Source organism: Tunturibacter gelidoferens (assembly GCF_040358255.1).
Classification (GTDB): Bacteria; Acidobacteriota; Terriglobia; order Terriglobales; family Acidobacteriaceae; genus Edaphobacter; species Edaphobacter gelidiferens.
Genome location: NZ_CP132938.1, coordinates 4496722 through 4612064, shown reverse-complemented (window position 1 = coordinate 4612064; position 115343 = coordinate 4496722). Strand labels below are relative to the sequence as shown.

At 58.3% G+C, this 115343-nt stretch carries 92 protein-coding genes and 1 tRNA gene (2 of these 93 only partly in view); 41 read left to right on the top strand and 52 right to left on the bottom strand.

The genetic code is table 11. The features are described from left to right. A protein-coding gene (locus RBB81_RS19880) for a HoxN/HupN/NixA family nickel/cobalt transporter (RefSeq protein ID WP_353071836.1) crosses the window boundary here: on the top strand, positions 1-259 show its end. 797 nt of this gene lie to the left of the window's left edge; only the last 259 of its 1056 coding nucleotides appear in the window; its start codon lies beyond the left edge, outside the window; it ends in the stop codon at positions 257-259. A gap of 137 nt (positions 260-396) precedes the next feature. Here the strand turns inward: RBB81_RS19880 and RBB81_RS19875 are convergent, their stop codons facing one another. From RBB81_RS19875 to RBB81_RS19865, 3 genes are all read right to left on the bottom strand, one after another. Then, the gene (locus RBB81_RS19875; protein ID WP_353071835.1) at positions 397-2250 is read right to left on the bottom strand and encodes a hypothetical protein; all 1854 of its coding nucleotides are present in this window, start codon (positions 2248-2250) and stop codon (positions 397-399) included. 259 nt (positions 2251-2509) lie between these two features. Then, positions 2510-3787 carry a Gfo/Idh/MocA family protein gene (locus tag RBB81_RS19870; RefSeq protein WP_183791931.1) on the bottom strand — a complete coding sequence of 426 codons (1278 nt, stop codon included), beginning with the start codon at positions 3785-3787 and terminating at the stop codon, positions 2510-2512. Positions 3788-3962: 175 nt separating this feature from the next. Further along, a complete protein-coding gene (locus RBB81_RS19865) occupies positions 3963-4871 on the bottom strand; it encodes an NAD(P)-dependent oxidoreductase (RefSeq protein WP_423248032.1) in 909 nt (302 codons plus the stop codon). 312 nt (positions 4872-5183) lie between these two features. On the opposite strand from RBB81_RS19865, the gene RBB81_RS19860 reads away from it, so the two are divergent. The 3 genes from RBB81_RS19860 (at position 5184) to RBB81_RS19850 (ending at position 9771) form a co-directional block, all read left to right on the top strand. Continuing rightward, positions 5184-6566: a glycerate kinase type-2 family protein gene (locus RBB81_RS19860; protein WP_353071833.1), complete on the top strand. Its 1383-nt coding sequence runs from the start codon at positions 5184-5186 to the stop codon at positions 6564-6566. Positions 6567-6739: 173 nt separating this feature from the next. Next, a complete protein-coding gene (locus tag RBB81_RS19855; protein WP_353071832.1) occupies positions 6740-8362 on the top strand; it encodes a phytoene desaturase family protein in 1623 nt (540 codons plus the stop codon). After that, the gene (locus tag RBB81_RS19850; protein WP_353071831.1) at positions 8359-9771 is read left to right on the top strand and encodes an APC family permease; all 1413 of its coding nucleotides are present in this window, start codon (positions 8359-8361) and stop codon (positions 9769-9771) included. The genes RBB81_RS19855 and RBB81_RS19850 overlap by 4 nt, the downstream gene beginning before the upstream one ends. A 33-nt stretch (positions 9772-9804) precedes the next feature. Here the strand turns inward: RBB81_RS19850 and RBB81_RS19845 are convergent. After that, positions 9805-9896, bottom strand: a tRNA-Ser gene (locus tag RBB81_RS19845). Between the two features lie 357 nt (positions 9897-10253). On the opposite strand from RBB81_RS19845, the gene queG reads away from it, so the two are divergent. The 3 genes from queG to RBB81_RS19830 all read left to right on the top strand — a co-directional run bounded on the left by queG (position 10254) and on the right by RBB81_RS19830 (position 14698). Next, positions 10254-11420, top strand: coding sequence for a tRNA epoxyqueuosine(34) reductase QueG (queG, locus tag RBB81_RS19840; RefSeq protein ID WP_183787714.1), 1167 nt, complete (start codon positions 10254-10256; stop codon positions 11418-11420). Between the two features lie 103 nt (positions 11421-11523). Continuing rightward, entirely contained in the window at positions 11524-12474 is a 951-nt protein-coding gene (locus tag RBB81_RS19835; protein WP_183787715.1) for a YihY/virulence factor BrkB family protein, read from the top strand. After that, positions 12458-14698 carry a PP2C family protein-serine/threonine phosphatase gene (locus tag RBB81_RS19830; protein ID WP_179584901.1) on the top strand — a complete coding sequence of 747 codons (2241 nt, stop codon included), beginning with the start codon at positions 12458-12460 and terminating at the stop codon, positions 14696-14698. Before RBB81_RS19835 ends, RBB81_RS19830 begins: the two co-directional genes overlap by 17 nt. A gap of 469 nt (positions 14699-15167) precedes the next feature. On the opposite strand, the gene RBB81_RS19825 is transcribed toward RBB81_RS19830, so the two are convergent. From RBB81_RS19825 to RBB81_RS19800, 6 genes are all read right to left on the bottom strand, one after another. After that, on the bottom strand, positions 15168-16388 hold the full coding sequence (locus tag RBB81_RS19825; RefSeq protein WP_353071830.1) for a beta-propeller fold lactonase family protein: 1221 nt from the start codon (positions 16386-16388) through the stop codon (positions 15168-15170). Positions 16389-16725: 337 nt separating this feature from the next. Further along, positions 16726-17463, bottom strand: coding sequence for a cytochrome c biogenesis protein CcsA (ccsA, locus tag RBB81_RS19820; RefSeq protein ID WP_179584899.1), 738 nt, complete (start codon positions 17461-17463; stop codon positions 16726-16728). Between the two features lie 24 nt (positions 17464-17487). Then, positions 17488-18177: a heme exporter protein CcmB gene (locus RBB81_RS19815; protein WP_179584897.1), complete on the bottom strand. Its 690-nt coding sequence runs from the start codon at positions 18175-18177 to the stop codon at positions 17488-17490. Beyond that, positions 18174-18695 carry a Cys-tRNA(Pro) deacylase gene (gene ybaK / locus RBB81_RS19810; protein WP_353071829.1) on the bottom strand — a complete coding sequence of 174 codons (522 nt, stop codon included), beginning with the start codon at positions 18693-18695 and terminating at the stop codon, positions 18174-18176. Before ybaK ends, RBB81_RS19815 begins: the two co-directional genes overlap by 4 nt. Further along, positions 18692-19459 carry an ABC transporter ATP-binding protein gene (locus tag RBB81_RS19805; protein ID WP_179584893.1) on the bottom strand — a complete coding sequence of 256 codons (768 nt, stop codon included), beginning with the start codon at positions 19457-19459 and terminating at the stop codon, positions 18692-18694. The genes ybaK and RBB81_RS19805 overlap by 4 nt, the downstream gene beginning before the upstream one ends. A 19-nt stretch (positions 19460-19478) precedes the next feature. Beyond that, a complete protein-coding gene (locus tag RBB81_RS19800; protein ID WP_183787718.1) occupies positions 19479-19934 on the bottom strand; it encodes a cytochrome c maturation protein CcmE in 456 nt (151 codons plus the stop codon). Positions 19935-21003: 1069 nt separating this feature from the next. Here RBB81_RS19800 and RBB81_RS19795 point away from each other — a divergent pair. After that, a complete protein-coding gene (locus RBB81_RS19795; RefSeq protein WP_353071828.1) occupies positions 21004-21615 on the top strand; it encodes a hypothetical protein in 612 nt (203 codons plus the stop codon). A 313-nt stretch (positions 21616-21928) separates the two neighbouring features. After that, on the top strand, positions 21929-22417 hold the full coding sequence (locus tag RBB81_RS19790; protein ID WP_257025698.1) for a GNAT family N-acetyltransferase: 489 nt from the start codon (positions 21929-21931) through the stop codon (positions 22415-22417). Between the two features lie 55 nt (positions 22418-22472). Here RBB81_RS19790 and RBB81_RS19785 read toward each other — a convergent pair whose 3' ends face one another. Both RBB81_RS19785 and RBB81_RS19780 read right to left on the bottom strand, forming a co-directional pair. Further along, positions 22473-23006, bottom strand: a complete 534-nt coding sequence (locus RBB81_RS19785; RefSeq protein ID WP_183787720.1) for a ferritin-like domain-containing protein — start codon at positions 23004-23006, stop codon at positions 22473-22475. Between the two features lie 338 nt (positions 23007-23344). Continuing rightward, positions 23345-24304 (bottom strand): MBL fold metallo-hydrolase, encoded by a 960-nt coding sequence (locus RBB81_RS19780; RefSeq protein WP_353071827.1) that lies wholly within the window; start codon positions 24302-24304, stop codon positions 23345-23347. A 393-nt stretch (positions 24305-24697) separates the two neighbouring features. Between RBB81_RS19780 and thiC the strand changes: the two genes are divergently transcribed. Next, positions 24698-26050, top strand: coding sequence for a phosphomethylpyrimidine synthase ThiC (gene thiC, locus RBB81_RS19775; RefSeq protein WP_423248092.1), 1353 nt, complete (start codon positions 24698-24700; stop codon positions 26048-26050). Between the two features lie 855 nt (positions 26051-26905). On the opposite strand, the gene RBB81_RS19770 is transcribed toward thiC, so the two are convergent. Continuing rightward, positions 26906-29074, bottom strand: coding sequence for a M28 family metallopeptidase (locus RBB81_RS19770; protein WP_353071825.1), 2169 nt, complete (start codon positions 29072-29074; stop codon positions 26906-26908). A gap of 305 nt (positions 29075-29379) precedes the next feature. Between RBB81_RS19770 and RBB81_RS19765 the strand changes: the two genes are divergently transcribed. Then, positions 29380-30120 carry a methyltransferase domain-containing protein gene (locus tag RBB81_RS19765; RefSeq protein ID WP_179584879.1) on the top strand — a complete coding sequence of 247 codons (741 nt, stop codon included), beginning with the start codon at positions 29380-29382 and terminating at the stop codon, positions 30118-30120. 215 nt (positions 30121-30335) lie between these two features. On the opposite strand, the gene mscL is transcribed toward RBB81_RS19765, so the two are convergent. From mscL to mtnA, 4 genes are all read right to left on the bottom strand, one after another. Next, the gene (gene mscL, locus RBB81_RS19760; RefSeq protein ID WP_179584877.1) at positions 30336-30734 is read right to left on the bottom strand and encodes a large conductance mechanosensitive channel protein MscL; all 399 of its coding nucleotides are present in this window, start codon (positions 30732-30734) and stop codon (positions 30336-30338) included. 143 nt (positions 30735-30877) lie between these two features. After that, complete coding sequence (locus RBB81_RS19755; RefSeq protein ID WP_179584875.1) at positions 30878-31183, bottom strand: permease; 306 nt, start codon at positions 31181-31183, stop codon at positions 30878-30880. Between the two features lie 132 nt (positions 31184-31315). Next, entirely contained in the window at positions 31316-33190 is a 1875-nt protein-coding gene (locus RBB81_RS19750; protein ID WP_353071824.1) for a VWA domain-containing protein, read from the bottom strand. An 89-nt stretch (positions 33191-33279) separates the two neighbouring features. Continuing rightward, positions 33280-34347, bottom strand: coding sequence for an S-methyl-5-thioribose-1-phosphate isomerase (gene mtnA, locus RBB81_RS19745; RefSeq protein ID WP_353071823.1), 1068 nt, complete (start codon positions 34345-34347; stop codon positions 33280-33282). A gap of 359 nt (positions 34348-34706) precedes the next feature. Here mtnA and RBB81_RS19740 point away from each other — a divergent pair, with 359 nt between their 5' ends. The 4 genes from RBB81_RS19740 to RBB81_RS19725 all read left to right on the top strand — a co-directional run bounded on the left by RBB81_RS19740 (position 34707) and on the right by RBB81_RS19725 (position 38699). Then, positions 34707-35042 (top strand): hypothetical protein, encoded by a 336-nt coding sequence (locus RBB81_RS19740; protein ID WP_179584869.1) that lies wholly within the window; start codon positions 34707-34709, stop codon positions 35040-35042. A 237-nt stretch (positions 35043-35279) separates the two neighbouring features. Next, positions 35280-35555, top strand: coding sequence for a hypothetical protein (locus RBB81_RS19735; RefSeq protein ID WP_218892481.1), 276 nt, complete (start codon positions 35280-35282; stop codon positions 35553-35555). A 173-nt stretch (positions 35556-35728) separates the two neighbouring features. Then, positions 35729-36037 (top strand): PadR family transcriptional regulator, encoded by a 309-nt coding sequence (locus RBB81_RS19730; RefSeq protein WP_353073955.1) that lies wholly within the window; start codon positions 35729-35731, stop codon positions 36035-36037. 22 nt (positions 36038-36059) lie between these two features. Further along, the gene (locus RBB81_RS19725; RefSeq protein ID WP_353071822.1) at positions 36060-38699 is read left to right on the top strand and encodes an ABC transporter permease; all 2640 of its coding nucleotides are present in this window, start codon (positions 36060-36062) and stop codon (positions 38697-38699) included. Positions 38700-38796: 97 nt separating this feature from the next. Here the strand turns inward: RBB81_RS19725 and pulA are convergent, their stop codons facing one another. Then, complete coding sequence (gene pulA, locus RBB81_RS19720; RefSeq protein WP_353071821.1) at positions 38797-42594, bottom strand: pullulanase-type alpha-1,6-glucosidase; 3798 nt, start codon at positions 42592-42594, stop codon at positions 38797-38799. Positions 42595-42804: 210 nt separating this feature from the next. Between pulA and RBB81_RS19715 the strand changes: the two genes are divergently transcribed. Beyond that, positions 42805-43905 carry a radical SAM protein gene (locus tag RBB81_RS19715; protein ID WP_353071820.1) on the top strand — a complete coding sequence of 367 codons (1101 nt, stop codon included), beginning with the start codon at positions 42805-42807 and terminating at the stop codon, positions 43903-43905. Between the two features lie 60 nt (positions 43906-43965). Here the strand turns inward: RBB81_RS19715 and RBB81_RS19710 are convergent, their stop codons facing one another. From RBB81_RS19710 to RBB81_RS19700, 3 genes are all read right to left on the bottom strand, one after another. Beyond that, positions 43966-45045: a YncE family protein gene (locus RBB81_RS19710; RefSeq protein ID WP_353071819.1), complete on the bottom strand. Its 1080-nt coding sequence runs from the start codon at positions 45043-45045 to the stop codon at positions 43966-43968. Between the two features lie 90 nt (positions 45046-45135). Continuing rightward, positions 45136-47079 (bottom strand): alkaline phosphatase family protein, encoded by a 1944-nt coding sequence (locus tag RBB81_RS19705; protein ID WP_353071818.1) that lies wholly within the window; start codon positions 47077-47079, stop codon positions 45136-45138. A 231-nt stretch (positions 47080-47310) separates the two neighbouring features. Beyond that, positions 47311-49026, bottom strand: coding sequence for a multicopper oxidase family protein (locus RBB81_RS19700; protein WP_353071817.1), 1716 nt, complete (start codon positions 49024-49026; stop codon positions 47311-47313). 167 nt (positions 49027-49193) lie between these two features. Between RBB81_RS19700 and RBB81_RS19695 the strand changes: the two genes are divergently transcribed. Next, positions 49194-49997, top strand: a complete 804-nt coding sequence (locus RBB81_RS19695; protein WP_183787731.1) for a glycosyltransferase family 2 protein — start codon at positions 49194-49196, stop codon at positions 49995-49997. A 41-nt stretch (positions 49998-50038) separates the two neighbouring features. Here the strand turns inward: RBB81_RS19695 and RBB81_RS19690 are convergent, their stop codons facing one another. Both RBB81_RS19690 and RBB81_RS19685 read right to left on the bottom strand, forming a co-directional pair. Beyond that, positions 50039-51361 carry an ArnT family glycosyltransferase gene (locus tag RBB81_RS19690; RefSeq protein WP_353071816.1) on the bottom strand — a complete coding sequence of 441 codons (1323 nt, stop codon included), beginning with the start codon at positions 51359-51361 and terminating at the stop codon, positions 50039-50041. A 17-nt stretch (positions 51362-51378) separates the two neighbouring features. Then, on the bottom strand, positions 51379-52020 hold the full coding sequence (locus tag RBB81_RS19685) for an O-methyltransferase (RefSeq protein WP_353071815.1): 642 nt from the start codon (positions 52018-52020) through the stop codon (positions 51379-51381). 221 nt (positions 52021-52241) lie between these two features. Between RBB81_RS19685 and RBB81_RS19680 the strand changes: the two genes are divergently transcribed. Genes RBB81_RS19680 through RBB81_RS19670 form a run of 3 tightly spaced genes read left to right on the top strand, consistent with a single transcriptional unit; the run spans position 52242 to position 56201 of the window. Next, positions 52242-53051 carry an MIP/aquaporin family protein gene (locus tag RBB81_RS19680; protein WP_179584855.1) on the top strand — a complete coding sequence of 270 codons (810 nt, stop codon included), beginning with the start codon at positions 52242-52244 and terminating at the stop codon, positions 53049-53051. A 52-nt stretch (positions 53052-53103) separates the two neighbouring features. Next, the gene (gene glpK / locus RBB81_RS19675) at positions 53104-54600 is read left to right on the top strand and encodes a glycerol kinase GlpK (protein ID WP_353071814.1); all 1497 of its coding nucleotides are present in this window, start codon (positions 53104-53106) and stop codon (positions 54598-54600) included. Next, on the top strand, positions 54597-56201 hold the full coding sequence (locus RBB81_RS19670) for a glycerol-3-phosphate dehydrogenase/oxidase (protein ID WP_179584853.1): 1605 nt from the start codon (positions 54597-54599) through the stop codon (positions 56199-56201). The genes glpK and RBB81_RS19670 overlap by 4 nt, the downstream gene beginning before the upstream one ends. A 66-nt stretch (positions 56202-56267) precedes the next feature. Here RBB81_RS19670 and RBB81_RS19665 read toward each other — a convergent pair whose 3' ends face one another. Continuing rightward, positions 56268-57074: an anti-sigma factor family protein gene (locus RBB81_RS19665; protein ID WP_353071813.1), complete on the bottom strand. Its 807-nt coding sequence runs from the start codon at positions 57072-57074 to the stop codon at positions 56268-56270. Further along, the gene (locus RBB81_RS19660) at positions 57071-57784 is read right to left on the bottom strand and encodes an RNA polymerase sigma factor (RefSeq protein ID WP_353071812.1); all 714 of its coding nucleotides are present in this window, start codon (positions 57782-57784) and stop codon (positions 57071-57073) included. Before RBB81_RS19660 ends, RBB81_RS19665 begins: the two co-directional genes overlap by 4 nt. Before the next feature lie 311 nt (positions 57785-58095). On the opposite strand from RBB81_RS19660, the gene RBB81_RS19655 reads away from it, so the two are divergent. The 6 genes from RBB81_RS19655 (at position 58096) to RBB81_RS19630 (ending at position 64221) form a co-directional block, all read left to right on the top strand. Continuing rightward, the gene (locus RBB81_RS19655) at positions 58096-59097 is read left to right on the top strand and encodes a metallophosphoesterase family protein (RefSeq protein WP_179584851.1); all 1002 of its coding nucleotides are present in this window, start codon (positions 58096-58098) and stop codon (positions 59095-59097) included. Further along, positions 59097-59858, top strand: a complete 762-nt coding sequence (locus tag RBB81_RS19650; RefSeq protein WP_353071811.1) for a heme-binding domain-containing protein — start codon at positions 59097-59099, stop codon at positions 59856-59858. The genes RBB81_RS19655 and RBB81_RS19650 overlap by 1 nt, the downstream gene beginning before the upstream one ends. A 257-nt stretch (positions 59859-60115) precedes the next feature. Further along, positions 60116-61687 carry a hypothetical protein gene (locus tag RBB81_RS19645; RefSeq protein ID WP_353071810.1) on the top strand — a complete coding sequence of 524 codons (1572 nt, stop codon included), beginning with the start codon at positions 60116-60118 and terminating at the stop codon, positions 61685-61687. A gap of 335 nt (positions 61688-62022) precedes the next feature. Continuing rightward, on the top strand, positions 62023-62415 hold the full coding sequence (tsaE, locus tag RBB81_RS19640) for a tRNA (adenosine(37)-N6)-threonylcarbamoyltransferase complex ATPase subunit type 1 TsaE (RefSeq protein ID WP_423248091.1): 393 nt from the start codon (positions 62023-62025) through the stop codon (positions 62413-62415). Between the two features lie 100 nt (positions 62416-62515). Beyond that, positions 62516-62968, top strand: coding sequence for a DUF4019 domain-containing protein (locus tag RBB81_RS19635; protein WP_353071808.1), 453 nt, complete (start codon positions 62516-62518; stop codon positions 62966-62968). A 347-nt stretch (positions 62969-63315) separates the two neighbouring features. Then, positions 63316-64221: a ferritin-like domain-containing protein gene (locus tag RBB81_RS19630; protein WP_353071807.1), complete on the top strand. Its 906-nt coding sequence runs from the start codon at positions 63316-63318 to the stop codon at positions 64219-64221. A gap of 76 nt (positions 64222-64297) precedes the next feature. On the opposite strand, the gene RBB81_RS19625 is transcribed toward RBB81_RS19630, so the two are convergent. Both RBB81_RS19625 and RBB81_RS19620 read right to left on the bottom strand, forming a co-directional pair. Then, entirely contained in the window at positions 64298-65044 is a 747-nt protein-coding gene (locus RBB81_RS19625; protein ID WP_246373371.1) for a class I SAM-dependent methyltransferase, read from the bottom strand. A 34-nt stretch (positions 65045-65078) separates the two neighbouring features. Further along, complete coding sequence (locus RBB81_RS19620) at positions 65079-65453, bottom strand: metal-sulfur cluster assembly factor (protein WP_246373372.1); 375 nt, start codon at positions 65451-65453, stop codon at positions 65079-65081. Between the two features lie 55 nt (positions 65454-65508). Here RBB81_RS19620 and RBB81_RS19615 point away from each other — a divergent pair, with 55 nt between their 5' ends. Next, positions 65509-65913, top strand: coding sequence for a (R)-mandelonitrile lyase (locus tag RBB81_RS19615; RefSeq protein ID WP_179584844.1), 405 nt, complete (start codon positions 65509-65511; stop codon positions 65911-65913). 89 nt (positions 65914-66002) lie between these two features. On the opposite strand, the gene RBB81_RS19610 is transcribed toward RBB81_RS19615, so the two are convergent. From RBB81_RS19610 to RBB81_RS19590, 5 genes are all read right to left on the bottom strand, one after another. Continuing rightward, positions 66003-67037 (bottom strand): polyprenyl synthetase family protein, encoded by a 1035-nt coding sequence (locus RBB81_RS19610; RefSeq protein WP_353071806.1) that lies wholly within the window; start codon positions 67035-67037, stop codon positions 66003-66005. 73 nt (positions 67038-67110) lie between these two features. Then, the gene (locus RBB81_RS19605) at positions 67111-68898 is read right to left on the bottom strand and encodes a hypothetical protein (protein WP_353071805.1); all 1788 of its coding nucleotides are present in this window, start codon (positions 68896-68898) and stop codon (positions 67111-67113) included. Between the two features lie 90 nt (positions 68899-68988). Continuing rightward, positions 68989-69222 carry a GNAT family N-acetyltransferase gene (locus tag RBB81_RS19600; RefSeq protein WP_353071804.1) on the bottom strand — a complete coding sequence of 78 codons (234 nt, stop codon included), beginning with the start codon at positions 69220-69222 and terminating at the stop codon, positions 68989-68991. 266 nt (positions 69223-69488) lie between these two features. Next, a complete protein-coding gene (locus RBB81_RS19595) occupies positions 69489-71075 on the bottom strand; it encodes a DHA2 family efflux MFS transporter permease subunit (RefSeq protein ID WP_353071803.1) in 1587 nt (528 codons plus the stop codon). 196 nt (positions 71076-71271) lie between these two features. Then, positions 71272-71553 (bottom strand): hypothetical protein, encoded by a 282-nt coding sequence (locus RBB81_RS19590; RefSeq protein ID WP_353071802.1) that lies wholly within the window; start codon positions 71551-71553, stop codon positions 71272-71274. 360 nt (positions 71554-71913) lie between these two features. On the opposite strand from RBB81_RS19590, the gene dnaK reads away from it, so the two are divergent. The 5 genes from dnaK to RBB81_RS19565 all read left to right on the top strand — a co-directional run bounded on the left by dnaK (position 71914) and on the right by RBB81_RS19565 (position 77224). After that, on the top strand, positions 71914-73830 hold the full coding sequence (gene dnaK / locus RBB81_RS19585) for a molecular chaperone DnaK (RefSeq protein WP_183787742.1): 1917 nt from the start codon (positions 71914-71916) through the stop codon (positions 73828-73830). Positions 73831-74051: 221 nt separating this feature from the next. Further along, positions 74052-74222: a hypothetical protein gene (locus tag RBB81_RS19580; RefSeq protein ID WP_353071801.1), complete on the top strand. Its 171-nt coding sequence runs from the start codon at positions 74052-74054 to the stop codon at positions 74220-74222. A gap of 156 nt (positions 74223-74378) precedes the next feature. Beyond that, a complete protein-coding gene (locus tag RBB81_RS19575) occupies positions 74379-75029 on the top strand; it encodes a hypothetical protein (RefSeq protein WP_348641513.1) in 651 nt (216 codons plus the stop codon). Next, entirely contained in the window at positions 75022-75924 is a 903-nt protein-coding gene (locus RBB81_RS19570; RefSeq protein ID WP_353071800.1) for an Fpg/Nei family DNA glycosylase, read from the top strand. Before RBB81_RS19575 ends, RBB81_RS19570 begins: the two co-directional genes overlap by 8 nt. A gap of 49 nt (positions 75925-75973) precedes the next feature. Further along, entirely contained in the window at positions 75974-77224 is a 1251-nt protein-coding gene (locus RBB81_RS19565) for a J domain-containing protein (protein ID WP_353071799.1), read from the top strand. A 115-nt stretch (positions 77225-77339) separates the two neighbouring features. On the opposite strand, the gene RBB81_RS19560 is transcribed toward RBB81_RS19565, so the two are convergent. After that, positions 77340-78359, bottom strand: coding sequence for an SDR family NAD(P)-dependent oxidoreductase (locus RBB81_RS19560; RefSeq protein WP_353071798.1), 1020 nt, complete (start codon positions 78357-78359; stop codon positions 77340-77342). A 118-nt stretch (positions 78360-78477) separates the two neighbouring features. Between RBB81_RS19560 and RBB81_RS19555 the strand changes: the two genes are divergently transcribed. Further along, on the top strand, positions 78478-78879 hold the full coding sequence (locus RBB81_RS19555; RefSeq protein WP_353071797.1) for a MerR family transcriptional regulator: 402 nt from the start codon (positions 78478-78480) through the stop codon (positions 78877-78879). 55 nt (positions 78880-78934) lie between these two features. On the opposite strand, the gene RBB81_RS19550 is transcribed toward RBB81_RS19555, so the two are convergent. The 3 genes from RBB81_RS19550 to RBB81_RS19540 all read right to left on the bottom strand — a co-directional run bounded on the left by RBB81_RS19550 (position 78935) and on the right by RBB81_RS19540 (position 84503). Then, a complete protein-coding gene (locus RBB81_RS19550; protein ID WP_353071796.1) occupies positions 78935-80110 on the bottom strand; it encodes a glycosyltransferase in 1176 nt (391 codons plus the stop codon). Between the two features lie 104 nt (positions 80111-80214). After that, positions 80215-82170 carry an ArnT family glycosyltransferase gene (locus RBB81_RS19545; RefSeq protein WP_353071795.1) on the bottom strand — a complete coding sequence of 652 codons (1956 nt, stop codon included), beginning with the start codon at positions 82168-82170 and terminating at the stop codon, positions 80215-80217. Between the two features lie 125 nt (positions 82171-82295). Next, positions 82296-84503, bottom strand: a complete 2208-nt coding sequence (locus RBB81_RS19540) for an ArnT family glycosyltransferase (RefSeq protein ID WP_353071794.1) — start codon at positions 84501-84503, stop codon at positions 82296-82298. Between the two features lie 135 nt (positions 84504-84638). On the opposite strand from RBB81_RS19540, the gene RBB81_RS19535 reads away from it, so the two are divergent. Next, on the top strand, positions 84639-86201 hold the full coding sequence (locus RBB81_RS19535; RefSeq protein ID WP_353071793.1) for a Ppx/GppA phosphatase family protein: 1563 nt from the start codon (positions 84639-84641) through the stop codon (positions 86199-86201). Here the strand turns inward: RBB81_RS19535 and sixA are convergent. From sixA to RBB81_RS19510, 5 genes are all read right to left on the bottom strand, one after another. Then, positions 86153-86686, bottom strand: coding sequence for a phosphohistidine phosphatase SixA (gene sixA, locus RBB81_RS19530; RefSeq protein ID WP_179584820.1), 534 nt, complete (start codon positions 86684-86686; stop codon positions 86153-86155). The two genes, RBB81_RS19535 and sixA, sit on opposite strands and share 49 nt — an antisense overlap. A gap of 73 nt (positions 86687-86759) precedes the next feature. Then, entirely contained in the window at positions 86760-87902 is a 1143-nt protein-coding gene (locus tag RBB81_RS19525; protein WP_353071792.1) for a hypothetical protein, read from the bottom strand. A 13-nt stretch (positions 87903-87915) separates the two neighbouring features. Next, positions 87916-90087, bottom strand: a complete 2172-nt coding sequence (locus RBB81_RS19520) for a M1 family metallopeptidase (RefSeq protein WP_353071791.1) — start codon at positions 90085-90087, stop codon at positions 87916-87918. Beyond that, positions 90084-90746, bottom strand: a complete 663-nt coding sequence (locus tag RBB81_RS19515) for a class I SAM-dependent methyltransferase (RefSeq protein ID WP_179584813.1) — start codon at positions 90744-90746, stop codon at positions 90084-90086. Before RBB81_RS19515 ends, RBB81_RS19520 begins: the two co-directional genes overlap by 4 nt. Further along, the gene (locus RBB81_RS19510; RefSeq protein ID WP_353071790.1) at positions 90743-91654 is read right to left on the bottom strand and encodes a hypothetical protein; all 912 of its coding nucleotides are present in this window, start codon (positions 91652-91654) and stop codon (positions 90743-90745) included. The genes RBB81_RS19515 and RBB81_RS19510 overlap by 4 nt, the downstream gene beginning before the upstream one ends. 174 nt (positions 91655-91828) lie before the next feature. Here RBB81_RS19510 and RBB81_RS19505 point away from each other — a divergent pair, with 174 nt between their 5' ends. After that, positions 91829-92140 carry a hypothetical protein gene (locus RBB81_RS19505; RefSeq protein ID WP_183787751.1) on the top strand — a complete coding sequence of 104 codons (312 nt, stop codon included), beginning with the start codon at positions 91829-91831 and terminating at the stop codon, positions 92138-92140. A gap of 9 nt (positions 92141-92149) precedes the next feature. Here the strand turns inward: RBB81_RS19505 and RBB81_RS19500 are convergent, their stop codons facing one another. Continuing rightward, positions 92150-93946, bottom strand: coding sequence for a glycoside hydrolase family 57 protein (locus RBB81_RS19500; protein ID WP_353071789.1), 1797 nt, complete (start codon positions 93944-93946; stop codon positions 92150-92152). 165 nt (positions 93947-94111) lie between these two features. After that, positions 94112-95248 carry a BON domain-containing protein gene (locus RBB81_RS19495; RefSeq protein WP_353071788.1) on the bottom strand — a complete coding sequence of 379 codons (1137 nt, stop codon included), beginning with the start codon at positions 95246-95248 and terminating at the stop codon, positions 94112-94114. Positions 95249-95712: 464 nt separating this feature from the next. Here RBB81_RS19495 and RBB81_RS19490 point away from each other — a divergent pair, with 464 nt between their 5' ends. Then, positions 95713-96108: a YtxH domain-containing protein gene (locus tag RBB81_RS19490; protein WP_179584803.1), complete on the top strand. Its 396-nt coding sequence runs from the start codon at positions 95713-95715 to the stop codon at positions 96106-96108. Between the two features lie 104 nt (positions 96109-96212). Next, positions 96213-96794: a hypothetical protein gene (locus RBB81_RS19485; protein ID WP_353071787.1), complete on the top strand. Its 582-nt coding sequence runs from the start codon at positions 96213-96215 to the stop codon at positions 96792-96794. 13 nt (positions 96795-96807) lie between these two features. Here RBB81_RS19485 and mnmA read toward each other — a convergent pair whose 3' ends face one another. The 5 genes from mnmA to RBB81_RS19460 form a co-directional block, all read right to left on the bottom strand. Then, the gene (mnmA, locus tag RBB81_RS19480; RefSeq protein ID WP_179584799.1) at positions 96808-97932 is read right to left on the bottom strand and encodes a tRNA 2-thiouridine(34) synthase MnmA; all 1125 of its coding nucleotides are present in this window, start codon (positions 97930-97932) and stop codon (positions 96808-96810) included. 295 nt (positions 97933-98227) lie between these two features. Further along, on the bottom strand, positions 98228-98680 hold the full coding sequence (locus RBB81_RS19475; RefSeq protein WP_183787754.1) for a VOC family protein: 453 nt from the start codon (positions 98678-98680) through the stop codon (positions 98228-98230). A gap of 100 nt (positions 98681-98780) precedes the next feature. Beyond that, entirely contained in the window at positions 98781-100766 is a 1986-nt protein-coding gene (locus tag RBB81_RS19470) for a hypothetical protein (protein ID WP_353071786.1), read from the bottom strand. Positions 100767-100918: 152 nt separating this feature from the next. After that, positions 100919-104377, bottom strand: coding sequence for an alpha-mannosidase (locus RBB81_RS19465; RefSeq protein ID WP_353071785.1), 3459 nt, complete (start codon positions 104375-104377; stop codon positions 100919-100921). 227 nt (positions 104378-104604) lie between these two features. Then, positions 104605-105345, bottom strand: a complete 741-nt coding sequence (locus tag RBB81_RS19460; protein WP_353071784.1) for a sulfite exporter TauE/SafE family protein — start codon at positions 105343-105345, stop codon at positions 104605-104607. A gap of 17 nt (positions 105346-105362) precedes the next feature. Here RBB81_RS19460 and RBB81_RS19455 point away from each other — a divergent pair, with 17 nt between their 5' ends. Together RBB81_RS19455 and RBB81_RS19450 are read left to right on the top strand one after the other, a co-directional pair. Continuing rightward, the gene (locus RBB81_RS19455; protein ID WP_353071783.1) at positions 105363-106856 is read left to right on the top strand and encodes a serine hydrolase domain-containing protein; all 1494 of its coding nucleotides are present in this window, start codon (positions 105363-105365) and stop codon (positions 106854-106856) included. A gap of 151 nt (positions 106857-107007) precedes the next feature. Continuing rightward, positions 107008-108336, top strand: a complete 1329-nt coding sequence (locus tag RBB81_RS19450) for a protein kinase domain-containing protein (RefSeq protein ID WP_353071782.1) — start codon at positions 107008-107010, stop codon at positions 108334-108336. Between the two features lie 188 nt (positions 108337-108524). Here RBB81_RS19450 and RBB81_RS19445 read toward each other — a convergent pair whose 3' ends face one another. Both RBB81_RS19445 and RBB81_RS19440 read right to left on the bottom strand, forming a co-directional pair. Next, on the bottom strand, positions 108525-109622 hold the full coding sequence (locus RBB81_RS19445) for an alpha/beta fold hydrolase (protein ID WP_353071781.1): 1098 nt from the start codon (positions 109620-109622) through the stop codon (positions 108525-108527). Between the two features lie 69 nt (positions 109623-109691). Continuing rightward, a complete protein-coding gene (locus tag RBB81_RS19440) occupies positions 109692-110450 on the bottom strand; it encodes a DUF4239 domain-containing protein (RefSeq protein ID WP_353071780.1) in 759 nt (252 codons plus the stop codon). Between the two features lie 158 nt (positions 110451-110608). Here RBB81_RS19440 and RBB81_RS19435 point away from each other — a divergent pair, with 158 nt between their 5' ends. After that, positions 110609-111502 carry an SDR family oxidoreductase gene (locus tag RBB81_RS19435; protein ID WP_353071779.1) on the top strand — a complete coding sequence of 298 codons (894 nt, stop codon included), beginning with the start codon at positions 110609-110611 and terminating at the stop codon, positions 111500-111502. A 182-nt stretch (positions 111503-111684) separates the two neighbouring features. Here RBB81_RS19435 and RBB81_RS19430 read toward each other — a convergent pair whose 3' ends face one another. Next, positions 111685-113613 (bottom strand): M61 family peptidase, encoded by a 1929-nt coding sequence (locus RBB81_RS19430; RefSeq protein ID WP_353071778.1) that lies wholly within the window; start codon positions 113611-113613, stop codon positions 111685-111687. A 116-nt stretch (positions 113614-113729) separates the two neighbouring features. After that, positions 113730-114296, bottom strand: a complete 567-nt coding sequence (locus RBB81_RS19425; RefSeq protein WP_353071777.1) for a glutathione peroxidase — start codon at positions 114294-114296, stop codon at positions 113730-113732. 179 nt (positions 114297-114475) lie between these two features. On the opposite strand from RBB81_RS19425, the gene RBB81_RS19420 reads away from it, so the two are divergent. Next, a protein-coding gene (locus RBB81_RS19420; protein WP_183787762.1) for an APC family permease crosses the window boundary here: on the top strand, positions 114476-115343 show its 5' end (the start). 1016 nt of this gene lie beyond the right edge of the window; the window shows 868 of its 1884 coding nt (coding positions 1-868); it begins with the start codon at positions 114476-114478; the stop codon falls past the right edge of the window.

The following is a 115343-nucleotide window of genomic DNA, read 5'->3' as shown; positions in this document are numbered from 1 at the left end:
GATTCGCAAAATCTACTACAACATGACAATCACCCTGATCTCGGTGGTCGTTGCGGTGTTGGTCGGGGGAATTGAAGCCCTCGGCCTGATGGCAGATCAGTTCCATTTTCATGGGACTTTTTGGGCTTTGGTTGGAACTCTCAATGAGAACTTCGGCACACTGGGGTACGTCATCATTGGGCTTTTCGCTTTGAGCTGGATCGTCTCGATCTGGTTTTACAAGTGGCGCAGGTTCGACGAGTTGGAAGTGAGTACTTGAGTGCGCTTTGTGGTTGCTTGCGTTCGAGAGCACGGTGTCTTGATTCATCGACAGAAACAAAATAATTGAGGGACAGCATAACGTCTGCTGCCCCTCCAGGAATGATTGGACAAGTCTGTTCTTGAAGTGCCTTGTATTTAGGGGTAGAGCACGACAGGATTCAGACTGCCTCCATTGCTGCTGTTGGCAGTTGTGCCTTGTCCGTTGATGACGTGGGTGATCTGACCGCTGCCATTCAGAAAGACGGTGCCGACGTCGTGAATCGCTATCCCGCTTGTATCGGGGACAGTCATCGCGTTGTCTTCGATGATGTTGATTCCCTGATTGAAGAAGGAGTAAATGCCCAGACCGTAGGCCTGATGCGTGTTCGCTGAGTTGGAGACTACGTACGACGGGTAGCCATTGGCCGATCCGTCGGTCCATGCGCTCTGGCTCGGTGGATCATATGGCAACTCGCTTTGATAGAAGATAGTTTCGCCGCCATTGCCGTTCCACAGCACCTGCTCCTTCTGGTAGTGTTCTACGGCGAGGCCGAGCGCTGTGACGTTGTCACCATTGACAACGAGGCCATGGTCCGCGGTATTCACTATCCAGCCGACGCCGGTGCCGTGGTCCGCGCGCCATGCCCAGATGTCGTCGAGCAGGACGTCGTTGCTGTTGATTTCGAGACTGGTGGTGGCGCTTCCAGCGGTGGCTCCGCCGATGCGGAAGAAGACATCGCTCAAGGAGGATGGATTCGAGGAGTGATCCCGGAAGCGGTTAAATCCGAACCAGTTGTCCAGGCCTCTCAGCCTCGAGCTCCCGAGTTGGACGAGCGCGTCGGAGTTGATCGGGCCGGCATCGACGATTAGGCCGGCGATCCTCACTCCATCTACATCCGTAACCGTGATGGCAGGTCGGCCTGTCTGCGGGACAAGCGTAGCGAAGCCGAGGCCGAGCACAATGGTGTTGGGATAGAGGACGCGGATGGAGTCTTTGAGCTGATAGACCCCCGGCGTGAGGATGAGGCTCTTGCCCAGGAGTAGCGCGAGATTAATCACCTCCACGTTGGTTGAAGGGGTCGCGACAAAGAAGTTGTTGATCGACCTTGATTGACCTGGTGTGTTTGCGCCTGACCAGCTGACGCCAGACGAGTTTTTCTGCAGCGCAGGAACAAAGACCTTATAGTTGCCATTGCTGTCGGTATAGAGGAAGGGTTTTTCGCGACTGATCGGGGTGCTCGGCAGGGTTGTGTAGGCTGGATTGGGATAGCTTTGCGCGGGCGCTCCGACGACGCCGGTGAAGACCTGGTCCCAGACCGCGTTGGACCATCCACCGATGCTGCTGTTCCGCACATAAAACTGCTGCTGCGATCCGTTGATGACAAAGCCAGTCTGAGAGTCGGCGATGAAGCCTCCGCTCGCATACTGGGGGCCTGCGGTGCAGTAGTCCTGCAGGGTGACGTTCGCGCCGGTGATGTTTACCCGCCGCATTGGCGCTGCCTGCGAGACCGCCCAGAAGTCGGCCGAAGACCGACAGCCGGATAGACCCATGACGTTGATGGTCAGGTTCGAGAGGGAGCGCCAGAAGTTGTCGAGCGCGATGCAGTTGTTGGCGGCGAAGCACTGGTTGTACACATCGACGTGGCCGTTGATGGTGACGTCGGCCGGCGACGCGCCCAGGCCGGCGACCTCCGTGTAATAGCCCACCTGGAAGTCGAGCGGAGTGGCGGCGCTGCCGTAGACTCCTGGCTTGAATAAGAGTGCGTAGCGCTGCGTGCCAAACTGATTGCTAACCTGCTGGTTGGCTATGGAGTCGACCGTTGCCTGAATCTGACTTGTCGACATGCTGGGATCGAAGATGTAAACATTGGGGCCAAAGTCTGAGGCGACTTCGGTTGCGTTCTGAGCAACGGCTGAGCCGCTTAGAGCACCTACCGTTAAGAGAAGTGTTCCGACGAGGCGCGCGAAGGCTAGCTTCGCAGTGGAAGATTCGCTTGTAGTATTTTTCACGTTTGCAACTCCGGTACGCGTGGGGTGGATTGCGCCGGCAACGATAAGCTGCGTTTCACTCGCTTGTCAAACCAGGAGTGCTGGTAGTTTGTGCTCCACAAAAACGTTTCAAGTATTCATTTTTTAACGAAGGATTCGTGAGATTGAGATTGACTTTCCGCTGAGTGGCTTCGAGATCAATTGTTGCGCACCAACCGCTTCAAATGGCGGTCGATTAAACAAACAAGGCTTTGAGTGCTGCGTGCAGAAATCTCTCTCTCTATAGAAGCTTCATCGAGTCGGGATCCCACTTCACTACTTCACCACGCTCCATGCTCAGATTGCTCAGTAGGGCAGCACCGGCGGCGCGGAAACCAAACACCGCATCTTCCACAACGGGCTTCCGTGTGCGGACCGCCGAGAAGAAATTACTGAAGTGGTCGTAGCTGTCGCTGTATCCGGCGGGGGCAACATATTTTTCATATCCGGCCGACGGACTTCCCGTTGGATGTGAGACCGGATACTTCTGGCGGTAGCTTTCCAGGAAGCGTTTTTGCATTGCATCCGTAAAGGTTCCGATTGTGTAGCCTGGTTCTTTCTGGAGCGGCACTCGGCTAATGCTGACTGTGTTGCCGGCAATCTCCATGGTGCCTTCCGACCCGGTGAAGATCAGCCCTTCACTCTCCTCGCCACCGTCGACGAAGTTCACGCGAAGACTGAGGTTGAATCCTTCACGGTAGTCAAAGAGGCCCAGCATCACGTCGGGGACGTCGCGCCCGTCCTTCCAGAAGCGCAGCCCGCCTGTTGCCATCGCTCGCGTGGGGCCATTTGATCCGGTGATGAAGTGGGTGCCGCTAAAGAGGTGAACGAAGAGATCTCCCGCTACGCCGCTGCTGTAGGCCTTCCATTTGCGCCACTGAAAGAAGTGCTCTGCATTGAATGGAATTTTGGGAGCGGTCCCCTGAAAGCGAGGCCAGTCGCAGGTTTCCGTTGAGGCGTCGAGTGGCACGGTATAGTTCCATGCGCCCATGGACGAGTTACGGTCCCAGCGCGCGGTCACCATATTGAGTTGGCCAATGGCTCCCGAAGCCAGCAGCTCCTTGGCCTTCGAGTAGATGATCGAACTCACGCGTTGGCTTCCGACCTGGACGATGCGGTTTGTCGTGCGGGCGGTTTCAATGATCTCAGGTCCATCGGAATAGAGATGGATCATCGGTTTTTCGCAATAGACATCCTTGCCCGCGTTCATGGCGTCGATGGCAGCCTGCTTGTGCCAATGGTCTGGCGTGGCGATGATGACGGCGTCGATATCCTTGCGGGCCAGGATCTCTTTGTAGTCGCGCGTCGTAAAAATGTCTGTGCCCCAGAGTTCCTTGCTGCGCTCGAGCCTGCCGTCGTAGCAGTCTGCTACGGCCACCAACTTCGCGCCCGGAACCTGCACTGCAAACTTCGTATCGGACTGGCCCTGAATGCCGGCTCCAATCAGTGCGAACTGTACGTGATCGTTGGCTGTAACCGGCGCGGCAGGGCCAGTCTGAGCTGCTGTCAGCGCATACATCTTTGACCCCAGTAACGTCTCCGCGGTTGCTGTTCCCGCGGCTTTCAGGAAATTTCTACGGTTCAGCACGTGCCCCTATCCTCGCAACATGAAGTTGACCACTCTCTGCAACGATATTCTCTGTCAAAGACTTTGTCTTGTTTCCAGAGCGGCGAAGGTTTGAATCGTCGACCAATCAGGTTTGCTGCGTCTTTGGGTTGCTGGCGACCGTGCATCCAGCGATATCTTCCATCACACGAATGGAGCCGCAAATATCTTCTTCGCCGTAGCCTTTTGCGATGGCCGCGCGAAAGAGTTGTCGCGAGAGTGCCGTTAGCGGTGCTGGCACGTTCAGTTCGGCAGCGGACTCCAGCATCAACTCCATATCTTTCTCCAGCCACTTGACGGAGAAGTTCGTGGTGAAGTTTCGGGCAAAGACCAAGGGTGCCTTGATTGAGATCAGGCCTGATTTGGCGGCGCTATTGTTGAGGATGTCTAGCATCATCTCAGGATCGACTCCGGCTTTAGTGCTGAGAATGAGACTCTCGTTGAAGGCCTGAAGGAGATTGCCGAGGATCATGTTCTGCGAGAGTTTGGCGTGGAGCCCCATGCCGGCCCCCCCGCAGTAGTACAACTGCTTGCCCATAGCCTCGAAGTACGGACGCACCTTTTCGAAGACGTCTTTCGGCCCTCCGACCATGAAGGTGAGGGTGCCTGCTTCTGCCCCGCCTTTTGATCCGGTACAGGGAGCGTCCAGGAATGCGATGCCTTTCTCGGCGAGTTCGGCGGCGATGGCGCGGCTTGCAGAGGGAGAGACAGTACTACAGTCCACAATGATGGATCCTTTGGCAGCGGTCTCCGCGAGTCCATCTTTGCCGAGGATCGTCTTTCGCGACATCTCCGTGTTGCCGACGCAGAGGAAGATGCAGTCGCTTTGCCGCGCTACCTCGGCAGGTGTATCGCACGAAATCCCACCTTTAGCCGCGAGTGCCTCAACTTTTCCTCTGCTAAACGACCATAGTGCGACTTGATGGCCTGCTCCAATAAGATGAAGGGCCATTGGGCCACCCATAATGCCTAAGCCAAGAAATCCAAGCTTTGCCATGCGATTTTGATCTCCTCGTGAACTTGAGCTAATGATGAAAGACGGCGGGGTGAAAGAGAAATTTTGACGATGGTGCGACCTATTAACTAGTATCTCCTTCGTTGCCATCCTTGCGCCACTGTGCGGGGAGGGGTTGGTATTTCGGCAGGCGGAGCTGCATTTTCCTTTTAGTCTGAGAGTTAACTTAGGAAGCTGTATTTTTAATCGAGGCGCGCGTGGCGATCGATAGCGAGAGTAATTTGCCTGGCCGGAAGTCGCGCTCGGTGGCTGTGCTTCCAAGTCTAAGAGCGGGTATTGCTGGGGTGTCACTGCATGATAACGACTGCGTCGGGCTTACGAGAGGTTGCCTGTAATCTCTTTTTGCAGTCACTTGCGGATTGCAGCATCGAGCAAGCTGTTAACCGTAAGGTGAAGCGCATAGCCGGGGCAGGCGATACTACGTTCTTAACTATTGGCGACGACGTAGTCGACCTTAGCCGTATACGCCGTATCGGCGTGGTGGCTGCGGGTAAAGCTGCCTCTCCAATGCTCAAAGCACTGCTGCCCTCTTTACGAGGGCTGAGCCAATGCGATTTGTCTGGTGTGGTGATTGCCAGCGACCGACCAACAGATCTTCTTCCAGGCTTTCAGTTTTTTGCCGGAGGACATCCAACACCCAATCAAGCCTCGATCGATGGAGCGGAAGCGGCCGTGGCGCTTGTGCGTTCGCTACGGAAGGAAGCTATCGCGACGGGAGATTCGCTCTGTCTGTTTCTTATCAGCGGAGGCGCCTCCGCGATGATGGAATTGCCACTTGACTCCAGGATCACGCTTGAAGATATGGTGAAGTTTCACCGAGAACTGGTGCATAGCGGCGGTTCTATTGCTGAGATAAATTGTGTTCGCAAGCACTTCTCGGCGGTGAAGGGAGGACGGCTGGTCCTCGAGGCCGAGGGTGTCCTGAGCTACTCACTGCTCGTCTCGGATGTGCCGTTGAGGCATCTGGACGCCTTGGGATCCGGCCCCACACTGCCCGATAGCTCAACCGTTGATCAGTGCAAAGAGATTCTCGAACGGTATGGTTTGATGGGCAGATTTCCGGCCTCGGTGCGGCAGTTTTTTTCATCAACCCAACTTCACGAAACACCCAAATCGGCTCAACTCCGTTCAAAAGCCGTGACTCTGCTATCGTCCGAGGATCTGGTAGAGATCGTCGAACAACGCGCCAGAGATCTTGGATTTTACGTGGTCGTCGACAATACCTGCGACGACTGGAGCTACAGTGTCGCCGCCGAATATCTGCTGGAACGTCTTCGGGGCCTGAGGCGAGATCATGGACGCGTCTGCGTGATCTCTTCTGGTGAAGTGACGGTTGAGTTGTCCGCCCGAATATCGCTGGACGGGAACGATAAATTGGGGGTTGGTGGACGCAATCAGCACTTTGCGCTCTATGCCGCGACCTTGTTGAGGTCGTTGGACGCGCGCACGGTCGTCCTCTCTGCGGGCACGGATGGCATCGATGGGAATAGTTCGGCCGCAGGCGCAGTTGTGGATGAGACTCTTTTGGATGACGAAAAACTGCTGCCTCAGGCTCAGGGGTCTTTGCAACGCTTCGACTCCGGCACTTTTTTGCAGGAAGCTGGCTTGAGCATCGTAACCGGTGCTACTGGAAACAACTTGCGCGATCTGCGCATTTTGTTGGCGGCCAAGTTCTGAAATAACAAGGATGCAGTCCATTTGCTCGAGCTGAGCAAACCTAAAGAGCGTCATCTTCGCGACAAGTAGTTTTGCATCGACGGATCCCCCAGTCAACGGCAATTGGCGAAACAAGGTCAACGTATCGGTTGTTTTCCCTTTGTTATTAGAACTCTGACGTAGATACTGCCAGTATGTCTGCAACGGCAGCAGTGTCGGGAAAAGTCGGGCTTCCAGCGCCAATCAAAGAGATCGCGGCACGCCACTGGGATGCGATCGTTGTAGGCGCAGGCCACAACGGGTTGGCGTGCGCGACTTACCTGGCGCGGGCAGGTCAACGCGTCCTCGTGCTCGAAAGCCGGGAGCGAGTTGGGGGTGCCTGTACTGTCGAGGAGCCGTTTCCCGGCGTTCGAATGTCGCCCTGCGCCTATCTTGCCGGACTGCTGCATCCGCTCGTGATCAAGGAACTCGGCTTGCCAGGCCGCGGCTTCGATTGGACGCCCGCTGTCAACGGACTTTTTGTGCCCTTTCTGGACGGCAGCAGCATTCAGCTTTGGGACGATGACGCTCGATGCGAAGAAGAGGTTCGCCGCTTCTCGCCAAGGGACGTCGAAGGCTGGCGTGCGATGAATGACGTAGTTCGCAGATTGCGAGATGCGCTTCGGCCAGCAAGCGGAATTCTTAGCGATGATCCACACGAGAGCCGTCGCGATCTATGGGTCGGCGATGCACCCACGCAAGAGCGACTCGAAGAGCTTCTAAAGGATGACGCCGAAGCGCGCGGTCTTCTTTTTGATTGGTCCATGGCGGAATTCGTCGAGCGCTATCTTATCGATGAGCGAATGCAGTCTGCCTATCTTGGGCAGGGCGTGATCGGCACCAACGCGAGCCCTTTCGACGCCGGTACGGCCTCCATTCGCTTCCATCACTCTTCAGGGCGGCTTGGGGACATGCCAGGCATGTGGGGTTATGTGAAGGGCGGCATGGGGATGGTGTCCTTCTACTTCTGTGATGCCGCCCGCGAAGCCGGAGCGATCGTGGCCGCGGGCGTCAACGTGGCACGAATTCTCCCCGGTGAAGGCGTGCTGCTCGAAGGGGGAGAGCGAATCACTGCACCGGTTGTCGTCTCTAATGCAGACCCGATCCGCACACTGCGCATGCTTGACGCCGATGCGGACCCGGTCTGGGCGGCGAAGGTGCACTCGGTGCCGATCGAAGGATGCACGGTCAAGCTAAACGTATTACTTCGCGAACTGCCGAACTTCACGGCTCGACCGGGCACTCAACAGCCACACCACTACGGCCAGATCAATGCTCCTTTAACGAAAGAGGAGTGGAAGGCCAGTTATGCCGCAGCCCGTTCGGGATCCCTTCCGGAACAACTCTGGTGCGAGCTTTACTTTCAGAGCGTGCACGATGCAACCGTAGCTCCAGCGGGTCTCCACACCATGAGCGTCTTCGCGCAATACGTTCCGTACAAGTTCGCATCTGGAAGTTGGGAGGAACACCGCAGCGACGCGAAGACCCTTGCACTGCGGTCGATCGGCCGCTTTTGCAGCAATCTGAAGGACGCTGTCGTCGACGCGCAGGTACTGGGGCCGCCGGACATCGAGCAGAAGGTCGGCCTCACCGGCGGACATATATTTCAGGGCGAGTGTCTTCCTGCTTACATGTGGAGCAAGCGCCTTACGGCGAGAACTCCGATGAAGGGCGTCTACCTCTGCGGCGCGTGCACACACCCTGGCGGTAGCGTCATCGGGATCAACGGGCGGAATGCTGCGATGGCGGTGCTTCGCGATCTGGATGAAGCCCGATGACTGAACCCGGCCATCTGGGAGAGAAACAACTACTGAAGCGCGAGTTGGGTCTCTTCGATCTGACTCTCTTCTACATCGCGGGCGGACTGAGTCTGCGCTGGATAGCAACAGCCGCTGCCGCCGGGCCAAGCACAATCCTTGTCTGGATCTTCGCGTGTCTGTTCTTCTTCGTGCCTCTCGCTGCGAGCGTGCTCGAACTTTCGGCGCGCTATCTGGAGGAAGGTGGACTTTACGTCTGGACGCAACGCGCGTTCGGCGACTTCTCGGGCTTTCTCGCAGCGTGGACGTACTGGATGAGTAATCTTCCATACTTCCCCGCGGTGCTCTACTTCGGAGCGGGTAGCTTGCTCTTCGCCTTTCCCCACGGACAGAAGCTTGCCGCCACCGGCAGCTATTACCTTTTGTTTGCTCTGGGCTGTCTCGCTGTGATTACGGTACTCAACGTTCGTGGGTTGAAATTCGGAAAATGGCTGAACAGCGTCGGCGCATTCGGCAGTTGGATTCCGATCATCATCCTGCTAGTGCTAGCCGGTGTCAGCGTCTTCCGCTTTGGGTCCGCCACGAAGTTCACGGCTGTGAGTATGACTCCTCACGCCGATCTCAAAAACGCCATCTTCTGGTCGACGATCTTCTTCGCTTTCGGTGGTTGCGAGACTGGCTCCTTCATGAGCGAGGAGATCAAGAACGCTCGGCGCACGATTCCCCGCGCACTCATCGTTTCAGGAGTAATTCTCGCCGGCAGTTATATCGCAGGAACAATCGCAATGCTCGTCGCTCTGCCGAGCGCTGAAATTAGTGGTGTCGGCGGTTTCGCAAGTGCCATCCAGGTGATGTGTAGCCGCCTTGGTCTTTCGTGGATCGTTGTAGTGATCGTGCTCCTCGTTGCACTCAACAGCATCGGAGGAGCTGCGTCCTTCCTTTCATCGACCTCCCGGTTACCCTTTGTGGCCGGCATCGATCGATACCTGCCGAAGGCCTTCGGACGCGTCCATAGAAGGTGGGGCACGCCATGGATTGCGATCATCTTTTATGGTTTTGCGGGAATGCTCTGTGCGCTGCTAAGCCAGGCCGGCAGCACGGTGCAAGGCGCTTATGACCTGCTCGTCAGCATGTCGATCGTCACCTACTTCATCCCGTTTGTCTTTCTATTCCTGGCGATGATCCGACTACAGCGCGAACCTTTTCCGCAGGGAGGAATTCGGTTTCCGGGAGGACGGTCCGTCGCTGTTCTACTCGCTTCCGTCGGCCTGATCACTACTGTGCTGACGATTGTTCTCGCGCTCGTTCCGCCCGACGACGAGCCGCATAAGGGGTTAGCGATAGCCAAGATACTTGGCTCAACGTTCCTTCTTGTCGGTGCCGGAGCAGCCGTCTTTCTAACTGCGAAATGGCGACGGGAAACCGAATAAACAGCGACCGAGCCGTGGTTTTGACCAGGTTGATGGCGGAGAGGGAGGGATTCGAACCCCCGATAGACTTACGCCTATGTCTGATTTCGAGTCAGGTGCATTCAACCGGGCTCTGCCACCTCTCCGCATTTTTATCAATCACCTGAATACCGTCTTTAGCTTGGCCAAAGTGCCGGTGTCAGCGTGGCGTTAATTGCAGTCTGAGGAACTGTAACTAACCTATCGATGGCAGCCGAATACCAGCAGGCGCGAAAGCCGAAGAGCGCACGTCCATCGATAGTGATTGTGACCTGGCATCTCCCCGAAGATTTCGGACGTCGTGCCCAGCTAAGACAAGTCTACCGGCAAAGGCGTGTCTGGTGCAATGCCATCTGTATTCCTCGACGTGCCATCTTATGCGAGCACGGAAAGAGTTGTTCCCTTCGCCATTTATCCTGAACGTGGATTAATAAGATGGTTCTTTGCGGGATGACAAGCTTTTGATGACCCAGACAGCACAACCCGCCGCGGCCTGGACATCCGATCTCAAGCAATGGCTGCGTGAGTTAGCCGCGCGCTCCGGCTTCGATACCGCGGGAGTAGCGCCAGTCGTCTCCGCAACCTCCGAAGCAGACGCAAAGCCTCTGGACGCGCAGCGATTTGCAGCCTGGGTCGACGCCGGCAGAGCAGGCGAGATGGAGTATCTCAAGCGCCGCGACGACCACGGAGTTCTGCTGCGAAGCGACGTGCAAATCGCGATGCCCTGGGCGCAATCGGTCATCGTCTGCGCGCTGAACTATAACACCAACGCCCCACTCTCCATCGACGAGGCCTCACCCGGCGCCGGATGGATCGCCCGCTATGCCTGGAGTGGCCGCACCGACCCCACAAGTCCTGACGAACTCGCCCCCACCGACTATCACGACGAGCTGCTAGGCCGCCTGCAGAAGATCGAATCACAACTTCACGAGCGGTTTGCCTGCCAGACTCGCTGCTACGTCGACACCGGCCCTCTGGTGGAGCGAGCCGCGGCCGCAAAGGCCGGCATCGGCTGGGTCGGCAAGAACACCTGCATCCTCGATCAAAAGCTCGGCTCCTGGCTTCTGCTCGGCGTCATCGTCACCTCAATCCCCGTGTCGTCCGAGTTCGAACCAGATATCGCTGCCGACCGCTGCGGAAGCTGCACCCGTTGCATCGACGCCTGCCCCACCGGCGCGCTGGTTGCGCCGCATCAGATGGACGCCTCGCTCTGCATCGCCTACCTCACGATCGAGAAAAAGGGAGTCATCGCCGAAGAGCTGCGCGAGCCAATGGGCCGCCAGGTCTTCGGCTGCGATATCTGCCAGGATGTCTGCCCGTGGAACCGCCGCTCTCCAGTCTCCCAGAACGAGGGCATGCTCACACGAAAGCAGCTGATCAACCCGTCGTTGTCCTGGCTCGCGGCAATGGACCCCGCAACGTTCAAGCGTTGGTTCAAGGGCTCTCCCCTGGAGCGAACCCGGCTCAAACGACTGCAGCGAAACGTCGCCATCGCCATGGGAAACAGTGGCGACCCACAGTTCATTCCACAGCTCGAGCAATGGAGCGCGGTCGAAGATTCCGTACTCGCGGAGTCGTCTCAATGGGCTTTGGCACGCATCTACAGCCTCTCGGCCGCTCCAAACGGCTAGCCATCCCAAGCCAACACCAGCGACCACCACAAACGGACACCCTCTGCTAGCATCGGAGTGAGTCGCGCGGCCCAGTTCGCCTGACTCTGCATCGAACTCTCCTATGCCGTCAATTTCTCCTAACGAACCCCAATCGAAGACCGACCAGGATCTGCCACCCAAACCGATCGAAGACGTTCCGCCCGTCGTTTGCGACGACAGCTTATCTGGGCAGATCGTCGCGCTGGTTCGCTATATGACGCGCACCGAGGTCCACACCTACGCCTTCAGCGTCGCCGCCAACGTGATCCTTTCGCTCTTTCCCTTCATCGTGCTGCTGTTGACCATCTCCCGCAGCGTCTTCCACTCGCGCTCGATGGAAGCTATCGTCGGCGACATGATGAAGAATCTGCTTCCTGTCGGCCAGGACTTCGTCATGCGGAACATGCAGCTTCTGGCCCACCCCCACAAACAAACGCAGCTCTTCTCGCTGGTCATGCTGCTCATCACCTCGACCGGTGTCTTTCTCCCCTTGGAGGTTGCGCTTAACAGGGTTTGGGGAGTGCGTCAGAATCGAAACTATCTTCACAATCAGGCCATATCACTTGGACTCGCCTTTGCCGTCGGCGTGCTGGCGATGGCCTCAGTCGCGTCCACGGCGAGCCAGCAGACCATCCTGGCCTGGGTCTTCTTCGGTCATACAGAAAACGTTGTCTTCCACTTCGTCTCTTACGGCTTCCTCAAGCTCTGCGCCGGGCTTGCGAGCATCCTGCTCTTCTTTCTAATCTATTGGGTGCTGCCCTACAGAAAAATTCCGGCTCTAGCGGTGCTGCCAACAGCCATCGTCATCGGCCTGCTGTGGCAGATGGCGAAGTACCTCTATATCAGGGCTCTTCCCTGGCTGGACTTCCAGTCCGTCTACGGACCGTTCTATATTTCGGTAGGGTTGATGATGTGGGCGTTTCTCTCCGGCTTGCTCTTGCTGGCAGGAGCACACTTTTCGGCAACACGGCACAGCCTGAAGCTGGCACGGCGAGCGGAACTGGAGGCGGCAAACGATGCAAGATCCGAATAGCCCTACCGGGCCGCGCTTCCTCACGCTGCTGAGGGAACGGCTACCGACAGGACTTGCCGGAGCCGCGGCGTGGCTTGGGTTATGGTTCTGTGTGTTGTTCGTTCGTCGTTGGATCTCAGGCGGATTCGGGACCTTTTTAGGAGTCCTGCAGTTTTTTGTTGGAATTGCTCTCGTCTGTGTCGCGATCCCACTCACCTGGCAGATGGTGCGAAAGCATCTGCTCTGGAGCCTCCGCAACAAGCTCGTGCTTACCTATCTTCTCATCGGTCTTGCACCGGTGGTCCTGTTCCTCACCCTGGTTGCCGTTCTGGCCTACGTCGCCGCAGGGCAGTTCGCCATTCACCTCACCGACTCCCGGCTGCAGGCTGAGCTGGTTCAGATGAGAAACGAGAGCGGCCACCGCGCCGACCTCACCACAGCGCTCGTCGCCGGACGCCCGAAGGATTCGGCGCAGCAAATTGGCAGTGAGATCCAGGACATCGAACAGGCCGGGGAAGTAGCTCGCCTCGAAATACCCCGCATCAGGGCCCATCGGGAGCTACGCGTCTTTATGAACGGCGCTCAGCTCGACCTCGGCCCAAAATATCGCGGGAAAGCCCCGTTCGGTCTTCCTCCCTGGGCGACGGAACTGCCGGGTGGTGAATTCTCAGGATTGGTTCTCGACGGACATGACCTTTACCTTGTCGCCGTTCATCAGAAAAAGTGGAACGACGGACGTATCTTCACTCTGATGTCGAGCTTGCCGGTTGACAGCGCCTTCCTGAAGTTGGCCTCAGAGGGCCTGGGACAGGCCAGCCTGCTCCCCCAGCGCGCTGGAAGAGCAACCAACGAGATCAGTCAGGAGAACAACGGCGCCACTCCTGCAACCACTAAAAAATCGAATCAAAAGGTTAGATTCGCAGTCGGAGCAGATGGTATCAACGGTGGATCGACCTGGGTCGTCGGGGGAGCCGAGCCGCCTGCCGTCAACTTCGCTGACGCCCGCGTAAGCTTCACCTCGACCGAGCCCATCATCGAGTGGGATTCCGGAGAGCGAGACAACATTCTCATCGCCGTCTCCTCGCGGCCCTCTCTGCTCTACAACCAGTTGTTCGGCTCCTCGCTCGGTGGTATTGTCACCAGCGTTCTGCGCATCGCCATCATCCTGCTCTGCGTGGTCTTCGCGCTCATTGAACTCCTGGCGCTGTGGATGGCCATTGGACTCAGTCGCTCCATCACATCTTCCGTAGCCGATCTCTACAGCGCAACGGAGCATATCGAGGACGGGGATCTCGACTACCGTATCGGCGTCAAGAGCGACGACCAGCTAGCCGAATTGAGTCGATCCTTCAACACCATGTCAGGGTCTTTGAAGCGCCTCCTTGAAGAACAGAAGGAGAAGGAGCGTCTGCAGAACGAGATCTCCATCGCCCAGGAGGTTCAGGCCAACCTCTTTCCGCTGCACTCCCAGGGACTTGAAACCCTCGATCTGCACGGAGTCTGTCGGCCTGCACGCTCAGTCAGCGGTGACTACTACGACTTTCTCGTCTTCCACGAAGAAGCACATTCGGGCATGATGAGCCGCCGCGAGACCGGCGTAGGCATCGCGATCGGCGACATCAGCGGGAAGGGAATCTCGGCGGCGCTGCTCATGGCAACCCTCCACTCCGCAGTGCGGGCCTACCGCTTCGCCAGCGAAGAGCTCGTCTACAGCGAATCCAGCGTGGCCGGTCTGATGGCCAGCAGGGAAGGCCGCGGGGGAGACTGCGATGAGCTATTCCAATCGCCGGGACGCATCCTCTCCCTCCTCAATCGACACCTCTACCGCAGCACGCAGCCGGAAAAGTACGCGACCCTGTTTCTCGCCCACTACGACGTAGCCACAGCCATGATGACCTACTCCAACGCAGGACAACTTCCGCCTCTCGTCCTCGGGCGTGACGGCCACATCCGAAGACTCGACAAAGGCGGCACCGTAGTTGGCCTCATGGACGGCATGCACTACGAAGAAGACCGTTTCCGCATGCAGCCGGGAGACATCATGGTCGCGTACTCCGACGGTGTCACCGAACCCGAGAACGACTTCGGCGAGTTTGGCGAAGAGCGGATGATGGAGGTCGTTGCACGCTACCGGGATCAGCCCCTGCACGTCATCTCGGGCCAGGTCATGCTGGCGCTCGACGCCTGGATCGGCGCTGAAGAGCAACCCGACGACATCACCCTCGTACTGGCCCGCAAGACCTAAAAAATCGGGCCAAATCGCCAGCCCACTTAGTGAAACTCTTAGAACCTGTCCTGCCGGACGGGCCCACTACGCGTGGGGCGGTCACTTCGTGACGGGTTACCGGTCTTGGCAAAGCGATCTGCAACGGCCCTCCCGTTGGTCGGCATGAGCATAAGCCCGACCAACGGGAGGACCGGGCGAAGCTTTAAAAAGGCGTGCGAACGCCCGCCCTCCGCGCAGGAGGCCCGTCTGGCAGGACAGCGTCTTCTGGAATCTTTTAGAAGCACCTCAAAAAAATAGTTGGAAAACATGGCGTATTTTTCGGCGGCGAAAAGTACGCTGTCAGCACACCATCTTTACCACGCATTTCACCACGATCGCACCATCAAAAAACCACGATCAAACATGCGCTTTTTCCAAAACACCACTCAAAAACCCAGCAAAAGAACAGATCTAGTCGCCCACCACGCCAAACTTTTTTCTTGAAAAACTATTTCTCTCGAATCGCTTTAATCGCAATCGAGTTGGGAGAGATTCCAGCCGGAAGAATGGTAAAAAGTGCGGGTCCTTGTTTCCCAGCGGTCCGAATCAGCGCAACGTCGCCAGAATGGGTATCTGCAGCCAGCAAAAGATGCTCATCCTCCGAAAATGCAAGCGCATCTGGCCCGGAACCCGTACGGACACTGCCAGCCAGCTTCCCATCATCGATACTGTAAAGCCCAATGGAATCTGCACCTGTATTCGCGACCCAAAGCATACTGTTGTCGCGGCTCACGATCCCACGAACTGGCCTGTTTCCAATGGCGTAAGTTCCTCCAACCTCATTGGTCCATGTAGCGATCTCCGAGAAGCTGTCGGAATCAAAGTTTGAAACAAAGATCTCGCCGCCATCCGGTTTCATCGCAAGATGAACCGGCGTCTTCCCAACATCAAGCAAGGCCAGCATATGGTCGGATGTAAGCGAAGGATTTTGTTTAGCTGCCCACGATCCAGCCGCCGCCGTAAGACTCACTGCCATCACCTGATGGCCCGCGGAACAGGCCACGAACGCCTTCGAGGAGTCGGGCAGAATCACAGTGTCTGCGGCTCCTGGACAGCCGGAAAATGTCGAACGGAGGTGTATGGCCGTTCCAGACGACGGCTTAGCGGAGTCGTAGGGAGTTACATCGAAGAGAGACACGCTGCCGCTGCCATGGTTTGTGATCACCAGTGTGCGGCCATCGGACGATATGTGCGTCTGGATGGGTTGCTCGCCGGCACCTGCGACGGACACTTCGCGGCGACGATCGAGGTCAAGGATACTCACGCTGTTCGAGCCGTAGTTGGCGACATAGGCCCGGTGTCCGGTAGGGTCGACCGTGATGAAGTACGGTTGGCGGTGGACTGAAATCGTCGCAACCACACGATTCGCCTCGGCGTCGATCACGGAGATAGTGCCAGATTGAGCGTTGGCGACGTAGATCTCATTTCGAGCCGGGTTGACAGCCAGGTTGGTTGGATTGGCGCCTACCTGTAGCGTGCGATCCTGACGAAGGTAGACGAGATCAAGCACGGTGACTGTATTCGATCCACCGTTGCTGATGTAAGCATACTCTCGATAGCCAGCTGGAACGTCGGGGAAGCTGCTCCTGCGGCAGCCAGAGAGGCTGAGGAGGAATGCAAGTGCTGCGACGATATTGAAACGAAAGGCAGACAGGTGGGGCGTGGGCACTGTTCGGAGTCTATCGAGGTGTTCCAAGGGCTGCAAGAGGAAGTGCGATAGCGAAGTTTTAGCTGTTTCCGAGAAACTTCTCGATGCCACATGGTGTTTATATTGTCGATGCTGATCATCGAAGGTCGATTTACAGCATCACATGCAATTCCTACTCGGACAACGAAGCTGCGGTCCCCCTGCGGCTTCGTTGATTTTTAGCGGCGTGCACCCCGCACATGGGCCCAGTTCCAGGCAGTCCATGCGAAATATCCTCCCTGAATAACCCATACAGTCACATAAGCGAAGAGTAGGTGCCGGTGAGGCATGCTGCTGATATCGAAGAAAGAACGCCAAGTCATTGCGGGATCTCCAAAGAAGCTTCGATGGCCTGCAGGGCGGCTTCCTGCTCGGCAAACTGACGGCGTCGCTCGAGGGCGAAACGGAAGAGAACGATACAGACGCCCCAAACGGTCCAGCCAGCGAGGTTCCAATAAAAAGCAGGGAGCATGGAAGGATCGACGCCCGAGTCAGGTCCACCGCCGAAGACCGGCGCAGGATGCTGGGTGCGCCACCATCGAATGGACATGTAGACGATGGGAACATCGACTGCGGCAAACACCGAGAGGACCGCGGCCAGTGTATGGGTCTGGCCGGTGGAGGAGAAGCGGCGCAGCATGAGGTAGCTGACATAGAGCAACCATAGGAGCAGCATGCTGGTAAGGCGTGGATCCCAGGTCCACCAGATGCCCCACGTGGCGCGGCCCCAGAGCATGCCCGTGAGCAGGCAGATGCTCGAGTAGACGACAGTTACTTCCGCGGTGCTAAGCGCGAGGGCATCTGCGGTGAGGGCTTTGAGTGGCTCTCGACGTCGCCAATAGAGGTAGAAGAGCGAGGCTACGAAGTTGATGTACGGGAAGATCAGGCTCAACATCGCAATGGGAACGTGATAGTAGAAGATGCGACCGACGTTGCCCTGTGCCGCATCCGTGGGGACGAGGAAGATGGCCTGTCGGAAGCCGACGGCGAGCACAGCGACGCTGATTCCAAACCAGAGCCAGGCGACGCCGCGGAGAGTGGGGGTACGCTGCTCCATAGACCTAGTTTATCCCGAATGCCGTCATTCGGCGTTGAGTACGGTCTCAAAGAGCAAAATGCAGACCGTGGTAAAGATGATGTCGTAGCCGAGGAGTTGCTTGATCCAGGTGTTGATCTGGATTGGGTCCAGGTCTGCGGTTAGGACGCCAGTGGTGGCCTCGACCATTGCCAGGAGGGCGGGGAGAGAGATTGGCAGGAGGAGGAGCGGGAGGAGTAGTTCACGGTTGCGGGCGCGAAGTCCAAGGGCAGCGAAGAAGGTGCCGTTGACTACAAGCGCCCAGGTTCCCAGCGGCAGGATGAGAGCGAGGAGCCAGACGTTGCCGAGGGCGTGAAGGTTGAAAAATACGATGAAGATAGGGGCTAGGACCGCCTCAACCAGGAGAACGAAGAGCATGTTGGCGAGCGCTTTGCCTAGGAAGAGGGCGGAGGCTGGGGAGGGGGCCATGCGCTGGGCTTCGAGGACGTTGTTGCGCTGCTCCCGGGTCCAGGACTGGTTGAGGGCAGTGATGGAGGCGAAGAGGAGGGCTACCCAGAGGATGCCGCCGGAGATCTGGCGGGCCATGGTGGGGTAGCTGGTGGGGTCGAAGGCCAGGCCGAAGACTACGACCACCAGGAGGGAGAAGAAGAGCATCCCGTTGATGGAGTCGCGGGAGCGCCACTCAAGGCGTAGGTCTTTGCGGAGGTGGTCGAGGACGTGCTGGAGATACTTCATGCCGGCGCGTGGCCTTTGGTGAGGTCGGCGAGGGTTGCGTTGGCGGCGCGGAGGTAGTCGGCGGGAGCGAGGAGGAGCTGGAGGCCTCGCTGGCCGGCGGAGACGGAGATCTGGTCGAAGAGTTCGATGGTCTCTTCGGCGAAGGCAGGGAAGGGCTTTTTGGCTCCCATGACCGTGACTCCGCCACGGATGTAGCCGGTGAGCGGCTCGACCTCCTTGAGGGAGGCCAGTTCGGCTTTTTTTGCTCCGGCGGCGTGGGCTAGTTTTTTGAGGTCGAGTTCGGCGTCGCCTGGGATGACCGCGAAGACGTGGTCCATCCCTGCTGGGCCGCCGGCGCTTGTGTTGGTGTGGACGAGGAGGGTTTTGAAGACCTGCTCGGGGGGGAGGCCTATCTTGCGGGCCACGGAGATGGCGGTGAGGTCGTCGGGATCGACCTCGTAGGGGCGGAGTTCGTAGGGGATGCCGAGGGTGTCGAGGAGGCGGGCGGCGTTGGTCTTGGCTGGGGCGGGCGTCTTCACCCAGCGGCCTCGGCTGGGGAGTCCATGATGTGGTGGTTCGTCTGCTGCGAGCTTACGATCTGGCCGTTGCGCATGGTGAGGATGCGGTCGGCGATGGGTTCGGCCAGGGCGGACTGGTGCGTGGTGAGGAGGATGGTGCGGGCACCGGCTACGCCGTTGACTGGTGCTACGGGCCAGGTTCGGAAGTCGGCAAGGAGTTCGACCATGTGGCGGGCGGAGGCGGCATCGAGGTTGGAGAAGGGCTCGTCGAGGAGGAGTATCTCGGGGTCGGTCTGGAGGACGCGGGCGAGCGAGGTGCGCTGGCGCATGCCCTGGGAGTATTGGCCTACGGGGCGGTTGAGCTTGGGGTCGAGGCCTACGGCGCGGAGGGCCATCTCTGGGTTGCCGACGCAGGCGCAGCCTCCGTCGCGATGAAGAGACGAGAAGTAGTTCAGGTTCTCGATGGCGGTGAGCTCGTCGTAGAGCATGGGTGAGTGGCTCATGTAGGCGATGCGGCGGCGTTGCTGGTGGGGATGGTCGGAGAAGACGGTGACGCGCCCGCGCGTGGGTGTGATGAGGCCGGCGATGATGCGGAGGAGGGTGGATTTTCCGGCTCCGTTTTCGCCGAGGATGACGGTGCAGGAGCCGGTGCAGAAGCTGGTGGTTACGTTGCGGAGTGCGGCGAAGGTGCCGTAGATCTTCGAGACGGAGTCGAGCGAGATGCAGTTGCTGGCGGCTGCGGATGGAGTCGGACTGCTGCGGGTTGTCTCGGCCGTCTGCGTCATATTTTTTGTGCGCGGCGGGTTAGCGAGTTGCAGGAAGCGTTGCGGCGGCGGTTGTGGCCGGGGTTGCAGAGGCTGGCGCCGGGGCGTACTTGGAGGCGCATTTGGCCTGGAGCTGGGTGGCGTGGAAGACGCCGTCGTGGCCGTAGGTGCCGACGGCGAGCGCCTGCGCGTCGTCCTTGAAGGTGTCGGGCGGCGGCTCGGAGCCCTGATAGACGACCGAGAGTTTGCGGCCCTGTTCGAGGAGGTCGAAGGTGGCGCTGGTGCCTACGCGGTGGATGCTTCCGGGGGCGACGTTGCCGGCTACGCGGAGGTGGCGGACGTAGGCTTTGTTCCCCATGCCCTGGAGCTCGCCGATGGTGACGTAGTAGCTCTTATTGTCGCGGCCGCCGGTGAACGAGAGATAGGCTATGGTGGCCACGATGATCAGTGTGGCGACGATGAATTTGATCGGACTCTTCCGGGGTGCATTTGCCATGTTCTTCGCCTTTCAGTCTACGTTCACGGGTTCGATTTGGGTAGTCAGCTGATAGGGGGTAGCCCCCCTCCCCCCCTGGGGGTATCTTGGGCGTAAGTTTATTGGAATGAATAAGTTACAGGGGGTTTGTGTCTGTAAAATATTCCATTCAAAGGGCTTGCGTGCAAAATACTTGTTTTGTTGCAGTTGCGCTCCTTATTGAATAAATGGTGCGGGAGTCTATTCGATTCCTGCTCGCTACTTCTATTTTAGACGATTGGCGGGGGGTAATACGCCACGACAAAAGCCGCTCTGGACACGGGTTTTAGCGACTTTGGGGGTTGACAAGAATTTTGATGTGGCATGCTTCGTTGGACTTTGCGAGATTTTGACGGATGTGCCGGTTTGAGTCAACCAACGCTGAGGCATTTTCACTTTTCCCGGTGTCTAACCTCGTATGGCTTTTAGAATGTGGGCTGTGCGCTTGGTCCGCTTTGCAGGTTGGGTGGTTGTGTCTCTGGTGCTGCTCGCTTTTCTGGCAGTGCAGATTCAGCTGATAATATCGCGCTGGCGAGCCGAGCGGCTGTCCGCAGATATGCACCAGATTCGCCTCTATCAGAGCACGTGGGCCGATGCCCAACGCCTTATGAATCGCTGGGGAGCGTGGGGCCACTACGACGGCAGTTGCACGGCTGCAAGTTGCCAATACGCAATCGGCATGGGCACCATCAGATATCAAAACCCCCATGCCCCCCGTCGCGCTTGGGTAGAATGGTTTTCCGCGCACGATCGACTCAATCTCTACCAATGGCTCGGCGGGCGCGACGCGGCATTCTATGCTTCCTTCACAGTCCATGACGGGACCATCTGGAGAACGGGCAGCGGGATCTCCGTTGACGTCCCCACCAGGAGGATCCGAAGGGATAACGATTGGCCCTGGAGTCTCTCTATCAGTGCTGCGAGTCGCCAGCGACTTCATCGGACAATAGAAGACCCGTTCAGTTCCAGTTATCTGGGCTCTGAGGATGAACTCGCCATACACCCGTACTACAAAGTGTGGAGGCCGAGTGGTTGCGAGATTCTCTGCCAAATGGTGGTTGCCTACTATTCCACCCATACGCCACCGGCCGAGATCGAGCGTCTGACGTCATACAACTTCTCCTGCTTTACTCAGTTGATCGCGTGTGCACACATTGAAGATCTATTGCCTGCATCCAAAGAGTGGCACCTCTACGACGAATACCAATCCAGCCCCACTGTGCCGATACCACCTCCAAGACCCGAATCCAGCTATGCAAAGATGCCAATCCCTCCCCCTTGCAGCAACATTCCCGTATGGGCGCATGCGCGGGACGTCCGCTATACTTTAGCCGTCGAAGTCCTCCCGACGACTGCAGATGATCAGAAGTACGATCCCGGAATGGCAAAAGTGCGAGTCGTCACCTCTCTCAAAGAGCCTGCTCCCTGGCTGCCCGGCGCTATCGTAAGGACGTACCACTACGGCAACGGATCCATCCCGCCTGAGAAAGACGGAGAACTGGTTTCTGGAAAACGGTTCATCGTGTTTCCCGTTGGGAATGACGAAAGGCACGATATCGTAACAAAAGACTCACCAATCAAACTCGAACGATGCGGTGTGCTCGAAGACACTCCCGAAATACGGCGCGAGCTTGAGAAGGGTTTGCGCAGAACGACACGCTGAAGCCTTAGTCCCAAGTGAAAACAAGCAACTGCAAAGACGAAATGCGGGGTCTTGACGGATACCGCAGCATGCATCGGTTCGCTGCAACTGAGAGATGTGGCCGCAATCCACTGCGCCGTGCGATAAGACTGCACGGCTCCGGTCGAGATGACGATCAGTAAAGTTTCTGGACAGGTTGAAGCGCGATCTGGGCAGGCGGCTGGCCTCTTTGCCGGAGGTGGATGAGGCGGCCCTTTCGCATGTTGGGAGTGAAAAGTAGAGTTAATGTATGGAAATCGCTGGAGGAGTTACAGGGAAGAGTGATCGAGGTCGGATGGCATACAGCCTGCGTCCGCATCGAGTGGGAGACATGGGGTGGATTGTCTATCGAGAAGGTCTCGGATATGCGGAGCAGTACGGATGGGATGAGACGTTTGAGGCGTTGGTGGCGCGGATCGTGAGTGAGTTCCTCATGAACTTCGACGCTGAGCGAGAGCGCTGCTGGATTGCTGAGGTGGATGGCAAGAGTGTGGGACATGTGTTTCTGGTGAAGCATCCGACGGAAGCCGAGACGGCGAAGCTGCGATTGCTGTTTGTTGAGCCAAGTGCGCGAGGCATGGGGTTGGGAGATGCACTGGTGAGTGAGTGCGTTCGTTTTGCGCGGGGTGCGGGATATAAGAGAGTGGTTTTGTGGACGCAGAGCATACTTACCGGCGCGCATCGAATCTATGAGAGAGCTGGGTTCAGACTGGTGAAAGAGGAGCCGCACCACAGCTTTGGGAAAGATCTCGTAGGACAGACCTGGGAGCTCGATTTGATTTGAGGGGGATTGAGACGAACGAAGCGGAGATCTTTTGGGATCTCCGCTTCGCTTGGGTTTAGAGGCTGGTGGTGGCTGCGGTTTTGGTTTCGGCGGCGGTGGTGTTGACGCTGTCGGAGATGGTGGAGAGGAGCTCGTCGGCGTTCTTCTCTTCGTCGAGGATGCTGTCGAGGAGGTCGGCTGCGTCGTCGTCGCCGAGAAGTTCGGCCCAGGTGCGGAGGGTGCCGTAGACGGCGATCTCGTGATGTTCGACCTGCTGGGCGGAGGCGATGAGGGTGATGTCGCGAATGCTGGGGTCGGCTGCGTCCTTGATGTTGTCTTCGGCTTCGGTGACGAGGGCAGAGATGGCTTTGCATGTGGAGGTGTCGGCGTTGCCGTTGGTGGCGTCGCGAAGGATACTTTCCACTTTGGCTACATGGCCCTGGGTTTCGGTGAGGTGGTTGCGGAAGGCGCTGGCCAGCTGCGGATCGGTGGACTTCTCGATCATGGTGGGTAGGGCTTTGGTGATCTTCTGCTCCATGTCGAGGGCCTTTTTGAGGTTTGCAATGTAAAGGGTGCGGAGGTCTTCGATGTTTTCTGAGAATAGTTTCATGGGTGATGCTCCTTTTTTGGAAAGATCGCGAGATGTCTCGCTGGCGCGCGAAGGCGTCTTGTGGTGTTGCGTGATAATGTGTGGGTGAGAGCGGCGAACGTTCATGCCGGGGTGCTCACGGTCGTTCTGCGTTCTGCTGGGTAGGATGCGAGGTTTTGGAGAGGGTTGGCTGTGGAATTCGGCTTATTCCTGCTGGGCGGGGAGGTGATGGAGGCGGAGCGCGGCGCAAATTATGGAGTGGTCAGTTTCTATTAGACCGTGATTGGGGCAGAGTCGATCGGCCACATGTTGGGTGTCCCGACCATTCGTACATTTGCAACAACGAGCCCATCAGAGATTCACTTTGCAACAGTTTCGAGAGGAATCGCTTCGAAATACTTTGGCACAATCACCTTTGTTTTCGGAGAAGCAGCCACAATCTCCTGTACGAAGGATTGTAGGGCCTCTAGAGCAGGCTGCTGCGAGGCGCTATACGGCGCCAAAAAGTTGTCCCAATGAGTCGGGAGAACTATGGCTGGATAATGGAGGTCGCGCATAAGGCGGCCGCTATAGTCGTAGATCTCCTTTCGAGAAACACCGGCTCCAATCAACGCGACGTCCGGCTCCAGTTCGGCTATTTCGCGTTCGATGTAGTTCATCCCGCCAAACGCGAGAATCTGATGACCGTGGAAACGGATCAGGTAGGCGAGAGTGCCTCCCTCTGGGTGAATCTGTTCCAAGGTCAACGGTGCTTTCATTCCAGCCGGGGCAGTCGCGGAACTAAAGTAGCGCTTGTGGTCCAGAGGGCTATGAATACTGGGAATGACTTTGAGGGAAAAAGAGCCGAATTGGTAGTCTTCTCCGCCACGTACAGTGATCAGCTTTTCTTCAGGCACGCCGTAGGCCCGCATGACATTTTCGGTGCTCTCGGTGCCGATTACTGCGGCGCCAGTTTTGAGGGCGATGTGGGGAACATCCAGAACGTGGTCGTAATGAGTGTGAGTGACGAGGACGAAGTCTGCTCGTTGAATGTGCGAATCGATGGTTGCTATGTCCGGCGTTGCGACGTCGTCCCACCGAAACGCCCGGCGGACATCTCCTGGCATGGGGTGACCTCCGGGTGGTGGAGGTCCGTTGATTCTCGACAGATATGGATCGATCAGAATCGTTATGGTTCCGTCGCTGATCTCCCATCCTGCCGTTCCCAGATATTTCAGGACGACTTGGTTGTTCTTTTCCGCGGTCGGTTGATTCTGAGTCGCCAGAGTTGTGAGCACAGTTACCGTGAATACAAAGCAAACGAGCCAGGATTTCATCATGGAAATACACCTCCCAGCCGAACTTGCTGCGCAGTCTACTTGAGCAGAGCAACGAGGTGCAAAAAAGGCACTATCGTTACGGGTCCCTAAACTAATTGCGGCGGCAACGGCCTGAAAACGGTTCCACAGAGTTGAAGATGGATCGTGGCTAGTCGGAAGCGGAAGCGCTGCAAACTTTGCGGGAAGCGTCAGCGGAGATGCGTGCATCGTATACTTACTCGATAACACGGCAAGACGGGCAGGGGAGACATGAGCGAAAACGGGAACAGCGCAGCGGCAAACGGCAATGGCAGTGGGGCGCACTCGCACGGCAACGACTACAAGGTGCCGACTGGGCGGGCGGAGTGGATTGTGAAGCGCAAGGCCGAGGCTGCGCGGACTGGCGATACCAATATGAGCCAGATGCACTTTGCGCGAAAGGGCTTGATTACCGAAGAGATGGCTTATGTCGCGCAGCGGGAGAAGATTGCGGCGGAGCTGGTGCGGAGCGAGGTGGCAAAGGGAACGATGATCATCCCGGCGAATATCAACCACGTGGAGCTGGAGCCGATGGCGATTGGAGTGGAATCGCTGTGCAAGATCAATGCGAATATCGGGAACTCGGCGCTGGTGTCGAATGTGGATGAGGAGCTGCGGAAGCTGCATACGGCGGTGCACTTTGGCGCAGATACGGTGATGGATCTGTCGACGGGTGGGGATATACCGATGATTCGGGAGCAGATTCTGCGGCACTCGCCGGTGCCGATTGGGACGGTGCCTTTGTATGAGGCGTTGTCGCGGGTAAAGCGGGTGGAGGATCTGAACATCGATCTTTACCTTGAGGTGATTGAGGAGCAGGCGCAGCAGGGAGTCGACTACTTTACGATTCACGCTGGGGTGCTGATTGAGTATGTGCCGCTGGTGGCGAAGCGGATTACGGGGATTGTGAGTCGCGGGGGCGCGATTCTGGCGCAATGGATGACTTCGAAGCATAAGCAGAACTTTTTGTATGAGAATTTTGACCGGATCACGAAGGTGATGGCGAAGTATGACGTGAGCTACTCGCTGGGGGATGGGCTGCGGCCTGGATGTCTGGCGGATGCGAGCGATGAGGCTCAGTTTGCGGAGTTGAAGACGCTGGGCGAGTTGACTCGGCAGGCGTGGAAGAGCGATGTGCAGGTGATGATCGAGGGGCCGGGACATATTCCGATGGACCAGATCAAGCTGCAGGTGGATAAAGAGGTCGAGCTTTGCGATGGGGCTCCGTTCTATGTGCTGGGGCCGCTGGTGACCGATATCGCGCCGGGGTATGACCACATTACGTCTGCGATTGGCGCGGCGATGATTGGGTGGCATGGTGCGGCGATGCTCTGCTATGTGACTCCGAAGGAGCACCTGGGGCTGCCGAATGAGAAGGATGTGAAGGACGGGATTATCGCTTACAAGATTGCTGCGCATGCGGCGGATGTGGCAAGACATCGGCCGGGGGCGAGGGATAGGGATGATGCGATCTCGCATGCGCGGTATACGTTCGATTGGGATAAGCAGTTTGCGCTGTCGCTTGATCCGGAGACGGCGCGGGGGATGCACGATGAGACGCTGCCGGATGACTACTACAAGGAAGCGGCGTTCTGCAGCATGTGCGGGCCGAAGTTCTGCAGCATGAACTGGTCGAGCAAGGTGGATGAGTTCAATGCGAAGGAGCATGGGCTGCACAAGCAGGACCTGACGCAGATTGTGACTGAGCAGATGGCTTTGCGGGGGTAGTCTTTCGGGTTGCCGGGAGGGTTCGAACGGTATGGGTAGGTGGAAGGTGTCGGGATCCTTCACTCCGTTCAGGATGACTGCAAAGGCAACTGCGAAAGACAAAAGCTAAATACGGGGATCCTTCGCTTCGCTCAGGATGACGGCTTAGGTGGGAAAAGCTGCTTCGTCGGGATGGCAGTGGGCCTATAAAGAAAGGCCGCGGCCCTGGTTTGGGAGGCGGCCTTTATCTTTTTGGGGAGGAGTTTGGTTTAGGTTGGCTCGTAGCGGTGGCTGCGAGTTTGTTGCGTCGGGGGCGAATCGGACTGGGCTGCGGGGCGGCACGGGGTAGCTCAGAGCTGGGTTCGAAGGACGGCTCGAATTGGTCAGCGCTGAAGTTGAAGGCCATGCCCGCGATGCGGTGAAGGATGCGGGTTGGTGTGGGCTGGCAACAACTTACTCCGTGGGGCGGCAGCACAGGGGTGAATCTAGAGAATATCTTTCTCCTGTTTGTCAGATCGCATGGCAAGAAGTGCAGGAGCAATAATCATTGCGAGAAATACCAAAGCTAAAACGAGATCATGGACCATTGGGGAGTCTCCTTTGGGCGGCTTTGACCGTCTTGAGAGTAATCATGCTGCAGGTGACTAAGTGGGGATATCCCACTTCGGCAATGAAAGATACATCTTTTGGGGGATGGTCTTCTTTTTCTTTGGCGCTGCTGTCCTGCCGGACGGGCCTCCTGCGCGGAGGGCGGTCACTTCGTGACGCGTGTACTCCTTCGGGTGGTCCTCCCGTTGGTCGGAATCTAAAGTCAGCCAGCTTTCTGGTGGTGGCTGACTGTGGTGTTGAGGATGGTGGTTTGTGGTGGGTTGATGGTTATTTGGCGGCCTCCTTGTTTGCGTTTTCCAAGATGGTGGCGGAGCGGTTGAGGGCTGCGGTCAGGGCGGCTAACTGGGATTGTGCTCGGGGGGCGTCGGGGGCGTCGATGCCCTCGTTCACTCCGGGGATTACGACGGCGGCGTAGCCGGTGAATTCGCCTGGGGCGTAGATGGTGTGTTTGTACCAGGAGCGCTTGGGCAGGCCCTCCGGGTTGAGGAGAGCGCCTTCGGCGTTGCGCAGGGACTGGTTGAGGGTGGTGGGGTTCGCCGGTGGTGTGGACTGGGTGGCGCGGATGGCGGTGCCGGCGGCGGCGAAGCGATTGGCTGCGGCGAGGGCGGGGGCAAAGTCGAGGGTGAAGTTTTTGGTGGTGGCTTGTTTTTGCGCGGCTTCGAGGTAACCGACGATCTCTTTGCCATAGAGCTGATAGTCGTAGGGTAGGACGTCGGCGTCGGCCATGTGGAGGATTTCGAGGCCGAAGACGCGGGCCTGCTGCTGCTCGTAGACGAAGGTGGGGTCGGCGAATTTGGTGAACCAGTTGTAGTTGTCGAAGACGGAGTGGTAGACGCCGTAGGGACCTTCGGAGCCGATGTCGGTGGAGGGAACGCCGAGGTGCTGGATGAAGGGGGTGTAGTCGGAGCCGGAGCCGAGGGTGCCGATGTGGACGTCGGAGTCGGTCGCTTCGGTGGGGCGGCGGGTGCGACGGGTAGGAGGGGGTGCGGCCTGGTCGGCCTTCCACTGGTCGTAGACTGTGCCGCCTTTGGGGCTGGCGACCTCTTTCGTGACTTCGCGGACGAACTGCTTGAGGGAGGGTACGGCGGCGGCATCGAAGTTGGGGCCGGCGACGCCTACGTCGGTGTTGAAGTAGGCGACGGCGTGGGCGAGGACTTTTTCGTGCTGTTCTGCCCACTCGGTGGAGCCGATGAGACCCTCTTCTTCTGCGTCCCAGCTGCAGATGACGATGGTGCGCTGGGGCTTCCAGCCTTGTTTGAGGAGGTCGCCGAGGCCGTGGACGGTTTCGAGCATGGCGGCGGTGCCGGAGTTGGGGTCGACCGCGCCGTAGACCCAGGCGTCACGGTGGTTGCCGGCTACGACCCAGTCGTCGGAGTTATCGGTGCCGGGGATCCTGCCTTCTACGTCCCAGATGGTGCGGAGGGCGATGTCCTGCTCGAGGTGCATGTGGACGGTGATTTTTGGAGAGGTGCCGTGGGTTCCGCCTGCTCCGAGGTGGTAGGTGAAGGGGAGTGCGCCTTGCCAGTCGCGGGGGGATTCGGCTCCGCCGAGGGCTTTGAGGATGGGGCCGGCGTCGTGGTAGGAGAGGGGATTGGTGGGGATGCTGGGTTGATTGTTTTCGAGCTTGTCGACGGGGATGCGCTTGGAGTCGGGGAGATCGAGCGTGGAGGCAACGCCTGGCGTTGTGGGATCGCCGGGGTAGATGGGGAGGAACTGGATGGAGCCGCGTTGGACGCCGGTTTCGGGGCGGTAGGGTCCGCGGGGGTACATGTCGCCGCGGAAGAAGCCGTCGTCGGCGGGGTCGGAGTAGATGAGGACACCGACGGCTCCGTACTGCTGGGCGATGTAGGTCTTGATGCCGCGGAAGTTTTCGCCGTAGCGGACGAGGACGATCTTGCCTTTGACGCTGACGCCTAGTTTGGTGAGCTGCTGGAAGTCGGCGAGGGTGCCGTAGTTGGCGTAGATGACCTCGGCGGTGACGTCGCCGGAGGGAGAGGAGCCGTTGAAGGCGGGGAGGATGCGAGGGTCGTCCTGAAAGGGGTCGCCACCGAATTTGTTGGGATCTACATGTTCGGGGGTGGGGCCGGACATTATTTTTTTGCCGTCGGCATCGAAGGCTTCTATGGCGATTTTGACGGGCTTGTTGAGGAGGACTTTGTAGGGGACGATCTGGGTTTCGAGGCCGGCGGCTTTGAACTTGTCGGCGACGTAGACGGCAGTGGCGTAGTCCTCTGGCGAACTGGCCCAGTGGGGAGCGGAGGTGAGGGTTTTGAGGTGCTGGCCGGCGAGTGCAGCGTCGGGAACTGCCATGAAGGATTTGTCCCACTTTGCCTGTTGCGAGAAGTCGCGATAACCGAAGACCTGGGGGGTAGGGGACTGGGCGAGCGTGAGGGCAGCGAGAGGAAGCAGGCAGGCTACGGTGCGGAGACGGGTCAAGTCGTGGGCCTCGGTGTGGTTTGTGGACTATGAGGTAGGGTATCGCAAAAGAGTTGCGGGCTGGGGTGGCATCTGTCTGGGTTTGAGATGCTTAACGAAGTTTAAAATTAACGCGAGGAGTGCGACGACACTTGCACTGCTTTTCGCATCAGAGCGGAGATGTGGTCCTGCGGTTGGGACTGACGAACAAGAGCTGAAGAATGACATTCAAGGGAACACTTGGCAGAGGGTCTTTGCGGCCGATACGACTAAGCTAACTCTCTGACCATGGTAAACTTGCGGAAAGTCTAGACTCCGAGGTGTTCGTGGTTAACCAGGATTCGTGGCGAAGCCGTCTGTACTCCTCGTATGTAACGAGCGGGCAGGCAAAAGCTGATCCTTCACAAAACCAGTCGATGTTTGCGGATCGAAGGCGATATATCGAGCCGGTCATTCGTCGCCACTTTGCGGTTGATAAAGACACGCCGATACTTGACCTGGGGTGCGGGCACGGGGCGTTTGTTCACGTTCTGCGACTGAACGGGTTTACTTCGGTCACGGGGGTCGATGTTTCGGGAGAGCAGGTGGCTCTTGCCCACAAGCTTGGAATCGACGGCATATCCCAGGGCGAGCTTCTGGACTCTCTGCAAGGCACGGAGAGCGGGTCGGTGGGAGTCGTTCTGCTTTGGGATATTGTGGAGCACCTAACGCGAGACGAAGCGTTCGTGGTTCTCGACGAGGTCTTTCGGGTGCTTCGTCCGGGGGGCAAATGTCTTATCCATGTTCCGAATGCGGAGGGCATCTTCGGAATGCGGGTTCGTTACGGCGACCTTACCCATGAGCAGAGCTTCACTCCTACCTCTGCGAACCAACTATTGACGACGATCGGATTCTGGAAGGTTGCGGCTTATGAGGATAAGCCGGTTCCGCATGGATTCATGAGTCTGGGGCGACGTGTGGTGTGGGAGGCTGGAACTTTTCCGTATCGGTTGTTGCTTGCCGCTGAGACGAGCGACACGCGGTTTGTTCTCTCTCAGAACATGCTTGTAGTGGCGCATAAACGCTAGTTTGTTTGGCTAATCGTTCCTTCGCCACCCGCGGTTGGGCGGGCTGATCTTTAGGATGATCTTTTCTTAGGGGGTTCTCTTCAGTTGAAGGAGGACCCCTTTTTTGTTGCGGTTATTGGGCTTGATTTTGGAGTTACAGCAATGAGTTGTTGACGACGCGGAAGGGCCCACGACGGATTGTGGGCCGCTCTCGCGATGTCGTTTGTCGAGGAGAGTTATACGGGCTGGGTGCAGAACTTGCAGCGAGTGGCGGCAATGGGAATGTCGCCAAGGCACTGCGGGCAGGCTTTGGTGGCTGGCGGTTCAACTACTGCGGGGTGAAATTTCTTGAGGAGATATTGGGTGGGAATGACGAGGAAGAAGTAGACGACGGCGGCGAGGATCAGGAAGTTAATGACGGCAGTGAGGAAGTCGCCGTAACGGACTTCGCCGCCGTTGACGTGTCCGACCAGATATCCGAAGTTGGGCTTCCCTACGATGGCTCCGATAAGCGGACCAATCACTTTTTCAGTGAGGGAGGTAACGATGGCCGTGAATGCTGCTCCGATGATGACGGCGACAGCAAGATCAATGACATTGCCACGCAGGACGAAATCGCGGAATCCTTTGAACATGAGGTCAGTCTCCTAAAAGTTGATCGTGCCTGGAACCGTTTGATCGCTGCTCGTTCCGGTGCGGCGAGTATAACCTAGTGGGTTTTTAGAGGATGGAGTGGGTGTTGATCGGTGAACAGGGCGGGAATTCGCTACGCGGTTCGTTATTGCGAAGAGGCGATCCAGCGCGCGTAGGGGTAGAGGAGAAAGAAGAGGATCATGCAGAGGGCCATGAGGTCCATGTAGATGCAGAGGATGACGCCGGCGTGGTAGAAGCTCCAGCGGCGTTGTATGCAGCGGACGGTGTCGGCGGTGCCGGCGATGGCAAAAAGGACGGGAAGGATGAGGAATGGGGTGGCGCGGTTGTGGGGGAAGTCGGAGAGGAGTAGAGCGGCTGCGAGACTGAAGAGAACGAGGAGACTGCCGCGTAGAAGAGAGTGGGCACGCGGATTGAAGATGGGATGTCTCACGCCAATGTGTCTACAGATAAGGATACGGGTGTAGACGGTTTGGCGCCATTTTGTGGGAGCGAGTCTTGTGGAGGCACAGAGAGTTACGGGGGCGGCATTTTTGACCGCGGCAAATCGATTGTGGGGCTACTTCTATGGTGAGGGTGCCGCGGGCGTTTCCGTGGCAGCGGAGGCGGGGAGTGGGGGCAGGTCTTTGACGGCACCTATGGGGACTTCGAGAGACCCGATGCGGTTGGTGACGAGATCGTGAATGCCGATGCGGAGGTAGAAGTCGCCTTTGAGCGGGACGCTGATCTCCTGGCGGTACGGAAGACCTGAGTGCAGGATTTGTTTATAGAGATCGGGTGAGAAGTTCGCTCGGACGGGGTCGCTTTCCATGTTGAGGAGGCTGCCGTTTCGATCGTAGACATAGGTGAGGAATTGAAGCTCGGCGTGGTAGTTGCCGTCGGAGGCTTGCTCGGTGTGGATGGAGTAGGGGTCGGCTGCGATGTCGATGGCGTAGCGGCGGTAGGGACCTTTCATGTCCGAGGATGGATTGAGGGTGTTGCCTTTGGCTACGTCTGTTTCTCGAGCTTTGCTGGTGGGGAGAACGCGAACCTTGAGGGTGATCTGGGTGGAGTCGGGGGCGCCGTGCATCATGGCGACGTGCATGGGATCCACTGGTGGGGCTGCGGTGGCTGAGGCTTTGCCAGATCTGTGATGGGGTTGTAGTGAGATGTCGGGGTCATCGGCGAAGTAGCCGCGACGGTAGGCGAGGTTTAGACCGGATTGCTGAAGTTTGACCTGGATTTTTCGGAAGTTTCCATTCCATTTGGAGTCGGTAGGGGAGTAGGTGAGCGTGTAGTAGTGGGAGCCGGCGGCTGTGGCTTTGTTTATCGCGTCAACGAGGTCGTTGGTGTTGATGAAGGCGTGGCCTCCACTGTCGTCGGCCATTCTGAGCATCGTCAGGTTTTCGGCGCCGGCTGTCAGGTGATACTTAACCTCGTCGGCGTTGAAGCGTTTGGCGTCGTCGAGGTAGATGGAGGTGGACTGAGAGATGTCCATGTTGGGGGATGTCATGGCTCCGCGGGCGTCGATGGGATAGACGGCGACCTGTGCGCGGGTGAGGAGGTTTGTCGTCTCGCGATACTCCGCCTCGGAGCTGGCGACTACCGTGAATGGATCGTTGATGGAGCCATCGGGGAGGACGTCGAGTGGAAAAGAGCCCGAGAACCAGATCAGATTTTTTCGGCCCGGGATGCCGGAGAGGAAACGAGCGAGCTGATTGATGGCATCGAGGGTGTATTTGGCTCGGAGTTGGGACTGGAAGGAGTTTTGTTGCGCGTCGAACTGTTTGAGGTCTGCTATGACTTGTTGCATGAAAGCCGTCGACCCGGGTTGTGCAGTAACTCCACTTGTGGCGACTGTCTCGCTCATCTGATCGGCGGATTGGGTGGTGTTGCCTCCGGTGACGCGCTCAATAAGAGGGGAGTGGGCTAAGTTCTTGTTGTCGATGGCGGCTTTGAGAAGTTCCGGATCTGAAGTGAAACTCTGCAGAAAGAGGAGCTTGGTGGTGAGGCCAAAGATTGCTGTGGGGACGCCAGGTTTGGCAGTTTTTATGTATTTGCGAAATTGATCGTGGAGGTAGATCTGGTCGGTGACGGGCGTGTTGAGAGTGTCGACGAGAAGCACGTTGACCGCGTCGCTGGGAGCGGGAGAGTAGTTGGAGAAGATGCCGGGGGAGTTCACTGGCATGGGTTTCGTTGCGGCGGTGCCGGATGGGTCGCCATGTTCTTCGAAGGACTTTATCTGCTGAGGCTGGCCGCTCTCCAGCAGGGTGAAGTCGCTGGCTTTGAGATTGCGGACCGGGTTCTGGCTCTTGTCTGTGACGACTACGTCTACGACGACCAGCTGCGTGTGGGCGCGGAGCGTGGCGACGGACTGCGTGGGCTGCGGCGCTTGTGAAGTAGTTTGTGCGAGGCTGGCAGTGAGGGGAAGGAGAAACAGGAGGGGAAGCTTGCTCAGCATGGGGTCTCCGGTTGGGTCCAACCTAGTTGACCACAAACCGGAGTGAATACGGGTAGGAGGAGCGTGATTCAGGTGCGCGAGGAAGCTGCCTAGACGGCTGTGAGCTCGGGTTCTGTCTGCTTTGCCATGATGCGGATCGATTGGTTGTAGGGGGCTGTGAGGACGCCGCGCTCGGTGATGATGGCGGTGACGTACTTTGCGGGGGTGACGTCGAAGGCTGGGTTCTCGATGGCTACGCCGTGGGGCGTCATCTGCTTGCCGTTGGAGTGAGTGACCTCGCGAGCGTCGCGCTGTTCTATGGGGATGCTGTCGCCCGTGGCAGTTTGAAGGTCGAGGGTGGACCAGGGGGCGGCGACGTAGAAGGGGATGTTGTGTTCTTTCGCGAGGATGGCTACGCCGTAGGTGCCGATCTTGTTGGCGACGTCGCCGTTGGCGGCGATTCGGTCGGCTCCGACGATGACGGCCTGGATACGGCCCTGGCGCATGAGAGAGGCGGCCATGTTGTCGCAGAGGACGGTGGTGGGGATGTTGTCCTTCATGAGCTCCCATGCGGTGAGGCGGGCGCCTTGCAGGAAGGGACGGGTCTCGTCGGCGAAGACGTCGATTTTGTGACCGCGGGCTATTGCGGACCTGATCACTCCCAGCGCCGATCCATAGCCGCAGGTGGCGAGGGCGCCGGCGTTGCAGTGGGTGAGGACGGTGCCCTCTTTGGGGAGGAGCGGTGCGCCGTGTGCGCCCATCTGCTTGCAGGCGGCGATGTCTTCGTCGTACATGCGGCGGGCTTTGGCGACGACGGAGGATTTGATCTCGGCGATGGGGGTGTTTTTGGCGGCGAGTTCGATGTAGAGATTGCGGATCTCGTCGATGCCCCAGAAGAGGTTGACGGCGGTGGGGCGGGTTTCGGCGAGGGTCTTGGCGATGAGGGCGACTTCTTCGGTGAGGGCGGGAAGGGTGGTCGCGGAGCTGCGATCGATGCCGATGGCCATGCCCATGGCGGCAGAGACGCCGATCGCGGGTGCTCCGCGGACGATCATGTCGCGGATGACCGTGGCGACCTGTTTGTAGTCGGTGGCGAGGACGTAGGTCTCCTCGAGGGGGAGTTTGGTCTGGTCGAGGAAGTTAACGCCGGTAGGGAGCCATTCGAGGGTAGGGATCATGTCCCTTCTAGTTTATCGCGAATGGCCTGTATGGGGGCGGATATGGGGACCGTAGGCGGTTCTGGGGGCGTAGAAGCGCTGGCAGCAGCAGGTGCAGCGAACCGGGCGCAGAGCCAGGTAATGGAAGAACCAGTCCCAGCCGCGGCGATGAGAGCGGTGCAGGGATTCGGTGTTGCAGTGGGGACAGAATCTTCCGTCGGAGAACTTCGGCTTTGAGAACATGGGGGCTATATCGGCGGGGATGTTGCGAGTGTTAGGTTCGTGAGAATTATTTCTCTCTGGTGAGGCTTTACGTGCGGGTTCTCGTCCAAAACGGGAATAAAGCTGCGGCTGAGTTTTGGTTGGTGAGGGAGGTTCTCGTGAGAAAAGATGTGCTGACAAATATTCTTCTGGCCGTGATTGCGATAGCGTTGGTTGCGATCGCTGCGAGGCCGTATGTGTCTCCTCCAACGGTTGCGGCTGACTCGGCGGCGGCTCATGCGCTCTACATCGAGCCGGGAGTGCAGAATCTGCGGTATCCGGATGGGACGGGGCAGGTGTACGGGAAGGTGGTCGTGGATCTGCGGACCGGGAAGATCTGGGGTTTCCCTACAGGGACCGTCGATCCTTATCCTTCTTATCCGCTGGACAGCAAGCCGGCGGTTTCGCGTCCGTTTGCGCTGGGACGGTATGCGTTTGAGGATACGGATAAGTGATGGAGGAATGATTACGTTTGTTGCCACTTGAATTGAGGAGGAGGATCGCTATGCCGGTTCAGTTTGTTCATTCGACCACCGATGAACTTTCGATGGTGAAGATTCCTGCGATGGGCTCGAGCTCGCGGTGCGGCTGCAGCATGATGCAACCGGGGAGGCGCTTACTTTGATGGAGACGGTGAATGCGCCGGGGTTTGGGCCGCCGCTGCATCGTCACTCTGAGACTGAGGTGTTTGGGTGCTTGAAGGAGAGTATCTGTATGAAGTGGAGGGAAAGATTTCGGGCTACGACGGGAGATGTTGTCAGGGAGGCGTGGCGCATACCTTCGTGAATGTGAGCGACCGCCCGTCGCGGCAATTGGTGTTGCTGCTGCCGGCGATGGATGCGATGAAGTTTTTCGCTGGGTTGGGAGAGATTAGGAAGGCAGGGCGTCCGGAGCAGTCGATGTTGAACGCCTATGGCGCGGAATGGGGTGTGGAGTTTCTTGGGCCGCCGATCAAGGCTACTGCCTGATCGACAGCTTGCTATGGCTAACGGGTGGTGATTGTAGTGGGGGGCTTCGTAGGCTTTGCGATAGTTTGCGGTAGCCTTCGCTTCCCATAGACGGTCGAGTGGTGTTATCTTTCTCCCCATAGACGTTCGAGTGGAGAGTGGCTTTGGACCGAAGCAAAAAACAAGACAGCGAGATGGTCCAGGGAACATTGGACATGCTGGTCCTCAAGGCGCTCGTGATGGGGCCGGCGCATGGCCACACCATCGCGCGTGTGATCGAACAGACGTCAGAGGACGTACTGCAGGTTGAACAGGGATCACTGTATCCTGCGCTTCACCGGCTTGAAGATCGCGGATGGCTTCAGGCGTATTGGGGCACAAGCGAAAACAATCGCAAAGCGAAGTTTTATCGGCTTACTGCGGCAGGGAAGAAACATCTGACGCTGGAGACGAATCGCTGGCGACAGATGGTGCGTGCAATCGGCCTCGTCATGGGGGAGTAAGTGTAACGCGAAAGGAAGTCAGATGAGCTTACGCAGATTTTTCAAAAGACGGCTAAGCGATGCAGAGGTGGGTCTCGAGATGGAGAATCATCTTACTCTGGAGTGCGATGAGAACCTTGCTCGCGGAATGAGCGAAGAAGAAGCGCGACGGCAGGCTTATCTGAAGTTCGGTTCTCCGCAACGTGTTCGCGAGGATCTTTGGCGGAGGAATAGCATTGCGCCGCTTGAGAATATCCTGCGCGACGTGCGCTATGCATGTCGAACGTTACGTCGCAGTCCAGGATATGCGTTTATGGCGATTCTGACGCTTGGGCTGGGAATTGGTGCGAACGCGGCGATCTTTGTTGTCATCAACGGAGTGCTGCTGCGCCCGCTGCCTTATGCGGAGCCAGGTCAGATCGTGCATGTTGAACAGACGGCAGCGCGCGTCGGAACGGATCCGATTGGATTCTCCGTGCCGGAGGTGGAGGAGTATCGCCAACTGAATCACGTGTTCTCCGATCTGGCCGAATATCATTCGATGACCTTTACCCTGCTTGGAGCAAAGGTACCGGAGCGTGTGAGTACAGGGGTGGTCTCTGCGAACTTCTTCGACGTGCTGGGAGTGAAGCCTGTCCTGGGGCGGCTGATCACACCGGCAGATGAAAGTCCGAAAGCGGAGCCTGTGCTGGTACTTAGCTATGCGTACTGGGTTAAGAATTTTGGCCGGGATCCGAAGATACTGGGCCGCATGTTCGAGATGAATGATCGCGTTCATACAGTGGTTGGTGTACTTCCGCCACTTCCGGAGTATCCGGACGCAAACGATGTTTACATGCCGACGACGTCCTGCCCCTTCCGGTCCAATCCGAAGATGATCGCCGACCGGGATATGCGGATGGTGACGGTCTTCGCGCGGATGAAACCGGGGGTGACGGCAACACAGGCGCAGAGTGATCTGGCTACGATTACAAATCGGCTGGCTCTCAGTTATCCGAAATCTTACCCGGCGGGCGCAGGAGTCATGGCACAAATGACCGGCCTGGAGCAGGAGCTGACTCATGCGGCGCGGCCTACTTTTCTGACGCTTCTGGGAGCGGCGGTACTGGTCCTGCTGCTGGCGTGCGCGAACCTGGCGAATCTGGCCATCTCGCGACAACTTCGCCGATCTCAGGAGACGGCTATTCGCATGGCCACGGGTGCGAGCTCCTGGGATATCTTTCGACAACTTCTTACCGAGAGCATGGTGGTGGCCCTTGCAGGAGGGGTGTTGGGACTTGGAATTGCGGCGGTTGGATCGAAGCTGTTGATCGCTTATGCAGCACGAATGACACCGCTGTCGGGAGAGATTCACCTTGATGGTCGGGTGTTCCTGTTTGTAGCTGCCCTCTCGGTTATTGCGGGTGTGATGTTTGGAGCACTCCCTGGATTTGTAGCCAGCCGCGACCGTCTGAGTGTCCTGACTGGCTCTGGCGAAAGATCAGTCGGGAGCGGAGGAGTGACGCGGGCTCGCCAGGCACTGGTTGCGGTGCAGGTAACTCTCTCCTTCGTGCTGCTGATGTGTGCGGGATTGATGCTCCAGAGTTTGCACAAGCTGCTGTCAGTTGACCCGGGATTCAAGACCGCGAATGTGCTCTCGATGCGTATCAGTTTAGATTGGACCAAATATGCGAAACGCACAGAGCTGAATCAGTTCTTCCACCAGGTGCTGAGCCGTGTAACGGGACTGCCCGGAGTCGAGAGCGCTGCAGTGAGCGTGATGGTCCCGCTCAACAGCAACATGGGCACAATGACTGGAGGTGTGCAGCTGGAGGGACGGGCTTTGAACCCGGGCGAGTTGATGCCGCAGGTGGACTTTGAACTCGCAAGTCCCGACTATTTTCGTGTGCTCGGTGTGCCGATTCTTGCGGGGCGGGCATTTACGGATGGGGATACGGAACACTCTCCGGCAGTAGCTATCGTTAACGCGCGCATGGCAAAACATTACTGGCCTACGGAAGATCCAATCGGCCGTCACGTGTCGACAGACAATGGTAAGACATGGATCACTGTGGTTGGAGTGGCAAGCAGTGTTCATCAATATGGACTTGATAAGGATTTGAAAGAAGGAATCTATCTGCCGCAGGATCAGTCTCCTTCTCTCACCGACGCTCACTTGCTGGTACGAACGCGTGTCGATCCGATGCACACCGCCAACCAGATCGCCGATGTCATTCACCAGATCGATCCGCACCAGCCGGTGACCGAGATCCGGACGTTGGATCAGCTGCGAAGCGCGCAGTTGGGAACTCCCAGGGTGACGGCTACGCTGTTGGGTCTGTTCGCAGCGCTGGCGTTGTTCATCACCGTGGTGGGGGTAAGCGGAACACTTGCGTTAGCGGTGGCCCATCGGACTAAGGAGATCGGGATACGAATCGCACTTGGCGCTCCGAAAGGGGAGATTCTGCACAATGTGCTGGTGCGTGGCATGATTCCGGTGATCGCCGGAATAGCAGCGGGGGCTATCGTGGCGATGTTCTCAACGAGACTCTTGGCTAGCATGCTGTTCGCGATCAGACCTGATGATCCACTGACCTTCGGGTCTATCGCGATTCTTCTTGCCATGGTGGCGCTGATCGGATGCGCGATTCCGGCACGGAGCGCAATTCGAGTCGATCCGATAAAAGCGCTGCGCACGGAGTAGTGCTCGCCGAGAACGCGAATGCGTGCGCAGCGCGGTTATCTCTTTGATTCGCGTGCTCTCACGCGCTTGAACGGACACCGTTGTAGGCGATGGGTGCCTACTCGCTTTCGGCGACAAAGACAGCGGTTGTGAGCGCCGGGACTATAACGGTTCCTTCTTTCGAGTTGAACGTGGACTGCCTAGTTGCGGGATCGCTGGAGTTTCGCTGCACCGGGTGCAGATGCAGGCCCAAGCCCTGGAGATGAGTGTTGGTGAACGTCACGGATGCATTGGTTGCATTGAAGACGACCAGGATGTGTTTGTAGATTCCGTAGCTTCCACCATTCGCATCGAGATTCATTACGATCAGCCCCGGCGTCTGGTTTGAACCTGTATTCAGAAACGTCAGGTTCCGCTGCACTTCCTCAAATGTGGGCATGCGGAACAACTCCGAACTGTAGCGGATCTGCAGCAATTCACTGAATGCTGCTTTACTGTATGCGATATTTGCCGGAAGCGGGGTGTAGGAGGGGTTACTGAGCAGCGGCATCATGATCGGCCATTGGGCCTGGTTCTGGCTTGCAATGGGCAGACCGATGCCCCAGTTTGCGGTCTTACCGCTCCAGTCGATCTTATTGAACCAGTCTCCGGAGTTGTAGCTGTTCTGGTCCATGTCTTTGGAGCGCAGCAGGTCGTCGCCTGCCTGGAAGAACGGAATTCCTTCCCCGAGGGTTACGAGGCTCATGCCCATCAACTGCCTGCGGGCACGAGTGGCAATGTTGTCGTTGTAGCTCGACTTCAGCTGCACCTTGTCGAAGAGGTCCTGGTTGTCGTGGACTGAGGCATAGTTCACCGCTTCGATTGGGCTCTTGGTGTATCCGGTTGGTTGTCCGTTATAGAGCACCTGGGCTCCGGTTACTGTTGCCCCGGCGCTGTCGGTAAAGCTGTAGTCGCGCAGATTTCCCGTGAGTCCTACATCGATCCAGTCAGAGTACTGCAACAACTGATTTTGCTGACCGTTTAGCGGCGGATTTGAGTTGGTGTAGTCGCTTGGGTCGGTGAAGAGCCCGGTGGCAAAGCCCTGCACGCGCTCATCAGTAAACGGGCTGCCGCCGTGGATGCCGTCGCGGATGCGGTCGTTGAAGGTTCCAACGCCAAAACCATACAGATTGATCTGCGAGGCATTGGGGCCTATCTGATTGTTCGCGGTGTCTCCGAAGTTGAAGCCTTCTCCATACAAATAAATCTTCGATCCGTCGACACCATCTTTCTCGGGAGTGAGTGCCTGAAGGGCCTGCTGGATGGCCTGCACGTTGTAAGTGAACATGAAGCTAAGGATGTCGAAGCGGAAGCCATCGATCTTGTAGTCCTTCGCGTTGAGTACGAGGGTGTCGATGATCAGCTTTTCCATCATGCGATGTTCGCTTGCGGTATCCGGGCAGCACGAACCTGTTTCGAGGTTTCCATTCGCATCGAGGCGGTGATAGTAGTTTGGTACCACCTCGTCGAGATTGGAGTTAGGTCCCTCGCCGCTGGCATTGGTGTGATTGAAGACGACATCCTGGACGACGCGCAGACCGGCTTTGTGCAGGCCGTCAACCATGACCCGATATTCGCGCACGCGGTTATCGGGATTGATCGCGTAACTACCCTCGGGCGTCAAGTAGTGCACAGGATCATAGCCCCAGTTATATGCGGGGCTGGTCTGGCTGGCGGTTACTGCTGCCTGCTGCTGCTGGCCATCGGGTGGATATACCCCCAGACCGGTGGGAATGATCCATTTGGATTTGTCTTCATTCACGCTGGCGAAGTGGAACGAAGGCAAGATGTGGACTGCCTTGAGCCCGCTTTCGGCCAGCGAGCGAAGATGCTTCATGCCGTCCGAGCCCTGGTCCTCAAAGGCCTCGTACATGCCGCGGTGAGCCAAGGGAACTGTGAGATCGTTCACGCTGAAGTCGCGAATATGCAGTTCATAGATGCTCATATCGCTGACGCTTCTTAGCGGAGGTGACGTCTCCTCGTCCCAGCCTGCGGGCTTCGTCCTGTCGGAGTCGAGATCTGTGATTCTGCTCTTGGTGCCATTCAATGCGATATCGATCGAATAGGGATCGCTGGTGACATTCGTGTCCACCGCGCCGTCGGCTGACACCCACACCTTCACGCTGTAGAGATAGTATTTATCTTTCCAGCTGGGGTCGCCTTTCGCTACCCATACTCCATCGTGCTCATGCATCGTGACGACGGCGGAAGGCGCGGTGTCGGATTCGTGATCGAAGAGCTGGAGGGAGACGTTCTGCGCGGTGGGGGCCCAGAGCTTCAGCTTGACGGCGCAGTCCTCGTCGTCGGGCCAATCGCGCCAGTTTTTGTCGTCCCAATGGTGAAAGACGACGCCTAGCTTGCCGGGGTAGTAGTAGAGATCGTCCAAAACACCTGCGAATTGAATGCCAGTGGCATACTGCAGCATTCCATTGGAACCGACCGCGGAAAACGCGAGTTGTCCTTCGAGCGCGGTTTGCAAGGTCGAGAGCTGCGTATTCTCCGGTAGCTGGAGGACGGTGTATCCACTCAGTTGCGGGTAGCGTAGCAACTCGTCTGCAGTCAGGGCTCCGCCAACGGTGAGCGGAATATTGGTGCCTCCAGTGACGCCGGTGGGAGTTACAGACAGGCCGCCGGTGAGGCTGGAGCTGATCGCGAAGGTGTCACCACTTTGAGCAAACTGCGGCTGGATGGCCACTCGCTGGCGATCAAGCCAGTATGCCTGCTCTACGTTCAGAAGACTATCCAGTATCTGGGTAGGAGTCGGAGTTGTGAGGAAGACAGTCGCGTTGCCTGAGATCACCCAAGCCTGGGTATTGGTGGCGACATCCAGATGCATATCAGGTCCGGGATCTTTAACCCCGGTAGAGATGTTGTGGATGATGAATCCGAGGTCCTTCGGGTTGGGAATCAGACTTATGTCGAAGTACGCGCCGTAGGAGTCATGGCTGGTCACTCCAGTCAGTCCATCGTTGTAGTCGCCGGTGTACTCCGCTGTGTCGTTGAAGGCATAGACGGTCCAGTTCGCATAGTTCCCGTCGGGCCGGAAGTAGTGAATGCGGGCGTACCCGGGCAGGAGCGCGGTGGGATTGGTGAGACTGGGTGGGCTCTTGTAGAGCTTGCCGATCCCGGTGTAGCCCCAGTACTCGAAGCCTTCCGTGGAAGGATCGACAAATTCGTTCGGCCCTGGGTCTTTCTGATCGCCGCCAGGCGCGGAGGGATTGTGAATGATGAGCCCAAGGTTCTGCGCGTTCGGGACAACCGCTACGTCAAAATACGCTCCGTATGCGTCAGTATTCGTCACGGGGACGAGTCCGCTGTTGTAGTCGCCGGTGAACTCCGTGGTGTCATAGAAGGCATAGATCGTCCAGCCTCCGTAGTTGCCGTCCGTCCGGTGGTAGTGAACTCGGACATATCCGGGCAGCAGCGCGGTGGGATTCGTGAGGCTCGGCGCAGTGGTATACAGCTTGGCTATCCCGGAGTATGCCCAGTACTCGATGCCCTGGGTCGCGGGATCGACAAAGAGATTGTTGGGAGTGTCCTTCTGGTCTCCGCCCGATGCCGTCGGGTTGTGAATGATGATGCCAACTTCTTGCGCGCCGGAGGTCACTCCAACGTCGAAGTACGCGCCGAAGGTGTCGGTGCCAGTGACCTGTACTGGGCCGCCGCCATAGTTGCCAGTGTTTTCTGTTGTGTTATCAAAGGCATAGATCGTCCAACCGGCATAGTTGCCATCCGGCCGGTGGTAGTGAATACGTATATCGCCGGTTGGAATGGCTGGATCCGCAAAGGCCTGGGCTGCTGCAAAGACGCACAGTAGAAGCATGAAGAAGTGGGATCCTGCCTTGCGCAGAAAACGCCGTGATGTAACGAATTTCATGAGTGGCTCCCCGGAGAAACTGGCTGGTTTCGTTTGGAGTCAACGGCGCGGACGGTCAGCGTTCGTCTAAGACTCCCAATAGCAGCGCCGCGACACTAGTTGAATTGAACTTCCAGTGTCAAGAGAATTGCGGGCCCTTTTCTTTGTCCCCTCGGTTTGCTTTTGGGATTGCGAGTGGTCTGGCTGGCGCTGGCGAACTAGACTAGAAGGATGAGCCAGATTGCCGCTTCGGTCGCGAGTACGTTTTCCGAGATTGCCGCTAGGGTCGCACAGGGTTCCCGGATTGGACGGGATGATGCGCGATGGCTCTGGACGAACGCGTCCGATGCCGAGTTGTGCTCGCTTGCCGCCGGGGTGCGCGGGCGATTTCATGCGCCGGGTTCCTGTACGTATATGGTGATGCGGATCATTAACTATACGAACGTATGTGTAGCGCAATGCGACTACTGTGCTTTTTACAAACTACCTAGCCAGGACGGCGGGTACGTGTTGAGCCACGAGGAAGTATTTGCGAAGCTGGATGAGCTGCTTGCGCTGGGCGGGGATCTGGCGGCCTTCAACGGAGGGTTCAATCCACATTTGCCGTTGAGTTACTACTGCGAGTTATTTGCTGCGATTCGAGCACGATATGGGGATGCGCTGGAGTTCTACGCACTGACGATTGCGGAGTTCATGTATCTGGCCGACCACGCAAAGCTGAGCTATTCGGAGGCGGCGACGCGGCTGAAGGATGCAGGCGTCCGTTGGATCACTGGCGGTGGATCGGAGATTTTGACCGAGGATTTTCGTGCGCGGCACTCTAAGTTTAAGTACACGGTGGCGCAGTACATTGAAGCGCAGCGGGCGATTGTGGAAGCTGGGCTGAAGACGACGGCGACGATGGTGATCGGATTTGATGAGGGCCTCGAGGAGAGGCTTGAGCATCTCGAGCGAACGCGGCAGTTTCAGGATGAGACTGGAGGACTGGGAAGTTTTCTCTGCTGGACGTATAAACCTTACTTCACGCAGATTGGTGGTATCGAGATTACGACTGCGGAGTATCTGCGCCATCTTGCTCTCTGTCGGATCTACCTGGACAATATTCCGAGAATACGTACTTCGGTGCTTACTCAGAATGAGCATGCGCTAGTCGGGTTGAACTATGGCGCGGATGACTTCGATCTTCCGATCGAAGATGAAGTAACTCAGAAGGCAGGCGCGACGATCAGCTTAGACTTCGAGAGGATATTGAACTACGCGCGTGGGCTTGGATACTCGCCGGAGTATCGACACGTTTCGTTGGGGCAGCCACCGTGGTTGGCTGCGGTTTAGTTTGAGGATGATTGCGAACTGTGAGCCGCATCTCTGATCTTCCGGGGTGCGGCTTTTTTGTTAGCGTCCGACAACGATGACAGAGAAGCTGCCGGGGATTGGAGTTGGCCGAAACTGTAGTTCTTCGGATGCAGCGCCCGTGTTCTGGCCGAACTTGGAAGTCACCAGATAGGCTTTGGCGTCATTATGACTGACGATCATGGTTCTGGCACCGGGTTGGGTTTTGACCTGCTGAATTCGAGAGTATTTGAGAAGTGATTCGCGGCGAAAGATAGAAAGTGTGCCGGTTGTGTCCGCGACGAAGAGCAGATTGTGGCGCGAATCGAAGTCCAGGTCTCCCGCGTTTGCGGGACCATCTGCGATAGCGGCTACTTGACCCGTTTTCGAAATGAGGGTGATCAGCTTGTGGTCTTCGCAGGTGGTGAATAGTTGATGGCGTACGCTGTCGATTGCGAGTCCGCTGGGTCCGGTGCAGGGCGTTAGTTGCCACGAAGCCGAGACATTCTTCGAGGCAGCGTCGATGCGGATAATCTCACCGAGGGCTGGAAGGGTCACGAAGACAGTTCCGTTTCCATCGGTGATTGCTGAGCCTGGCCGTCCGGCAAGCGGGATGGTGGCGGTGACCTGGTTGGTCGTAGCATCGATGACGGTTGCGCTGTGACTGTGCGAGTTGAAGGCGAAGATCGACTTTGAAGAGGGGTCGAAGACGATGGCAGCGGGAACGGCTCCGGTGGGCACCGATGCGACCAGCTTGAGGCTGGAACGATCAAAGACGCGGACAAAGCCGGCTGATCCGTCGGTCGGGTCGGTGACGTAGCCGTATTTTCCGGAGTCATCGAGGGCGATGTCGCGAATGTTCTTCATGCCTTCGACTTCGCCGAGCAGTTTGCCGGTGTCGGTATCGACCACCATCACGCGATTGGTGCGGGGAATGTAGAGACGATGGGCAGGCGCGTCGAGAACGATATAACCCCAGCCCCCTGTGCCGCCGAGGTTCCATTGGTCTCGTACATGAAACTGTGACAGAGGTGTAGGACTGGCTGAGTAGAGCAGGGAAGAGGAGAGGGTTACCAGGAAGAAGATCGCTGAGGGAATCGTCTTCGACGTTAGTTTTTGTAGATGTTGGATCGTGTTATTCATTGGATTTATCGGTGAAGTACCTATTTAGAAAGTTATCTTCGACGGCCAGTTTGGCTGGCCGTCGAAGAGTTGATCGAATGAGACTAGCTATTATTTAGAGGAGAATTGGAAGTCATCCGTTAGATCGCCGATTGCTGGGCTGTTCGTCGGGACGTAGGGGCTGCTGGCTTTCTGGATCGGGTTCGGCAGGTTGTCGCGGCTGCGGTCGGAGATGGTTGGAAGTCCCCAGTTCTTCTCGATGTACTTCATGAGTGAGACGTGATCGCCGTACTCGTGCGAGACGTGGCCGCCCACAGAGTACTTCGACACAACGATGAGAGGGATGCGGGTACCGTCGCCGAAGAAGTCGACGGGCTGGATGTAGCCGGAGTCATAGTATCCGCCGCCCTCGTCGAAGGTGACGAAGATAGCAGTGTCGGCCCAGAGGGTCGGGTTGGCTTTGACGCCGTCGATGATCTTCTTGGTGAAGCCTTCGAAGAGGTCGAGTTTGGAAGATGCCGGGTGACCATCGTTGAAGCCGCTGGGCTTGACGATGGAGACTGGCGGCAGGTTGCCGGTGTCGATGTCCTCATAGAGCTCAGTCGTGTCCGCGATGTAGGTCTGGCGGGCGGCCTGGGTCCCCATGAACTGGGTCTGGTACTGGAAGGGGTTGCAGATGTTGCAATACGCATCGAAGGAGTTCGACTCGGTGGGATCGGTTACGTAGAGATCCCAGTTCTCGCCGAAGTATTTGAAGGGAACATTGTGAGCGACGAGGTCGTCGCCGATGCTCTTCTGGCTGGTTGGTGGAATGGTGAAGGGCGAGTACTGCGAGGTGAGGGTACCGTCGCCGTTGTAGCCGGGGTTGTAGTTATTGACGAGGTAGTAGTCACCCTTGACGCAGTTGGACTTCACTGGCCGCTTGAGGGACTGGAGGTAGTTGGTCACTGCAGGGACACCTGGCTGGCTGATGTCTCCGCAGTTGACGTAGCTGCCGCCGCCGTAGCCATCCTGATCATAGAAGTCATTGGTGGCGGGCTGGGGGTTGGGGTTCTCCACCTGGTTGGTTGGGGGCTTCGCGGCAACGCCCTTGCTGTTGGTGTAGAAGATGGCGTCGCCGAAGCCGAACATGATGTGGTTGGCGCCGGTGCCGCCCATGACGGACTGGTGGAAGTTATCGCTGATGGTGTACTCGTCAGCGAGCTTCTTGAAGTACGGAGCGTCGCCCTGGGCCATGTTGTAGAAGCCCATGGAGGTGGCGCCTTCGCCGGTGGTCGTTTCGTTGAAGTTGGCTGGCTGCTTGGCTCCATTGCCGCCGGTGCCAACCGAGACTTCAACCCAGGGGAAGAGGTCGTTCAAGCAACCGCTGGCGTTGTCTTCGGTGGCGTAGTCGGCGTTGCAGTCCGTCTGCTGCCACATCTGAAAGAAGCGGTGCACAGGGCTGTTGGTGTAGGCGTCGTACGGCATTTTGGGTCCGCTGAGCTGGAAGACACCTTCGCGCAGGTTCGTGTCGTTCGTAATGCGAGTGTCGGGCTTGCCGCCGGCGATACCGGTTGCGCCAGTCAACAGAAACTTGTCATAACCAGCAGCGAGACCGGTATCTGCAAGTTCGGCGACCTTGAGCGTAGTGAAAGGAGCGCTGGTTTCGCTGGCTTTTTCAGGACCTCCAGCGAGAGCCGCCGGGAGCGTGCTGTAGATGCTCTTGGACTGAGGGCTGTTGGAATACTTTCCATTGTCGGCGGTGGTGGTGTCGAGGGCCGAGAACTGGGCGGAGAAGGAGTAGTTTGGGCCGGGCTTGCCGTTGGCATTAACGATGCCTTTGGAGAGGAGGTTCGAGACGGTCTCGCCTTCTTTCGGCTTGTAGGTCGCGTAGACGTGATCGAAGGTACGGTTTTCGCCGATGATGATGATGACGTGCTTGATGGGGGTCTTTGTTTCGGGGACAGCAGTTTGGGCGTAGGCGGATTGTGGCAGTCCCGCAAACACTTGCAGCGCAATCAACATCATCGCGCCGCACTTCAAGGTCCCGTTAGGGGCGTTGACAGTACGTTTCAAAGTGATACCTCCGGAAAACTGAGGGAACGGATTGAGCCGTTGGGGAATACAACCTCAGTGGGATAACCGTAGAGGTATCAGCATGCTTGATGTGTCACGCCAAAATGAAATGATCAATAATTACGATTACATTGTTCGTCGCATTTCGTCGCGCCAAATATCATTTTGAAAAGTAACATTCCGTTCATTCGGTATTCACTGTTCAAGCGATGCAAGATTGAATCTTGCGATCTAGACGACGACTTTGTAGGGTCTCATCATCTCGTTGTCTTCGTGCTCCAGGATGTGACAGTGCCAGACGTAGAGGAGTTCGTCGCCGGGAGAGACCGGTGCTCCGTGGGGGAGATCGAAGCGCATGATGACGCGGGTGACATAGCCTGGGTAGGACTTGATCGTATCTTTGTAAGCGGGGCGCTCATTGCTTTCTGGCGCCATTGGCTTTCCGGTGAAGACGAGCTTACCGGTCTGCTGGTAGGTTGGCACGTCGAAGGCCTGGCGATTCAAGACCTGGAAGCGCACGAGGTGGACGTGCAGGGGATGAACGTCGCCAGTAGTGTTGACGAAGGACCAGATCTCGGTCGAACCGGCCTTCGGATCTTCGGTGATGGGCTCATGCCAGCGCGCATTTCCCAGAAGGCCGATGATAACGTAGCCGTCGGAGGGGCGCTCTTTTTCTGAGACGAGGAGGAGACGCTCCCGGGTTTCGTAGTTGGGGGAGAGCGGCTCGAAGGGTACGAGCGTTTCAGGGACTACGCTGGTGTCTCTGCCCGAGAGAGGTTTGGTCACCTTGAAGAGCATGACGTCCTCGGTGAGGTACTGGCCGCCCATCGTATAGGGGGCAGGGGCGTCGTTGACGAGCGAGAAAGATTTGCCTTCACAGCTGGAAAAGTCGACGACAATATCGAAGCGCTCGGCTGGTCCGATGAGGAGGTAGTGGAGTTCGAGAGGGGCAGGGAGCAGACCGCCGTCGGTGCCGACCTGCTGGAAGGACGGCACGTCCAAGGAGTCATTCTGAACCTTGCCGGCAGCGTTGGAGTTGAAGAGTCGCAGGTGGTAAAAGCGTGCATTAGCGGCGTTGACGATGCGGAAGCGGTACTTGCGTGGCTCGACCTCGAGGAACGGTGCGACTTTCCCGTTGACACAGTTGTAGTCGCCGTAGAACTCCTGAATCCAGACCGGGTGTTCCTTCGGACCGTTGACAACTTTCGGGTAGAAGAGGGAGCCGTCATGGTGGAAGAGGCGGTCTTGCAGCATGAGGGGAATCTCGAAGTCGCCCTGCGGCAGATTGAGTGCTCTCTCCGCGTCGTCGCGAATGAGATAGGTGCCTGCCAGACCAGCGTAGACGTTCAGCCGAGTGATCCCAAGGCAGTGATCGTGATACCAGAGGGCAGTAGAAGGTTGGCAGTTGGGATAGGCAGAGGGGCGCGGGTTGAACTTTGACCCATGCGGCCCATGTTCGCCTTGCGCGGTGAACCATGCTTCGGGGTAGCCGTCGTCGTCCGGCATTGTGCAGGCGCCGTGGAGGTGCGCCACATTGCGGACAGCAGGCAGGGACGATTCGGCTCCGTGGATGGAGTGATCGATGGGAAGCAGATGCGTAGAGGGGAGCTTGCTGATCCAGTTGACGCTGAGAGGTTTGCCGCCTTCGGCCTCTATGGTTGGACCGGGCCAGCATCCGTTATATCCCCAGAGGGTTGTGGGCGGGAGATCCCGATGCACCTTCTGTTGAAACTGGCGCATTTCGATGTCGATGACTTCGGCTAGTTTGCCGGTTGCGCGGATAGTTGGCGGAATGGGAAGGGCATCGACGTAGGGCGTAAGCTTGACTCCGCTGCGTACCTGCGCGGGTGAAGCCATCGCCTGTTGCATCGCCGGCACGGTCTTGCTGAGGGTGAACCCAGCAGCGGTGGTGAGGCCCCTTTGGAGAAGGCGACGTCTGCTTAGCATCGTATGCGGCCGGGACCGGATGGGATTATTGCGAGGGGACAGTCCATTAATCGCGGTTCAATCTGCTTGTTTTCAATCTTCCTGCACCAAGAAAACAGTAGTCTGACTTTGTTACGACACGATGAAGGTATCCGAATTCGGCGTGAAGGCAAATAGAATGAAGAGACATGCCGAGGTCGACACTATCCGTTGCCATCATTACGCTGAATGAAGAAGCCAACCTCGCGCGGACGCTCGCTAGCGTGCATTTTGCGGATGAAGTGGTGGTGGTGGATTCGGGATCGACTGATCGTACGTCGGAGATTGCGAAGTCGTTCGGAGCGAAGGTCTTTACGGAGCCGTGGAAGGGTTTTGCGAAACAGAAGAACTCTGCTATTGAAAAATGTGTGGGTACGTGGGTTCTTTCGCTTGACGCGGACGAAGAGCTAACGGTTGAGCTTCAGAGAGAGATCGGTCAGATGCTTGAGGTAGATCCTCAGGCCCTGCCGCAGATAGATGGCTACCGGCTTCGGCTGCGACATGTCTTTCTCGGGCGCTGGATGCGTCACGGGGGCTACTATCCGGATTTTAAGTTGCGCTTGTTTCGTCGTATGACCAGCTCTGGTGCGGTCTGCTTCACCGATCGCCCGGTGCATGAGTCTGTGCAGATTGCGGGTGGGGTTGAGACGATGAAGAATGACTTTCTCCACCATGGCTATCCCGATTTAAATATCTATCTTGAACACATGAACCGGTATAGCAGTCTTGGCGGCCAGATCGTTGCTGCGAAGGGGAAGGTCAGCCGTTCGTGGGTAGCTTTCTGCTGGAATGTTGCTTTGGTCCCGATCCTGACGTTTGTCTGGAACTTTGGGTTTCGCCTGGGTTTTCTGGACGGTCGCGAGGGGCTACTACTTCATCTTTACCATTCGGCCTATATCAGTTGGAAGTATGCGAAGGCGTGGCAGATCGGGAGTCATGCAGGTGACACCTAGAGCATTCACACTCATGAGGGCGATGTTATGTCGGCCTCATATCAAAGTCGCGGCTCGATGACCTGAGTGGCGGATTGGAAGAGATAGACAGCAAGAATGGTCATGAGTGGTTCGAGCGGGTGGCGAAAGCGTGCCTGGACGGTGACGAAGTAGTAGGTAAGCGGTAGAAGTGCAAAAGCCCACGCGAAGAGGATGGCTCCCGGGATGCGTTGCTTCAGCGCCAAGAAAAGACCTAGAAGCGCGGCGAGGCTGACAAAACTGTAGTTCAGAACGCGGAAAGCTTCGTTGAGAACTCCTTTTTCGGGTGGTTTGGGAACGCTGATCCAGTAAAAATAAAACCGCTTGAGGGCGAGTTCGAAGAAGCGCAGTTTGTGGGTGCGGATATGTTCGCGCGCGAGCTTTCCTTCACGCTGGACGTAGGCGTATTCGCCCATATTTTTGTATTCAAGATACTCCGGGCAGACGTCGCAGACGGGCACTCTAGTGCCGACGGTGAATCCGTTATAGGAGTCGAGAACGGAGTCGTGCAGTTCTGCGCCGAGGTTGCCGCGAATCGGGATGAAGGCGCGAAATACTTTTTGGTTGCGGATCATCCACGGGGCGAGACAGGCGACGAAGATAAGTGCTGCGATGATGGCTTTTCCAATTGCGGGGCTGAGCGTCGCCTTCTGCTTCGCTGCACCAAGGAGCATCCATACACCACAGACTGGAAGGAAGAGGAGAATGGTCGAGTTCAGGAGCGCGATCATTCCCCAGAAAAGTCCGAAGAGGCACCATCGAACGTTGGTTTGAGGGTTCGGCTCTGGAGGATCTTCGCCTATGTTGCGAACACGAAGGGCAATAGTGATTACAGCGGAGAACAGCAGAGCTGTAAGGGCCATGTCCCAGACCCAGTGAACGGCATATTGCAGAGCGGCAGGATAGAGCGCCCAAAGCCATGCTGACCACAGGGCGATGTTACGAGCTCGTCCGGTGGGTCGAAAGCATCTTGCGGCAATCTCAAATATAAGTGGAGCCGTTGCTGCGGAGAAGATGCTATTGATGGTCAGGATTACCCAGGCGGACTTTGCGGCGTAGACGCCGAAGATCTTGAAGACGCCGGCAAGCAGCAGAGGATACAGAGGCGGTACCCATGCGGTGGGCCCGGAATGACCAGTGAAGGGGTCAGCGTAACCGAAGCCGGTGACTAGTGCGCGGGCGATGCGGCCCATCTCCCAGCCGAACTGAAGGTGATCCTCCGACGGGCGGATGCGATAGGTGTGGGCGAGAGTGATGTAGAGGACGCGGAGGAGCAGTCCGATCCAGAAGATGTGCCAAGGCGCTCGAAAAGAAAGGGACTGTCGTTGTGTCTGTGGGCTTGGCATTCGCTGATTCCCCGCGTTTAGCTGCGGCCGACGCGAGGCTGCGCGATGACAAGACCGCGAGGGGTAGGTAAGAAGATGACGGAGAGAAGACCTTCCGATTCCATCGACTTCGCCGCGTCACGGACGACTTTGTGGTGCGAACTGGCGTCGTGCATGAGGATGAGGCCATTGGGATTGATCTGGGGGAGAAAGCGCTTGACCTCCTGCTCGCGGATAGGCATGTCGGAGTCCGAGAAGAAGAGATCGATCGTGCCGTCGATCTTCATCTCAAGGCTGGACTGGTTGCGAAGTTCGATCCAGGGCTTGAGCGGGGACGCTTCAAGTCGTTCCTTCGCGCGAGCGTAAACGACCGGGTCAAACTCGCAGCTGATGACCTTGCCGAAGCCGTTGCGTTCGAGGCCCTTCGCAATCCATTCTGTGGAAACGCCGAGGAAAGATCCTGTTTCAACGACCAGCATGGGCTTTATGGTTGTGACCAGAGTAGCAAGGAACTCCAGGACCTCGAGCTCGGCGGTCATGGAGTCGATCATGCTCCAACGCTCGGGCTGGGGGCACTCGGGGGTGGCGCGGTGTGACTCGGGTTGGAGCGTCCCGGCGGCGCGATCATGCTGGAGCATGATCTTGTGTTCCTGCTTTATCTTTTTGCTGAATAAACCCATGCGAAGACTCCCTAATCTTCCATTATGCGGGATTAGAAGGAGCAACGAGGAGTGGACGAAGAACTTCGTCGATATCCGGATTTTGACCAGCATTATGCGGCAACCCTCCGCGCAATGAAAAAAATGTAGATAATGGCGAACGAGCGGGCAGCCGCAATTCCGACTTTTGTGGCTCTTCCCGAGTGAGATAAATCGAACAGCAAGCCAGGAGAAAACGCTGCATGAGTAAGACGTTCGCGGGGCAACTGATATCGGAAGCAATGGCTATGTTTATCATTATTGCCTTCGGCGACTCGGTCGCGGCAATGTACACGCTCTATAGTCCAAGCCCCTACCAGCAGGCATATTGGGGAGTGTGCATTGCGTGGGGGCTGGCCGTAACGATCGCTATCTATACGACGACTTCGGTGAGTGGTTGCCACGGTAATCCGGCTGTTACGCTGGCACTCGCGGTATACCGGCGGTTTTCCTGGAGTAAAGTGATCCCGTATTGCCTTGCGCAAGTGACCGGAGCCTTTCTGGGCGCGGGGATCGTATACACACTGTTCTCCCCAGTGATCGACAACTTCAATCTGACGAATCACCTTACGAGAGCGGCCGGCGGGGCTGCGGGGGTCTTCTTCACTCACCCCGGCCTGGCGATTACGCCCATGCACGCCTTTAGCGACGAGATCATCCTGACTGCATTTTTGATCTTTGGCATTTTCGCGATTACTGAGCAGTACAACGAAATGGCGCCCGGTGCGAATGCGGGAGCGTTGATGATTGGTTTTCTGGTGGCGTTGATTGGCGCTTCGATGGGTTACCTGGAGGCCTGGGCGATCAATCCTGCTCGCGATTTTGGACCGCGACTGTTCTGTTTTCTCATGGGCTGGGGCGCTTCTGCGTTGCCGTCGCCACAGAGTTATTGGTGGATTCCAATCGTCGCGCCGCTGCTCGGAGGACTTGTGGGCGGCGGAACCTACCAACTTCTGATCCGGCCCTTTCTGCCAGCGAGAAAGAAAGCATTGCTCGACGCCATGAAGGCATAACGTTCGATGCAGGTAAGTCGTCCTTCAAGCCACGAGCATCAAAGGAGACAAGATGAAGTATGTACTTTCGCTCGATCAAGGAACGACGAGCTCCCGCGCCATCCTCTTCGACCACGACGGACAGATCGCGGGGACTGCATCGCACGAGTTTCCGCAGATCTATCCGAACAGTGGCTGGGTAGAGCATGATCCTTTTGACATTCTCACCTCGCAGCTCGGCACTGCGGTTGAGGTGATGGGCAAAGCGCGAGTACGCCCAAGAGATGTCATCGCACTTGGGATTACCAATCAGCGGGAGACTACCGTCGTCTGGGATCGCGAGACGGGGAAGCCGGTTTATAACGCGATCGTCTGGCAGGATAGCCGTACCGCTGCTCTGACCAAGAAGCTTTCCGACGATGGGGTGGAGGAGACGGTGCGTCAGAAGACAGGACTCTTGTTGAGCCCTTACTTCTCCGCGAGCAAAGTCGCCTGGATACTGGAGAATGTTGGTGGAGCGCGTGCTCGTGCCGAGGCAGGAAAACTCGCCTTTGGGACAGTCGATAGCTGGCTGGTGTGGAATTTGACTAGTGGGAAACGTCACATCACAGACCGCACTAATGCGTCGCGGACGCTTCTCTACAACATCGTTGAGGACCGGTGGGACGACGATCTGCTGAAGCTCTTCAATATTCCAAAGAGTCTTTTGCCTGAAGTTGTCTGGTCGAACGAGAACGTAGGGCAGGTGACGACCTCGCTTGGTCTAGGCGAGGTAGAGATCGCAGGAATCGCTGGCGACCAGCAGTCGGCCTTGTTTGGGCAGCTTTGTGTCTCTCCTGGCGACGCCAAAAATACCTATGGTACGGGTTGCTTCCTGCTGCAGCATATTGGCGGTAAGTTCGCGCTTTCGGGCCACCGGCTGATTACAACGCTTGCGTGTAGCACCGATCGGAAGCTGGCCTATGCGCTTGAGGGCAGCATCTTCATCGGCGGAGCGGTGGTGCAGTGGCTTCGAGACAATATGAAGTTTTTCCGGAAGTCATCGGAGGTGGAGGCAATTGCGGCCTCTGTGCCTGACTCGGATGGTGTGGTTTTTGTTCCGGCCTTTACCGGTCTTGGAGCGCCGTACTGGGATGCGCAGGCACGAGGCCTGATCATTGGCCTGCAGCGCGGTACACAAATCGCCCACATAGCGAGAGCCGCCATCGAGAGCATCGCATTTCAGGTTGCGGACGTTCTTCGAGTGATGGACTCCGATACAAAAAATCCCTTCACGGAGCTTCGCGTAGATGGGGGAGCCGCAGCCAACGACGACCTCATGCAGTTTCAGGCCGACCTGTTGGGTGTCCCGGTTCACCGCCCAGCTGTGCTTGAGACGACTGCGCTGGGTGCTGCCTATCTGGCCGGTCTCTCCAGCGGATTCTGGAATAGCATCGATGAGTTGGAACAACATCGCAAGGCTGATACGCTCTTCGAGCCGAAGACCGATAAGAAGCATATGCAAAAGCTGCAGGAAAATTGGAGAGAAGCCGTCGAGCGTTCTCGCCACTGGAACAAGGAGAGCAGATGAATCGCGATGAGATGGTAGCCCGTGTACGGAACAGGAAAGAACCCTGGGACATTGTGGTGATCGGCGGAGGAGCTACAGGGGCCGGAGTTGCCGTCGACGCAGCATCGCGAGGTTATGACGTGCTGCTTCTGGAGCGGGAAGACTTTGGCAAAGGAACCTCGAGTCGCGCAACCAAGCTCGTTCATGGTGGCGTCCGCTATCTTGAGCAAGGGAACGTCTCGCTTGTGATGGAAGCGTTGAAGGAGCGGGGAATCCTCCTGCGGAACGCTCCACACATCGTGAAAGACCTGAAATTTATCGTTCCAAACTACTCCTGGTGGGAGGCGCCGTTCTACGGAATTGGGATGAAGGTCTACGACTTTCTTGCAGGCAAATACAGCTTCGGCGCATCCAAGGTACTTTCACTCGAAGAGACGATGCAGCTTTTGCCCACGATTCGCAAGGACGGCTTGCGCGGCGGGGTGATGTACCACGACGGGCAGTTTGATGACACGCGTCTCCTGATCAATCTGATGACAACTGCCGCAGAGCATGGAGCGGCCCTGTTGAACTACGCAGGCGTTATCGAGCTGAAGAAAGATGAGTCGGGGTTCGTGCAAGGGGTGGTGGCGGTAGATGGTGAAAGCGGAGAAAAGTATGAAATTACGGCTCGTTGCGTGGTGAATGCCACAGGCATCTTCACTGATGAAATTCGCCGGTTCGCCGAACCCGGGGCCGAGCAAATGATGGCACCCAGCCAGGGGATTCATCTTATGTTCGACCGGTCCTTCCTGATCGGGGACACGGCTCTGCTGGTACCCCATACCGACGATGGACGCGTACTGTTTGCTGTCCCTTGGCACAACCGCACTCTGGTCGGTACCACGGATACGCCCATCGAGACGGTATCGTACGAGCCGCTACCCTTTGAGGAAGAGATCGAGTTCGTCCTTGAGACTGCGGGCCGCTACCTGAGCCACAAGCCGACTCGAGAGGATATTCTCAGCGTTTATGTCGGCATACGGCCGTTAGTAAAGGCTGCTGGAGCCAGCGATGGAAAAACTTCCTCGCTCTCTCGCGACTACACGATTCACATTGACCACTCCGGTCTGCTCACAATCGTCGGTGGGAAGTGGACGACCTATCGACATATGGCCGAAGATTGTGTCGACCACGCCACTACGCTCGGGCGACTTGACGAAAGGCCTTGTGTTACGGCTACTATGCATCTTCACGGCTACCATCAGCACCCTGAGGAATTTGGCAGTTTGTCAGTATATGGAGCAGACGCTCCAGCAATTCTTGAACTTGCAAAAGAAAACCCGGAGCTCGCCAAACCGCTGCATCCTGATCTTCCTTACATTGCCGCAGAGGTCGTTTGGGCCGCACGAAACGAGATGTCTCGCACGTTGGACGATGCACTAGCGCGGCGCACTCGTGCGCTCCTATTGAACGCGCGTGCCGCAATAGCGATAGCGCCTGAGGTCGCATCTTTACTCGCTAGAGAACTCGGCAAGGATGCAGCGTGGGTCGAGGAGCAGGTGAGAATCTTTGGCGCGCTTGCAGCCCAGTACATTCCTCAGGGTACTAAATATCCGACCGCGCCCCCTCCTATTGTGTGAGATTTTGCAAACGATGAGGCTTAGATACGGAGGATTTCGTTTGTGCCCAAGAGGGACTTCGTTCGATCACGCGGATTTTTGTATATGAACCAAGGCGGCCACCAGGAGATCGAGGTCGGCGGGATTGACGTCGCTGACGGCAACAATACGCAGGTCTGATGTGGTGGCGGTTTGGAGATTGAAACCTGCACGTGTATTGGGCAGTGTTGTGAGGGTTGGGCTGGTGGATCGTTGCGTTAGGAAGATGGAGACTTCATGTCTGTGAATGGTGAAGAGGAGCAGTGCGGCCGGTTGTCCGTTGAGGTAGGTGAGGTCGGCTCCTTTTAGGATGGTATCGGGCGGCAGGGAGTCGGGAAGGTTGAAGCTAAAGGGAAGACGACCTTGAAACCACGGTTTAACGGTGTGCCGATCGGTCGAGATGACTTGTGGGGCCGCTCCGTTGGAGAGAGTTGCGAGGTGCTGGTCGAGGAGTTCTGCGGCGAGGTTGTTGATTGGATGCAGCTGACGCCAACCGAGGAGTGAGAGGGTAAGAAGGATACCCGCAGCGAGGGCTGTCCAGACTGCGGGACGGAAGTGAGAGATGGTTGCAAACGTTTTCGGTTGCGTTTGCGCGGTCTGCGTTTGGTGCGAATGGAGCCGGGTGGTAAGGCGGGCGAGGGCTTCGGGCGGCGGGGCGAATCGTTGCCCGGCGCGGGCGGTGGCGGCCTTGAGTCGTGTCGCGGAGAGGACGCGGAGCGTGCAGGCATGGCAGGTGGAGAGATGAAGCTGAATTCCGTCCTGCTCGCTCGATGAGAGTTCGCCGTCGATAAAGGCGTTGAGCTCGTCTGGATTGAGATGTTCCATTGACCGATTGTTTTGCGACATCTGATTCATAGGGATTCCCCAAATTGCGGTTGCAAGAGTTGACGGAGGGTGCTGCGGGCGCGTGAAACGCGCGACATAACCGTGCCGATGGGGACGTCGAGGATGAGGGCGATGTCTTTGTATTTGATCTCTTCAACGTCGCAGAGGAGCAAAACTTCGCGAAGTTGTGACGGAAGCTGATCGAGTGCGATGTTGAGAGCGGCCTGGTTGTCGAGACGAATGAGAGTGTCTTCCGGGGTGGGGCCAGCGTTGGTGGTGTCGAGTGTTTCGGGATTGTCTTCGAGGTAGACGGTGCGGGAGGCGGCGATGCCAGTGCGCGAGGTGAGAAAGGTGTTTCGAAGAATGCGGAAGACCCAGGCCTTGAAGTTGGTGCCGGACTGGAAGGAGTCGAAGGCACGGAGAGCCTTGGAGAAGGTCTCCTGCACGAGATCTTCGGCCTCGGCATGATCATGAGTGAGCCAGAAGGCGTGGTTGTAGAGCGATGCGAAGAGAGGAAGCGCGAGTCGCTCGAAGTCTGCGCTGCGGGTGTTTTCAGAGAGCATGGTGCGGTTTGCCTCGAGCTGGCTGGGGTTATGGACTGCGGTCCAGGGGGCGGACCCAGACCAGGATTGATCCCAACGACTACCAGGCTCAGCAGCTTTGAGGATCATAGCAAAGTCAGGCGAGCAGGATGCCCGGGGGATGGAGGAACGGGCGTTGTGTACGGTTTCAGGGGTCATGGTGTGAGGATCAGCATGAGACGAATATCAAGGATTGGTAGCGAAAACGCATGTCGGAACCTTGGCTGAAGAGAAGTCTTGTATCACTCCTCAAACTAAAGATGAGAGGCGGATTTATTCCATGGGATTTACAGCGTTCTAGAAATGAGCGCGAGACTTGCCGTCCCTCGGCTACAGCAGACAAACAGACATCTTTGCTAACCATAATGATGACGGATTATTCCTCGCGCTTTTTTTTGGACGGACGGGAATAAACGCGCGTCTCGCCAGTTTAGGAGGGTGTTGGCGATCAAAAACAAACGGAGCTTGATATGAGTCGGTTCAAAGAAGACGAAGTAATGCGAGCAGACCAGGGTGCTGCGCGATCCGCGGGAGATGGCATCGATCGGCGCAATTTTTTAGGGTGTATGGCATGGGCCGGCACAGGGCTCCTGTGGTCGATGGCTGGCGGCGTGCCAACTTCGACGTTGTTAGCGCAGACGATGAAGGGTGGTGCTGCTGCTGGGGTTGGTAAGGTGGAAGACTTCTCCTTTGTGCAGATTAGCGACAGCCACATTGGTTTCAATAAAGGTGCCAACCCGGATGTAACAGGAACGCTGAAGAAGGCGATTGACAGGGCCAATATTGTGCCTGCCGGCATGAAGGCCCCCGATTTCATGCTTCACACCGGCGACATCACGCAGAATTCGAAAGCAGCGGAGTTCGATACCGCGTCGCAGGTCATTAAAGGGTTCAAGAACGAAGTGTTCTATGTGCCGGGAGAGCACGACTATATCGACGATGGTGCGCAGTACAAACAACGTTTTGGCAAGGGCACTGTGGGCAATGGTTGGTACAGCTACAACCACAAAGGGGTTCACTTTGTAGGCTTGAACAACTGCGTGCAAGTAGATGCGATGGGGAATATGGGCGATGACCAATTGAAGTGGCTGAAGTCTGACCTGGCCGGGTTGAGCCACTCGACCCCTATCGTGGTCTTCGCGCATATTCCTTTGTGGATGGTCTATGAGAAGTGGGGATGGGGCACGAAGGATGGAGAGCAGGCGCTGGCCATGCTGAAGCCCTTTGGTTCGGTGACGGTTCTGAACGGTCACATCCACCAGGTGGTGCAAAAGGTTGAAGGCAATGTGGCCTTCCACACGGCAATGGCGACGGCGTTTCCGCAGCCTGCACCGGGAGCAGCGCCGAACCCAGGGCCGATGATGGTTCCAGCGGGCAAGCTGGAGAGTGTGCTTGGAGTGACCAAAGTCAAGGTCGTTCGAGGACATACTCATCTGGCTATTGTCGACACGAACCTGGCGGGGACTGTCTAGTGCGCCCGTGGACTGCTGCGGCATTGACCGTAGCCGTAGTAGTTGCTTTGGGGTATGTTCATCCGTTTGGGAATCCGCGTGTCGAGCCGGCGAAGGGGCTCGGCACGCTGCTGGAGGGTGCGACTATGCCGGCAGACGCAAAGGCGGTGCTGGTGAACAAGTGTGCGGACTGCCACTCGAGCGAGACTCGCTGGCCAGTATATGCGCGGATCGCTCCAGGATCGTGGCTGATCGAGCGCGACATCATCGAGGCACGCAAGAAGATGGACCTCTCATACTGGGAGCAGATGCCGGCGGATAAGCAGGAGGTTTTGACTGCGAAGATCTTCGAAGAGGCAAAGAGCGGGGAAATGCCTCCGCTGCAGTATCGGTTGCTGCACTGGAATGCAAAGCTTTCCAAGGCCGATGTGCAAACGCTGTCTATGCTCGGCAAGAGTTCGGGTGGGAGCGAGGCGACATTGGCTGGGGATGGCGATGCGGTGCGGGGTAAAGCAGTGTTTGAGAAGCGGTGCACAGGCTGCCATGCGATGGCTGTCGACCGGGAGGGACCGAGGTTGGCCGGAGTGTATGGCAGAAGGGCCGGGATCATTGCGGGATTTACTTATTCCATGGGCTTGAAAAATTCTGCCGTGACTTGGAACGATGCGACCCTGGAGAAGTGGTTGAGCGATCCCGATTTGATGGTTCCGGACAACAATATGAGCTTTAGCGTTCCCAAGGCAGAAGAGCGGCGGGACTTGATCGCTTACCTCAAACAGTAGTGAGAGGTTGGCTGAGGGTGCAGGGAGAACACATTTTGATGGCTGAGCGAGGTCATTGGCAGGATTGTGGATGTTCGCGTCGCATTGCTATTTCTGTGCGGGAGTAAAAGCCGATCATTTGTAACGGAGCACGAACGATCAGCTTGACTATTGGCTGGGGAGCGAGGCGACTAGTTCCTGTGCGCCCCAGAATCCCACGAGCAAACAGTAGCCGTGCAAACTCGTGCTTGTTCTTTCGCGAATCTCGGAGGATCGACATGATTCGTTTCAATCTCGTAGGCGTCGCATCGTTTCGCTCTAGGTTGAGGCTAGGTCAGGTGCTCGCGCTTCTATTTGTGGGATTAGGTGCGAGTATCGCTCTGAGAGCTCAAAGCGTTAATCTCGTGTCTTTTTCTCCGTCGTTCGGTAATGGCTCAGAGCAGGTATTTGTGGCGACCTACTTCGTTCCCAGAGGTGTAACGGATGGGCAGTCGTTTTCTCTCTTTATTATGAACGGTGTTGCTCCGGGGAGTAAGAGAGGGTGGTCGTCAGATCAATGCATTTTGACCTACAACGTTAGTTCAGGTGTCATCCAGCTCGCCGAAGACTCGGGAGGTAAATTCCTCTCGACCACCGCCACCGCTGAAACTGCGCAAAGTGTTAGCAACTCTCAGTGCTCGGTGCTGGCCAGTCTATCTTCCGCAACCATCTCCGGCGACAGTGTGACGGTTAGATTTTTTGTAGCGTTTTCCGCTGCATTCAGGGGGGCTAAGCAACTATACCTGTCTGCTGATAGTAAAGGATGGATGGGAGATACAAATCCACCGATACAAGTCGGAACTTATAACGTCACCGCCAGTGTGTCCTCGGTATTTATTTCGCCTTCTTCCGGTAGTGGTTCAGAGGAGACATTTATGGCGATATATTCAGACGTAACCTCTCAAATTCAATCCGTTTTCTTGAATCTGAAGAGTTCAGGCAATAACACCCTCGCCGCCAACGCATGTAAGTTGCGTTATGACCCTGGCTCGACTGACATTTTTCTTGTAAACGACGCTGGCACCAACTATGGCTCGCCACTAACATCCGGATCAACTGCCGTCCTTAGTAATAGTCAATGCACGTTGTTTGGTACAGGGACTTATGCGACCACCTTCGGTAACTACGTTATTGCTTATTTCAGAGTTTCTTTCGCCCCCGTATTTGTTGGCAAGAAGGAGATTACGTTGGGAGGCGTGGACCAGACTGGCGTCTCCACCTTTAGCAATCTGTCGCGCGGGACCTACACAGTCACCGCATCGCCCCTCGGCGCTCCACCAACTTTCACGCTAACCAGCACGCCAGTCAGCGTCGCTGCTGGAGCATCTGCAAATTCGACCATCACCGTGCTTTCAAACGAAGGATTTAGTGGGAGTGTGGCATTGACATGTGCTGTCATCAGTGCCGAAGCATCAGCTTACCAACCTAGCTGCAAGATTGCGGCACCTAATACTGTGTGGTTGGAGACAGCGGCGAGAGCAACACTCGTTATCAGCACCACTGCATCCGCTTCCACGTTGCTGAGCACCCTGAAGCAACTCTCAGTCTTCTACAACAGCATCGCCGTAGCTGTTCTAGTTTTTTTTCGGCGGCGTATCCGATGGAGATGGCAAACACTACTTCCGATGATGGTAGTCGCTATCGTTTCCGGAACTGCCACCGGGTGCGGCGGGATCAATAATCCAGTCATGGAACCCACCGGCTCCGGCACAACAAATTCAGGTACGACCGTCGGGGACTATATTATTGCGGTAACGGGTACAAGCGGTTCAGTCACGGCAACGACAGAGGTGAGTGTCTGTGTGAAATGATCGCTCGGGAACGCCGGTAAACGAATATCGTCGATAAACTCCGACTGCCTCATCGATCAAAATTCGACTTGGATCGAGTGTTGACAGAAGATTTTATAGTCCACCTAGAAGAGCCAAATATGAATTTTCGCTTGGCTTCCACCCCGAAAATATCTGGCGAAATTTTGAACGCAATGTAGTGATCTTGTATCGAGGGAAATGCGGCAGGATGGAGGAGAATGGTCCATTCAAAATGAGAAGATGAAGAACGATACGGGGCGGAGGCAAGAAGGGTGAGCTTGGAATTGCGGGAGAAGAAACGGTTCAAGACGCGGAGTGCTGCGGGGACGCTGGCGATGGGGGAGAGGGTAGTAGAGATGTTGCTGCCTGTGCCGAAGATGTTTGTGCTGCGAGGGGATTTGGGCGCGGGCAAGACGACGCTGGTGAAGGGGATTGCTGCGGCCCTTGGAGCGGCGTCAGAAGAGGATGTGACCAGTCCTACTTTTACGCTGGTGCACGAGTACACAGGAAAGAAGGTCCGGCTGTTTCATCTGGATCTTTACCGGTTGGAGACGGAACGGGAGTTGTTGACGCTGGGACTGGAAGAGATGAGCGAGGAGCCGGATGCGCTGGTGTTGGTGGAGTGGGGCGAGAAGTTTCCGAGTGTCGTGGAGCGGGCCGATGGGGAGATCGTGATTGAACATGCGGGTGGGGATGAGCGGATGTTTTATGTGCGGGTGAAGGCGTAGAGCAGTTGTCTGTGACGCTTCAGTTGGAAACGGTGGCAAGGCGTAATACGATTGGTTTGTTTGAAGTCAATCTAGGATTTCGATCAGCGGGAGGCCTTGCATGCGTAGAGTTTCGAGGATCGTCTTGGCAGTATGTGTCGTGGTGGGAGCGACGCGAGGACAGTTGAGTTTTGCGATGCAGGAACACGCTCCGCAGGCGCAACTGGATGCGGTTCAACTTGCGGCGCGTGATGCGGAAGAGTGGATGACAAAGCTGGATGCCGGCAAGTATGCAGAGTGCTGGACTGAGGCGTCGCAGATGGTAAAGAACGCTGTCACGATGGAGAAGTTTGAGTCCTCGATGAAGGCTGTGCATGATCCGATGGGGAAGCTAGAGAGCAGGAAGCTGCAAAGCGCTTCGTATACGACGTTGCTACCGGGAGTTCCTTCTGGCGAGTACGTCGTGATTCTCTATGAGACTAGCTTTGACCACAAACCTACAGCGCAGGAGACTGTGATTATGAGCCGGGAGAAGGATAAGGTTTGGCGGGTGGCGGGGTATTACATTAAGTAAGGATTGTGGGGATCGCAGGCGCGGCTTGCGGTGTGCGGTGGGAAGCGTTGGAGGCGGAAGCTCAGATCTAACCATTGGATCGATCCGATGAGCCCGTGTTCAAGACGGCTTGAATTGTGTGTGCAAGATGTTGCAACTTCACTTACTTAGCAGACAAAAATTAATGATTGAAGGCCATCCAAGTTGCTTCCGGTCACGTTTTGAAAGTACCGAGTAGCACGATTCAGGATCGTCTCCACCGTTTCTCTCCGAGCAACCTTCCTCCTTCCGCATCTCGATCGCAGTACAGGCCAGCTTTCAAGTCGACAAAGTGTGTAGGGTTTTGTGGCCTCAGGAGGGCCAAAGTCATGAATGGAAAAAGTCTTGTCGAGCCTGTAAGGGGCTCGTTGCCGCGTCGTTCGTTCGTTACCCGTGCTGGGTTGTTCGGCTTGTCTGCAACAGCAGCGGCGTTTCTTCCGGGCACGCCTCTTCGTGCGCAGACTCCAGGTGTTGATAACCAGAGTGGCGATACGGCGCAGGAGATCTTTACTGCAGCTCTGATTGCCGAGGACTTGGCGAGTACGTTCTATTACAACGGTCTGGTGGGTCCTGTGGTTATGGATCCGAACCTTGCCGGACCTGGCGGGACGGCGACGCATGTGGAGCCGACCGGTAACCTGGGCAACGTTGAATACTTTCGCGCTGCGTTGAGCGAAGAGATTCAGCATGCCGATCTGCTTCGTTCTCTGATTGGGAAGACGTCTTCGACGACCGATCCGATCCAGACGTTTTATCTGCCGACGGGAACGTTCGATACACTTTCTGCCTTCATCAGTGTTCTGAATACTCTGGAGAATACTTTTATTGCGGCTTACCTTATGGCTACGATCGAGTTTGCGCAGATGGCGTCGGATACGAGAGGTGGTCTGGTTATTGAGCGCGATGCTAGCGGGGCTGCTTATACGGCGCGGGACCTGGAGTACTTTGCGCAGGTGGCTGCCTCGATCATGGGCGTGGAGGCGGAGCATCGTGTGCTGGGCAGAGTGGTGATGAATCAGAATCCGGCTAACAACACGAACTACGAACGTACGGATTTACTGACAACGGTCTACAACGGCAAGAGGTCTGCTGTAGCTGCGCTGACGCCGTTCTTGTCGCCTGGAGCTGGGTTGACGGCGTATTCGCTGCAGACTGCGCTTACCAATGCACCAAGCGTTTACTTGAATGTACCTGGTGGACCGCCGAAGCCACCTTCTTACCCGGCGGGACACTGATGGCGGCAGGTTGATCAGCAGCAAACTACGATTCCCGGGGCGCGGCTTAGGGTCGCGCTCCGGGAGTCGTTCTGACTCAGGCGGGTTGTTTCTCGCGGCCGGTGAGGCGGTAGATGGCGCACTCCTCGTCGCCGGTGGAGCCGTACTCTTTTTGCTGGGCGATGGCGGCTAGGTCGGCAGCGTGGTCCTCGGGGGACATGGCTACAGGGCCGAGAAAGAGTCTGGTGAAGGCTGGATGGTGGTCGAGGATGGCTCGGCACTCGGAGTTGACGTAGAGGAGGTCGAAGGCAGGGGTGGGTGCTCCTCGGCGTGGGGCGAATTGAGTTTCGATGCGGCGGAGGAGGAGCTTGAGGACGGGAGCTTCGAAGGGGTGGAAGAGGAAGGCGAGAGTGGGGGCGCGGGGAAAGTCGAAGGTGAGGGCATCTTGTTCGAGGAGGCGGATGGGGGCGAGGGGCTGCGCGGTGGAGTCGACGGTGTGGGAGGCGCGCCAGTGCTCGAGGTTGAGTTGGGCGGTGTCGGCGAGGCTGGGGTTGAGTTCGATGCCGATCACCTGATGGAAGGGCAGCTCGCTGGCGACGAGCATGGCGCGGCCTTTGCCGGCTCCGATGTCGACGAATGTGTAGTGGTGGATGGGGTGCGGTGGATTAGTGTCGCGCCAGAGGCCGATGAGGGTGCGGAGGATGCTGGGGGCGACGCCGTAGTAGGCGGTGACGTGGGCATCGTTTGGGTGGCCGGTGGTGAGGTTGCCTGCGGCGATGAGGCCGCTGGTCTCTACGCCGTGGATTTGATCGAAGGGATGCTGGGGTGGAGAAGATGCAGGCATGACCAAGGCAGACTTTGATTTGCGCATGGGCATGTTAGCGGATTTGGATCAGGTTCGGATTGCCGTTAAGGCCTAAAGTTTTGCGGCCTGCGGGAGTGATGTTAAGGGGTGTCCAGATGGGCGTGTTGAGGAGAGTGACGGTGGTGCGGCTGACTGTTTCAAGGCCGGCGAGGCGGTTTAAGATTTGTGCGCTGAGTTGGGCGTTGGCGGCTTCGTCGGTTTGGCTCGGGATTAGCGAGACTTCTACGATGTGTTTTTGTGGGATGCCTGGTATTCCTGCGCCGGGAGCTTCGGCGTCGGGGGTGATGGTGATGGAGCGGATGAGACCGAGGTCGACGACGTTGCAGGGCAGGACGGGGTCGTAACAGTCGCGGAGGGCCTGAAGGATGTCGGGTTCGGTGAGCATCATCTTCGATGATAGCGTCCCCGCTGAGTGTCGAGTCGAGAAGTGCTAGAGTGGCGAGATGAAGATTGTGACGGGCAGTGAGAGAGGAAGCAAGAGGGGTCCGGAGGCTTGGTTCACTGGAGATGTATGGGTGGACGGAATTGCGGAGCCGGCTGCGCCTTCGCGGTTGCAGGCAGCTCGCGTGACGTTTTCCCCTGGGGCGAGGACGGCGTGGCATACGCATCCGGTGGTGCAGGTGTTGGAGGTGATCTCTGGCCTGGGGTGGGTGCAGCTTGAGGGGGAGGCGGCGCGGGCGATTCATCCTGGAGACGTGGTTGTGATTGGGGCAGGAGAGAATCATTGGCATGGCGCGCAGGCCGGACGCACGCTGGTGCACCTGGCGATGCAGCAGGCGGATGACTCAGGAAAGACGGTTGCGTGGGGCGTGAAGGTTACGGACGAGGAGTATGGTGCGGCGGGGTGATGGTGGCTTTCCTGGGCAGGGGAAGGAAGGCCGCAGATCGCGGATAACAACCAGAATGCGACGGCGCTAATCAGTTTTGCGGTCGACCTCTAGTTTTTTCGTTCGACCAGATATTGGGCGAGGGATTTGAGAGGGTCGGCGGCGGGGCCGAAGGGGGCGAGGGCGGCGAAGGCGTCGGCGATGAGCTCCTGTGCGTCGTGGAGGGACCGGTCGATGCCGAAGACGGCGGGCCAGGTAGCTTTGATGCTGGCGGTGTCCTTACCTGCGGTCTTGCCCAATTCTTCGGAGCTTTGCGTCATGTCGAGGACATCGTCAACGATTTGGAAGGCGAGGCCGGCCTTCTCGCCGAAGGTGCGGAGGCGGGCGATGGTGTCGGCGTAGGGGGCGTAGGCGGTGCGGCCTGTGTCAGAGCGAGACTTTGAGTCGGTGGCGGGTTCGTCGTTGCCGTTTCCGTAGCCGCTGCTCGCTGAGCGATGCCGCAGACTGAGACCGTAGAGGCCACCGGAGACAATGCTGGTGGTGATGAGAGCGCCGGTCTTGGAACGGTGGATGGCTTCGACGAGGGCGGCGGTTGGAGGCGTGCCTTCGGCTTCGATGTCCATAACCTGACCACCGATCATGCCGGGAGGGAGTTTTGTGTCGAGGTCACCGACACGACCTACACCGGTGCCTACGGCGAGGGAGATTTCGCGGAGGATTGCAACGGTGGTGGGGGATGGGATGGGAAGGCTGGCGATGGTCTGGAAGGCGAGGGTTTGGAGGGCGTCGCCAGCGAGGATGGCGGTGGCTTCGCCGAAGACAACGTGGCAGGTGGGCTGGCCGCGGCGCAGGTCGTCGTTGTCCAGGGCTGGGAGGTCGTCGTGAATGAGGGAGTACGTGTGGATCATCTCCAACGCTGCGCCTAGATCGGCGATGCCTTCGGGGTAGCTTTCCGTCGCTGTGACCATTCTTGCGGCTTCCATACAGAGGATGGGACGGAGACGCTTGCCGCCGGCGAAGGTGCTGTGACGCATGGCGCGATGGATGGAGTGAGGGAGGGTGTCGGTTGCGGGCAGGAGGCGTTCGAGGGCAGCATCGGTGAGCTGAGCGCCGGAGAGAAGCAGATCTTTTACTGTGGGTTGCATCGGCTTCGATGATAAATCAGCTGAATGATGTGAGGGTGGCCATGTGGTCAGTATATGCGGATGGTGCGGATTTTTACGGAAGCGCAGGTTGAGGTTTCGGTTTGCGGAAGAGGAGCAGGAGCAGAGTGGCGATGGCGATGAGTGAGATCGCGTCGCCGAGGGTTTGGTCGGGAGTTTGGACGTGGGTGATCGTGACGGTGGAGGAGCCGGCGGGGATGGGGAGAGCTATGAGGCCGTCGTCGCGTTGGTCTCGGGTTGAGTCAGACGCGCCGTTGAGGGTGATGTGCCAGCTTGGGTAGTCGCGGAGATTTAGGATCAGGTCTTCGGCGATGGGGGCGTCGATGGTGAGGTGTGTGGGAGTGGGGCTGGGTTGGGTGTCGGTTGGGGCTTTGCTGTTTGGATTCGGGGAGAGCCAGAAGGCGGGGTCGTTGTGGGCGAGGGAGTCGTTGTCGGCGGTGGTGGGGGTGTATTCGTCGGTTGGGTCGGTGCCTTGGTTGGAGTGGAAGAGAGCTTCGCGGGCTGCGGGTGTGTCTTCTTCGTCGCAGGATTGACGGAAGAGGGTGTAGGCGGGGTAGGTGAGGGCTGCGGCGAGCGTGATCGCTATGAGTGTGCAGGTGAGGGGTTTGAGATGCACGCGGGTTAGCGCAAGTGCGGCAGATAGGCCGAAGACGGCGGCTAGGATTGCGAGGAAGCGCCAGGGGAATTGCAGGAAGGCGAGCTCGGGGGCGTGGTTCCAGATGAAAGCGGTGAGAGGGGTGAGGAGAAGAGTAATGGCTATGGTGAGGGTGGCGAGGGACGCCAGGGGAGAGCTGTTGTGCGAATGGTCGGGGGCGACGGCGGGTTTGGCAAAATGCGGGGGTCTCTCCACTTCGCTGCGCTTCGGTCGAGATGACGCTTCTTTGACTAGTTCGTGTTGGTTCTTTGTTGGTTGCTCTCGCGTGTTCGACAACTTTGTTCGCGCCTTCGCGATCGCAGGGCAGTGGAGGCGGCTGATGGCGATAGCGAGGACGGTTAGCGCGAGGATGATTACGGCGAGGAGGGATGCGGTGTGGAGAACCTGATCGTGAGGGAGGTCGCCGGTGTGATGGAAGAGGAAGTTGTCCTGGATGCGCATGTTGGGGATGATGGCCATGGCGATCTGGACGTAATGGCGTTCATAGGCGGCGGGAACGATGTAGAAGGCGGCTAGTCCGAGGCCGAGGATAGTGCCGGAGATTGTGTTGACTGCAATATCTTTGCGAGGCGTGTCGGAGGGCCTGGCAAGGCGGAGGAGGGTGAGGAGAGCTAGAGCGTAGCAGCTCATGACGGCGGCGGGAGCATTGGTGAGCCAGAGGAGGGCGATGGGGATCGCGATGCCGGGGATGGTGACTCGCTCCCGGAGTATGGCGTGGAGGAGAAGCGGGATGAAGGCGGCGGCGAGGAGTTCGGCGTACGCGGTGCGCTCGTAGGCTGTGAAGAGCATGTAGGGATTCACCGTGTAGAGGATCGCGGCCAGGAGAGAAGCGGTGGGGGGAGCGAAGGCGCGGGCGAGACGGTGGAAGGCAAGGCCGCTGGCTGTTAGGGCTAGCCATGTGTAGAGGATGGGGGTTGCGGTGATTGGGAAGATGACGGTGAGGATGGCGCCGAGGGTCCAGGAGAGTGGAGGGTAGAAGACGAAGCGTGGTTCGCCGGCGTTATAGGCAGCGGTGTAGGCCCAGTGGGGATGGAGGTTGCCGTGAGAGAACTGATGAGCGGCCTCCATCCAGTTGAGAAGGTGGAAATCGAAGTCGTGGCCGCAGGAGCAGCCGTGGAGGATGAGAGGGAGGATGGCGATGCAGGCGGCTAGTGGGATCAGGAGATAGGGGAGCCGGTCGCGCTGCATGTCTTTGAGGGTATCGCAGAGTCAGACGTGGGCATTACGTGATGTTGACTGCTGTCGATCGGTCTGTCGATCGGTCTGAGGGCGGGAAGATCAAAGAAGCAATTTGGACATTTCGTATTCGATCAGATTGGGATCGTTGGGATACGGCTCTGTTCGGTCGTTTTTGGTGAATCCAAGGCGCTCGTAGAAAGATATGGCAGCAAGATTGTTGTTGGTGACCATGAGACGAAGGGTGTGCGCTGCACAGAGGCGAGCCCAGGATTCGATCGCCTTGACAAGGAGCCTGCCGGTTCCAGCGCGACGGTGGTTGGGCGCAACCCACATGGATACGAGTTCGGCGCTGTGCGGACTTGTTGATCGAGGAAGCCACAGGCGATGCCGCAATACTCGTCCTGATGATATGCGAGGTATCCGATCGATTGTGGGGTGCAGAGATTGGCGGCGCGGCTATGCCAGTCGGTTTCAGAGAATTGAGATTCGCGGGCGGAGGTGCTTCCGAAGGCGGATGGTGTGTCCTGGAGAGCGCAAAGGCGAACTGTTTTGTGGCTGGCGGATAGGGTTGGAGTGACCCGGTGAAGAGTGACCATGAGCTAATGAGCGCCGGCGGGGGGCTTGCCTGGTTTTACTTTTTTGAAGAGCCAGACGATGCCGACGCAGAAGAAGCAGAGGAGAGAGAGCCAGCGAAAGACGTCGACGAAGGACCAGAGGGAGGCCTGGCGGCCGAGCTGCTGATAGAGGGAGGCCTGGGCGGGATCGGCAGCGTTCGACTGTCCGTAGGGGTTGGTCAGGAACTGGGTCATGCTGCCGAGGGAGTTTTGAAACTGCTGGCCGGTGCGGGGGACCGAGTTGAGGATCTCGTTCTGGTGGACGTCGGAGCGTCGGGTTAGCAGGGTGGAGGCGATGGAGATCCCGATGGAGCCGCCGACGTTGCGCATGAGGTTGAAGAGGCCGCTGGCGTTGCCGATCTGTTTTGCATCAAGGGTGCCGTAAGCGGCGGTGCTGATGGGGACGAAGATGAAGCTGAGACCGAAGCCGGTAATGAGGATGGGGAGGAGCAGGGTGGTGGGGGAGATGTCGAGGGTGACGTTGCCGAAGTAGAGGGTGGTGAGACCAAAGGTGAAGAAGCCGAAGGTGAGCAGATAGCGCGGGTCTACTTTGTTGGAGAGGTAACCGATGATGGGCATGCCGCAGACGGCGCCGATGCCGCGCGGCGCGACGACGAGGCCAGCGGTGAAGGCGGTGTAGCCGAGGAGCTCCTGATAGAAGAGTGGCAGGACGGTGACGGTGGAGTAGATGCCAACGCCGAACATGAAGATGAGGATCGAGCCGAGGAGGAAGTTTCGGTCTTTGAGGACTTTTAGGTCGACGATGGTGTCTTTGTCGCGCCAGCAGTGCCAGCAGAAGTAAATAAAAGATGTGACGAGGAAGAAGACGGCCCAGCGGATCCAGGTGGCTCCGAACCAGTCGTCTTCCTGACCTTTGTCGAGGACGACCTGGAGACAGCCGGTCCAGACGACGAGGGCGGCGAAGCCGTAGCGGTCGAAGGCGGGGACTCGCGCTTTGCTGATGTACGGCGGGTCGTGGACGAAGCGGCTGATCATGAGAATGGCCATGATGCCGATGGGGATGTTGATGTAGAAGGCGTAGCGCCAGGAGTAGGTGTCGGTGAGCCAGCCGCCGAGGGTGGGTCCGAGGACGGGGGCTACGACGACTCCGAAGGCGAAGACGGCCATGGCAGCTCCGCGTTTGGAGGGTGGGAAGGATTCGAGGAGGATGGCCTGGGAGAGAGGTTGCAGGGCGCCACCGCCTGCGCCTTGAACGATGCGGGCGAGCAGCAAGATGCCGAGGGTGGGAGCTGCTCCGCAGGCGAAGCTGGCGACGGTGAAGATGACGATGCAGGAGAGGAGAAAGCGCTTACGGCCGAATTTGAGGGAAAACCAGTTGCTCGCGGGGAGAACGATGGCGTTGGCGACGAGGTAGCTGGTGAGGACCCAGGTGGCTTCGTCGTTCGAGGCAGAGAGGGAGCCGGCAATGTAGGGAAGGGCGACCGAGGCGATGGCGGTGTCGAGCACCTCCATGAACGTGGCGAGCATGACCGAGGCGGCGATGAGCCAGGGGTTCACACCCTGGGTGACTGAAGCGGATTGATCGGGTGGTGCGGTCGCAGCCGAGGCCATGGTCTTTAGAGGGGTTCCTTGGGTGCAGTGATTGTCTCCTAAATAGAGGCAAAAAAGGAGTTGATGGATGCATTTCGAGTTCCCGCGTGCGGTTAGCGGCGCAAAAAAAGGCGGCAGGCCCGTTGGATGGAGCCTGCCGCGCTTTGTTGGTTATGGTTATCCGGCGCTCGAGCTGCCGGTTCTGTGTCGACGGACTTTAGGAGGGGTTGCGGCCCATCGGGCCCATCGACTGGGAGACGTTGTGATAAGAGCCAATCTGAAGCCTCCGCGTGGAGGGGGAGTGGCGGAGTGGGGGGACTTGAACGGCGTCGAGGCTCTTGGGGAGGTGGGTGGACCAGGTGTAGGTGGTGGTCGAGATGTTGGGGGAGTCTTCGGTGGCGTTACAACCCGAGAGAAGACCGGCTAGGAGGCCTGCGAGGCCCAGGGAGGCGACTTTCAAAAGACGGCGTGCGGTGCGGCTTGCAGTAAGGGAAGGCATGAGCAGAGCTCCAAGTGATGCATTAATTGAAGGAAGCGTAACCGGGGGCATCAAGGGCGACAATGACACCTTCGAGGGACCGATTGGGTGAGGGCGCCGGGATGTTTTGGCGGATCACGTGTTTGGTTTATCGGAAGTAGCTGTGGGGGACTGGAGGTTCTTCGAGAGGATTTTGGGGTCAGGTTTCGGTTCTTTTGTAATGGCTGAAGGGGATCTAAAGCTATTTGAAAGAAGGGGTAAGGGTTCTGAATCCTAAGAGTGGCTAGGTACATCAGAATAGTTGACAATAAGTGACTCAAGGTGAGATTCTTAAGAGGTCAAAAATGTTGATGGGCTGTGCGCCCGGAATGGGGATTTGGGATGGCGAAGATTATTGGAATTGACTTGGGAACAACGAACTCATGTGTGGCGGTGATGGAAGGTGGCGAGCCAAAGGTGATCCCGAACGAAGAGGGTGGCCGGACGACTCCGTCGGTGGTTGCGTTTACCAAGGGCGGGGAGCGGCTGGTGGGCCAGGTGGCCAAGCGGCAGGCGATTACCAACCCGGAGAACACGATCTATTCGATCAAGCGCTTTATGGGTCGCCGGTTGAACGAGGTTGGCGATGAGATGAAGATGGTGCCGTACAAGGTGGTGGCGAAGGGCGACAACATCGTCATTGTGGCGCAGGGCAAGGAGTACACGCCGCCTGAGATCTCGGCGATGATTCTGCAGAAGTTGAAGAAAGCTTCGGAGGATTATCTGGGGACTTCGGTGACCGAGGCTGTGATTACGGTTCCGGCTTACTTCAACGATGCACAGCGTCAGGCGACGAAAGATGCCGGCAAGATTGCCGGGCTTGATGTGAAGCGCATTGTGAACGAGCCGACGGCGGCTGCGCTGGCGTATGGGCTAGATAAGAAGAAGGACGAGACGATTGCGGTCTATGACTTCGGCGGCGGTACGTTCGATATCTCGATCCTCGAGGTTGGCGAAGGCGTGATTGAGGTGAAGTCGACCAATGGCGATACACACCTTGGCGGCGACAATCTCGACCAGCGCATTGTGGATTGGTTGATTGCGGAGTTCAAGTCGGAGACCGGGCTTGATCTGCACTCGAAGGGCAACGAGATGGCGCTGCAGCGGCTGAAGGATGCTGCGGAGCGGGCGAAGATCGAGTTGTCGACGGCGCAGGAGACGGAGATCAATCTGCCGTTTATTACTGCCGATGCGAGTGGGCCGAAGCACCTGGTGCGGAAGTTGACTCGTGCGAAGCTGGAGTCGCTGGTCGATGATCTGCTGCAGCGGTCGATTGGACCTTGCAAGCAGGCGATGAAGGACGCCGGTGTGGACGCAAGCAAGATCGACGAGGTGGTTCTGGTCGGCGGTCAGACTCGTATGCCGAAGATTCAGCAGCTGGTGAAGGACCTGTTCGGCAAGGAGCCGCATAAGGGTGTGAATCCGGATGAGGTTGTAGCGATCGGTGCGGCGGTTCAGGCTGGTGTTCTGGCTGGCGAGGTGAAGGACCTGCTGCTGCTCGATGTGACTCCGCTGACGTTGTCGATTGAGACGATGGGCGGTGTTGCCACGGCGATGATCAACCGGAACACGACGATACCGACGAAGAAGACGGAGACATTTTCTACGGCGGCCGACTCGCAGACTGAGGTTGAGGTGCATGTGTTGCAGGGGGAACGACCTATGGCGGCGCAGAACCGGACGCTGGGCAAGTTCAAGCTGGCTGGAATTCCTCCGGCTCCGCGTGGCGTGCCGCAGATCGAGGTGACGTTCGACATCGACGCGAACGGCATTCTTAATGTGACGGCGAAGGATAATGCCACGGGTAAGGATCAGAAGATTACGATCACGAGTTCGTCGGGCCTGAGCAAGGAAGAGGTTGAGCGGATGGCGAAGGATGCCGAGGCTCATGCTGCTGAAGATAAAGAGCAGCGCGATGCGGTTGAGGCGCGGAATGGACTGGATTCGCTGGTCTACAACATCGAAAAGATGTTGAAGGATGCGGGCGATAAGGTTCAGGCGTCGGACAAAACCGAGGTTGAGACGGCGCTGGCTGAGGCTAAGACGACTCTGGCTGGCTCGCCGAGTGCGACTGAGCTGAATGCTGCGAAGGATCGTCTAACTACGGTTAGCCACAAGCTGGCTGAGGCGATGTACAAGGCCTCAGCAGCTTCAGCACCGACCGATGGTGCGACAGGCACGACCGAATCTCATGAAGAGCCGAAGAAGGATGAAGGCGTGATCGATGCCGAGTACGTCGACGTCGATGAAAAGAAATAAGTGTAATCCGGAAGGTCTGGTTTTGACGTAATAAAGGTGAGGGGCGTTCCTGACGGGGTGCCCCTCCTTTTTATCAGGCCGGCTGACGGCGATTGGCGTGTAGAGTGCGTCTATCACCAGAAAGGTGTGTAGCAGTGAGCAAGGGAAAAAGCGAAGATAGGTACGCAGAGACGTTTTGGATGGAGAACCTGGAACTCAATCGATTGCTTGGAGGGAAGACCATGACCGAGACGATGTGGAAGTGCGACCAGGTTCGAGCAGGCCGGCTGTACAACCGGATGATGTTCGACACCAAGGAAGAAGCGATGCAGTTCGCCCAGCGGATGCAGCAGATGGAGCCGGACCAGATGTTTCAGATTGAGGCGATTGAGGCACGGCAGGTTTGGAACTAATGCTTGGATGAAGCGCGGTTGAAATGAGCCGACGTGCTTCCTGGTACTGGTAGGAGATCGAGATTAAGCAGTTGGTGAGGACGAAGGCAGGCGCGACTTCAAGTGCGTTGGCCGTCGTCCTCGCTGTTTATGGGCAGCGGTTAGATGGGATCCTGCGTGGATGCATCAAAGGAGGCTGGAGGACACCTGGTGGTCAATTGGGAGGCGGTTCAGGCGGTGGCAACGGCAGCTCTGGTAGTTACGAGTGTTGCGGCTATCTCTTATGCAGGTTTGCAACTGCGGCATGAGCGGGATTACCGCGCAGTTGAGAACCTTGAGAAACAGTTGAGCTTCTTTTTGTCGGAGAAGTTTGTCGCGGTAAGGCGGAGGCTTGCGGAGTCGCGGCTGGACGATGAGGGATTAAAGCCCTGGACGGTGGAGGAGCCTCCGGTGAGCGCGTTCGAGGTGCTGGATTTTTATGAACACCTGTCGTTGCTGGTGAAGAAGGGACACCTGGATGTATATGACGTGTGGCACACATTCTATGAGTGGGCGCAGCCGGTCTATGTGGATATGCAGCCTCTGATAGAGAGTGAAGAGAGCTCTTATACAGAGCACTATAGAGATTTGCAGAAAATGATGCGTCAGATGGATGAGATTCAGATGGACAGAATGCAGACCCAGAAGGGCGAGCACTGGGCGCTGTGGACTCCGGAGCGCATTATTGAGCACTACCAGTATGAGTTGAAGACGAGTGGGCGGCCGCGGCGTATTCGGCGGCGCCATCAGACACAGTTGACTGCGACGAGGTTGAGAGACGATGCCTGAGGGAAATGAGATTCATCGATGGGCCGAGAGGCATGCTGCGGCATTTGCGGGGAAGACTGTTCGAGTGGATGGGCCGCAGGGGCGGTTTGTTGATTCGGGGATGATCGATGGGCGAAAGCTGAGGCGGGTGCTGGCTGTGGGGAAGCATCTGGGGTACGACTTTGGAAAGGACTTGATTCTGCATGTGCATCTTGGCTTGCAAGGGGACTTTACGGAGGGCTCCGGGCCGCTGCCTGATGTACGCGGCGCGCTGCGATTGCGGATGTGGAATGAGGCGGCCGTGAAGAAGCCGGCTGCTCCGGGAGTGAGTAAGCGGCATGCGTGGTACTCGGATGACGATGGGATTGGACACATCGAGGCGGCGAAGGTGGCTTGGGTGGAGCTGCGCGGGCCGATGGACTGCTCGATCTATTCGCAGGCGAAGTGGGATGCGCTGCTGGAGCGGCTGGGGCCCGATCCGCTGAATGGAGACGGCCCGGAGAAGATGGTTGCGAGGATTGCGAAGAGTAAGAAGGCGATTGGTGAGCTGCTGATGGATCAATCGGTGGTGGCGGGAGTTGGGAATATCTTTCGCGCGGAGTTGCTATTTCGGGCGAGGCTGAGTCCGTTTACGCCGGGGAAGGAGGTAGAGGAGCGCACGCTGCGGTCGATATGGAAGGAGGCGGGCGTGTTGATGAAGGCGGGGATGGTTGACCGGAGGATTGTGACGACGAAGCCTAAGGATCGGCCACATAAGAGTGGGCCGGTGCTGAAGGAAGAGGCGCATTATGTGTATCGCCGGCAGGGGCGGCCCTGTTGGATTAGCGGGACGAAGATTTTGACGAAGGTAATGGCGGGACGGAATCTGTTCTGGTGTCCGGTTTGCCAAGCGGCACCTGAGGAGAAGGTTGGGTAAGGTTTAGAGATGCGCGTGAGGCGCATTGGTAAGAGAATGGAAGAAGATTATGGCGACGACACAGACGAAAGACTACTACGGCACGCTGGGCGTGAAGAAGACGGCGACGGCAGATGAGATTCGCAAGGCGTTTCGGAAGGCTGCGCGGAAGTATCACCCGGACGTGAATCCGAATGACAAAAAAGCTGAAGAGAAGTTTAAAGAGATCTCTGAGGCGAACGATGTATTGAGTGATGAGAAGAAGCGGAAGATCTACGACCAGTTTGGGTTTTACTCGGACAATATCGATCCGGCTGCGGCGGAGGCAGCTGCTCGTGGCGGCTATGGCGGCGGTGCATCTTCTGCTGGATATGGCGGCGGGCGTCCAAGCGCAGGCCGGGGAGCGGGTCAGGAGGTTCCGTTCGACTTTGGGGGGTTCGATTTTTCGGATTTTCAGAGCGGACGATCGGCGCAGCAGGAGCAGGGTGGTGGGTTTGGCGGGAGCTTCAAGGACATCTTCAGCGGGATGTTCAATGGCGGGAAGCAGGCTTCGCGCGGGCCGCAGCCGGGGACCGATCTTGAGTATCAGGTGAGTGTGGACTTTTGGACGGCGGTGCGCGGTGGCGTGACTCGGCTGGAGATTCAGCGGCAGGAGGTTTGTCCGACTTGCAAGGGTAAGTCGACTACGGGCGGGAGTGTGGAGTGTCCGGAGTGCCATGGGTCTGGGCAGGTGACACAGATGGGTGGGAGGATGAAGTTCAATATTCAATGCCCACGGTGCGGCGGGTCGGGGAAGGTGCAGAATTCGTGCCCGACGTGCGATGGTGAGGGAGTGGTGACGAAGAGGGAGCCGCTCGAGTTTCGCATCAAGGCGGGGACGCGCGATGGCCAGAGAATTCGGCTGGCGGGAAAGGGAAATGCCGGGATTAATGGTGGGCCTTCCGGGGATCTGTTTTTGATTATCAAGGCGGGGACGCATCCGGTGTTTACTCGGAGCGCGGATGACATATATGTAACCGTTCCGGTTACGATGACGGAGGCTGCGCTGGGAGCGAAGATTGAAGTGCCTACTATCGATACGCATGAGGGTGGGGCGAGGACGCAGTTGAAGATTCCTCCTGGAACCCAGACGGGGCAGAAGTTGCGACTGCGAGAGAAGGGAGTGCCTTCGGCTTCGCGGGAGGGAGTGCGGGGCGATCAGATTGTGGAGGTGAAGATCGTGGTGCCGAAGGTGCAGGATGAGCGGAGCAAGGAAATCCTGCGGGAGTTGGCGAAGTTGAATCCGGAAGATCCGCGGGACGGATTGTTTACGGCGGTTTGATGAACTGAATGTGCGTTTGTTTTGAAGGCGGGGCTGATCTTGGTTCGATCAGCCCCTTTTCTCGTAATTGGATGCGGGATTATTTGTTGTCAGGTCGGCTTTGGTGTGATTTTGATTATGTTTCGAATACCTCGCTGGCTTTGTGTGCCGACACCTTCACGGTGAAACCGAGCGGAACCTCGTTGTTGCCGGAGGGGGCCGGCAGGAGGAGTTGGTTGGCAAGGCTTGCGAGGTACTGAGTGGCTTCGGGGGCGAGACCGGCTATGCGGGCCGCGAGCCAAGCTTGTGGGGTTATGGTGATCTCGGCGCGGCCAGCGGTTACGGCGTCGTAGATCTTGTTGGCGGCGCGGTTGACTGAGGCTGCAAGTATGGGAGTTTTGGCGGCAAGTTTGAACCAGCGCTCCTCTTTTTTGGCCTGTCCAGTGTAGTTCGCATGAACCGCTCCGCCGGTGCGCATGAGGCCCGGGCAGACGGTGGTGACGCGAATACCCTTGTGGCGCAGTTCGGCGTGAAGCCCTTGGGAGTAGCCCACCAGGGCGAACTTGCTGGCAACGTAAGGAAGCAGGTGAGGCATAGCGAATTTGCCACCGATGCTGGCGATGTTGACGATGGCGGCATCACCATACATGGGGTTGCGTTGGAGCAGGTGAGGAAGAGCGGCGTTGGTGGTGTAGAGCGCTGCGAAGAAGTTGGTTGCCATGGCACGGCGGTAGGCGGCGATCGGCTGGTTTTCGACGGGGCCGACCTCGATGACGCCGGCATTGTTGATAAGGATGTCGATGTGGCCAAAGAAGCCAACGGCGTAGTCGACGAGCATGGCTGCCTGGGCGGCGTCGGTGAGATCGGCGGGTAAAAGGAGGATGTCGTCGGGATGCTGAACGGCGTTGTGGGAGAGGAGGGTGTCACGAGCCTGGGTGAGTTCGTCGGAGTTTCGGGAGACGAGGATGAGTTTTGCGCCGGATTTGCCAAAGCGGTGCGCGAGAGCAAGACCCAGGCCTCGGGAGCCGCCGGTGATGAGAACGACTCGGCTGCGGTGGCGCTTTTCGGTGTGAGGCATAAAGGCGCGGGCTGCGGCGATGGCGGCGATTCCGGTGAGAATTTGCGTGGCGTGACGTAAGGCTCTGGAGGTCTTCATAGTTGTAGGTGAGATGCTGATCCGGAGCATAGTGGAGTTTGTTTGACTTGCGTATGTCGTGAAGAGCTAGACTTCGGTAAGGCATCTGATCAGGGTTGGGACTTCAGGGGTTGGGACTATGGCGACAAAGCGGAAGACCAAGGGCGCGTACATGATCTCGTCGGTGGCGGAGATGTACGAGATTCATCCGCAGACGCTGCGGTTGTATGAGCGGGAGGGGTTGCTGCGGCCGTCGCGAAGTGAAGGAAATACGCGGCTGTATACCGATGAGGATCTGGAGCGGCTGGAGTTTATTTTGAACCTGGCGCGGGATCTTGGGGTGAATATTGCCGGAATTGCGATTGTGTTGCAGATGCGGGAGCGGATGGAGGAGATGAATCGACAGATGCAGGGTTTTGTCGACTATGTCCGGACGGAGATGCTGACGCGGATGCAGCAACAGCAGGCGCCGGGCGCTGGCTTGGTTCCAATGCGTAGGCAGGTGGTGATTCCTGGGCGGAAGGATAAGAGAGGCAGCTGAGGACAGCGTTGGAACGGGTCGGTTGGGGCCGTGTGTCGAGTGGACAGTGAATGCGTTACAAGGGACCAAGGCGAACCAGGACGCCGCCTGGGTTGATGCGATAGCGCTCGCCGCGGTAGACGATCTCTCGTCCAAAGTAGCTGGCCGCCCAACTGTAGAAGCCGAGTAGATCGCAGAGTGGGTAGAGCCAGAAGAAAGAGAGAGAAAGCTTGTCGCGCATGATGACGAAGCCGACGAGCAGGGCCTGAAGCCAGCGATTGACGAGCGCGGCAAACAGAAGCCAGAAGCCGATCACGGGTCGTCCGATGGCGAGTGCGGAGAGGAAGCCGATGATGCCGAACGGCATGGCGAACGTGAGGCCGGATCCAAGATGTCCGGCGGGTCTGGAGCAGCGAGTGTTCTTCATCCAGCTGATCTGGTGGTGCAATCCGCCGATGATGCTTCCGTAGTTGATGAAGTGATCGACGATGGTCGTGGAAAGGGTTACTTTGTAGCCTTTATCTGCGATCCGGTTGCCGAGCCAGAAGTCGTCGGCGAGCAGATCTCCCATGTCTTTGAGACCTCCTATTTCGCGGATCAAGGCCTTTCGAGTGAGAAGAGTTGGGCCGAGTCCGAACTTGATGTCTTCGAGTAGATTTGCGGTGAGGACTCCACTGGAGAATTCGACAGTTTGGGTGAGCGCGGTCAGGAGTGAGCTGTTTCCTGCTGGTTGGCCCCGAAAAGCGCAGGTGACCAACCCTACGGCTGGATCGGCGAGAGGCTGCAGGATCTCGTGAAGGTAGGATGGGCCGACGCGGACATCGCTGTCAGAGAAGAGGATGACCTCGTGCTTCGCTGCTTCGACCAGGAGCGACATGGAGAAGGTCTTGGGATTCTGCCAGAGCGGCTCGCCCGAGGCCAGAAAACGCGTGGGGATGGATGGGAATCGACGAGCGACCTCCTGAGCGCAGAGGATTCCGGGATCAGAGAGCGATCTTGCGCAGAAGATGAGTTCGAACTCCGGGTGGTTGAGGGTGAAGAAGCTCTCGAGGTTTTCCTCCAGTCCTGCCTCCTTGCCGTGCAGGGGCTTGAGGATGCTTACCGGCGGGGAGTAGTTGCCCTGATCGTTGCGACGTGAGCGAAAGTGAAGGCCGCCCAGGAAGGCGAGAAGAAAAGATACTCCGGAGGTCAGGGTGCCGAAGATGCCAACTATGAGGGCACCTCGAGCGATCAGGAGCAGGATGGGAGACATGGCTTCTATAAGGATATCGGCTCGTGTCCTGTTGTGCCACTGCGGGGATTCGGGGGGTACTGTGGTCTTATGCGGGGTCTGTTGAAGCGGTGGCTGCGAGACAATCAGCGGTTGGAGAGGATGAATTTACCGCCTTCTGTTGCGAGCAGGTGAACGGGAGCGAAGCGAGCGAGGTCGGCGGCACGTTGCTTGCTGAAGGTGAGTAGGAAGATTCGTTGGGAACCGGTCCAGGCTTGGCGGAGTCCGTCGTCGGTGCCGAAGATCGGTGGAGCGTCGGGCCAGAAGGAGCCGTACCAGGGACCGTAGATTCGCCCGTTGACAAGGCCTGCCTGTTGGCCGGTGTAGAAGAGGATGGAAGATCCTGAGGAGAGCCAGCCGTCGATGATGACGCGATCGCCGGGACGAAGTTCCTGGTTGACGGCGAGGGCAAGGTCCTTCGAACCGAGGATGGGATAGAAGCGGACGAGGCCCTCGTGTGCGGCCAGGAGAGAGACCGTCATGGCTGCGGCCAAGACGAGATTAGCGGCGTAGGTGAAGGAGCGGCGGCGCAGGAGGTAACTGCCGATGCCGATGCCAAGCATGCTGAGAGCGACGGCGGTGAGTGGTGCGCGGAATAGTCCCATCGCGTCTCCGGTTAGGTCGAAGAGATGGCCGAGAGAGAGGTTGTAGAAGTCCGGGTTGGAGTTGAGAAGAGATGCGAGGTCGGCGCCGGGGGCCGGGTGCGGTGCGGTGAGGGCGAAGTATCCGCAGGCGATAGCGATGACCGTAGTGAGAGGGACGAGGAGGTAAAGATGCCAGCGGAGGGCGCTCTTCGCTGCGTCGACTCCGATTGGCATGGAGTTTGGAGATTGGTCGGCTCGAGCGAGGAGCCCGCCGGCCATGAGACACAGGGCGGGAATCGCGGGAATGGAGTAGTACTCCTGGCGACTTGAGAGGGAGAAGAAACCCATAACGAGGAGAGACCAGAGAAGAAGGGAGAGCGATGCTTCGTGTTCGCGTGCAAGGGTGAGGGTGTTTGTGGTGATGCTGGCCGCGCGGTGGCGGAGGTTTCGGATATGGCCGGCGATAGCTCCGGGCAGGAAGACCGTCCAAGGCGTGATCCAAATGGCGAGATAAACCCAGAAGAGCAAGAGAGGGGTTTGGCCGTAGTCGTGGGGAATGCGTTTGGAGAGGAAGCGGGCGATGTGCTCGTTGTAGAGATAGAACCAGGCCCAGCCGCCGGTTGCAGGGAGGCCCAGGTTCGCGGGGAGGGGGATCGCCGGGGTGCGGAGGGCGGCGAGAATGTGCCAGGGCGCCGCTAGTGAGAGGAAGACCAACGCGCTGGGAAGAGGGTGGAGCTTCAGGAGGGCGCGAAGTTGTTTTGTGAAAGCCAGGTAGAGGAGAACGAAGCCGATGGGGAAGACGAGGCCTATGAGGCCCTTGGTCAGGACATTCGCGGCCATGACGGCGGCGAACGAGAGGCATGGCAGGAGGGATGATTTTTGCGGCTGGGAGGCCGATGAGGTGCAACCTGGTTGAAGGCGGACTGGTTGGACGCGATTCAGGGCGATGAGGAAGAGATGGACGGCGAAGGTCATCCAGAGAGCGATGAGAATGTCTGGAATGTAGAAACGAGTGTAGAGGTAGGGGCCGATGCTGGTGGCCATGGCGACGGCAGCGTAGAAGCCTCCGCGATCAGGGTTTTCGGCCGGAGAGATCGTTGTGAAGAGGCGAATGCCGAGGGCGTAGACGGCGAGGAGCAGTGCGAGAACCGCGAGAGCTAGAGGAAGGCGTGCGGCCCAGTCGTGAATGCCGAAGAGGTGCATGGAGCCGGCTGCCATCCAGTACATCAGGGGAGGCTTATCGAAGAAACGAACGCCGTCGATGTAGGGGGTGACGAAATCATGGCGCTGGAGCATCTCGCGGGCGATCTCGATGTAGATGGAGTCGACATCGTCGAGGAGGCCGGGGCTGAAGAGGCCACCAATCTGAAGGATGAGCCAGAGAAAGAAGATGACGGCGAGAGAGACCGGGTTCCAGAGGCGGCGCGGTCTGGCGTTATGGGGAGAGGTCTCGTGCACTAGGGTTTCTTCGTCGGGTTTTGGTTTGTTCTGCGTGTGCGGTTTTTGGCTTTTACTGTTAGACGCTTTGCCAGATAAACCCCGTGCTGCGATGAGCTGTGATTTAAGGATTGCCGCGGTTCGGATCAGGGAGTCCTGCCTGAGTTCTCGAGGGGACGATCGGTGTAGAGGGCCTTGCCAGAGCTTTCGAAGAGAAGGATTTTGTGGTTTCCGAGGAGTCGATCGACTGCGCCACGTTGATCGAGAGGGACGAAGAGAAGCTTGCGTTCGCCTTGCCTCCAGATGTTCAGGAGATCCTGCGGTGTTAGGAAGATGGGTGGTGCGTCGGGAAAGGTGCCGCCAAACAGCATGGAGGAGGCACGGCCGTCGACGAGGTCGATCTGACGGCCGAGGTAGAAGGTGATCGAGGATCCGTAGGACTGGTCACCGTAGAAGATGACTTTGTTTTCAGGGGAGATGGCGTGACTGGCTTCGAGATGCTGGATTGTGTCGGCAAAGCTCTTGGAGGAGAGCATGGGGGCGAAGCGGGCGAAGGCGATGTGGGCTGCGATGAAGAAGGTGGTAGCGGTGACGGCGACGGCCACGGTTGAGGCGAGGTGCCTGCGCTGGGTACGAAGAAGCCACGCGACCGAGGGACCGATAAGGAAGGCGATGGCGGCGAGTGCGGCTGGAAGGCGCAGCGCGGCGAAGCTGGGGCCAGTGAGATCGAAGATGCCTGACATGGAGAGGGTGTAGTCGCCGACACCGCGATGGGCGAGAAGGTCGCCTATGTCGGGAACGAAGGGAAGGTGGCGGGAGGTCCAGAGGCCGTAGGCGAGGGTGATGGCAATGGCGATGCCGAGGACGGTGAGGGTGGCGTGGCCGACCATGATCCAGAGACGGGAGGATCGGTCGGCGGCGAAGGTCTGCTCGGCGCGGTTGAGGGCGGCGGCGAGCAGGATGATGATCGCGAGGTAGGCGGGGAAGGTGTAGTACTCCTGGTTTGTGGAAAGGGAGAAGAAGACCAGGACGAGTGAGGCGAAGAGGCTTAGAACGAGAGTGCTGCGCTGGGCGAAGGTCTCGACGCTGATCAGCGGAGTGCCAGAGGGAGAGTGCGACTGTCTGCGACGGAGGCCGTGGAGCAGGAAGAGAATGAGTGCCAGAAAGAGGGTGAAGATGTAAGGGACTTTCAGGGCGTTTTGCAGAACGAGGCCAACTACGACGACTGCGTAGGGCTGCCAGTAGAAGGTTTTTGCTTCGTCTGCGGGAGCGGGGTTCGAGACGCGATAGCGCTGGAAGGCGACGTAGGCCTGGCGGCACAAGGTTCCGCAGAAGAGCGACCAAGGGAAGAGCCAAACGAGATGAAGGCTCCAGAAGAGGTAGCCCGGTAGCTTGTTGTAGTCCTTGGGATAACGGCGACCGAGGAACCGGAGAACGTGCTCGTTGATGAAGTAGAACCAGAAGAAGCCGTGCCCGTTCATACCGCCGGTATTGCGCAGGCCGGCGAGGATGTGCCAAGGCGCTGCTATGACGAGAAAGAGCAAGATGCCTGTGAAGGGCTTGAGACTGCGCCAGTTTTTGTACTCCCCGCTGAGAGCGAGGTAGGCGATGGCTGTGCCAAAGAAGAAAACGAGAGCTACAAGGCCTTTGGTGAGGACAGCCAGAGCGAGAGCTGTCCACATGCCGTAGGCATAGACAGCTGGAGAGAAAGATGAGGAAGCCTCTCTACTCGGCTGGACTCCGGGCGCGATGGCTACTATTTTTTCGGCGTTGGAAGAGGCAGGGTCGATCTTTAGTGGCCGTTGAGCTGTCATTGTCTGACTCGTTTGGGGAACGAGCGATCGGAGGAGGCAGAAGAGGGCGAGGGCCAGGAAGAGCGAGAGCAGGACCTCGGGAATGTAGTAGCGGGTGAAGAGAAAGACGCCGACTGTAGTGAGGGTTGCGAGGCCGGTGTAGAAGGCAGTGCGGGGGTTGAAGGCGCGATAGGCCCATTGATAACCGAGTAGAGCCAGGAGAAAGACGCCGATTGCCTGCGGAAGGTGCACTGCGAAGGTGTTGAATCCGAAGAGTCGGAAGCTGAGTGCCCCCAGCCAGTAGGGTAGCGGTGCCTTTTCGAGATAACGGATGCCGTCGACGCGGAGGGTAACGAGGTCGCCGGAGAGGACCATGTGTCGAGCTGCGTCCGCATGGGTGGCGTCGGCATCATCGAGCAGCGGGGGAGAGAAGAGGGCTGCGAAGAAGATGATGAGCCAGAGGCCGGTCAGAGCGAGGAGGGCTGTGGAGCGTCGGGGGGTGCAGGAGTCGAGGGAGGCCCTGGGTTCGGCGATTGTTTCTAGTGCTGTGTCTGTGATCATGATTTTGTGAGGCTCTCTAAGCATAAATGGATGAGAGGGTGAGCTGCTGACACGAGCCAGCCGGATCCAGAGAATGGATCGCGGGATGTAATCTGCTGGTGGTGGGATTTTTACTCCCTGAGGTGATTTCGAAATATGCCTACGTTTGCCGCGATCGATATTGGGTCGAACTCTTGCCGGTTGAAGATTGCTACGGTTCAGATGCACCGATTGAAGACTTTGCACGAAGATCGTGAAGTTACACGACTGGGGGAGAGTGTTTTTCAGACCGGAGTGATCTCACCGGAGGCGATGGCGGCGACCATTCGGGCGCTCAAGCGGTTTCATAAAGCGGTACAGCTCCATGTGGCGGATAAGGTCCGTGTGGTGGCGACGAGCGCGATGCGGGATGCGCGGAATGCCGCGGCGTTTACCGAGTGGGTGAAGGCGACGACGGGATGGAGCGTTGAGGTGATCTCGGGGCTCGAGGAAGGGCGGTTGATTCATTTGGGGGTGGTGACGCATGAGGTCGGGGCACGGGGTCGTTGCCTGCTGATTGATCTGGGTGGCGGGAGCTGTGAGGTGACGCTCTCCGATGGTGGACGGATCAAGACGATGGTGAGCATGCCATTGGGCGCGGTACGGCTGCAGGAGGAGTTTCTGCGAACCGATCCGCCGTCGAAGGAGGATGTTGCACGGTTGAAACAGTTCATCGACCGCGAGTTGAAGCGGGCAGAGAAGAAGCTGGGGACGCCGAGGGTGGGGTTGGTGATTGCGACCTCGGGGACGGCGTCGGCGCTGGCGGAGGCGAGCGGTCATGTTCGCATAGGCAGAACGGTGAAGAAGACGCTGGCCAAGAAGCGGCTGGAGCGCGTGGGGGCGTTGACTGCGGATACTCCGGATGTGCGGAGGCTGGCTGATCGATTGGCGAAGATGAACAATGCGGAGCGGGAGGCTGTTCCGGGGATCGGTCCGCGGCGGTCGGAGATCATTATTGGCGGGTCGCTGGTGTATGCGAGCCTGCTGGAAAAGATGGGATTGAAGGGCTTTCGCTACTCGCCGCTGGGGCTGCGGGATGGGATGTTGGCGCAGATGCTGGCGGAGGTGGATCTACGGACCTCGGTACACCAGAAGATTGAGAGCGAGCGTTGGGCGGGAGTGCTGGAGGTCTGCGAGAGATATGGAATCGAACAGCGGCAGGTGGAGCCGGTACGGCAACATGTGGTGGAGCTATTCGATGCGCTGGCACGAGTGCATGAGCTGCCGGAGGAGTACAGGCTGTGGCTTGAGGCGGCGGCGATGATGCAGGATGTCGGCAAGTTTATGAACCACCAGGGACACTACCGGCATACGCAGTACATTATTGCGAACTCGGAGATCTTCGGATTTTCTCCAGAGCAGCGAATGATTGTGAGCGCCGTGGCTCGTTATATGGGGAAGAGCCGGCCGGATCCGCTGGACCGGCCGATGCGATGGATTCCTGTGGAAGAGCATGCCAACGTTACGCGGGCGGTGGTCCTGCTGCGGCTGGCGGTAGCGCTGAATCAGGATCGGGCCAGCGCGGTACTCCAGATGAAGACCCACGTGTATCCGAAGCGGGTGCTGCTGGAGCTGGTGCCGGGGCGCGGCGGGGCAGAGTTAGAGGCCTGGTCGCTGAAGAAGGAAGCGGCTTACTTCCGCGAGGTCTTCCGGCGGGAGCTCTTCGTTGAGGTGGCGTAGAGGGCGCGGACGGTACGAGGATCCAAAAGGGCTTGCAGGGTGGCAGGGCCGCGGGTTAGGACGACACGGGCAATGGACCCCTTGCGGAGGCGGATCTTGGCTTCCGGGCTTGAGGCGGGCACCAGGAGGGAGCCTAAGAAGACAGATATGTTGGGGTTATGGCCCACAACGAGAACGTTTTCGCGATTGGAGAGCTCGCGAAGGAGCTTTTGGAAGTCTTTTACGGTGGCGGCGGGGGCCAGTGCGTCAGATTGTTGAATCGGCGCCTCGTAACCGGTCTCGGTGCCGATCATAGCGGCGGTCTGGAGACTGCGCTTCAGCGGGCTTGAGACGATGAGGTCGAACTGTATGTTCAATGCATTGAGCACGTAGGCGAGTTGTAGGCTGTGTTTTTTTCCTTCTTTATCGAGCGGACGCTTCATGTCGAGAAGGGGGTTGGCTCGGCGAAGGCCGGCACTGGCATGGCGAAGAATATACAAATTCATAATCTATTCACATTCTATCGCAGTGTTGTTTCTGGAACATGGCCGGGCGGTGAACGTGTGGTGAGATCCCGGACTAATGCGGTGGTTTGGCTGGATCGTGATGGAAGACTCCGGGATCTGGTTCGTCGAGCGAGGGTGAGGCGGGTTCCGGGTTTGGGATCGGGTCGAGGGGCAGGGCGGACTGCGGAGTTGGTATGGAGTGATTGGGGTGCAGAGGGTCGATGCGGTTGACCGTGCCAACGATTGGAAGGATCGGCAAGGGAGAGGGGGTGAAGATGGGGTTCTGGAGCGCGAGGGAGATTTCGGCTCCGCGCTGCCAGAAGCGGGTGAATAAGAAGACGAAGAGGCCTGATTGGGCGAGCAGAAACATTGGCCAGACTCGCGGCTGGGCGAGCATGTGCATCGAGACGCGGGCGGTGAGGATTACGGCGGCCGCTCCGAGCAGGGTGAGAAAGAGGAAGATGGGCCACGCTTGCGAGAAGTGAGCGCGGAGGGTTCGCCCCGCGGGTGCAAGGGCGCGGCGGACGCGGCGGTCTGGCTTGCCGTTGTGGCGCAGATGCAGACCTAATTGGACGGTGTAGACCTCGACGAGATCGAAGTAGAGACGAAGGATGGAGGCTACGAGGAAGATGAGGATGTAGCCGATAAGGGTTGCGAAGAAGGCATGACGTTCGACCGCGTGTTTGTCAACGTGATCAGCCCACTTGGACTGGAGGAAGACGAGAGGGCCGAGGATGAGCGTCGAGATGAGGATGGTGAGGAGAGTGATTCGGAAGAATCTCCAAAAGTGGAGCAGGCCCTGGTGCAGAAGAGTACTAAGGCGGGCAGGGCTCTTGGTTTGGTAACAGTAGAGGGTTCCGGGCACGAGCAAGAAATACACGAGGAGATAGAGGGGAATAGCGGAGTAGGACTCCGTCCTGCCGCCTGAGGGACCGTCTTGAAGGCGGAGAAAGGCTTCGCCCATTGTGCCGAGGTCGAAGCCGCCCATGAGTCGTTGTGCGGCCATGGAGTGATCCATGATGGAGCTGAACTGACTATGGAGGCGAACGGTGAAGAGTAGAGCGAGGCCGAGATTGAAGACGTAGGCCCACAGGACCGCCGGGAAGCGACGAAACGTCAGGAAGAGGCCGTGAAGGAAGATGTTGCGGCGTTCGAGCATGTGGCGGAACTCCTGATTCGTGTTGCGGGGCTTGGGCTTTGTCGGACGATTACTCACACGATCCAGGCACTCACACCATCCAAGAGGAGAGTTGGGCTAGAAGTTGTTGAACGTTGAGCCAGATATTGGAGATCTTGCGTGCAGGGATGTTGTTGGGTGTTGTGACGTAGCTGTTGTTGAAGAGGTCTTTATCGAGTGGGATGACGTGGTCAGGGTCGATCTCGACGGAGACGATCTTGGCGTTGCGGGTGTAGGTGAGCTTGGTCCATCGGTCCAGGCCGTCCCAGTGTTCGCGAAGGCGCGTGCCGTCGTCGAAGGCGATCTCGGCGGTGACGGGAAGGGTGAAGTCGCCCTTGCGATGCAGGTAGACCGTGGAGAGGTATTGGATCTGCTTCTTGTCTTTAGTTTCGGGAAGCCACCACTTGACTGGATCAGAGGAGACTTGATCCACGGTGTAGTCGAGAACTTGCGTTCCGTAGACGGCCTGATTGAAGTAGGGGCGGAGGCTTGAGATGGGGACAACCTGAGAGTTGCTCGGAGCGTTGAAGACGGCGGCGAGGCCGGTCTGCGGAATGAACTGGGGCGTGTCTGCATGACGCGCGGTCTGAGTTGAAGGATTGATGACTGTGCCTCCGAGGGCGGTTGCGCGACCGTTTTTGATGGCGACTTCTTCGATGGTACGGAGGAAGTCTTCGGTGGTTGGATGGGTGAAGCGGTAGCGCATGAAGTAGGTGCGCATCGCTTCCTCCATGGTGTCGCGACCGATGAGGCCTTCGAGTGTGGCGAGGAGTGTCGCCGACTTACCGTAGGTGATGCCGCCGTAGGAGAAGAAGTCACGAAATTTGAAGGCCCAGCGGGTGACCGGATCGAAGTCAGGTTTGGCTCTGTAGTCGAGGCGACGGAGGTCGGTGTCGCTGAAGTTCGCGTAGGAACGTCCGAAGACGGAGTTCTGGGAGCCGAGGATCGCGTTCATGACCGTAACTTCGGTGTAGGAGTTGATGCCCTCGTCAAGCCAGGCATCTTCGAACTCGTTGGTGGCGACCATGCCGTACCAGTACTGGTGGCCGAACTCGTGCTCGGCAGCTTGCTCGGTGAGGTAGGTGGGATCGTACCAGGAGGTGTCGCCAGTGAAGAGAGTGGGATACTCCATGCCGCCGATCTCGGAGCCTGGTTCGGGATCGATGACGGTGATGATCTTATAGGGATAGGGCCCGTAGCGATGGTCATATTGCGCGAGGGTCTTCTGCATGATGTCGAGGTAACGAGCACCGGCTTTGGGATGGGCGGCGAGCGCGAGGACGTGGATCTTTACCGGGCCGAGGGAAGAAAGATAGGTGCCATCGGTGATGGTGAAGTTCGGGCTGGCGGCCCAGGCGAAGTCGCCTATGTCTTCGCCGTAGAAGCTGAGAGTCTTGGTGTTGTCCGGGTTGATGGCTTCACCCGTGGGAATGCCGCTGGCTCCGACGACGTAGCGGCGCGGGAGGGTGAGTGAGACGCGGAAGGTGGCGAAGTCGGAGAAGAACTCTGTGGTGGAGTGGTACTGGTGGCAGTTCCAGGCGCCGTGCCAGAAGACGCCGGGCTTGGGATACCACTGGCCTCCCATGATGAAGTCGCGCTTGTAGCCGTTGCGCGCGACGGAGAGAGGGAAGACGTCGTGGAAGTCGAGGCGGAAGGTGATGGAGTCGTTGGGCGCGAGCGGGTGAGGGAGGCTGAGCTCGGTTACGGTGTGGTCTTCGGCGTTGTTGTCGTCGGGTGCGATGAAGTGCATGGCTGTGGTGAGGTCGCCGTAGCCGTCGGCCTCGATGTGGGAGATGGTGATGCTGCCGCGCTCTTCCGCGGGATAGTCGTTATCGTCTTCGTTGCCGCGAACACCGCCGGTGAAGTGGGTTTCGCTGGTGAAGGTGGACTCGGGGCGGAAGGCGTTGAGGTAGAGATGAAAGGGGATTGAAGCGAGGGGCTGGCCTGTGAGGTTTTTGTAGGTGAGGGTCTCGGTGGCGTCGAGGGTCTTTTTACCGGTGTCGAGTTTGGCGTCGATGTTGTAGGCGACGACCCGGGTGGAGAGAGGTTTGCCATCGGGGGAGTTGGTGGCGATGCTGGGCTGTGGAGTTGTTTGGGCCTGGACGGCGAGCGGTAGAAGGAGTGCAGCGACGAGGAACGGTTGGGTGCGCGGCATACCGGGATTGTAGGTGTGGTTGTGGGTTTGGCGAGGAAAAAGTTTGTGCTCCGTCGTCGAGGGGCTCATGGAGTGGCCGGGTTGAACTGCCAGAGTTCGGTGACCAGGATGCCGGCGAGTCGGTGTCGATGTGCGATTCGAGTGAGGCCTGCTTGCTGGAGGGAGGTGGCGTGGTCGGGGAGTCGAGCGGTGCGGAGCCCGGTGAGGATGCGGAAGGCGAGGTAGAGAGTGCGGACGAGGACCTTTGCAGGGAGACGCATGGGGCCGCTGGGGATGTGGAAGTCAGAGACCAGCCAGAGGGCTTTCGGGGCGAGAGTTGGTGCGATGCGGTTGACTAGATTCTCGAGGTCGGGCTGCGTGAGGCAGTCGAGGAAGAAGTGGGTGACGATGAGATCGTAGGGTCCGTCGAGTGGGCAGGTGAGTGCGTTGGCTTGGTGGGTCTTGAGGCGGGTGGATGCGTTGGGGGCCAGGGCTTCGCAGCGTTTACGGAGGAGCAGGAGCATGGCGGCGCTGGTGTCGATCGCATCGGCGCGGAGGTGAGGATTTTCGGCGAGGAGTTGGGCGAGGAAACGGCCGTCGCCATCGCCGAGGACGAGGGCTTGCTTGCGCTTGAGGAGGCTTGGAAGGTAATGGAGGCGGCAGTCTTCGAGAGCGCGGCCGAGGGTGATGTATTCGAGCCAGCGATAGGGGCGTGCGATGAGATCGAAGTTGGGTTGGGCGGTCGTCATCGAGGGAGGAAGGGGAGTAGGAGGAGCGGAGTGATGAAGGCGAGGTCGGCGAGGCTGCGGAGGGCGAGCCGGCCTGTGTGGTGGCGACGGCGATGGAGAAGGAGAAGGGATGTGGCAGAGACGGCGATCGCAAATGGGATTGGCCAGGAAGCCTGGTGGTCGAGCCGGGTGAGGGCGGCGCTGAGGAAGATGAGGCCGGTGGTGAGAAGGGGAAGGTTGCGGAGGGCCAGATGAGTGGCGGCGTGTGCCTGATGATCGGATTGCGGAAGAGAGCTGTGTTCCCAGGCGTAGATGAAGAGGCAGTTGAGGCTACACGCGGTAGCGAAGAGGATCGCGAGCGGGAGCAGGGAGATGCGGAGGTCGGGACGGCGAGCTACGGTAGGGATAAAGGTGGCTGCGGCAAAGAAGAGGCCGACGGCGATCTCTTTTGGGAGACGGTGAGCGCTGCTGGTGGCGTGAATGAGTATGAAGTAGCCGCAGAGCAGGCCGCCGAGGATGAGATAGAGCTGGATCGCTGCGGCTTCGAACCGGGGTAGGAGAACGGCAAGCGCGATGGAGGCTGAGAGGATGCCTGCGAGGAAGGAGCGGCGGTGTCGGTTGTGGAAGTAGTGGCGCGCTTCGAGCTTTCCGTTGTTTGATGTGCCGATGAGGCGGGCGTCAAGAAGACGGTCGGCGGCGTAGAGCATCCAGACGGCGAGGAACATGGCTACGATACTGACCGCTGGTAGATGGAGGTGGTTGGCAGAGGCGATGAACCAGGTCCAAAGGGCGGCTACTGTGGGGGCATCGAGGGAGAGAAGATGCCAGAGGGTGAGGGGATTCCTGGGAGATGTGGCTTGGTGGCTGAGAGTGGCGGTGTGGGGTGGGGTTTGGGTCGCTGTCGTCACCGTCAGTCTGGTCCTTTCCATTAGTCTCTGATGCCATTGGTTGTGCGATTGGGGGTGGAATTTGGGGGGTCCCCCCGGGGGGTACCCTACCGTAAACTACCTTTTTTCAAATATTTACGATTTTTTGCCCTTTGCAAAATCTTCATTCCAAAAGGGTTGCGGGTAAATTCGTCCAATCAAAGGGGTTACGGTTTAATGTCGAAAACCCCGGTGGTTTCCGGGGTTTTTCTCTTTGCTTATTCATTCATTATAGCTGTTGGCGTGAAACTAATACGCCACGTGAATGTGCTGGATTGGCGCGGGTTTTCGTGGTTTTGGGGCTTGACAGGTTTTTTGGTGAGCGCGCAGGTCTTGGTTGACCATCGCTTAGGGTGGCGATTGTCTGGTGATGGGAGAACGTGCAACGACAAAGAGCAAAAGCAGATCCCCTTCGGGGATGACAACAAGAAAAGCAGAAGAAAAAGCGACGGCGACGGCAACGGCAAGAACAACGGCAGAGTTTGGTAAAGGAAAAGGCTAGGCGGTGGTTTCGACTGGGTGGGGGATCGGTGTAAGAGGATGGGTCTCTGCGGCACCGGTTACCCAGAGGCCGGGGTCGATGTCGGGGAATATGCTGTCGCGGAGTTCGATCTCGGTGAGGCGGGTTTGCTCGGCTTCGGTGATTGCGCCGGTTGACTCGAAGGTCTGCCAGAGGGCTTTTATTTCATTGAACTGATCGTTATGGGTGAGGAAGCGAATTTCGGCGTAGTCGCGAGCTGCACCGGTGGTGATCAGGAATTGCCAGTCGGAGGACTCCAGGAGGAGGAGTTCGCGGCATAGTTGTTGCATGATGCGAAGGCCCAGTGAGGAGGTGCGCCAGAGGCCTGCGGTGCAGACATCACGGGTGTAGAGCTCGGCGGGGTAGATGTGGGTGTAGGTCCAGCTGGTCTCGGGGTTGAGCCAGACCTGGTTGTTGCCTTCGGATCCCCAGGAGCCTTCGTTCATGGCGATGAAGCCGGCGCGCGGGTACTGGTCGAGGTAGTCGGCGCAACTGATGAGCTTGATCCCCGAATCGTAATCATGGAGATTGCGGGCGACGGATTCGAGCCAGAGGGGACCCTCGAACCACCAGTGGCCGAAGAGTTCGGCGTCGAAGGGGGAGCAGAGGATGGGTGGGACGGTGTCGTTGAAGCCGGATTTGAGTGCCTCGTAGACGAGATGGACGAAGTGGCCGGCGTGAGCCTTGGTGCGCTCGGCGGCTTCGTGGGGGTAGTAGGGCTGTTTGTCGTTCATGTCGACCCTGGAGCCAGTGACGCGCCAGTAACGATGACCGCCGGGCCAACGCTTCTTGTGGAAGTCGAGGTAGACGCTGTCGCCGGGGTAACCGGTGTCGCCGGACCAGACCTGGAGGCCGGTGCGGGGATCGCGGGGAAAGATGGTCGTGGCGTGTTGCTTGTCGTAGGGTCCGTCGACGTAGTAAGGCTGATAGAGGGAACGATGCGGCTGATGGGTCTGGCGATCCTCATCAGGGCTTTGCGGCTTGTTATCGCCGGGGCGGTCGTAAGGGGAGGAGGTGCGCCTGGACTCCTCAATAAGGTGGGTGTCTACAAAGAAGAACTCGAGGCCGGACTCGGAGAGAGCTTGTTCGATGCCGATGCGATTGAAAGCTGGAGGGGTGGGGCTGCCGTCGGCGTTAGAGACGGGGTAGCTCCAGGGACCGGCGGGACGGTAGCCACACTCGGGTGCCCAGATGCCGCGGGGAGCTTTGCCGATGTGGCGGATGTGGGTGTCGACGGCGGTGCGGATCTGGGCTCGGACGCTTTCGTCGGTGCCGAGCAGAGGCATGTAACCGTGGGTGGCGCCGCAGGTGATGATGTCGATGAGGCCGGTGTCGTTGAAGTGGCGGAAGGCGGCGATGAGATCACGGTCGAAGTGGTTGAAGTCTTCGAGTGCCTGGGAGAAGAAGCGCTGCCAGAAACGGGCAGTCTCGGCGAGATGACCATCGCCGGCTTGCAGGAAGAACGCCTCGTCTTCACGGGCGGCGACGATCTTGCGAGTGAGGTAGTGAGGAAACTCGGCCAGGAAGACAGGGTGAGAGAGCTGTTCGAGCAGGATGGGCGAGAGGTTGAGATTGCAGTTAAAACGGATCTGGTCGCGCTCGAGATTTTTGAGGACACGGAGGAAGGGGAGGTAGGTCTCGGCTGCGGCTTCGTGGAGCCATTCCAGGCCGTGGGGCCACGTGCCGTGATTGACGACATACGGAAGATGCGCATGCAGGGTGAAGGTGAGAAACCCTGCGGGGCGAGACGCATTGTCGAGCGATGCCTTCGTCAAGACGGAACACCTCTGGAGTGATGGTTCGGTTAGGGGCAGTCTTGTGACGGATTCGTCGGCTGCAGCTTGGTTTAGACCGGCTTCGCGATGATGAGTTTCAGGAAATGGGACGACAGGCCGAGTGGTCTGCGTCCATTGTTCTAAACGGTTAGATGCAAAGTTTTGCTATTGGGGCGGCTGGTCTCCAGGCCGCTGTTGAAGATCGGGATTGGAGCTGGTGCTCTCGGTATTTTTTGCGGAAACTCTGAGAGATAAAGTGTTGGTCAGGCGGAAGCGGATGAGGCTTTCGGATGGGATCTGAACTTGTTCGCCGCGGGTGATGGTGTTTGCGCCAGCGCCGACACCGCCACCGGCTGCTGCGCCGATTGCTGCTCCTTTGCCACCGCCGAGGATGCCACCGAGGATAGCACCGACGGCTGCTCCGCCGCCGACTTTTTCGGCTGTATTTTTGCCGCGGCCCTTGCCTTCGACGCTGTAGGGTTCTGTGGTGACGGCGAGCTTTTCGCCGCGCCGGTTGATGCTGGTGAGTTCGACGGTAAGTAGGGAACTGCCTTTGTAGTGGGCTGCTTCCTGAACGGCGGAGACACGGCCCGAGACAGGGGTTCCCTGGCGAATGACGACGAGACCGTCGAGGATGATGTCGGTGGCAACGGTGCCGGTAAAGCTGTCGCCCTGTTGGGTGGTGGCGCTGTCGAGAGTTTGAGTGATGCGAATGGGGATCGTGGTGTCGGGTGGAACTGTGATGCTACGGAATTCAGGCGCGGGCGGCGGGGGTGGAGGAGGCGGAGGGAGTTCCTGCTGGGGGGCCGGGGGCGGGACGGCGGCTGCTACCTGAGGGGGAGGAACATCGGCAGGCGCAGACTCGTGAACGACGGGGGCGGGCTTTGGCTTGGGTGTTGGCTTGGGGGGCGGGAGTTTCTTTGGTGCGACGGGGGGAGGGGGTGGAGGCGGAGGAACGACTGCGGCAGTGATGGCGGGAGCGGGAGCCTGCACGGAGAGATTGTTGACTACAGTCTTGATCCCGGCGACTTGAGCGGCGTCGGCTGCGGCGAGGGAGCGCGCTGCTTCGCTGCTGACGTTGCCGTTGAGGGTGGCGACGCGTCCCTGGACGGAGGAGTTGATGGGCTCGGACTTGAGTGCGTCGTCCCCGAAGATGCGGCTTTGCACAGCGGCGGTGAGACTGGCGTCGTCGGTAGGAGTCGCGGGCGCGGAACTCTTGCATCCGGAGAAGCCGAGAGTGATGGCTAGAGTTGCGACGGCCAGTAGGGCGCGGGTGGCGGAGAGATGACGTTCGGCGTACATGAAACCCCTTTCGTGCGTCGAGTGACTTGCACTGCGAACACTCTAAATCACTGAACAGCTATCCGATGCAGCGTCTCAGTTCGAAGTTTCGAGGGAATGATGGGTTTCCCTATCTTTGCGGAGCGGTGGTCTTCCTGGGGATTAGACGAACCTGTTTCCGAAAGATATCGAAAAAATCATGGGTAGCATTTTGGCTCAGATCAAGCAGGGATGCCCAGCAGGGCATGCGAGGTTCTGGGACAAATGATGCGTGGTGACGATGAGGGCGCGCAACCTAATTGGAACGCAGGGCATCTCCCTAAACGAAGGCAGTGCGGCTTTACCGGTTGATTGGGCGAGGTAGGGTATTTCTGATTCGATTTCAGATCTGATGGATTAGAAATCTGCAAGTTGAGTTTGCAAGTTGAGATATAAAAGGCGGAGAGGCAGATTCCGCACTTGAAGCCTGAAGGAGGAGAATGAGCATGTCAGATAACGACAACGAGAGTGGAGTAAGTGGATTGGGTTGGTTCCTGGCGGGACTGGGGATTGGTGCACTTGTAGGGGTACTGTATGCCCCGAAGGCCGGGAAAGAGACGCGGGAAGATCTGGTAGCGAGCGCGCTCGATGCTAAGGACAAAGCGGCTGTTCTTGCGCAGCAGGCGCAGGATCGCGCGACTGTTCTGGCCGCACAAGGCAAGCAGCAGGTGAGCGAGTACGTTGATCGGGGTAAGGAGTACTATGACCGCGGTCGGACTCAGTGGGCTCAGTATGTTGAGAAGGGTAAAGGCCTGGTGCAGGAGCATACCGATAAGGTGAGTGCTGCGATTGACGCGGGTAAAGAAGCGTATGCGAGCACGACGGGCGAATCTCACTCGTAAACGTTTATCTTTTAGTCGTTTCTGATAGTCTGGGCCCGGTCGACCCTTGCTGGCGGCCGGGCCCTATGATTGTTATCTCGTAACTTGAGGGATTGAGAGACGTTATGGAAGCGATGCGGATCGTGATGTCAGGAATGTGGCTGCAGGACCCGGACTCGCTTTCGTCGGGGAATTCGAGGTTGCTGATGGTCTTCGTCGGGATGGTCGCGGTTGCGCTGATCGTACAAGCGATCGCTCTGATTGCGATGGCAGTCGGCGCGGCGAAGACGAGGAAACGTGGGCTTGAGATTTTCGAAGAGATTCGCGCGAAGGTGATGCCGCTCATGGAGAGCTCTCATGGTTTCATTCAGGACACTGCTCCGAAGGTGAAGATCATCACGGAGAACCTGGTTGAGACGAGCCATGTTGTTCGCGCGAAAGCTCAGGAGTTTGACGCGACCGCGAGCGATTTGAACTCGAAGACACGGGCGCAGATGGCGAGGGTGGATGGGATGGTGACCTCGGTTCTGAATACTACTTCCGACATCTCGGAGACGGTTCAGCGGGGGATCAAAGTTCCGCTTCGCGAGGTTTCGGGGCTGGTGAATGGGCTGAAGGCGGGGTTGGACGTTCTGGCTGGCCGGGCGAAGGGATTTGGAAGCGGGCGGGCGAGCGGGCGTCGTCCTGACTCCGATGACGGCTGGTAGGTTCTGATTTCTGTCAGGTGATCCAACCACCCCCGACTACCTCGTCTTCCTGATAGAAGACGGCGGACTGGCCGGGGGTGATTGCACGTTGGGGCTCGTCGAAGAAGGCGTGGACTGTCTGGTCGTCGATGCGGGTGAGGGTGGCCATGGCCGGTGTGTGGCGGTGGCGGATCTTGATGCTGACGCGGACTCCCTCGCCTTCGGCGAGGCCGGGGATGGAGATCCAGTTGAGGCGGTTGGCGAAGAGGTCGCGGGAGAGGAGATCTTCGTCTGAGCCTACCGTCACCTGGTGGGAGTCGGGGTGGATGGCCAGGACGTAGAGGGGGTTCGGCGATGTGATGCCGAGGCCTTTGCGCTGGCCGACGGTGAAGCTCTGGATGCCTTCGTGATGGCCGATGACTTCGCCGGTGGTTGTGACTAGCTCGCCGGCTGTATTGGGGAGGTCTTCGCCCTGCTCGTCGAGGTAGGCCTTGAGGAAGGTGTTGTAGTCGCCGCCGGGAATGAAGCAGATCTCCTGGGAGTCGGACTTCTGGGCTACGGCGAGGCCGGCTTCTGCGGCCATCTGGCGGACGGCGGGCTTCTGCATCTCGCCTAGTGGGAACATGGTGCGGCTTAGCTGCTCCTGGGTGAGGCCGAAGAGGAAGTAGGTCTGGTCCTTGGACTTGTCTTCGGGGCGGGAGAGGATCCAGCGCTGTCTGACTTGGTCAAAATGATTTCGCGCATAATGCCCGGTGGCGATGCGGTCGGCGCCGATCTGCCGGGCGGTGGTGAGGAGCTGGTCGAACTTGAGGTGGTTGTTGCAGAGGGTGCAGGGGATGGGCGTGCGGCCGGCTAGGTATTCGCTGACGAATGGCTTGACGACGTCGGCTTCGAAACGCTCCTGCTGGTTGACGACGTAGTAGGGGATGTCGAGTTGCTCGGCTACGTGGCGGGCGTCGTAGACGTCGTCGATGGAGCAGCAGCGTCCCTGGACGGATTCGGGCATGCCCTCGTGTCCGGCGAGACGGCGCTGGTTCCAGAGCTGGAGGGTGAGGCCGACGAGGTCGTGGCCCTGAGCGCGCAGGAGGGCGGCTACAGCGGAGGAGTCGACTCCTCCGGACATGGCGACCGCTATCGTGTTGTTGGGCTCGTTGGGCATTTGTTATGTGCGGGCGTGAGTGGGGGGCCCCTCCTATTAGCTGCTCGTAAGGCGCTTATTTTCGTAGACTTGCGACAGGTATATCTCTGTAAAATACTACTGCTAAAGGATTTACTTGCAGATTCCTCATTTCAAAGGGCTTATGTGCTAAACGCACGGAAAGCCCCGAATTGTCGGGGCTTTTTCCTTACTCTTTATTGAGTATACCAGTTTGAGTGAAACTGATACGCCACGCGATTTCGCTGGATTGGCGCGGGTTTTGTTGTGTAGGGGGCTTGACAGGATTTTGGCGGCCTCAGTTTCGGTGACGAGAGTTGGCCGGAGCCAGCGTTGCGCCCCACTGTTCGGGACTTAGATCGCGGGCATGTCGTGAAAACAACCAGAGGTGACCGTCCAGATCGAGCGCGCCGTACTGGAGCTCGCCATAGACGGTCTCATTAAGCTCCTCGATGATGGTGGCTCCTGAGCTCTTCGTGCGTTGGAAGTGGGATTCGACGTCTTCCACAAAAATCGTGAGGCTCTGGGTGTAGGCGCCTAGCTGCGCGGGTGCGGCTCTGTCTGCGCGTGTGGACTGGACCATGATCCACGCATCGCCGAGATGCATTTGAGCGCCGCTGAGGGGGTCGCCATAGCGGTAGTGTTCCGCGAATCCGAAGGTCTTAGTCAACCAATCGATGGCTGCGGCCAGGTCGCGATAAAAGATGTGGGGAAGTACGGTGTCGACCGGGACAGAACGGTTCGCGATCATGAGCGTCCTCCTGGAGATCGTGCGAGCAAGTTTGGGGCGACGCCAATCCCCGAGGATGCGGGCTCTGGAGGGTGGCCTTATCTGTGACTGGTTTTGCATTTTACTGAGTTGCTTTCGCGACGGTGTAGAGCGAGATATTGATGCCGGAGAGAATGGCGAGTTGAGCGCCATCGGGCGATAGAGCGAACGACTGTTCGGCGAGGGAGACGTCGGGGTTGAGGGAGAAGAAGAGACGTTTGCCGTCACTGACCCTGTAGACGCTGATCTCCTGCTCCTTGAGGTCCTGTTTTTTGAATGTCTGGCCGCGTGCTCTGGAGGAGTGAGCGCGGACAACTCTAACTGCGACGTCGTTCTGGTTCGTACTGCTTGAGGATTGTTCGATCTCGTCCGAAGAACCTTTGCCGGTGAGGATGGGATGGCCGTCAAGACGAATGAGGCGATACCAGTTCTGGAGGGGAGAGTCGCTGCAGCCTACGAGGAAGACAGAGCCGGTGAGAGGCGTAGCGAGGTCCGGGCGACAGGCAGAGGTGAGATTCGCGATGGTGTGTTCGGTGCGGTCCCAGCGGAACTCGCGAATGCGCCAACGATTTCGACCGGTTGAGTTGACCCGAACCTCGCCGGTGTCGGAGAGGACTGGCGGAGGGAGAGCGGAGGTTTGGCGGGAGGTGAGTAGAAGTTCGAAGTTTTGATCGAAGAGGCGGATATCGATGTCTTCTTCTGGTTCGATGTGGGTGTCGTGGGCGAGCTCGGCATGCATGGTTGCGGTGTGTCGCTCATGTAGCGTTCCGACGGCGACGAACTCTCCGGAGGGTGAAGTTGAGACGAAGACGAGTTGGCCGGGAATGGAGGTCTCGCGAACAACGTTGAGGTCGGAGTCGAGAAGACGGAGATGGTGGCCGAGATGAACCAGGATCTGACCGGATGCGCCGTGCCAGATGAACTGACCTTCTCCCTGAACCTGCCAGTCGACGATTTTTTTTACCTTGAGCGTTGCGGGATCGAGGAGGACGGCGCGTATGGTGCGCATGGATTCGGTGCGGATGCCGGCAGGAAAGCGCTGGCGTAGTTTGTGCGGGTCGTAGGTGAAGAGAAGGTTCTGGGAGTCGAGGTAGGTCACCGTGGATTCGTAGTCGAAGGCGCTGAACTCTCGGCTGTCGTGAGGCGAGAAGCCGAAGAGAGCGGCGGAGATGGAGAGGGAGGCGTTTGCCGATACGGTGCTGGTTTCCGTGGGGACTGTGGAACAGGAGGTGGTGCAGATACTTGTTTCGTCGATCTCTGGTGGAGGAGGAGGCGGGGGAGGAGGAGCCGGTGCTGGTGCCAGAGCGGGGGATGGTGATTCGGAGCCCAGGGCGGGCGAATCTGATTTGGCCTCGAGGGCTGGGCCTGGACGAACAACGATCGAAGACTGCGGCATGAGAATGAGCTGAGTTGCGCCTTCGAGCCGGATGTTGTCTTTGAGGGAGGAGAGGACGGAGGCGCCATCGGGACCAGTGCCGACGCTGAGGGTGACTTTCTTAAGGCCGATGACCTGCCCTGCCTGGATGACTTTCGGGGTCTTGTCCTCTACGGAGTTTCCCCTGACGCTCATGTCGTCCTTCGAGTTGACGGGAGGTGGTGCGGGTGCAGTCGATCTTCCCATGCCGAAGTGCGGATTACTACTGGCCGCGCCGAACCTCGCGCCGGTGTCTGCCAATGGGATGCCCTCGTCGACGTGTGGGACGGCGATGAGGGCGAAGAGAGTGAGCGGAAGGGGAGAGATGTGGCCATCACAGTCGGCGTGGTCGAAGGCGACGGTGAGGCTGGACCCTTTGTTAAGCTTTGATCGCTTTTCGAGATCGACGACGTGGCCGACGACCATTGATCCGGCGCGAAGGTGGCAGTTGGGTTGATTCCAGTCCACGCGCGCTTTCGCGAACACCGACGCGCCGGGCGAAAGCTTGCCAACATCGAGAGCGGCAAGGAGCTCAACCTGGATGGGGGCCTGCGACGTAATGGGCAGGTCCCGATTTTTGGTCGTACGCTGAGCGAGAGAAGGAGTTATTAAAGAGAAAGGGAGAAAAAAGTGGAGCAGAGCCCGGCGAATCATGAGAAAAGCCTTAAGCACTAAGTGATTTGATCGAGTTTGAGGAAAGTATAAATGGATCCGAGGATTACCTCACGTGATGTTTCCCCAGGTCAGCAGAAAGCGCCACCGGAGGCGTGAGCTCTGGCGGCGCTTATCGGTGGCTGGGTGAGAGGTTATTTATTGATTGTTGCCGCGGTGGGGGGCGGGTAGATGGCCTGGAGGGTGAGGATCTCGTAGGGTTTGATGGGGATGGTGACTACGTCGTTGGTGAGGGAGAGGTGGTCGCCTTCGGGTTTTTCCATCATGTTGGATTCGATCGCGTAGGTAGCTCCGTGGGGGATGTGGAGTTTTACTTCGGTGGCGGTGCCGGCCCATTCGTACATGCGGAAGACTAAGGCGTCGGAGTCTTCGGCTTTTTTGATGGCGGTGAGGGTTACGTTGGGGTTTTCGATGCTGGCGAAGGAGTGTTCGGCGGGGAGGGTGCCGGTGTGGGCGAAGACTTGTTGCGCTTTGAGTGGGTCGTTGAGTTCGTAGCCGCGGCGGACTGTCTGGGCTTGCTTCCAAGTGCCGGCGTGGGGGTAGAGGGCGTAGACGAAGTGCTGGTGGCCGCGGTCGGCGTCGGCGTCTGGCCAGGTGGGGGAGCGGAGGAGGGTGATGCGGAGGGTGTTGCCGACGGCGTCGTAGCCGTACTTGGAGTCGTTGAGGATGGAGAGGCCCTGGTGGTCGTCGCCTAGGTCGGCCCAGCGCATGGAGGGGACTTCGAACTGGGCCTTCTCCCAGGAGTTGTTGCGGGTGGTGGGGCGCTCGATGGAGCCGTAGGGGATCTCGTAGGTGGCTTTGCCGCTGGTTGCGGCTAAGGGGAAGGCGGCTTTTAGGAGGACGTGGGTCTCGTGCCAGTCTACGTCAGTGGAGATGCGGACGGTGTCGGCGTAAGCGTCGAGCGAGATTTCTTGGGTGAAGTGGGAAGACTGCCATGTGCGTTGAATGCGGATGGTTTTGCGCTGCGGACCATCTTCGACGAGCTTGATGGAGTCGACTTTGGAGATCGGTGTCATAGGCGCGTCAAGCGTGCCTGGGTCGATGTTCCAGGCATCGTATTGCTTAGGTGTGTCTTTGAATGTCTGCAGCTGATTGCCGCAGGAATTGGGAGCAAGGTACTCGGGCATCCGGTATCCCGTGATGGAGTCAATGCATCCTGTCGCCTTGTTCACTTCCACCTTCAAGCCGATGTTATCAAGAGTGATGGCTTTGGCGGTCTCGTGAACCTCAACCACTGCTCCAGGCTTTACGTTCGATACGTAATTTGTGGGTGCTGTATGTATCAGCTTGTAGCCAACCGGCGGCACCTTAACGAAGGTGATCAAGGTAACGGTGTTGGTTGCGGGATCGCGGTGTAGCACTTGTGATTTGAGCTCAGCGTCCTTCTCATCGAGCAAATAGACATCGTTAGATGGTTCGGGAAGTTGGACGTTGAACTCAACGGTTTCGGTGCGGGGCCACGCTTGTGAGTTGAAGACGAGGATGGGGACGCCGGTTTTAGTGTTTGTGTCGATGCGTGCGGCGAGGGTGTTGAGGGAGTTTTCGGTGATCTCTTTGTCGGCGTGGAAGACTTCGGTGTAGTCGCGTTGGGCGTCTTTGTAGATGACGGCGATGCCGGAGCCGGCGGCTAGGTCGTGGAAGCCGTTGAAGGTGATTTTTTTCCAGTTGTCGGTAAGTTCGGCGTTGGGGTAGGGCTGGCCGTCTAGCCAGGCGAGGGAGGCTAGTTTTTCGGCGTCGAGGGTGGCTATTTCGCTGGTGCGCATGTTGCGCTTGTGCGCGGCCTGCGTGGTGTAGACGCCGCGGTGGTACTCGAAGTAGAGCTCGTCTTTCCAGGTGGGAATGCCGAGGGTTCCGTTCGCGGCTGGTGGGGCGGTGTAGCCCTTGGCGATAGAGTCGTAGTCCCAGGTGGGGGAGGTTGGGTTGAGGTTTTTTTCTACGTTGGTGAAGTACTGCTGCGCGGTATGGTAGCGCATCGTTGGGACGGCGGCTGAAAGAACAGGAGAACCGTTCGAGGCAGAAAGGTTCGGAGTGTCGTTCCGGGGCGCAGACCCTCGGGGTTCTTTGACTAGGCGCTGCGCGCTGCGCTCAGAATGACTGCCTTCTGGGTTGGGGGAAGCGGACGATAGTGCTATCCAGTGGTCGGCCTGGTCGAGCATGGCGCGGGTGGGGCCGCCGCCGTGGTCGCCGATGCCGTAGAGGTCGAGGAGCTCGGTGGTGCCGGGGTTGCGGTCGGCGGACTCGGCGAAGTCGGCGGAGATGCGGGTGGGGTTGACGTTGTCGTGGACGTAGTCGGTGGGGAAGTAGGTGAGGACTTTGCTGCCGTCGGGCGACTCCCACCAGAAGAGACGGAAGGGAAGCTGGTTGGTGTCGTTCCAGTGCATCTTCTGGGTGACGAAGTAGTCGAGGCCGGAGCGCTTGTAGATTTGAGGGAGCTGCCAGTTGTAGCCGAAGGAGTCGGGGTTCCAGCCGATGCGGGCGGTGACGCCGTACTGCTGCTGGAAGTAGCGCTGGCCGAGGAGGAGCTGGCGGACTTGGGATTCGCCGTCGGGGAGGTTGAGGTCGGGCTCGACCCACATGCCGCCGACGATCTCCCAACGGCCTTCTTTGACGCGCTGACGGATTTGGTCGTTGAGCGCGGGATATTTTTCGGCCATCCACTCGGTGTACTGCGCGGCGGATTGGGAGAAGGTGTAGTCGGGGTACTCGTTCATGAGCTGGAGCGCGGTGGTGAAGGTGCGCTTGACCACGTCGATGGTTTCACTGCGGGGCCAGAGCCAGGCGGCGTCGATGTGGGAGTTTCCGGCGAGGTCGATTTTTGCTTCGGCGAGGACAGGGTGGAGGGTGGAGAGGATCTCCTGCGCGTGGCGAAGGGATTTGTCGAAGGCGGCCTGGTCGGCGGAGGCGAGGGCGTTGGTGTCGATGGCGGCTACGGCCTCTTCTACTTTGGGGAGGAGGTCTTTGCGCGGGGTGGGGAGCGCGGGGAGGATGTTGGCGGCGGCGATGCACTGGATGCGGATGTCGTCGGGGGATGGGCGGGCGGTTGCGCCGGTGGCGTTGGGGTTTGGCTCGATGGTGAGGCGGACGCCGGAGAAGGTCTTGTCGTCGACGGTCTGGAGGAGTTTGACGGCTACGAGGATCTTATCGCCGGGGTGGGCGGGTTCGAAGAGGACGATGGGTTCGAGGTCTTCACCGAGGGCGACGCGCTTGCCGTTGAAGTAGATGATCTCGGGGACGGCACCGTTGGCGTCGGAGCGGAACTGGAAGGAGATGCGGGCGCCGGTGATGTCATAGCCGTTGAGGGTCTTGGGGACTTCGATCTCGCGGCGATACCAGACGGCTTCGTGCGGGGCTTTGGATTTGGGCTGGACGAGGGTCCAGGAGGAGTCGTCGAGGGTGGGGGATTCGCCGTGGGGGATGTCGCCTACGTGGAAGCGCCAGTCGCCTGCGGGGAGGGAGTTGAGGGTCTCGAGGGTGTGGAGCTTGGCTACCGCGGCGGGAGAGAGGTTCTTTTGTTCGCGGACTGGAGTAAAGGATTGGGCGAGGAGGGGGGCGCAGGAGAGCAGGAGGGCGAGCGAGAGCTGGCGAAGACGCATAAAGGGAGGTTAGCAAATGCAGCGACCTTTGCAAGTGCGGGGTGTCCTGCCGGACGGGCGCCCTGCGCGGGCGGCGGTCACTTCGTGAAGCGTATACCGGTCTTGGCACGAAGAACACCCACGGTCCTCCCGTTGGTCGGCACGAGCTTCTGCTTGCGACCAACGGGAGCACCAAGCGAAGCGGTACGCAAGTCACGAAGTGACCGCCGCCCGCGCAGGGCGCACTTTTATCTATGCCGCGCCGCCTGGATCAGCAACAGCACTCCGACGCAGAACAGTCCAAGGTGGACGTATTTGATAAAGGCTTCTCCGCGAAGGCGTTGATTGACGGCCCTGCCGAGAAAGATGGCGGGAAGCGCGACCGTTAGCGAGATCAGGTAGAAGTGCGTCACTGGAGGAACCCAGAGTCCCGCGAGCCAGTATCCTGCGAGCGCGACGATGCTCGCGGGCAGGAAGTACCCCTGGAGGGTGGCGCGAAAGTGCTGCGGAGACCAGCGCCGCATGGCTCCATAGACGACAAGCGGAGGCCCGTTCATTCCATAGGCGCCGCCGAGCACACCTGCGAGAAACCCGCAGCCTAGCAGCCATCTGCGGCTGTCGTCGTGGAGCCTGGGCGGTTTTTTGCCGAGCAGAAAATATCCCGAGAACGCGAGGATCAGGATCGCCAGAGCAGCCTTGACGAGGTGCTGATGAGTGCTGGTCAGAAGCGCGATTCCCAGCGGAATGCCAAGGAACGTGGGGGCAAGGAGCCAGCCCGTGCTGCGCAGATGGATCTTCCGCCAGTCCTGCGCGACGACAAGGGCGGAGATGGTAATCGAGAGGAGAACGACGACCGGAGCGGCGACCTCTATAGGGAGACTGAGGGCGAGCAGCGGGACAGCGATCAATCCTTCGCCGAAGCCGAACGTAGATCGAATGAGGGTAGCGAAGAACACCACCAGCAGAACGTGCAGATTCGTTGAATCCATTCTCTCGCAAGCATACTGTGCGAAACGAATTTGAGATTTACGCAGCGGGCTGGCGGGTGGATGGGGGCGCTGATAGTCTTTCGTGCATGAGGAATCTGCGAGTTAGAGCGGCGGCAGTGTTTGGATTCGGTTTTGTAACGATGGGTGCGGGGTGGGCGCAGAACTCGCTGCCTGCGGCTACGGCGACGGGGATTGACGCGGCGGCGGCTGAGGTGATGGAGGCCACTGGGGTGCCTAGCGCTTCGGTGGCGGTGGTGCAGGGAGGGAAGATCGCGTTTGTGAAGGCTTATGGGAAGGCGCGGCTGGAGCCTGTGATGCTGGCGGAGCCGGGGATGCAGTATTCGATCGGATCGGTGAGCAAGCAGTTTACGGCGGCGATTATTTTGCTGCTGGTGCAGGATGGCAAGGTGAAGCTGGACGATCCGGTGGCGAAGTATCTGCCGGAGTTGACGCGGGCGAAGGACGTGACGGTGCGGCAGGTGTTGTCGATGACGTCGGGGTATCAGGACTTCTGGCCGGAGGATTATGTGATGACGTCGATGATGCAGCCGGCGACTCCGCAGCACATTCTGGAGGTGTGGGGGAAGAAGCCGCTGGACTTCGAGCCGGGGACGAAGTGGCAGTACTCGAATACGAACTATGTGATTGCGGGGCGGATCGCGGAGATTGTCGCGGGGAAGCCGTTGATCGAGCAGTTGCAGGAGCGGATCTTCAAGCCGTTGAAGATGAATGGGGTGTTGAACTCGGATGCAAGCAGGCTGCCGGCGAACGATCCTACGGGGTATTACCAGCATGCGCTGGGGCCGCTTCGTCCTGCTCCGCAGGAGGGTGCGGGATGGATGTTTGCGGCGGGGGAGTTGGCGATGCCGGCGAGCGATATGGCGTTGTGGAATATCAGCTTGATGAATCGGACGTTGCTGGGTCCGGCTTCCTATGACGAGATGTTTACGGAGGTGAAGCTGAAGGATGGGAGCGGCACGCATTATGGGTTGGGCGTGCAGGTGGGGGAGCGAGATGGGCACCGCATCGTGTCGCATAGCGGGGAGGTGTCGGGATTTGTCTCGCAGAATACGGTGTTTCCCGACGATAAGGCGGCGGTGACGGTGCTGACGAATGAAGATGCTTCGAGCGCGGCGGCTGCTTTGGCGCGGAAGATTGCTCCGCTGGTGCTGGGGCAGAGTGCCAGTGCCAATGCGGCGGATAGTGCTGCGGGGGCGGAGAAGCGTGCGCTGGATATCTTTACCGGGTTACAGGATGGGAAGCTGGATCGTTCGCAGTTGACGGCGTTTTGCGATGCGTACTTTACGGCGGAGGCTGTGCAGGATTTTGCGAGTAGCCTGAAGCCGCTGGGTGTGCCTAGCAGCTTCAAGCAGGCGGACGAGGAGTTGCGCGGCGGAATGACGTTTCGAGTCTTCGATGTGAGCTTTCCGGATCGGAAGTTGCGGGTGACGACGTATGAGGAGCCGGACGGGAAGCTAGAGCAGTACCTGGTAATTCCATCGGGGAGCTAGTATCCGTTGAGAGGCGCGGCGCAATAAAGGATAATGGTCCTTGGTGTACGAGGCGTATGGTTGCACGAAGATGTTTTCGTCGTCCCTCTTTGTTTTATTTGGCCTGTGCGGCTTTCTCCCTTGAGTCAATACTTAGGACGGTGGATCAGACATGGAACTTTGGACGGAATATGAAGGAAGAACGATCGATGGAGCGTTCCCTCTCACGAAGCTGATACGGCCCGAAGGCAGGAGCGCCTTCTTTTCGACGTCGAACGGCGTAGGCGGACCGACGGTGATACGGCTGATCGAGTCTCATTTCGATGATGAGGAGATCCTGGTGCGGTGGCGCGGGATTCAGGCACTGAATCATCCGAATCTTGTGAAGCTGATTCAGTTTGGACGCGTGACGCTGGATGAGACCTCGCTGGTCTACGCGGTGATGGAGCCGGTGGATGCCAACATGGGCGAGATTGTGGCTGAGCGGCGGCTGACGGTGCAGGAGACGAGGCAGGTGGCGACGAGCCTTGCGTCTGCGCTCGACGCGCTGCACACGAATGGTTTTGTGCATGAGCATATCGAGCCGGCGAATGTGCTTGCGGTTGGCGAGGCGATCAAGCTGCGAAGCGACTGCATTCGGGAGACTCCCGAGGGGCAGGAGGGACGCGAACTGAAGGGCAAAGACGCGCGCGATTTCGCGGTGGTGCTGCTGCAGGCGTTGACGCAGAAGAAGACGTTGGAAGAGGCGAAACGAGACCAGCCGCTGGAGGCTCCATTCGATTCGATTATTCGCAAGGGAATGAGCGGAGAGTGGGGAATCCCGGAGATCGTCGCGGCGTTGCGGCCGGATACGGAGATTCGGGTAGAGGCCCGTCCGGTTGCGGTGAGCGAGCCTCAAGCGGAGAAGGTGGTTGAGACGCCTGCTGAGCTTCCGACGTATCCGACGCATCGTGTCCAGGTTCCAGTGGAGGAGAAGTCAGGTGGGATTGAAGGGCGGCGGCTTGCGATCGGTGTGGGTGCGATGCTGTTGTTGCTGCTGGTCGCCTTCTTTGTGCATGGCCGATGGTCGAAGTCGAGCGCCGCGGTGCAGGCGAATGCCGCTGTTCCTGCGATTGCGACGGAGGCGAGTGATGCGGCTGCTGCACCACCGGCACTGGAGACGCCTGCGGCTGATGCTGCTCCTGTGGTGGCTGCGCCAGCTCCCGCTGCGGTGACGCCGGTGGCTTCCGTGCCTGAGCGGGCGACGCAGGGGAGCGGTACTGGTCAGTGGCGGGTGGTGGCGTTTACATATAACGGCGAGGCTTTGGCTCAGCAGAAGGTGGCGAGTATTGCAGCGAAGCATCCCGATCTGCGGCCCGAGGTGTTTACGCCGAATGGACATGCACCGTATCTGGTTGTGGTTGGAGGGACGATGGGGCGGGATGAGGCTTTTGCTTTTGTGAGGAAGGGGCGCGCGGAGGGACTACCTCACGACAGCTATGCTCAGAACTATCGTCGGTAGTGGGGTTGGATCAGGCGAAAACAAGAAGGTGCGGAGATGGCTCTCCGCACCTTCTTTGTTTTTTTGGATGCTTGATGTCCTGCCGGACGGGCCCACTGCGCGTGGGGCGGTCACTTCGTGACAGGTATACCTTGTCTTGCTGGGCCAAAAATATTTGTCCTCCCGTTGGTCGGAGTTTGGATAAGGCTCTAGTGTTTTTCTGTCTGGGCCAGGAAGTCGATGAGGTATTGCTTCCAGACGATGGCTTGTGTGTGGGTCCCGTGGCCACGGGTGGCGTCGGAGATGGGGATGAGGATGAACTTTGCGTTAGGCATCTTGGCGGCCATCTTTTCGGCTATGCCGAGCTCGGGCGGGTTGATGAAGTCGTCGGCGGAGTTGATCCAGAGGACTGGGGCGGTGATGGTGGGGAGCTTTGGCTCGGGATTGTAGTTGCGCGAGGCGTTGACGTAGTAGAGGAAGTTGTTGGCGTCGGTGTGGGCGATGTCGGCGGCGAGGACGCGGTCGATGTAGGCTTCGGCCTGGGCTCGGGTGGGATAGTTTTTCTGCATCTGAAGCGGAGCCCCGCCCGCGATGACGATGAGGGTGTTGGCTCCGCGCAGGCCTTCGGCGGGTTCGGTGGTGTACTCGCCGTTGTTCCAGGCGGGGTCGTTCTTGATGGACTGCATGGCCATGTAGCGCCACATGCGGTTGCGGCCGGCGAGTTCGACGGGGAGGCAGGCGAAAGGGGCGAGGGCGTCAGAGAATTTTGGGAAGGTCTCGCCCCAGACGAAGGACTGCATGCAGCCCATGGAGGTGCCGAGGATGAGGCGGAGGTGGTCGACGTGGAGGCCTTCGAGGAGCATGGTGTGTTGCGAGGAGACCATGTCGTCGTAGTCGTATTGGGGGAAGCGCATGTGGAGGCCGTCGGATGGTTTGGAGGAGTCGCCGTGTCCGATGTCGTCGGGGAGGATGATGAAGAATTTTGTGATGTCGAGGGGTTGGCCAGGGCCGAAGAGGACGTTGGAGAAGGCGGGGTTGAGGAGGGAGTGGGCGTCGCCGCCGGTGCCGTGGAGGAGGAGGACGGCGTTGTCGGTGTGGCCGTCGGCGCCGCGGTGGGGTTGGCCGAGGGTGAGGTAGTGGAGCTTGAGTTCGGGGAGAGTTTCGCCGGTGCCGAAGCGGAAGTCTTTGATGATGTAGGTGCCGTCCTGGGTGGGCCACTTGGCGGGGGTGGTCTGAGCTGTGGCGGCTACGAAGGAGAAGAGCAAGAGGAGAACGAAGCGGCGAAGGTGGCTGATCTGCGTTGTCAACTGTGACTCCCGCGGCGATGGTTTCGCATGCTGATTTCAAGATATATCGGATATCACGGATCGAGGCTGCTAATCGTTCATATTCTGTTGGGCGCGCTGGAAGGCGAAGTCGGTGACATGGACCCAGCCGCGAAAGGGCAGGTTGACGTCGGCGATGGCGAGCAGAACGAGGGTGATGAGGAGCGTGAAGCAGAAGACCTGAACGGCGTGGAGGGCTCGATTGGCGGAGCCGAAGAGGGAGGCGGAGAGGACGGTGACGAGGCCGCCGACGAGCAGGACTGCCCAGAAGATGGTCGGGAGGCGATAGGCGCTCTGGAGGAGGCGGGTGCGGCGGTGTTCGGTGAGGGCGCTGAGTTCGGTGAGGGCATGGTCCTCAGCGGTGAGTTCGGAGGGCGTGGCGGCTTTGACGGATATGAGGGTCTTCCACATGTCGCGATTGAGGAGGTGGCTCTCTTCGGGGAGTTTGCTTTGGTGCATCTCGGGCCAGTCGTAGTTGATGACGACGTCTGCGTAGGTGCGGCATTGCTGCTCGAGGAGGATGCGCTGCGGTGTGGGCAGGCCTTCGGCGATGCGGTAGACGTTGCGCAGGGAGTTGGCTTCGAGGTCGGCGTTCAGGTTTGCTTCGCCGAAGTTGGTCCATACGGTGTAGAGCATGAAGCCGAGGATGACGGCATAGGTGGTGCCGAGGATGCCGAGCTGCCAGCCGATGAGGTCGTTGTGCACGGTGCGCCGTTCGCGTGGCCAGACGCGGTTTAGAAGTGCGAGGAAGAGCATGGAGCAGGTCATCGTGACGATGAGGATGACGATGTTTTGCGTGAGGGTAAGCATGGAAGGTGAGGATCTCCGCGGGATGGTCTCCAAGCTTACCGAAGGTTGAGGGGTTTCTGCCGCTATTTTTTTTGAAGCGATGTGGAGATGTGCGCGTTGGCCAAATCTGCATCAAACGCGCAGGTGAGTGCTTTACGAAAAGGAGTCTGGTGAATTCGATGAGTGATCTTTATACGTTGCAGGACCCGACGAAGCAGTATCCGCGGCCGAAGTTCAAGAAGCAGACGCAGGCTGTGCCGGGGTTGGATAAGAAGATGACGCCGAAGGCCGATCATGGCGAGACGAGCTACCGCGGGAGCGGACGGTTGGCGAATCGGAAGGCGCTGGTGACGGGTGGGGACTCTGGGATTGGAAGGGCGGCGGCAATTGCGTTTGCGCGGGAGGGCGCTGATGTTGCGATCAACTATCTGCCGAGCGAGGAGGCGGATGCGCGTGAGTTGATCGCGTTGATCGAGGCTGAAGGAAGAAAGGCGATTGCGTTGCCGGGCGATCTGAAGGATGAGAAGTTCTGCGTGAAGCTGGTGAAAGAGGCGCATAGGAAGCTGGGTGGGCTGGATATTCTGGCCTGTGTTGCGGGCAGACAGCATGCGGTCGAAAAGATTGCGGATATGACGACGAAGTTGTTTGAAGAGACGTATCGGGTGAATGTGTTTGCGTTGTTCTGGATGTGCAAGGCAGCGCTCCCGTTGATGCCGCCGGGCGGATCGATCATTACGACGGCTTCGATCCAGGCGACGCATCCTAGTCCGAGCTTGCTGGATTACGCTCCTACGAAGGCTGCGATTCTCGCGTTTACCAGAGGCTTGGCGCGGCAGGTGGCGGAGGATGGGATCCGCGTGAACTGCGTGGCACCGGGGCCGGTGTGGACTCCGCTGCAGACGAGTGGTGGGCAACCGGGGAAGAAGATTCCGGATTTTGGTTCCGAGACGCCGATGAAACGGCCGGGGCAGCCGGTGGAGATGGCTCCACTGTATGTGCTGCTGGCTTCGCAGGAGTCGAGTTATGTGACTGGCGAGGTGTATGGAGCTACGGGTGGGTTGGAGGTTTCGTAGAGTGATTGCCTGCGCTGGGCGAGAAGCAGATTCCTTCGCTACGCTGCGGAATGACAAACAAGGGAACTGGTAACAGCAACAGCAAGTGCAACTACGAGACCAGGGAACGACAGGCAAAAGCGAAGTCAAAAACGAAGCGCCGCTCTCGATGAGAACGGCGCTTCATTCGTTGGTTTGGATGATTATTCGGCGGAATCTTTTTCTTTCTTCTCGGCCGGGATGGGTTCGGATTTGGCGAGGGGTTTGGTGATGTCGTCGAGGTAGGCGGGGGTGCCGTCTACGCGGACGAGGCGGGGGTAGCGTTCGCCGTCGTGGTAGTCGATGTCGGCGGTGGTGACGAAGGCGTCGCTCTGAAGGATGAAGTGGATGGGCTCGGAGGTTCCCTTTGCCTGCTTGATCGCGGTTTTGAGGGCGTCGGCGGAGAAGACGTTGCCGTTGACTGCGATGATTTTTTGTCCTGGGAAGAACTTCGCCTTGTCAGCGGGTCCGTTCCAGCGGACGTCGGAGATCAAACCTTCTTTATTGAGGCGAAGGCCCAGGGAGTACCAGGCGTTGGTGCCAATGCCGTAGCGAGCATAGGTCTCGGCGACTGTGCGTTCTGATTTTGTGGGCTCTTCGGTGTAGACGAGCTTGTAGCCGCCGCGTTCGATGCCGGCGAGATCGGCGCGTGGGTTGAGGTTGTCGATGCGCTCGTGGATGAAGGTGGCCCAATCGTACTTGTAGACCTGATTGAGGTCGGCGATGAGCTCGTCGCGGTTGTAGGTGACGATGAGTGGGCCGGTGTTGCCGCCTTTGCCGAGGAAGATGTGCAGGAAGTCGGTGAGGGACTTCTTGTTGTTCGTCTTCTGGCGGATGAGAGTGTCGGCGTCGAGCCAGAAGAGTTCGCCTTCCTGGTAGTAGTCCTGGCCGCGCTTCCAGTTGGACCATGCGGGGTTGCCGCCGCGGAGGATACTGGCAGCGATGGCGGTGTCCTCGGTGGAGCGCCAGTCGCGGCCGGGCTTGTAGTCAAGCTGGGCGGCAGAGAGGGCGAGCATGTCGCGGTACTGCTCCTGCGACTTGAGACCGGAGCGGGCGGCGAGAACGTTGCCAAGGTAGTGGGTCATGCCTTCGTAGACCCAGAGGAGCGAGCCCTGCTGCATCTTTTCGAAGTCGTCCTGGTAGAGGTTGAAGGGGCGGCGGTACTTGCCGTTCCAGGAGTGGGTGAACTCGTGGGAGAGGAGGTCGGATTCGGCGAGTTGATGCGAGGGGTCTGAGAAGCCTTTTTCGCCTACGCCGTTGTCGGAGGATTGGCCGTGCTCGAGGCCTTCGCCACCGGCTACGTCAGAGAGAGTAAGGAGGAAGTGGTAGACGTTGTAGTGGCGGGAGTCGTATGCTGCGCCGGTTTCGCGGACGAGGTTGTTGAGCTCGACGAGGAGGGCGGGGCGGAGCTTGGAGTCTTCGGGTGAATCGGAGACTACGTCGATGTAGTGCTTGGGTGTGACCTCGGGTGCGAGGGCGAACTCGTGGAAGTACTGGCCGGTGATGACGGGCGAGTCTTCGAGCTGCTCGACGGTGGTGGGGGCATAGTGCGTGAGGCCGCCTTTGGGGTTCTGCGGATCGTAGCCGTCGGTGGGGGTGAGGGCGGTGCCGATGCCCCAGCCTGCGGGGACTTTGACCGAGGGTTGAATGGCGATGTCTTTGACGGGGGTCTTCGCGGGGTAGAGGAGAAGTTTCTCCCATTCGAGGACAGCTAGCTTGTCGGTGACGCGGGCGGTGACGATGCAGTCGAGATGAGCATGGAGCGTGGTGACTCCATCGGGGACTGTGACGTGGAACTCGTAGAGGTCTTCGTCGTCGCGACGCCAGGGGAGGACTTTGCCGTTGGCGGTGAAGACTACTCCGGTGATGTCATCGACGGGGCCCGTGGGGCGGTGGTTGCCGGGGATCCACTTGGGTGTGGTGAGAGAGACGGGGCCGGGCTGGACGGGGATGTCGACTTCCGCGTGATAGACCTTGCGGGGAGCTTCGGAGAGGTCGGCGGTGATCTGGATGGGAGCCTGCTGGGCTCGGAGGAGGCCAGGAGTTCCGAGGGCGAGCAGGGCTAGAGGCAGGAGAGCAGTGCGGGTGGTCATGAGCGGGGACGTTTCCTCTCGAAGCTAAGGGGGGATTTTAGATATTAGGTGAGACGGATAAGGAGAACGAAAGGACGCATGCTGATTTGGGGTCAGGATGCGTCCTTTCGTGCGGATCAGGAGTTCAGGGCGGATTCGATGGCGGCGACGATGGCCGGGTCGTCGGGGAGGACTTCGGGAGAGAAGCGGGCGGTGACGTTGCCGTTGCGGTCGATGAGGAACTTTTCGAAGTTCCAGAGGATGCCGGGTTCGGGGTTGGTGGTGGCGTTGTGCTGCTGGAGGAAGCCGTTGAGGTTTTCGCGGAAGGCTTCGCGGCCGGGGCTGGTGGCGTTTGGTTCGGCGGCGATGAGGGATTGATAGAGGGGATGGGTGTCGGGGCCGGTGACGGTGATCTTGGAGAACATGGGGAAGTCGACGCCGAAGGTGGAGCGACAGAAGGTCTGGATGTCCTCGTTGGAGCCTGGTTCCTGGCCGCCGAAGTCGTTGGCAGGGAAGCCGCAGACGACGAAGCCGGAGTCTTTGAAGCGGGCGTAGATCTTCTCGAGGGCGTCGTACTGGGGGGTGAGACCGCACTTGGAGGCGACGTTGACGATGAGGAGGACTTTGCCGCGATAGTCGGCGAGGGAGGTGCCTTCGCCGGTGATTTTGTGGACGGGGATGTCGTAGAGAGCAGCGGGGGACATGGGTTCTCCTGAAATCTTTATTCAGTCGATTATAGGCGGGGTGGGATCTCCGGAACTCCTTTCAGATGGCGGAGATCGTGCGAGTCTTTATGCGATCTTTACGACTTTTTCGAGGGGCTGAAGGTTAAATGCAGAGATTGAGTGAGTTGAGTTGACAGAGGCGGTACGATCTAAATCGTATGTCACTTACAGATTCGATTATTGGACGGCCCCTTGCTACGAGTGAGGAGCGGGCAGAGCACATTGGTGTTGCTGCGGGAATTCCTATCTTTGGCCTGGATGGGCTGACGAGCGCGGCGTACGGGCCTGAGGCGGCGATGACGCTGTTGATCCCGTTGGGGATCGGCGGAGTGGAGTACGGTTGGCGGATTATTTCGGCGATCCTGATTCTGCTGGCAATTGTGTACTTCAGCTACAGGCAGACGATTGCCGCGTATCCGGGCGGCGGTGGGAGCTACACGGTTGCGACGGAGAACCTGGGCGCGAAGCCTGGGCTGCTGGCGGCGGCGGCGCTGATGATCGACTATATTCTGACGGCGGCGGTGGGGATCTCAGCGGGCGTGACGGCGCTGACGTCGTCGGTGCAGGGTACGCGATTCGCAGGGTTGCAGAGCCATACGCTGCTGATCTGTCTGATAATCCTCGTGATTCTCGCGTTGGTAAATATGCGAGGCGTGAAGGATACGGGAACGGCATTTATGCTGCCTACGTTCCTTTTTGTCAGTACGCTGCTCGCGTTGATTGTGGTTGGGATGTGGAAGACGGTGCATGCGGGTGGGCATCCGATGCCGATGGCTCCGATTCCTGCTGCGCTGCCGGCGACGGTTGGGACGCTGGGAACGTGGATGCTGTTGAAGGCGTTTGCAAGCGGATGCGCGGCGATGACCGGAGTGGAGGCGGTGTCGAATGGGGTGATGGCGTTCGGCGAGCCGAGGGTGCAGCGGGCGCAGCGGACGCTGACTGTAATCATCGGAATACTGATGGTGCTGTTGTTCGGGATTGCCTATCTGGCGAAGACTTATCGAGTGATGCCGATGGATCCGGATG

Coding starts and splice junctions, on each gene's coding strand:
- RBB81_RS19870 (WP_183791931.1), bottom strand. CDS start 3,787: ATGTATGCGCTGACAGCAGCTCAGACTGGCCCTGCCGCGCCGGTTACA.
- RBB81_RS19865 (WP_423248032.1), bottom strand. CDS start 4,871: ATGGCAAAGCTTGGATTTCTTGGCTTAGGCATTATGGGTGGCCCAATG.
- RBB81_RS19860 (WP_353071833.1), top strand. CDS start 5,184: ATGATAACGACTGCGTCGGGCTTACGAGAGGTTGCCTGTAATCTCTTT.
- RBB81_RS19855 (WP_353071832.1), top strand. CDS start 6,740: ATGTCTGCAACGGCAGCAGTGTCGGGAAAAGTCGGGCTTCCAGCGCCA.
- RBB81_RS19850 (WP_353071831.1), top strand. CDS start 8,359: ATGACTGAACCCGGCCATCTGGGAGAGAAACAACTACTGAAGCGCGAG.
- queG (WP_183787714.1), top strand. CDS start 10,254: ATGACCCAGACAGCACAACCCGCCGCGGCCTGGACATCCGATCTCAAG.
- RBB81_RS19835 (WP_183787715.1), top strand. CDS start 11,524: ATGCCGTCAATTTCTCCTAACGAACCCCAATCGAAGACCGACCAGGAT.
- RBB81_RS19830 (WP_179584901.1), top strand. CDS start 12,458: ATGCAAGATCCGAATAGCCCTACCGGGCCGCGCTTCCTCACGCTGCTG.
- ccsA (WP_179584899.1), bottom strand. CDS start 17,463: ATGGAGCAGCGTACCCCCACTCTCCGCGGCGTCGCCTGGCTCTGGTTT.
- RBB81_RS19815 (WP_179584897.1), bottom strand. CDS start 18,177: ATGAAGTATCTCCAGCACGTCCTCGACCACCTCCGCAAAGACCTACGC.
- RBB81_RS19805 (WP_179584893.1), bottom strand. CDS start 19,459: ATGACGCAGACGGCCGAGACAACCCGCAGCAGTCCGACTCCATCCGCA.
- RBB81_RS19800 (WP_183787718.1), bottom strand. CDS start 19,934: ATGGCAAATGCACCCCGGAAGAGTCCGATCAAATTCATCGTCGCCACA.
- RBB81_RS19795 (WP_353071828.1), top strand. CDS start 21,004: ATGGTGGTTGCCTACTATTCCACCCATACGCCACCGGCCGAGATCGAG.
- RBB81_RS19790 (WP_257025698.1), top strand. CDS start 21,929: ATGGCATACAGCCTGCGTCCGCATCGAGTGGGAGACATGGGGTGGATT.
- RBB81_RS19785 (WP_183787720.1), bottom strand. CDS start 23,006: ATGAAACTATTCTCAGAAAACATCGAAGACCTCCGCACCCTTTACATT.
- RBB81_RS19780 (WP_353071827.1), bottom strand. CDS start 24,304: ATGATGAAATCCTGGCTCGTTTGCTTTGTATTCACGGTAACTGTGCTC.
- thiC (WP_423248092.1), top strand. CDS start 24,698: ATGAGCCAGATGCACTTTGCGCGAAAGGGCTTGATTACCGAAGAGATG.
- mscL (WP_179584877.1), bottom strand. CDS start 30,734: ATGTTCAAAGGATTCCGCGATTTCGTCCTGCGTGGCAATGTCATTGAT.
- RBB81_RS19750 (WP_353071824.1), bottom strand. CDS start 33,190: ATGCTGAGCAAGCTTCCCCTCCTGTTTCTCCTTCCCCTCACTGCCAGC.
- mtnA (WP_353071823.1), bottom strand. CDS start 34,347: ATGATCCCTACCCTCGAATGGCTCCCTACCGGCGTTAACTTCCTCGAC.
- RBB81_RS19730 (WP_353073955.1), top strand. CDS start 35,729: ATGGTCCAGGGAACATTGGACATGCTGGTCCTCAAGGCGCTCGTGATG.
- RBB81_RS19725 (WP_353071822.1), top strand. CDS start 36,060: ATGAGCTTACGCAGATTTTTCAAAAGACGGCTAAGCGATGCAGAGGTG.
- pulA (WP_353071821.1), bottom strand. CDS start 42,594: ATGAAATTCGTTACATCACGGCGTTTTCTGCGCAAGGCAGGATCCCAC.
- RBB81_RS19715 (WP_353071820.1), top strand. CDS start 42,805: ATGAGCCAGATTGCCGCTTCGGTCGCGAGTACGTTTTCCGAGATTGCC.
- RBB81_RS19710 (WP_353071819.1), bottom strand. CDS start 45,045: ATGAATAACACGATCCAACATCTACAAAAACTAACGTCGAAGACGATT.
- RBB81_RS19700 (WP_353071817.1), bottom strand. CDS start 49,026: ATGCTAAGCAGACGTCGCCTTCTCCAAAGGGGCCTCACCACCGCTGCT.
- RBB81_RS19695 (WP_183787731.1), top strand. CDS start 49,194: ATGCCGAGGTCGACACTATCCGTTGCCATCATTACGCTGAATGAAGAA.
- RBB81_RS19690 (WP_353071816.1), bottom strand. CDS start 51,361: ATGCCAAGCCCACAGACACAACGACAGTCCCTTTCTTTTCGAGCGCCT.
- RBB81_RS19685 (WP_353071815.1), bottom strand. CDS start 52,020: ATGGGTTTATTCAGCAAAAAGATAAAGCAGGAACACAAGATCATGCTC.
- RBB81_RS19680 (WP_179584855.1), top strand. CDS start 52,242: ATGAGTAAGACGTTCGCGGGGCAACTGATATCGGAAGCAATGGCTATG.
- glpK (WP_353071814.1), top strand. CDS start 53,104: ATGAAGTATGTACTTTCGCTCGATCAAGGAACGACGAGCTCCCGCGCC.
- RBB81_RS19670 (WP_179584853.1), top strand. CDS start 54,597: ATGAATCGCGATGAGATGGTAGCCCGTGTACGGAACAGGAAAGAACCC.
- RBB81_RS19665 (WP_353071813.1), bottom strand. CDS start 57,074: ATGAATCAGATGTCGCAAAACAATCGGTCAATGGAACATCTCAATCCA.
- RBB81_RS19660 (WP_353071812.1), bottom strand. CDS start 57,784: ATGACCCCTGAAACCGTACACAACGCCCGTTCCTCCATCCCCCGGGCA.
- RBB81_RS19655 (WP_179584851.1), top strand. CDS start 58,096: ATGAGTCGGTTCAAAGAAGACGAAGTAATGCGAGCAGACCAGGGTGCT.
- RBB81_RS19645 (WP_353071810.1), top strand. CDS start 60,116: ATGATTCGTTTCAATCTCGTAGGCGTCGCATCGTTTCGCTCTAGGTTG.
- tsaE (WP_423248091.1), top strand. CDS start 62,023: ATGGGGGAGAGGGTAGTAGAGATGTTGCTGCCTGTGCCGAAGATGTTT.
- RBB81_RS19635 (WP_353071808.1), top strand. CDS start 62,516: ATGCGTAGAGTTTCGAGGATCGTCTTGGCAGTATGTGTCGTGGTGGGA.
- RBB81_RS19630 (WP_353071807.1), top strand. CDS start 63,316: ATGAATGGAAAAAGTCTTGTCGAGCCTGTAAGGGGCTCGTTGCCGCGT.
- RBB81_RS19625 (WP_246373371.1), bottom strand. CDS start 65,044: ATGCCTGCATCTTCTCCACCCCAGCATCCCTTCGATCAAATCCACGGC.
- RBB81_RS19620 (WP_246373372.1), bottom strand. CDS start 65,453: ATGATGCTCACCGAACCCGACATCCTTCAGGCCCTCCGCGACTGTTAC.
- RBB81_RS19615 (WP_179584844.1), top strand. CDS start 65,509: ATGAAGATTGTGACGGGCAGTGAGAGAGGAAGCAAGAGGGGTCCGGAG.
- RBB81_RS19610 (WP_353071806.1), bottom strand. CDS start 67,037: ATGCAACCCACAGTAAAAGATCTGCTTCTCTCCGGCGCTCAGCTCACC.
- RBB81_RS19605 (WP_353071805.1), bottom strand. CDS start 68,898: ATGCAGCGCGACCGGCTCCCCTATCTCCTGATCCCACTAGCCGCCTGC.
- RBB81_RS19600 (WP_353071804.1), bottom strand. CDS start 69,222: ATGTGGGTTGCGCCCAACCACCGTCGCGCTGGAACCGGCAGGCTCCTT.
- RBB81_RS19595 (WP_353071803.1), bottom strand. CDS start 71,075: ATGGCCTCGGCTGCGACCGCACCACCCGATCAATCCGCTTCAGTCACC.
- RBB81_RS19590 (WP_353071802.1), bottom strand. CDS start 71,553: ATGCCTTCCCTTACTGCAAGCCGCACCGCACGCCGTCTTTTGAAAGTC.
- dnaK (WP_183787742.1), top strand. CDS start 71,914: ATGGCGAAGATTATTGGAATTGACTTGGGAACAACGAACTCATGTGTG.
- RBB81_RS19580 (WP_353071801.1), top strand. CDS start 74,052: ATGACCGAGACGATGTGGAAGTGCGACCAGGTTCGAGCAGGCCGGCTG.
- RBB81_RS19570 (WP_353071800.1), top strand. CDS start 75,022: ATGCCTGAGGGAAATGAGATTCATCGATGGGCCGAGAGGCATGCTGCG.
- RBB81_RS19565 (WP_353071799.1), top strand. CDS start 75,974: ATGGCGACGACACAGACGAAAGACTACTACGGCACGCTGGGCGTGAAG.
- RBB81_RS19560 (WP_353071798.1), bottom strand. CDS start 78,359: ATGAAGACCTCCAGAGCCTTACGTCACGCCACGCAAATTCTCACCGGA.
- RBB81_RS19555 (WP_353071797.1), top strand. CDS start 78,478: ATGGCGACAAAGCGGAAGACCAAGGGCGCGTACATGATCTCGTCGGTG.
- RBB81_RS19550 (WP_353071796.1), bottom strand. CDS start 80,110: ATGTCTCCCATCCTGCTCCTGATCGCTCGAGGTGCCCTCATAGTTGGC.
- RBB81_RS19540 (WP_353071794.1), bottom strand. CDS start 84,503: ATGATCACAGACACAGCACTAGAAACAATCGCCGAACCCAGGGCCTCC.
- RBB81_RS19535 (WP_353071793.1), top strand. CDS start 84,639: ATGCCTACGTTTGCCGCGATCGATATTGGGTCGAACTCTTGCCGGTTG.
- sixA (WP_179584820.1), bottom strand. CDS start 86,686: ATGAATTTGTATATTCTTCGCCATGCCAGTGCCGGCCTTCGCCGAGCC.
- RBB81_RS19520 (WP_353071791.1), bottom strand. CDS start 90,087: ATGAGCCCCTCGACGACGGAGCACAAACTTTTTCCTCGCCAAACCCAC.
- RBB81_RS19515 (WP_179584813.1), bottom strand. CDS start 90,746: ATGACGACCGCCCAACCCAACTTCGATCTCATCGCACGCCCCTATCGC.
- RBB81_RS19510 (WP_353071790.1), bottom strand. CDS start 91,654: ATGGAAAGGACCAGACTGACGGTGACGACAGCGACCCAAACCCCACCC.
- RBB81_RS19505 (WP_183787751.1), top strand. CDS start 91,829: ATGTCGAAAACCCCGGTGGTTTCCGGGGTTTTTCTCTTTGCTTATTCA.
- RBB81_RS19495 (WP_353071788.1), bottom strand. CDS start 95,248: ATGTACGCCGAACGTCATCTCTCCGCCACCCGCGCCCTACTGGCCGTC.
- RBB81_RS19490 (WP_179584803.1), top strand. CDS start 95,713: ATGTCAGATAACGACAACGAGAGTGGAGTAAGTGGATTGGGTTGGTTC.
- RBB81_RS19485 (WP_353071787.1), top strand. CDS start 96,213: ATGGAAGCGATGCGGATCGTGATGTCAGGAATGTGGCTGCAGGACCCG.
- mnmA (WP_179584799.1), bottom strand. CDS start 97,932: ATGCCCAACGAGCCCAACAACACGATAGCGGTCGCCATGTCCGGAGGA.
- RBB81_RS19475 (WP_183787754.1), bottom strand. CDS start 98,680: ATGATCGCGAACCGTTCTGTCCCGGTCGACACCGTACTTCCCCACATC.
- RBB81_RS19470 (WP_353071786.1), bottom strand. CDS start 100,766: ATGATTCGCCGGGCTCTGCTCCACTTTTTTCTCCCTTTCTCTTTAATA.
- RBB81_RS19465 (WP_353071785.1), bottom strand. CDS start 104,377: ATGCGTCTTCGCCAGCTCTCGCTCGCCCTCCTGCTCTCCTGCGCCCCC.
- RBB81_RS19460 (WP_353071784.1), bottom strand. CDS start 105,345: ATGGATTCAACGAATCTGCACGTTCTGCTGGTGGTGTTCTTCGCTACC.
- RBB81_RS19450 (WP_353071782.1), top strand. CDS start 107,008: ATGGAACTTTGGACGGAATATGAAGGAAGAACGATCGATGGAGCGTTC.
- RBB81_RS19440 (WP_353071780.1), bottom strand. CDS start 110,450: ATGCTTACCCTCACGCAAAACATCGTCATCCTCATCGTCACGATGACC.
- RBB81_RS19435 (WP_353071779.1), top strand. CDS start 110,609: ATGAGTGATCTTTATACGTTGCAGGACCCGACGAAGCAGTATCCGCGG.
- RBB81_RS19430 (WP_353071778.1), bottom strand. CDS start 113,613: ATGACCACCCGCACTGCTCTCCTGCCTCTAGCCCTGCTCGCCCTCGGA.
- RBB81_RS19425 (WP_353071777.1), bottom strand. CDS start 114,296: ATGTCCCCCGCTGCTCTCTACGACATCCCCGTCCACAAAATCACCGGC.